General features: G+C 32.4%; 114 protein-coding genes and 3 tRNA genes (1 of these 117 only partly in view). 40 read left to right on the top strand and 77 right to left on the bottom strand.

The genetic code is table 11. The features are described 5' to 3' along the window. Positions 1-1,022, top strand: the end of a protein-coding gene (locus tag AC5ZCW_RS00265; protein ID WP_496117118.1) for a cytochrome c biogenesis protein. Its footprint begins 2,194 nt before the window's first position; the window shows 1,022 of its 3,216 coding nt (coding positions 2,195-3,216); its start codon lies off the left edge, out of view; its stop codon occupies positions 1,020-1,022. 70 nt (positions 1,023-1,092) lie between these two features. On the opposite strand, the gene AC5ZCW_RS00270 is transcribed toward AC5ZCW_RS00265, so the two are convergent. From AC5ZCW_RS00270 to AC5ZCW_RS00290, 5 genes are all read right to left on the bottom strand, one after another. Then, a complete protein-coding gene (locus tag AC5ZCW_RS00270; RefSeq protein WP_496117120.1) occupies positions 1,093-1,821 on the bottom strand; it encodes a DUF3667 domain-containing protein in 729 nt (242 codons plus the stop codon). A gap of 68 nt (positions 1,822-1,889) precedes the next feature. Next, positions 1,890-2,936: a hypothetical protein gene (locus AC5ZCW_RS00275; protein WP_496117122.1), complete on the bottom strand. Its 1,047-nt coding sequence runs from the start codon at positions 2,934-2,936 to the stop codon at positions 1,890-1,892. After that, positions 2,923-3,312, bottom strand: a complete 390-nt coding sequence (locus tag AC5ZCW_RS00280) for a DoxX family protein (RefSeq protein WP_496117124.1) — start codon at positions 3,310-3,312, stop codon at positions 2,923-2,925. Before AC5ZCW_RS00280 ends, AC5ZCW_RS00275 begins: the two co-directional genes overlap by 14 nt. An 84-nt stretch (positions 3,313-3,396) precedes the next feature. Further along, complete coding sequence (locus AC5ZCW_RS00285) at positions 3,397-4,185, bottom strand: anti-sigma factor (protein WP_343544043.1); 789 nt, start codon at positions 4,183-4,185, stop codon at positions 3,397-3,399. Next, positions 4,185-4,715, bottom strand: a complete 531-nt coding sequence (locus tag AC5ZCW_RS00290) for an RNA polymerase sigma factor (RefSeq protein ID WP_281632672.1) — start codon at positions 4,713-4,715, stop codon at positions 4,185-4,187. Before AC5ZCW_RS00290 ends, AC5ZCW_RS00285 begins: the two co-directional genes overlap by 1 nt. A gap of 782 nt (positions 4,716-5,497) precedes the next feature. On the opposite strand from AC5ZCW_RS00290, the gene AC5ZCW_RS00295 reads away from it, so the two are divergent. Continuing rightward, positions 5,498-6,085, top strand: coding sequence for a glutathione peroxidase (locus tag AC5ZCW_RS00295; RefSeq protein ID WP_281632671.1), 588 nt, complete (start codon positions 5,498-5,500; stop codon positions 6,083-6,085). 109 nt (positions 6,086-6,194) lie between these two features. Here the strand turns inward: AC5ZCW_RS00295 and AC5ZCW_RS00300 are convergent, their stop codons facing one another. Next, positions 6,195-6,692 (bottom strand): GNAT family N-acetyltransferase, encoded by a 498-nt coding sequence (locus AC5ZCW_RS00300; protein ID WP_496117127.1) that lies wholly within the window; start codon positions 6,690-6,692, stop codon positions 6,195-6,197. Between the two features lie 16 nt (positions 6,693-6,708). After that, complete coding sequence (locus AC5ZCW_RS00305; RefSeq protein ID WP_496117129.1) at positions 6,709-7,884, bottom strand: thioredoxin family protein; 1,176 nt, start codon at positions 7,882-7,884, stop codon at positions 6,709-6,711. A 177-nt stretch (positions 7,885-8,061) separates the two neighbouring features. Between AC5ZCW_RS00305 and menD the strand changes: the two genes are divergently transcribed. The 7 genes from menD to AC5ZCW_RS00340 all read left to right on the top strand — a co-directional run bounded on the left by menD (position 8,062) and on the right by AC5ZCW_RS00340 (position 16,659). Further along, the gene (gene menD / locus AC5ZCW_RS00310) at positions 8,062-9,723 is read left to right on the top strand and encodes a 2-succinyl-5-enolpyruvyl-6-hydroxy-3-cyclohexene-1-carboxylic-acid synthase (RefSeq protein WP_496117131.1); all 1,662 of its coding nucleotides are present in this window, start codon (positions 8,062-8,064) and stop codon (positions 9,721-9,723) included. A 153-nt stretch (positions 9,724-9,876) separates the two neighbouring features. Further along, positions 9,877-10,731 (top strand): CvfB family protein, encoded by an 855-nt coding sequence (locus AC5ZCW_RS00315; RefSeq protein ID WP_496117133.1) that lies wholly within the window; start codon positions 9,877-9,879, stop codon positions 10,729-10,731. Between the two features lie 804 nt (positions 10,732-11,535). Next, complete coding sequence (locus tag AC5ZCW_RS00320) at positions 11,536-12,369, top strand: 1,4-dihydroxy-2-naphthoyl-CoA synthase (protein WP_012024845.1); 834 nt, start codon at positions 11,536-11,538, stop codon at positions 12,367-12,369. Between the two features lie 85 nt (positions 12,370-12,454). Further along, positions 12,455-13,417 (top strand): 1,4-dihydroxy-2-naphthoate octaprenyltransferase, encoded by a 963-nt coding sequence (menA, locus tag AC5ZCW_RS00325; RefSeq protein ID WP_343544050.1) that lies wholly within the window; start codon positions 12,455-12,457, stop codon positions 13,415-13,417. A 28-nt stretch (positions 13,418-13,445) separates the two neighbouring features. Then, positions 13,446-14,123 carry a metal-dependent hydrolase gene (locus tag AC5ZCW_RS00330; RefSeq protein ID WP_343544051.1) on the top strand — a complete coding sequence of 226 codons (678 nt, stop codon included), beginning with the start codon at positions 13,446-13,448 and terminating at the stop codon, positions 14,121-14,123. A 185-nt stretch (positions 14,124-14,308) separates the two neighbouring features. Then, positions 14,309-15,547, top strand: a complete 1,239-nt coding sequence (locus tag AC5ZCW_RS00335) for a tetratricopeptide repeat protein (RefSeq protein ID WP_496117136.1) — start codon at positions 14,309-14,311, stop codon at positions 15,545-15,547. A gap of 74 nt (positions 15,548-15,621) precedes the next feature. Beyond that, the gene (locus tag AC5ZCW_RS00340) at positions 15,622-16,659 is read left to right on the top strand and encodes an o-succinylbenzoate synthase (protein WP_496117138.1); all 1,038 of its coding nucleotides are present in this window, start codon (positions 15,622-15,624) and stop codon (positions 16,657-16,659) included. A 130-nt stretch (positions 16,660-16,789) separates the two neighbouring features. Here the strand turns inward: AC5ZCW_RS00340 and AC5ZCW_RS00345 are convergent, their stop codons facing one another. After that, entirely contained in the window at positions 16,790-17,335 is a 546-nt protein-coding gene (locus AC5ZCW_RS00345; RefSeq protein WP_496117140.1) for a hypothetical protein, read from the bottom strand. Between the two features lie 16 nt (positions 17,336-17,351). Beyond that, the gene (locus tag AC5ZCW_RS00350) at positions 17,352-18,263 is read right to left on the bottom strand and encodes an OmpA family protein (protein ID WP_496117142.1); all 912 of its coding nucleotides are present in this window, start codon (positions 18,261-18,263) and stop codon (positions 17,352-17,354) included. Positions 18,264-18,447: 184 nt separating this feature from the next. Between AC5ZCW_RS00350 and AC5ZCW_RS00355 the strand changes: the two genes are divergently transcribed. Beyond that, positions 18,448-18,921 carry a CYTH domain-containing protein gene (locus AC5ZCW_RS00355; RefSeq protein ID WP_496117144.1) on the top strand — a complete coding sequence of 158 codons (474 nt, stop codon included), beginning with the start codon at positions 18,448-18,450 and terminating at the stop codon, positions 18,919-18,921. 2 nt (positions 18,922-18,923) lie between these two features. Then, positions 18,924-19,892, top strand: coding sequence for a YpdA family putative bacillithiol disulfide reductase (locus AC5ZCW_RS00360; protein ID WP_496117146.1), 969 nt, complete (start codon positions 18,924-18,926; stop codon positions 19,890-19,892). 73 nt (positions 19,893-19,965) lie between these two features. Here AC5ZCW_RS00360 and AC5ZCW_RS00365 read toward each other — a convergent pair whose 3' ends face one another. Both AC5ZCW_RS00365 and msrA read right to left on the bottom strand, forming a co-directional pair. Then, on the bottom strand, positions 19,966-21,534 hold the full coding sequence (locus tag AC5ZCW_RS00365) for a protein adenylyltransferase SelO (protein WP_496117148.1): 1,569 nt from the start codon (positions 21,532-21,534) through the stop codon (positions 19,966-19,968). Between the two features lie 98 nt (positions 21,535-21,632). Next, the gene (gene msrA, locus AC5ZCW_RS00370) at positions 21,633-22,166 is read right to left on the bottom strand and encodes a peptide-methionine (S)-S-oxide reductase MsrA (protein WP_496117150.1); all 534 of its coding nucleotides are present in this window, start codon (positions 22,164-22,166) and stop codon (positions 21,633-21,635) included. Positions 22,167-22,349: 183 nt separating this feature from the next. Here msrA and AC5ZCW_RS00375 point away from each other — a divergent pair, with 183 nt between their 5' ends. Further along, a complete protein-coding gene (locus AC5ZCW_RS00375) occupies positions 22,350-23,837 on the top strand; it encodes an aminotransferase class V-fold PLP-dependent enzyme (RefSeq protein ID WP_496117152.1) in 1,488 nt (495 codons plus the stop codon). A 353-nt stretch (positions 23,838-24,190) separates the two neighbouring features. Here AC5ZCW_RS00375 and AC5ZCW_RS00380 read toward each other — a convergent pair whose 3' ends face one another. The 6 genes from AC5ZCW_RS00380 to AC5ZCW_RS00405 form a co-directional block, all read right to left on the bottom strand. Further along, a complete protein-coding gene (locus tag AC5ZCW_RS00380; protein WP_496117154.1) occupies positions 24,191-25,933 on the bottom strand; it encodes an APC family permease in 1,743 nt (580 codons plus the stop codon). A gap of 111 nt (positions 25,934-26,044) precedes the next feature. Beyond that, positions 26,045-26,515, bottom strand: a complete 471-nt coding sequence (locus tag AC5ZCW_RS00385) for a nuclear transport factor 2 family protein (RefSeq protein WP_496117156.1) — start codon at positions 26,513-26,515, stop codon at positions 26,045-26,047. A 47-nt stretch (positions 26,516-26,562) separates the two neighbouring features. Further along, complete coding sequence (locus tag AC5ZCW_RS00390) at positions 26,563-27,087, bottom strand: hypothetical protein (RefSeq protein ID WP_343544063.1); 525 nt, start codon at positions 27,085-27,087, stop codon at positions 26,563-26,565. Between the two features lie 12 nt (positions 27,088-27,099). Next, the gene (locus tag AC5ZCW_RS00395; protein WP_281632652.1) at positions 27,100-27,576 is read right to left on the bottom strand and encodes a hypothetical protein; all 477 of its coding nucleotides are present in this window, start codon (positions 27,574-27,576) and stop codon (positions 27,100-27,102) included. Between the two features lie 6 nt (positions 27,577-27,582). Beyond that, on the bottom strand, positions 27,583-28,260 hold the full coding sequence (locus AC5ZCW_RS00400) for a peptidoglycan DD-metalloendopeptidase family protein (protein ID WP_496117159.1): 678 nt from the start codon (positions 28,258-28,260) through the stop codon (positions 27,583-27,585). Positions 28,261-28,265: 5 nt separating this feature from the next. Continuing rightward, entirely contained in the window at positions 28,266-28,931 is a 666-nt protein-coding gene (locus AC5ZCW_RS00405; RefSeq protein WP_343544065.1) for a spermidine synthase, read from the bottom strand. 64 nt (positions 28,932-28,995) lie between these two features. Here AC5ZCW_RS00405 and AC5ZCW_RS00410 point away from each other — a divergent pair, with 64 nt between their 5' ends. Continuing rightward, entirely contained in the window at positions 28,996-29,547 is a 552-nt protein-coding gene (locus tag AC5ZCW_RS00410) for a 1-acyl-sn-glycerol-3-phosphate acyltransferase (protein WP_343544066.1), read from the top strand. An 84-nt stretch (positions 29,548-29,631) separates the two neighbouring features. On the opposite strand, the gene AC5ZCW_RS00415 is transcribed toward AC5ZCW_RS00410, so the two are convergent. Beyond that, positions 29,632-30,087, bottom strand: coding sequence for a helix-turn-helix domain-containing protein (locus AC5ZCW_RS00415; RefSeq protein ID WP_343544067.1), 456 nt, complete (start codon positions 30,085-30,087; stop codon positions 29,632-29,634). Positions 30,088-30,399: 312 nt separating this feature from the next. Here AC5ZCW_RS00415 and AC5ZCW_RS00420 point away from each other — a divergent pair, with 312 nt between their 5' ends. The 4 genes from AC5ZCW_RS00420 (at position 30,400) to AC5ZCW_RS00435 (ending at position 35,314) form a co-directional block, all read left to right on the top strand. Beyond that, positions 30,400-31,554 (top strand): M14 family metallopeptidase, encoded by a 1,155-nt coding sequence (locus tag AC5ZCW_RS00420; protein ID WP_496117162.1) that lies wholly within the window; start codon positions 30,400-30,402, stop codon positions 31,552-31,554. Positions 31,555-31,631: 77 nt separating this feature from the next. Then, positions 31,632-32,111: an Lrp/AsnC family transcriptional regulator gene (locus AC5ZCW_RS00425; protein WP_008468989.1), complete on the top strand. Its 480-nt coding sequence runs from the start codon at positions 31,632-31,634 to the stop codon at positions 32,109-32,111. A 91-nt stretch (positions 32,112-32,202) separates the two neighbouring features. After that, positions 32,203-34,788 carry a phosphoenolpyruvate carboxylase gene (locus tag AC5ZCW_RS00430; protein ID WP_496117166.1) on the top strand — a complete coding sequence of 862 codons (2,586 nt, stop codon included), beginning with the start codon at positions 32,203-32,205 and terminating at the stop codon, positions 34,786-34,788. 10 nt (positions 34,789-34,798) lie between these two features. Further along, positions 34,799-35,314 carry a DinB family protein gene (locus AC5ZCW_RS00435; protein WP_496117168.1) on the top strand — a complete coding sequence of 172 codons (516 nt, stop codon included), beginning with the start codon at positions 34,799-34,801 and terminating at the stop codon, positions 35,312-35,314. A 194-nt stretch (positions 35,315-35,508) separates the two neighbouring features. Here AC5ZCW_RS00435 and recQ read toward each other — a convergent pair whose 3' ends face one another. From recQ to aroB, 5 genes are all read right to left on the bottom strand, one after another. Next, on the bottom strand, positions 35,509-37,617 hold the full coding sequence (recQ, locus tag AC5ZCW_RS00440) for a DNA helicase RecQ (RefSeq protein WP_496117170.1): 2,109 nt from the start codon (positions 37,615-37,617) through the stop codon (positions 35,509-35,511). A gap of 141 nt (positions 37,618-37,758) precedes the next feature. After that, positions 37,759-38,160: a DNA primase gene (locus tag AC5ZCW_RS00445; RefSeq protein ID WP_496117172.1), complete on the bottom strand. Its 402-nt coding sequence runs from the start codon at positions 38,158-38,160 to the stop codon at positions 37,759-37,761. 8 nt (positions 38,161-38,168) lie between these two features. Continuing rightward, the gene (locus AC5ZCW_RS00450) at positions 38,169-39,137 is read right to left on the bottom strand and encodes a deoxyhypusine synthase family protein (RefSeq protein WP_496117174.1); all 969 of its coding nucleotides are present in this window, start codon (positions 39,135-39,137) and stop codon (positions 38,169-38,171) included. A gap of 97 nt (positions 39,138-39,234) precedes the next feature. Beyond that, positions 39,235-40,638 (bottom strand): type III PLP-dependent enzyme domain-containing protein, encoded by a 1,404-nt coding sequence (locus AC5ZCW_RS00455; protein ID WP_111424946.1) that lies wholly within the window; start codon positions 40,636-40,638, stop codon positions 39,235-39,237. A 303-nt stretch (positions 40,639-40,941) separates the two neighbouring features. Continuing rightward, complete coding sequence (gene aroB / locus AC5ZCW_RS00460) at positions 40,942-42,009, bottom strand: 3-dehydroquinate synthase (protein ID WP_281632642.1); 1,068 nt, start codon at positions 42,007-42,009, stop codon at positions 40,942-40,944. Between the two features lie 247 nt (positions 42,010-42,256). Here aroB and AC5ZCW_RS00465 point away from each other — a divergent pair, with 247 nt between their 5' ends. Next, positions 42,257-43,426: a proline dehydrogenase family protein gene (locus tag AC5ZCW_RS00465; RefSeq protein WP_496117176.1), complete on the top strand. Its 1,170-nt coding sequence runs from the start codon at positions 42,257-42,259 to the stop codon at positions 43,424-43,426. A gap of 182 nt (positions 43,427-43,608) precedes the next feature. Here AC5ZCW_RS00465 and AC5ZCW_RS00470 read toward each other — a convergent pair whose 3' ends face one another. Next, a complete protein-coding gene (locus AC5ZCW_RS00470; protein ID WP_496117178.1) occupies positions 43,609-45,393 on the bottom strand; it encodes an ABC transporter ATP-binding protein in 1,785 nt (594 codons plus the stop codon). A gap of 267 nt (positions 45,394-45,660) precedes the next feature. On the opposite strand from AC5ZCW_RS00470, the gene AC5ZCW_RS00475 reads away from it, so the two are divergent. From AC5ZCW_RS00475 to lepB, 4 genes are all read left to right on the top strand, one after another. Then, a tRNA-Val gene (locus AC5ZCW_RS00475) sits at positions 45,661-45,735 on the top strand. A 91-nt stretch (positions 45,736-45,826) separates the two neighbouring features. Then, positions 45,827-45,901 (top strand) — tRNA-Val (locus tag AC5ZCW_RS00480). Between the two features lie 79 nt (positions 45,902-45,980). After that, positions 45,981-46,061 (top strand) — tRNA-Tyr (locus tag AC5ZCW_RS00485). A gap of 241 nt (positions 46,062-46,302) precedes the next feature. Continuing rightward, entirely contained in the window at positions 46,303-47,913 is a 1,611-nt protein-coding gene (gene lepB / locus AC5ZCW_RS00490) for a signal peptidase I (protein WP_496117180.1), read from the top strand. Between the two features lie 92 nt (positions 47,914-48,005). Here lepB and AC5ZCW_RS00495 read toward each other — a convergent pair whose 3' ends face one another. The 8 genes from AC5ZCW_RS00495 to AC5ZCW_RS00530 all read right to left on the bottom strand — a co-directional run bounded on the left by AC5ZCW_RS00495 (position 48,006) and on the right by AC5ZCW_RS00530 (position 53,875). Next, positions 48,006-49,049, bottom strand: a complete 1,044-nt coding sequence (locus AC5ZCW_RS00495) for a TraB/GumN family protein (RefSeq protein WP_496117182.1) — start codon at positions 49,047-49,049, stop codon at positions 48,006-48,008. Positions 49,050-49,309: 260 nt separating this feature from the next. Continuing rightward, positions 49,310-49,840 carry a hypothetical protein gene (locus tag AC5ZCW_RS00500; protein WP_496117184.1) on the bottom strand — a complete coding sequence of 177 codons (531 nt, stop codon included), beginning with the start codon at positions 49,838-49,840 and terminating at the stop codon, positions 49,310-49,312. A 143-nt stretch (positions 49,841-49,983) separates the two neighbouring features. Beyond that, positions 49,984-50,913 (bottom strand): DUF2268 domain-containing putative Zn-dependent protease, encoded by a 930-nt coding sequence (locus tag AC5ZCW_RS00505; RefSeq protein ID WP_496117186.1) that lies wholly within the window; start codon positions 50,911-50,913, stop codon positions 49,984-49,986. Between the two features lie 120 nt (positions 50,914-51,033). Beyond that, complete coding sequence (locus tag AC5ZCW_RS00510) at positions 51,034-51,834, bottom strand: MBL fold metallo-hydrolase (protein WP_496117187.1); 801 nt, start codon at positions 51,832-51,834, stop codon at positions 51,034-51,036. A 74-nt stretch (positions 51,835-51,908) separates the two neighbouring features. Next, positions 51,909-52,472: a Crp/Fnr family transcriptional regulator gene (locus AC5ZCW_RS00515; RefSeq protein WP_496117188.1), complete on the bottom strand. Its 564-nt coding sequence runs from the start codon at positions 52,470-52,472 to the stop codon at positions 51,909-51,911. 18 nt (positions 52,473-52,490) lie between these two features. Then, a complete protein-coding gene (locus tag AC5ZCW_RS00520) occupies positions 52,491-53,039 on the bottom strand; it encodes a hypothetical protein (protein ID WP_496117190.1) in 549 nt (182 codons plus the stop codon). 28 nt (positions 53,040-53,067) lie between these two features. After that, complete coding sequence (locus AC5ZCW_RS00525) at positions 53,068-53,694, bottom strand: hypothetical protein (RefSeq protein ID WP_496117192.1); 627 nt, start codon at positions 53,692-53,694, stop codon at positions 53,068-53,070. Continuing rightward, positions 53,675-53,875 carry a hypothetical protein gene (locus tag AC5ZCW_RS00530; protein ID WP_496117194.1) on the bottom strand — a complete coding sequence of 67 codons (201 nt, stop codon included), beginning with the start codon at positions 53,873-53,875 and terminating at the stop codon, positions 53,675-53,677. Before AC5ZCW_RS00530 ends, AC5ZCW_RS00525 begins: the two co-directional genes overlap by 20 nt. Before the next feature lie 129 nt (positions 53,876-54,004). Here AC5ZCW_RS00530 and AC5ZCW_RS00535 point away from each other — a divergent pair, with 129 nt between their 5' ends. Next, the gene (locus AC5ZCW_RS00535) at positions 54,005-54,586 is read left to right on the top strand and encodes a bifunctional (p)ppGpp synthetase/guanosine-3',5'-bis(diphosphate) 3'-pyrophosphohydrolase (RefSeq protein ID WP_496117196.1); all 582 of its coding nucleotides are present in this window, start codon (positions 54,005-54,007) and stop codon (positions 54,584-54,586) included. Between the two features lie 42 nt (positions 54,587-54,628). Here AC5ZCW_RS00535 and AC5ZCW_RS00540 read toward each other — a convergent pair whose 3' ends face one another. Both AC5ZCW_RS00540 and AC5ZCW_RS00545 read right to left on the bottom strand, forming a co-directional pair. Then, the gene (locus AC5ZCW_RS00540; protein WP_496117198.1) at positions 54,629-55,684 is read right to left on the bottom strand and encodes a serine hydrolase domain-containing protein; all 1,056 of its coding nucleotides are present in this window, start codon (positions 55,682-55,684) and stop codon (positions 54,629-54,631) included. Between the two features lie 183 nt (positions 55,685-55,867). Then, positions 55,868-56,386 carry an endonuclease V gene (locus AC5ZCW_RS00545; RefSeq protein WP_496117200.1) on the bottom strand — a complete coding sequence of 173 codons (519 nt, stop codon included), beginning with the start codon at positions 56,384-56,386 and terminating at the stop codon, positions 55,868-55,870. A gap of 205 nt (positions 56,387-56,591) precedes the next feature. On the opposite strand from AC5ZCW_RS00545, the gene AC5ZCW_RS00550 reads away from it, so the two are divergent. The 3 genes from AC5ZCW_RS00550 to AC5ZCW_RS00560 all read left to right on the top strand — a co-directional run bounded on the left by AC5ZCW_RS00550 (position 56,592) and on the right by AC5ZCW_RS00560 (position 58,509). Further along, positions 56,592-57,434: a chromate resistance protein ChrB domain-containing protein gene (locus AC5ZCW_RS00550; RefSeq protein WP_496117202.1), complete on the top strand. Its 843-nt coding sequence runs from the start codon at positions 56,592-56,594 to the stop codon at positions 57,432-57,434. Between the two features lie 82 nt (positions 57,435-57,516). Further along, on the top strand, positions 57,517-58,011 hold the full coding sequence (locus tag AC5ZCW_RS00555) for a hypothetical protein (protein ID WP_496117204.1): 495 nt from the start codon (positions 57,517-57,519) through the stop codon (positions 58,009-58,011). 102 nt (positions 58,012-58,113) lie between these two features. Further along, positions 58,114-58,509: a VOC family protein gene (locus AC5ZCW_RS00560; RefSeq protein ID WP_496117206.1), complete on the top strand. Its 396-nt coding sequence runs from the start codon at positions 58,114-58,116 to the stop codon at positions 58,507-58,509. Here the strand turns inward: AC5ZCW_RS00560 and AC5ZCW_RS00565 are convergent, their stop codons facing one another. Both AC5ZCW_RS00565 and AC5ZCW_RS00570 read right to left on the bottom strand, forming a co-directional pair. Then, positions 58,510-58,920: a serine O-acetyltransferase gene (locus tag AC5ZCW_RS00565; RefSeq protein WP_496117208.1), complete on the bottom strand. Its 411-nt coding sequence runs from the start codon at positions 58,918-58,920 to the stop codon at positions 58,510-58,512. A gap of 188 nt (positions 58,921-59,108) precedes the next feature. Next, complete coding sequence (locus AC5ZCW_RS00570) at positions 59,109-59,507, bottom strand: VOC family protein (protein ID WP_343544094.1); 399 nt, start codon at positions 59,505-59,507, stop codon at positions 59,109-59,111. A gap of 118 nt (positions 59,508-59,625) precedes the next feature. Here AC5ZCW_RS00570 and AC5ZCW_RS00575 point away from each other — a divergent pair, with 118 nt between their 5' ends. Next, on the top strand, positions 59,626-59,976 hold the full coding sequence (locus tag AC5ZCW_RS00575) for a DUF2200 domain-containing protein (protein ID WP_496117210.1): 351 nt from the start codon (positions 59,626-59,628) through the stop codon (positions 59,974-59,976). 33 nt (positions 59,977-60,009) lie between these two features. Here the strand turns inward: AC5ZCW_RS00575 and AC5ZCW_RS00580 are convergent, their stop codons facing one another. The 15 genes from AC5ZCW_RS00580 to AC5ZCW_RS00650 form a co-directional block, all read right to left on the bottom strand. Next, positions 60,010-60,567 (bottom strand): DUF4256 domain-containing protein, encoded by a 558-nt coding sequence (locus tag AC5ZCW_RS00580; protein WP_496117212.1) that lies wholly within the window; start codon positions 60,565-60,567, stop codon positions 60,010-60,012. 13 nt (positions 60,568-60,580) lie between these two features. Next, positions 60,581-60,958 (bottom strand): DoxX family protein, encoded by a 378-nt coding sequence (locus tag AC5ZCW_RS00585; RefSeq protein ID WP_343544097.1) that lies wholly within the window; start codon positions 60,956-60,958, stop codon positions 60,581-60,583. Between the two features lie 5 nt (positions 60,959-60,963). Next, entirely contained in the window at positions 60,964-61,431 is a 468-nt protein-coding gene (locus tag AC5ZCW_RS00590; protein ID WP_343544098.1) for an SRPBCC domain-containing protein, read from the bottom strand. 3 nt (positions 61,432-61,434) lie between these two features. Continuing rightward, positions 61,435-61,752 (bottom strand): ArsR/SmtB family transcription factor, encoded by a 318-nt coding sequence (locus tag AC5ZCW_RS00595; protein ID WP_008464153.1) that lies wholly within the window; start codon positions 61,750-61,752, stop codon positions 61,435-61,437. A 139-nt stretch (positions 61,753-61,891) separates the two neighbouring features. Next, a complete protein-coding gene (locus tag AC5ZCW_RS00600) occupies positions 61,892-62,944 on the bottom strand; it encodes a linear amide C-N hydrolase (protein ID WP_496117214.1) in 1,053 nt (350 codons plus the stop codon). A gap of 224 nt (positions 62,945-63,168) precedes the next feature. Further along, complete coding sequence (abc-f, locus tag AC5ZCW_RS00605) at positions 63,169-64,755, bottom strand: ribosomal protection-like ABC-F family protein (RefSeq protein WP_496117216.1); 1,587 nt, start codon at positions 64,753-64,755, stop codon at positions 63,169-63,171. A 206-nt stretch (positions 64,756-64,961) separates the two neighbouring features. Continuing rightward, positions 64,962-65,333 (bottom strand): hypothetical protein, encoded by a 372-nt coding sequence (locus tag AC5ZCW_RS00610; protein WP_343544102.1) that lies wholly within the window; start codon positions 65,331-65,333, stop codon positions 64,962-64,964. Positions 65,334-65,548: 215 nt separating this feature from the next. Further along, positions 65,549-66,481, bottom strand: coding sequence for a transglutaminase-like domain-containing protein (locus tag AC5ZCW_RS00615; RefSeq protein ID WP_496117218.1), 933 nt, complete (start codon positions 66,479-66,481; stop codon positions 65,549-65,551). Between the two features lie 19 nt (positions 66,482-66,500). After that, entirely contained in the window at positions 66,501-67,352 is an 852-nt protein-coding gene (locus AC5ZCW_RS00620; RefSeq protein WP_281632616.1) for a substrate-binding domain-containing protein, read from the bottom strand. A gap of 57 nt (positions 67,353-67,409) precedes the next feature. After that, positions 67,410-67,886 (bottom strand): DUF4265 domain-containing protein, encoded by a 477-nt coding sequence (locus AC5ZCW_RS00625; RefSeq protein ID WP_496117221.1) that lies wholly within the window; start codon positions 67,884-67,886, stop codon positions 67,410-67,412. Next, positions 67,886-68,278 (bottom strand): VOC family protein, encoded by a 393-nt coding sequence (locus AC5ZCW_RS00630; RefSeq protein WP_343544104.1) that lies wholly within the window; start codon positions 68,276-68,278, stop codon positions 67,886-67,888. Before AC5ZCW_RS00630 ends, AC5ZCW_RS00625 begins: the two co-directional genes overlap by 1 nt. A gap of 3 nt (positions 68,279-68,281) precedes the next feature. Beyond that, positions 68,282-68,722: a DinB family protein gene (locus AC5ZCW_RS00635; RefSeq protein ID WP_496117223.1), complete on the bottom strand. Its 441-nt coding sequence runs from the start codon at positions 68,720-68,722 to the stop codon at positions 68,282-68,284. 11 nt (positions 68,723-68,733) lie between these two features. After that, a complete protein-coding gene (locus AC5ZCW_RS00640) occupies positions 68,734-69,603 on the bottom strand; it encodes a nucleoside phosphorylase (RefSeq protein WP_496117225.1) in 870 nt (289 codons plus the stop codon). 116 nt (positions 69,604-69,719) lie between these two features. Beyond that, entirely contained in the window at positions 69,720-70,052 is a 333-nt protein-coding gene (locus tag AC5ZCW_RS00645; protein WP_223705817.1) for a translation initiation factor, read from the bottom strand. 111 nt (positions 70,053-70,163) lie between these two features. Continuing rightward, entirely contained in the window at positions 70,164-71,114 is a 951-nt protein-coding gene (locus tag AC5ZCW_RS00650) for an isopenicillin N synthase family dioxygenase (protein WP_496117227.1), read from the bottom strand. 188 nt (positions 71,115-71,302) lie between these two features. On the opposite strand from AC5ZCW_RS00650, the gene AC5ZCW_RS00655 reads away from it, so the two are divergent. Then, entirely contained in the window at positions 71,303-73,279 is a 1,977-nt protein-coding gene (locus AC5ZCW_RS00655) for an alpha-ketoacid dehydrogenase subunit alpha/beta (RefSeq protein WP_496117229.1), read from the top strand. Positions 73,280-73,438: 159 nt separating this feature from the next. Here the strand turns inward: AC5ZCW_RS00655 and AC5ZCW_RS00660 are convergent, their stop codons facing one another. The 4 genes from AC5ZCW_RS00660 to AC5ZCW_RS00675 form a co-directional block, all read right to left on the bottom strand. Beyond that, positions 73,439-74,410: a quinone oxidoreductase family protein gene (locus tag AC5ZCW_RS00660; protein ID WP_496117231.1), complete on the bottom strand. Its 972-nt coding sequence runs from the start codon at positions 74,408-74,410 to the stop codon at positions 73,439-73,441. A gap of 127 nt (positions 74,411-74,537) precedes the next feature. Beyond that, positions 74,538-75,116: a Crp/Fnr family transcriptional regulator gene (locus AC5ZCW_RS00665; RefSeq protein WP_496117233.1), complete on the bottom strand. Its 579-nt coding sequence runs from the start codon at positions 75,114-75,116 to the stop codon at positions 74,538-74,540. A 25-nt stretch (positions 75,117-75,141) separates the two neighbouring features. After that, positions 75,142-75,612 (bottom strand): hypothetical protein, encoded by a 471-nt coding sequence (locus AC5ZCW_RS00670; RefSeq protein ID WP_496117235.1) that lies wholly within the window; start codon positions 75,610-75,612, stop codon positions 75,142-75,144. A gap of 30 nt (positions 75,613-75,642) precedes the next feature. Beyond that, entirely contained in the window at positions 75,643-76,044 is a 402-nt protein-coding gene (locus AC5ZCW_RS00675; RefSeq protein ID WP_202002736.1) for a glyoxalase, read from the bottom strand. 82 nt (positions 76,045-76,126) lie between these two features. Here AC5ZCW_RS00675 and AC5ZCW_RS00680 point away from each other — a divergent pair, with 82 nt between their 5' ends. After that, on the top strand, positions 76,127-76,546 hold the full coding sequence (locus AC5ZCW_RS00680; RefSeq protein WP_496117237.1) for a hypothetical protein: 420 nt from the start codon (positions 76,127-76,129) through the stop codon (positions 76,544-76,546). Between the two features lie 161 nt (positions 76,547-76,707). Here the strand turns inward: AC5ZCW_RS00680 and AC5ZCW_RS00685 are convergent, their stop codons facing one another. Together AC5ZCW_RS00685 and AC5ZCW_RS00690 are read right to left on the bottom strand one after the other, a co-directional pair. After that, positions 76,708-77,955, bottom strand: a complete 1,248-nt coding sequence (locus tag AC5ZCW_RS00685; protein ID WP_343544113.1) for a mechanosensitive ion channel family protein — start codon at positions 77,953-77,955, stop codon at positions 76,708-76,710. Beyond that, a complete protein-coding gene (locus AC5ZCW_RS00690) occupies positions 77,948-78,241 on the bottom strand; it encodes a DUF3817 domain-containing protein (RefSeq protein WP_263523121.1) in 294 nt (97 codons plus the stop codon). Before AC5ZCW_RS00690 ends, AC5ZCW_RS00685 begins: the two co-directional genes overlap by 8 nt. A gap of 104 nt (positions 78,242-78,345) precedes the next feature. Between AC5ZCW_RS00690 and AC5ZCW_RS00695 the strand changes: the two genes are divergently transcribed. From AC5ZCW_RS00695 to AC5ZCW_RS00710, 4 genes are all read left to right on the top strand, one after another. After that, positions 78,346-78,879 carry a DUF6155 family protein gene (locus AC5ZCW_RS00695; RefSeq protein WP_496117240.1) on the top strand — a complete coding sequence of 178 codons (534 nt, stop codon included), beginning with the start codon at positions 78,346-78,348 and terminating at the stop codon, positions 78,877-78,879. A gap of 109 nt (positions 78,880-78,988) precedes the next feature. After that, a complete protein-coding gene (locus AC5ZCW_RS00700; protein WP_281632602.1) occupies positions 78,989-80,527 on the top strand; it encodes a DEAD/DEAH box helicase in 1,539 nt (512 codons plus the stop codon). 173 nt (positions 80,528-80,700) lie between these two features. Beyond that, positions 80,701-82,035: a DEAD/DEAH box helicase gene (locus AC5ZCW_RS00705; protein WP_496117242.1), complete on the top strand. Its 1,335-nt coding sequence runs from the start codon at positions 80,701-80,703 to the stop codon at positions 82,033-82,035. 80 nt (positions 82,036-82,115) lie between these two features. Then, positions 82,116-83,381 carry an NAD(P)/FAD-dependent oxidoreductase gene (locus AC5ZCW_RS00710; protein WP_496117244.1) on the top strand — a complete coding sequence of 422 codons (1,266 nt, stop codon included), beginning with the start codon at positions 82,116-82,118 and terminating at the stop codon, positions 83,379-83,381. Between the two features lie 94 nt (positions 83,382-83,475). Here AC5ZCW_RS00710 and AC5ZCW_RS00715 read toward each other — a convergent pair whose 3' ends face one another. Both AC5ZCW_RS00715 and AC5ZCW_RS00720 read right to left on the bottom strand, forming a co-directional pair. Further along, positions 83,476-83,817 carry a hypothetical protein gene (locus AC5ZCW_RS00715; RefSeq protein ID WP_496117246.1) on the bottom strand — a complete coding sequence of 114 codons (342 nt, stop codon included), beginning with the start codon at positions 83,815-83,817 and terminating at the stop codon, positions 83,476-83,478. Between the two features lie 35 nt (positions 83,818-83,852). After that, entirely contained in the window at positions 83,853-84,704 is an 852-nt protein-coding gene (locus tag AC5ZCW_RS00720) for a multidrug effflux MFS transporter (protein ID WP_496117248.1), read from the bottom strand. A gap of 145 nt (positions 84,705-84,849) precedes the next feature. Here AC5ZCW_RS00720 and AC5ZCW_RS00725 point away from each other — a divergent pair, with 145 nt between their 5' ends. The 5 genes from AC5ZCW_RS00725 (at position 84,850) to AC5ZCW_RS00745 (ending at position 89,608) form a co-directional block, all read left to right on the top strand. Further along, the gene (locus AC5ZCW_RS00725) at positions 84,850-85,266 is read left to right on the top strand and encodes a hypothetical protein (protein ID WP_281632598.1); all 417 of its coding nucleotides are present in this window, start codon (positions 84,850-84,852) and stop codon (positions 85,264-85,266) included. 87 nt (positions 85,267-85,353) lie between these two features. Further along, positions 85,354-85,737, top strand: a complete 384-nt coding sequence (locus AC5ZCW_RS00730) for a hypothetical protein (RefSeq protein WP_496117250.1) — start codon at positions 85,354-85,356, stop codon at positions 85,735-85,737. 794 nt (positions 85,738-86,531) lie between these two features. Beyond that, positions 86,532-88,448, top strand: coding sequence for a DUF294 nucleotidyltransferase-like domain-containing protein (locus AC5ZCW_RS00735; RefSeq protein WP_281632594.1), 1,917 nt, complete (start codon positions 86,532-86,534; stop codon positions 88,446-88,448). Between the two features lie 3 nt (positions 88,449-88,451). Beyond that, entirely contained in the window at positions 88,452-89,048 is a 597-nt protein-coding gene (locus tag AC5ZCW_RS00740; protein WP_281632593.1) for a 3'-5' exonuclease, read from the top strand. Between the two features lie 167 nt (positions 89,049-89,215). Further along, on the top strand, positions 89,216-89,608 hold the full coding sequence (locus AC5ZCW_RS00745; RefSeq protein ID WP_496117253.1) for a hypothetical protein: 393 nt from the start codon (positions 89,216-89,218) through the stop codon (positions 89,606-89,608). A gap of 101 nt (positions 89,609-89,709) precedes the next feature. Here the strand turns inward: AC5ZCW_RS00745 and acs are convergent, their stop codons facing one another. The 9 genes from acs to AC5ZCW_RS00790 all read right to left on the bottom strand — a co-directional run bounded on the left by acs (position 89,710) and on the right by AC5ZCW_RS00790 (position 103,144). After that, the gene (gene acs / locus AC5ZCW_RS00750; RefSeq protein ID WP_343544121.1) at positions 89,710-91,620 is read right to left on the bottom strand and encodes an acetate--CoA ligase; all 1,911 of its coding nucleotides are present in this window, start codon (positions 91,618-91,620) and stop codon (positions 89,710-89,712) included. Between the two features lie 493 nt (positions 91,621-92,113). Then, a complete protein-coding gene (ilvC, locus tag AC5ZCW_RS00755) occupies positions 92,114-93,583 on the bottom strand; it encodes a ketol-acid reductoisomerase (RefSeq protein ID WP_343544122.1) in 1,470 nt (489 codons plus the stop codon). A gap of 60 nt (positions 93,584-93,643) precedes the next feature. Next, a complete protein-coding gene (gene ilvN, locus AC5ZCW_RS00760) occupies positions 93,644-94,165 on the bottom strand; it encodes an acetolactate synthase small subunit (protein ID WP_008464099.1) in 522 nt (173 codons plus the stop codon). Positions 94,166-94,257: 92 nt separating this feature from the next. Next, positions 94,258-95,946: a biosynthetic-type acetolactate synthase large subunit gene (gene ilvB, locus AC5ZCW_RS00765; RefSeq protein ID WP_343544123.1), complete on the bottom strand. Its 1,689-nt coding sequence runs from the start codon at positions 95,944-95,946 to the stop codon at positions 94,258-94,260. A gap of 54 nt (positions 95,947-96,000) precedes the next feature. Then, positions 96,001-97,068: a hypothetical protein gene (locus AC5ZCW_RS00770; protein ID WP_343544124.1), complete on the bottom strand. Its 1,068-nt coding sequence runs from the start codon at positions 97,066-97,068 to the stop codon at positions 96,001-96,003. A 5-nt stretch (positions 97,069-97,073) separates the two neighbouring features. Next, positions 97,074-98,774 (bottom strand): hypothetical protein, encoded by a 1,701-nt coding sequence (locus tag AC5ZCW_RS00775; protein ID WP_496117257.1) that lies wholly within the window; start codon positions 98,772-98,774, stop codon positions 97,074-97,076. Positions 98,775-98,845: 71 nt separating this feature from the next. Continuing rightward, the gene (ilvD, locus tag AC5ZCW_RS00780) at positions 98,846-100,519 is read right to left on the bottom strand and encodes a dihydroxy-acid dehydratase (RefSeq protein WP_496117259.1); all 1,674 of its coding nucleotides are present in this window, start codon (positions 100,517-100,519) and stop codon (positions 98,846-98,848) included. Between the two features lie 268 nt (positions 100,520-100,787). After that, the gene (gene leuB / locus AC5ZCW_RS00785) at positions 100,788-101,906 is read right to left on the bottom strand and encodes a 3-isopropylmalate dehydrogenase (protein ID WP_286968267.1); all 1,119 of its coding nucleotides are present in this window, start codon (positions 101,904-101,906) and stop codon (positions 100,788-100,790) included. Positions 101,907-101,968: 62 nt separating this feature from the next. After that, positions 101,969-103,144, bottom strand: coding sequence for a 2-isopropylmalate synthase (locus AC5ZCW_RS00790; RefSeq protein ID WP_343544128.1), 1,176 nt, complete (start codon positions 103,142-103,144; stop codon positions 101,969-101,971). Between the two features lie 155 nt (positions 103,145-103,299). Here AC5ZCW_RS00790 and AC5ZCW_RS00795 point away from each other — a divergent pair, with 155 nt between their 5' ends. Beyond that, positions 103,300-104,844 (top strand): hypothetical protein, encoded by a 1,545-nt coding sequence (locus AC5ZCW_RS00795; RefSeq protein ID WP_496117262.1) that lies wholly within the window; start codon positions 103,300-103,302, stop codon positions 104,842-104,844. A 156-nt stretch (positions 104,845-105,000) separates the two neighbouring features. Here AC5ZCW_RS00795 and AC5ZCW_RS00800 read toward each other — a convergent pair whose 3' ends face one another. Both AC5ZCW_RS00800 and AC5ZCW_RS00805 read right to left on the bottom strand, forming a co-directional pair. Continuing rightward, positions 105,001-105,858 carry a penicillin-binding transpeptidase domain-containing protein gene (locus tag AC5ZCW_RS00800; protein WP_496117263.1) on the bottom strand — a complete coding sequence of 286 codons (858 nt, stop codon included), beginning with the start codon at positions 105,856-105,858 and terminating at the stop codon, positions 105,001-105,003. A gap of 22 nt (positions 105,859-105,880) precedes the next feature. Then, entirely contained in the window at positions 105,881-107,536 is a 1,656-nt protein-coding gene (locus tag AC5ZCW_RS00805; protein ID WP_496117265.1) for a M1 family metallopeptidase, read from the bottom strand. Positions 107,537-107,850: 314 nt separating this feature from the next. On the opposite strand from AC5ZCW_RS00805, the gene AC5ZCW_RS00810 reads away from it, so the two are divergent. Then, complete coding sequence (locus tag AC5ZCW_RS00810; protein ID WP_496117267.1) at positions 107,851-108,402, top strand: carbohydrate-binding family 9-like protein; 552 nt, start codon at positions 107,851-107,853, stop codon at positions 108,400-108,402. Positions 108,403-108,463: 61 nt separating this feature from the next. Here the strand turns inward: AC5ZCW_RS00810 and hisIE are convergent, their stop codons facing one another. The 7 genes from hisIE to hisD all read right to left on the bottom strand — a co-directional run bounded on the left by hisIE (position 108,464) and on the right by hisD (position 115,229). Beyond that, positions 108,464-109,060: a bifunctional phosphoribosyl-AMP cyclohydrolase/phosphoribosyl-ATP diphosphatase HisIE gene (hisIE, locus tag AC5ZCW_RS00815; RefSeq protein WP_496117269.1), complete on the bottom strand. Its 597-nt coding sequence runs from the start codon at positions 109,058-109,060 to the stop codon at positions 108,464-108,466. Positions 109,061-109,104: 44 nt separating this feature from the next. Beyond that, complete coding sequence (hisF, locus tag AC5ZCW_RS00820) at positions 109,105-109,860, bottom strand: imidazole glycerol phosphate synthase subunit HisF (RefSeq protein ID WP_496117271.1); 756 nt, start codon at positions 109,858-109,860, stop codon at positions 109,105-109,107. Positions 109,861-109,957: 97 nt separating this feature from the next. After that, positions 109,958-110,713 carry a 1-(5-phosphoribosyl)-5-[(5-phosphoribosylamino)methylideneamino]imidazole-4-carboxamide isomerase gene (hisA, locus tag AC5ZCW_RS00825; protein WP_496117273.1) on the bottom strand — a complete coding sequence of 252 codons (756 nt, stop codon included), beginning with the start codon at positions 110,711-110,713 and terminating at the stop codon, positions 109,958-109,960. A 99-nt stretch (positions 110,714-110,812) separates the two neighbouring features. Then, positions 110,813-111,394: an imidazole glycerol phosphate synthase subunit HisH gene (hisH, locus tag AC5ZCW_RS00830; RefSeq protein WP_496117275.1), complete on the bottom strand. Its 582-nt coding sequence runs from the start codon at positions 111,392-111,394 to the stop codon at positions 110,813-110,815. A gap of 86 nt (positions 111,395-111,480) precedes the next feature. Beyond that, entirely contained in the window at positions 111,481-112,617 is a 1,137-nt protein-coding gene (gene hisB, locus AC5ZCW_RS00835) for a bifunctional histidinol-phosphatase/imidazoleglycerol-phosphate dehydratase HisB (protein WP_496117277.1), read from the bottom strand. Between the two features lie 189 nt (positions 112,618-112,806). Then, entirely contained in the window at positions 112,807-113,853 is a 1,047-nt protein-coding gene (gene hisC, locus AC5ZCW_RS00840) for a histidinol-phosphate transaminase (RefSeq protein ID WP_496117279.1), read from the bottom strand. 92 nt (positions 113,854-113,945) lie between these two features. Then, positions 113,946-115,229 carry a histidinol dehydrogenase gene (gene hisD, locus AC5ZCW_RS00845; protein ID WP_496117281.1) on the bottom strand — a complete coding sequence of 428 codons (1,284 nt, stop codon included), beginning with the start codon at positions 115,227-115,229 and terminating at the stop codon, positions 113,946-113,948. Between the last annotated feature and the right edge of the window lie 114 nt (positions 115,230-115,343).

The following is a 115,343-nucleotide window of genomic DNA, read 5'->3' on the forward strand; positions in this document are numbered from 1 at the left end:
TCAATGGTTTTCAAAAGAAATTTGGAGCCAAAGTAAGACCAAGCGAGAAGAAAATTGATGCTGAAATTGCCTATAACAAATACGACGTCTTTCAGAAATTACCGTATTGGTATATTACAGCAGCAAGTTTTATGTTCATTTTTATTATTGTCAATATTTTCTTTGAGAAAAAATGGCTTCGCATTACAATAAATGCATTCCACATAATAATTGGATTATTATTTGCGCTTCATACATTAGGATTAATAGCACGTTGGTATATTTCTGGTCACGCTCCTTGGAGTAATGCTTACGAATCTATTGTATATGTGGCTTGGTCAACTATGTTCTTCGGATTGGCTTTCGACAGAAAATCAAAATTAACTGTTGCTTCATCGGCTTTTGTTACTGCTATGATTTTAATGGCAGCGTACTTGAACTGGATTGATCCTGAAATTGCAAACTTACAGCCAGTTCTTAATTCATATTGGTTAATGATTCACGTTGCAGTTATTGTAGGTAGTTATGGCCCAACTGCATTAGGAATGATCTTAGGTTTTGTATCATTATTATTGATTTTGTTTACAACTGAGAAAAACAAAGCCAAAATGGAACTTAACATTAAAGAGATTACCTATATCAACGAAATGTCTTTAACAATTGGTCTTATCATGCTAACGATTGGAAACTTCTTAGGAGGACAATGGGCAAATGAAAGTTGGGGACGCTACTGGGGATGGGATCCGAAAGAAACTTGGGCTTTAATCTCGATTATGATTTATGCTTTTGTAATTCACGCTCGTTTTGTTCCTGCTTTAAGAGGAAAATGGTTCTTTAATTTAATGAGTATGTATGCTTTTGTTTCGATCTTATTTACTTATTATGGAGTAAACTTCCACTTAGTTGGTTTACACTCTTACGCAAGTGGAGAAGCACATTCATTAAACTGGATTTATTACTGCTTGATTACAATTTCTATAATTGGAGCGGTAACCTATCCAAAGTACCGTAAATACTATAAAACTAAAAAAGTAAAGAAATAGATAATTTGCAATAATTATTAATTCATAAAAAAGGCTCAACACGATGTTGAGCCTTTTTTTATATCAAATTTTAAAGTTTACCAAAGAGGAGAAGTACAATAGCAGTTATTAGGAAAAAGCAAATTAGAAAAATAAGATGACTCAAAAGCGTTAAGAAAAATGCTTTGATTTTAGACATTTTATTAAAAAACTGAATGTTCGTCCAAAAGATTAAAATCACACCAATAATATACATTGTATAGGTATACTGTTGCATATGTGATGTGTGATTTAGAAAAATCATAGCAGGAATTGTCAGCAACTGTACAGAAATTCTTTGAGCAGCTTTAAAAGTATTAAGAACAAAAAGTTCTACAAAATTGTAGCCTTGATTTCTAAAAACGAGAAAAGTACCAATAGTATATATTGGAATAGAAGTTATTGTGACCCATGAAAAGTGCGTAGCAAACCATTCATTTAGAAAATCTGAATCTAAATTGGGAGCCTGTACATGATTAAAGGTATCAATATGAAAATAATGATATAAAAGCCCATAAAGTGTAGCAAGAACCACAACTAGAGATAAAGGCTTAAAATGACGAGCTCTTTTTCCTTCAATAAATTCACGGATTGAATGTCCTGGCCTTGTAAATAATTGTTTTAAAGAATACAAAATTCCTTTATCAAAATGCAATAAACCATGCTGAATATCATGCCATAAAAAATGAGCATTTATTTTGTGCGTTTCTGCGGGCTGACCGCAGTTGTTGCAATAATGACCTTTAAAAATCTGATGACAATTTTTGCAAATGATTTCCATTTTTTATGTTTTTTTGGTTCTAAAATTATTAGCAAATACCCTTTTCTCTAGAAATAAAATTGAATAGACTAATAATAGTCATAAGTATACTTATACACTTGTTTTGAATGATTAGAAGAGCTTATTGTTTCGGTTACTCTTTTATTAGAATCATAAACATAATTAGTAATAAATTTTCCTCCATTCTGAAAATCTTCATATATATATTGTTCTAATAGACCATCTTTATATGTACAAGAAGTTATGTTCGCAAGCATATCACCCTCAAACTCTTTTTTTTCAACACATAAACCTTTATCATATTTATACTTTATAGTTTTTTGTTTTTCAACTTCAGTTAATATATTATTAGAGGAGTCTAAAGTCTGTACTATTTTGCCTTTTCCAATCATATCAGTATTAGAGACAATAGTTACAGTATTGCCAGAATAATAAAACTTTCTGTCCGAAGTGATTTTATTTCTTGAATTAAAGTATTTTTCATTTAATGGCCTTAACTTGTTGTCATATTCAGCTGAAAATGAAATATATTTAGGTTCTTTTATTAAATTTTTGAAAGCAAAAGAATTAAACATGCTTATGGTGTCATGAATAGAGGCAACCTCTTTAGCGTATTTATAATATTCTTCATCAGACCCAACTACTGCATAAGCATCATCAATGCTAATAGTATCTTTTCCAACAATAGTATATTCAACTCCGTTCGCTTTATTTTTTAAATATTGATCATGCTCAAGTTGATACTTTTTTTCATCTTCAGTAAGATAAGAGTAAACTTTTGTTTTGTTTTTGAAATATTTTACCTCCTCACAACTAAAACCTCTGACTGGGTCAACTTGAATTTTTTTTATAATTCTGTTCTTATTGTCATATTTATAATACTTTATAAAATAGGAACGTTCTATTGAAAAATAAGGCATCCCATTTAGATCGAAGTAATACTCTTCTGAAATTGTATCATTTAATTTTACAGTCAGTTTCTTTATTCCCTTGTCGCTTTTATTCAGAGATTTGTACTCATCAACAGGAATATGCTGCGAGAAAATGAGTCCACTAAATAATAAAGTGATAAAAAGAACTGTTTTTCGAAAGTGATATTTTTTATTTTTTTTCATTACTTACTTGAAAACCGTTAGGATACATAATTGCCATTAGAACTATTATCAGTAGAAAATTATACTCAACACCATTTCTTCCGCCGCCAACAACAAACCAACCTTCTTTAAAGTGAACTAAAATAATTCCCATTATAAGAACGAAAATGGTAACAAAGCCAGCAAGTTTAATATATCTATTGGCTAATAAAAGTATTGCGGCAACAACATGAGATAATTTGATACTCCAAGCGAGGAATACACCATACGGGGCAAAACCAATTTGGTTGAGGAAAAGATTTCCAAAATCATTAATGCCGTTATTAAACATTCCGGAAATAGAATGGGTGAGGAGAATAATCGCCATAGCGATTCTCAAGAGTAAGTTTGCATTCATAAATTGGTTTTTGGTAAATTAAATATAATAAAAAAACGCATATTACAGAGAATATGCGTTTTAGCTTTTTATAAAAGATTAATTTTAAACTTTTCCTAAAGTATAAAGCTGTTCCATTGTTGGAGTTGGACTACCGCCGGCTGGCTCCAAAGTAATTCCGAAAGCTTCTGCAGAATCCGTTTGTTCTACAGCAAAGATTTTTTGTTTATTTCCTTCAAAATTATCCAATAAACCAATACTTGTTGGCGTAAGAACAGGACTTAACTTCAAAGACCAAACCTGATAAACCATTCCTTTTGGAGGAGTTGGTAAACCTGCCGCATCAATATAAGTGGTTTTAGTCTGTTTATTCCAATATACTTTTGCAAAAGAAGCAGGAGAAACAGCCTGTCCGCCAAGAGTTACACCTGTATTTTTAATATCTCTTACGATACTCAAGTTTTTCTCGGTTTGCTTGTTCTGCTGATCTAAGAAGGCATATTCGCGCTGAATTTTGTTCTTTTCATTTCCAACAGTAGAAATCGCTTCTTTTGTTTTTGTCAATTCTAAAGTCTGATATCCTAAACCTAAAAGCAACAGCACTGCTGCGGCCCAACCAACATATTGTGACCAGTTTGATGCTGGTTTCATGTCGACTACTTTTCCGTGTTTAAGTTCAAGACGAGCTTTAATTTTTTCGAAATTCTCTACAGAATGGAAAGGAGAGAAGCTAGAAGAAAGCGCAATGACAGCCTTTTCTATCGAGATAATTTCCTGATCCATTTCTGGGTTCTTTTTTGCCATTTCGGCAATTTCGAGATTTTCTTTTTCACTTAATAGACCGTAAACATACAGCTCTAAAATTCCTGATTCTATATATTCTTGTGCTTCCATTATATCTTCAAATAATTACGTAAATCGTTAATACAGTTTCTGTTTTGAGTTTTGATAGTCCCCAGTGGCATTGCCAATTCTTCTGAAGCTTCTTGCTGGGTATATCCTTTAAAGAATAATAAATTGATTATTTCGATACATTTCGGTTTTAGTTTTTTTACAAACTCTTGAATTCCAATTGCATCAAGTTTATGGCTCAATTTATTACTCTCGTCTAAGAGATTTACGAAATTATCTGATGAAAGGTTTTTTTGACCGTTGTTGTAGTCTTTAGAACGAAGTTTATCGATTGAAGTGTTTCGGGCGATATTAAGTATCCAAGTATAAAATCGTCCTTTACTTTCGTTGTAAGTGTCGATGTTTTTCCAGATTTTGACAAAAACATCCTGAAGGACATCTTCAGCTTCTTCTCGATTTTTGATTAAGACATGAATGACAGAAAATAAACTTTTTGAGTACATATCGTACAAATGCGTAAAAGCTTTTTCGTCTTTTTTGTAAATTAAAACTAACAGTTCTTCTTGACTCATAGATTTGGATTTTTAAGTTTAAACATTAAAAGTTAAGGCGTTATATGCTAACCTGTCATAAAGTTAATTTATTTTTTCTTCATTTTTTCATTTTTTTTTTAATAGTCCAAAACCTAAGAAAATATAGGGTTCCGAAAAAAAATGCATTTTTTTTTCATTTTTTTAAAACCAAAAACAATCCAATTACGTAAATTTTTTTAATAAGGTCAGAAAGATCTTAGACAAAGTGACCAAAAACATAAAAAGCTGTTGTTATAATATTATTAAAGACCTATGGATAGCAAAATAATAGTCAAAATATTAATAGTGGGATTAACAACAGTTTTGGCATTATCTGTTTTTACTAAAAAGGATTTTTTAGAAGATACTTTGTCACGATGCACAAAAGAATGCCGTGCTTATTAATAATTCGTTAGAAATAAGAAAAGAGAAAATATTATATAGTTGATGTACTCGGACTTCCAGGTCGAAGATTTTTTTAATATGTCTTTCGGATATTTTAGGATTTAAATTTACATCAATACAAGCCATTAAAAGATTTTTTGAAAGCCATTTGACATATTGGGGGGAAAGAAATTTTCGAACACAACCGAGTCATCAACTATAATTTATAAAAGATTGCATAATAATTAATTCATGGTTTGATTTGTTTGTATGGGGGGAAGCCTAACGTCTGATTAACGTTAGGCTTCATTTTTTATTTAACTTTTGATTGGCAAAAATTAAAGATCCAAAATAGTTTTGTGAAACGGATTTTAGCTAATTTTATAAAAAATTATAAGATGAAAAAAGTACTATTTATACTATTTGGAGCCGCTCTTTTATCTGTAACAGGATTAAATGCTCAAACTAGTTCAAACAAATTATCTAAAAAAGATAAAACCATGGCAAAAGAAACAATTTATCAATTTAAAGTAGAAGATCTATCTGGAGATACTTTTGACTTTGCTTCTTTAAAAGGCAAAAAAATCATGATTGTCAACACTGCTTCAAAATGCGGTTTAACACCTCAGTATAAAGACTTAGAAGCGGTTTATAAAGAGTATAAAGATAAAGGTTTCGTAATTGTTGGATTCCCTGCAAACAACTTTGCATCTCAAGAACCTGGAACAGCTAAGGAAATTGAAACTTTCTGCCAACAGAATTATGGTGTGACTTTTCCTATGATGAACAAGGTTTCTGTTAAAGGAAGTGATATGTGCGAAGTTTATAAATTCTTAACGGAGAAATCGAGAAACGGTTTACAGGATTCTGAAGTAGAATGGAATTTTCAAAAGTACCTAATCAACGAAAAAGGGGAATTAGTTAAAGTAATTAAACCAAAAACTTTAGTAACAGAACCTGAAGTGATCAATTGGATTAAAAGCTAAAAAGCATAAAAAAAGCTCAAATTTGAAATTTCAAATTTGAGCTTTTTTTAGTTTCAAAGGTACAAAGAGGCAAAGGAACAGAGTTTTAAATACTTTGCGAACTTTGCGGTTAAACTAAAATAAGCTGCATGAAAACCAAATCCAGCCAGTGGTCAAATTTATAGCCTACTTCGCGAATTGTTCCTGTAGCGACAAATCCGAATTTTTCATGAAAAGCGATACTTCCTGCGTTATCAGCATCAATCGCACCGATCATTACGTGATATCCTTGTTCTTTTGCTAAACGAATTAATTCTGTTAAAAGCTTTGAGCCAATTCCTTTTCCTATAATATTGTCAACAACATATACAGAATGCTCCACAGTATATTGATAGCCAATTTTTTCTCTAAACTGTCCATAACTTCCAAAACCAACCACTTCACCATCTAAATCAGCGACAATTACAGGAAGATTTTTGGTTTTTTTATCTTCAAACCATTTGGTTTGAACTTCTAAAGTTTGGGTTTCGTAACTGTAATTTGCAGTGGTATGTAAAATCGAATGATTTACAATTTCTAGAATCTTTTGTAAATCGTTTGCCGTTGCAGGTCGTAAAATAATGCTCATTGGTTATTATTACAGGTTATTTGGTGTTTAATTCAGCTAATAGAGTATCTGCTTCTTTAGAATTCCAGTCCATTTCTTTTGCAATGGCTTTGGCATTTTTGGCATATTCTAAAGCTTTCTTTTTATCTTTTATTTTATTATAAAGTTTGGCCTCAAGCAAATTTCCATCGTAAGAATCGCTTAATTCTAAAGAGCGATCAACCCAGAAAATGGCTTTTTTTAAACTCTCCTTATCTTTGATATGCTTAAAATAAGTGTTTCCAATATCTTTCAAAAAGCTTGCATCGTTCCAAACTAATTTCTGAGTATCTTCAAGCGTAACTTTTTTATAAAAATCCCATTTTTCAGTTCTTTCTGCCAAAGTTAAATCATATTTAAAAACTAGAGAATCTGTTTTTTGCAATCGAATAGATTTAGCAATTTCTCTTTGTTTGTAATAATTTATAGTGTCTAAATTATCAACCAAAGGGCGAAGCAATTCATTTACAATACTTTCGATTTTTCTGTCAACACGACTTTGAGAAGCTACAGCAGCAAATTCTTTCTGATGATTTATAACATACTGAAATTCTCTAGATTTAATATCGGTTACACCATTTGCAATAACACGCCAGTTTAATTCGCTTACCAATTGTTTGTCAGTTTGCGTATTTAGATAAATATGTGTTGGTATTGATAATTCTGTTCTGTCTTTTCCTTTTTTTAAAGTGTTCAGATAAGCAAAGAATTTATCAGAATTACTAGGGTCAGCAAGAAACTGTTTCTCTAAATGAGGCAACTGCATTTGAGGTTTTAAAGCATTATTTAATTCATTTAGAAATTCTGGCTTTTTCATTTCGCCTTTCAGCGCATAAATCAGCGTTTCATTGTTGTCAAGAAATAAGAATGTAGGAAGCGATTTTGTATTAAATTGATTCTTTAAAGCGATTCCTTCCTCTTTTTCTATATTTTTATAAGTGCAGATGAAATTTTTATTTAAAAATTCCATAATAGCTGGATCACTTAAAACTTCTGTTTTCATTAAATTACAATGCGGACACCAATCTGCATATAACATTACAAAAACTGGTTTTCCTTCTTTTTTTGCATTTTCTAAAGCTGTTTTATAAGGAACATCAAGAGGCACAAACTTATTTTGTGCTGCAATAGTTTGAAAAGTAACAGATAAAAAAAGTATAAATAAGAAACGCATATAAGGCAAGGCTTTTATTAATCATTCGATTTTACAAATATATTCGCTTTTTCTAGAAAGAACCTTAATATATTCCTAATTATAATATAAATCAAATGTGAAGTTTGTAACTTTGTAAACAAGATAAAGAAAAATCAGACTAAAAGATTTTCTTTAAAAAAGTAATACGCGACCGTAATGATTTACCCCAAAATAGCGCTTGCACAAAGCATTATCGAAATTTTATCTGCCAAAGGCATTGTTAATATCATAATTTCTCCAGGATCTAGAAATGCACCGTTAACTATCGGATTTGCTCAAAATCCAAACTTTACTTGTTACAGTATTGCAGACGAACGTTGTGCTGCTTTCTTTGCTTTAGGAATTGCACAGCAGACCAAACAGCCGACAGCTATTGTTTGTACTTCAGGATCTGCTTTATTAAACTATTATCCTGCTCTTGCTGAAGCATTTTACAGCCAGATTCCATTAATAGTAATTTCTGCCGATCGTCCGCAAAGTAAAATCGATATTGGTGACGGACAAACCATTCGTCAAGAAAATGTGTTTGCTAATCATTCTGTTTTTAATGCGAATTTAACTGAAGAAGCATCAGAAGAAAATGATTTAAAAATCAATCTAGCAATTGAAACAGCAATTCTTAAAAAAGGTCCAGTACATATTAATGCACCTTTCGAAGAACCATTATATGAAACCACAGAAGAACTTTCTGTAAAACCAAAAATCACAGTTCCAAATCCAGAAAATTTTCCTCGCACTATACAAAACAGCGATGAATTTGTTTCTGTTTGGAATAATGCCAAACGAAAATTGGTTTTGGTTGGAGTTAATGAAGCTAATAGTATTGATCAGGAAATTATTGAAAATTTAGCTTCAGATCTGTCAGTGGTAGTGCTTACAGAAACGACTTCAAATCTTCATCATGAGAGTTTTATTAATTCAATTGATACTTTAATTACGCCTTTTGATGATTTTGATTTTAAGAAATTTAACCCTGAAGTTTTAATAACTTTTGGAGGAATGGTTGTCTCAAAAAGAATTAAAGGCTTTTTGCGAAAATACAAACCAAAAGAGCATTGGCATATTGATACTTTACGAGCTTATGATACATTTGGAGCATTGACAAAACATTTTGAAATGAAACCAAATGATTTCTTTAAAGACCTGCTTTCAAAAACATCTTTTGTAAAAAGTAATTATTTTAATAATGTAGATACGGTTTACCAAACGAGATTAGAGAGAAGAAAAGAATATTTGAGTAAAATAGAGTTTTCGGATTTTAAAGTTTTTGAAAAAGTAATCGAATCATTGCCTACAAATAGCATGTTACAGATCAGTAACAGTTCTGCTATTCGTTACGCACAATTGATTGATATTGATAATTCTATTGAAGTTTTCTGTAATAGAGGAACAAGTGGAATCGACGGAAGTACTTCTACTGCAATTGGTGCAGCTGTTGGAAACCAAAAGCAAATTGTTTTTGTAACGGGAGACATTAGTTTTTTATATGACAGTAATGCTTTATGGAATTCCTATATTCCTAAAAACTTCAAAATTATTCTAATTAATAATGGTGGAGGAGGAATCTTTAGAATTTTACCAGGGCATCAGGAAAAGCCTGTTTTTAATACTTATTTTGAAACATCGCATAAACTGACAGCAGAACATTTGGCAAAGATGTATCAATTGAATTATTTCACGGCAAATGATAACGATTCATTAGAAAATGCTTTGCGAGAATTATATAATTCAGATGATACACCCGGAATTCTGGAAATTTTTACTCCGACTGCCCAGAACGATGTGATTTTAAAGCAGTATTTCAAGCATTTAATCTAAAAACTACAATCCTTTTTGATATTCTATTGAAAAGGATTTTTTTGTTTTCTCTATAAAGCAAGATTTGTTAAATTAAATTCTTAGTAGCACGCCAAACTTCGTACCTTTGCGCCTCAGAAACTTAGCAGTCCAACTGCTTAGAAATTTTTTAAAATGCTAGAAATAGGAAAATACAATACTCTAACTATATTACGTGATACCAAAGTAGGTTTGTTTTTAGGAGATCCTGAGAACGACCCAGAAGGAGTTCACGATGTTTTACTTCCCAACAAATATGTACCAAAAGTATTTGAAATTGGAGAAGAATTAATCGTTTTTGTTTATCTTGATCATGAACAGAGACCTGTGGCAACAACATTAGTGCCTTATATTTTATTGAATGAATTTGCTCTTTTAAGAGTAAATTATATCAATAATGTGGGTGCTTTTATGGATTGGGGAATGGAGAAAGATATTCTGGTTCCATTCAAAGAACAAGCGCGTCCAATGGAAAAAGGAAAACGCTACTTGGTTTACTTGTACATGGATAAACAAACCAATCGTCTTGTGGCTTCAAGTAAAACGAATCAATTTTTGAGCAACGACAATTTAACAGTTGAAAAAGGCGAAGAAGTTGACTTAATTGTTTCTCATATTACCGATATGGGAATCAATGTTATTATAAACGAGCAGCATAAAGGACTTTTGTATAAAGATGAAGTTTACGACGATTCAATAAGAACTGGCGATAGAATGCGCGGTTATATCAAAACCATTCGTCCTGATAACAAAATTGATGTTGCGCTTCAGCCGCAAGGCGTTGAAAGTATCGAACCAAATGCCGAGAAAATTCTTAATGAGCTAAGAGCCAGCAGAGGCTTTCTTAGATTAAATGACAACTCTCATCCAGAAGATATTAAGACAGTTTTAAAAATGAGTAAAAAATCATTTAAAAAAGCGATTGGATCTCTGTATAAAGAAAAATTGATCGAAATAAAAGACGATGGAATTTATCTGGTAAAAGAATAAAAACCTAAAAATCCTAATATTTTAAAATCCAAACTCCAAGACTGATTCAACGAAATGCATTGGAATTTTTATTTTTTGGAACTTATTTTGCGTCAGCAAAATTATTATAACACAAAAGGCTGCTCATTACAAGCAGCCTTTCGCTTTTTATTCAGTTTTAAAAAAAATTGTAATTAAAAAAAAACAGAAATAAAATAATTCGAGTCCATCTCAGAACAATAACTTTACGAATTTTAGAAATTATCCCATTGATGGTATGTCTTTTAAATGATTTGAAGTACCTATCTTAACAGCAAAAAAAGAATTTCACGGCTAATCCATTGGTTTTATAAAATAACTTTTAGAAAGTATGAATTAGTACTTTTTTCTTCTTTTATCGTTATCATTCCTATACTAACTATAGATACAATTCTAACATTTAACCTTAGGTGTTACTTTTTTCTTTTTGAAGTTTCGACAAACACATAAATCATTTGCTCTTTTAATTGAGGTTTGTTACTTAAAACCCTAAAAAAATGAGCGACAAATTTTTTAAATTTTCTCAAAAAAATCATTTTTTAGGTTAATAAATCAGTGAAAGAAAATCAATCTGAAATCTTTGAAATTTTTGTATCTCATTGATTTCTAGGTTGTAAAATTAATTATTATTTTTCTAAACTAATGTTAAAAAATGTTATTTTTTGTAAGTAAATACCAATTGTTAACATTGCGCGTCAATTTAGTAAAGACTTAAGACGGATTGAGTAGGTAAAATAGTAAAAATGCTTTATTTTTACCGTATAATTATTTAAACAAAAAATCAAAATGGATTGGATTACAGCCAGAGAATTTGAAGATATAACTTATAAAAAATGCAATGGAGTAGCAAGAATAGCATTTAACAGACCAAATGTTAGAAATGCTTTCCGACCTAAAACTACTTCAGAATTATACCAAGCTTTTTATGATGCTCAAGAAGACACTTCAATTGGTGTAGTTTTACTTTCAGCTGAAGGACCTTCTACAAAAGATGGAGTTTATTCTTTTTGCAGTGGCGGTGATCAAAATGCACGTGGACACCAAGGATATGTTGGAGATGATGGACAGCACCGTTTAAACATTTTAGAAGTGCAGCGTTTAATTCGTTTTATGCCAAAAGTTGTTATTGCAGTAGTTCCTGGATGGGCTGTAGGTGGTGGACATAGCTTACACGTAGTGTGTGATATGACACTTGCAAGTAAAGAACATGCTATTTTTAAACAAACAGATGCCGATGTAACTAGTTTTGATGGCGGTTACGGATCTGCTTATTTGGCCAAAATGGTCGGACAAAAAAAAGCACGTGAAATCTTCTTTTTAGGTAGAAATTACTCTGCACAAGAAGCTTTTGAAATGGGAATGGTAAATGCTGTAATTCCGCATGACGAACTAGAAGCAACTGCTTATGAATGGGCTCAAGAAATTCTTCAAAAATCACCAACTTCTATAAAAATGCTAAAATTTGCAATGAACTTAACAGATGACGGAATGGTCGGACAGCAAGTTTTTGCAGGAGAAGCAACTCGTTTGGCTTATATGACCGAAGAGGCAAAAGAAGGAAGAAACGCTTTCTTAGAAAAAAGAAAACCAAACTTTGGCGAAAATAAGTGGTTACCGTAAATAAGTTATAAAATAGTTTCAAGTTTCAGGTTTCAAGATAGGAACCTAAAACTTGAAAGCTGAAACTAAACAAACAAAACAAATAATGAAACATTGGATTGAAGCCGCGAGATTACGCACATTACCTTTATCAGTTTCCGGAATTATAGTTGGAAGCATTTATGCTTTGTCAAATCCAACAGAAACTATTAACACTCCAACAGAAGTATTCAGCTGGAAAGTTTTTGGTTTTGCCTTATTGACAACATTAGGATTACAGGTTTTATCCAATTTTGCAAACGATTATGGAGACGGAGTAAAAGGTACTGATAATGCAGATCGAGTTGGGCCGCAACGCGCTATTCAGAGTGGGGTTATTACGCCTCAGGCAATGAAAAAAGCCATTATTATTACTTCTTTTTTGACTTTGCTGTCTGCTATAATCTTGATTTATTTTGCCTTTGGAAAGGATAATTTCGGTTATTCTATCTTTTTTCTACTGTTAGGAATCGCAGCTATTATTTCTGCAATTCGTTACACAGTAGGTAATTCTGCTTACGGTTATAGAGGATTAGGAGATTTATTCGTTTTTATTTTCTTCGGACTAGTGAGCACTTTAGGAGTGAACTTTTTATACGCAAAAGAAGTAGATCCGCTTTTAATTCTTCCAGCTGTTGCCATCGGATTGTTGAGCGTTGGAGTTTTAAACCTAAACAATATGCGCGATCAAGAATCTGATAAAAAATCTGGAAAAAACACAATCGTGGTACAGATTGGAGCTCAAAATGCCAAAAAATATCACTTTTTCTTAATTATTACTGCAATGATTTTGGTTGTTGCATTTGCTGTCTTAAGCGATTATAACTTTGACCAATATTTGTTTTTATTGGCTTATATTCCATTAACAAAACATTTAATCACAGTTTACAAAAATCAAGATCCAAAATTATTAGATCCAGAATTAAAAAAACTAGCATTAAGCACATTCTTACTTTCTATATTACTTACAGTATGCATGATTTCTTTGATTTCAGACATTATTGTAAACCTCTTTTTAGGAGGAAGATAAAACAATGTTTAACTTAAAAAGTGACAAAATGAAAATTACATACTACGGACACGCTTCATTAGGAATTGAAGTAGGAGGAAAATACATTATTGTAGACCCATTTATTACCGGAAATCCACAAGCTGCTGCAATCAATCTAAGTACGATCAAAGCAGATTATATTTTATTGACACATGCGCATGCTGATCACGTTTTGGATGTTGAAGCTATTGCAAAAAACACCAATGCAGTTATTGTTTCTAATGCAGAAATTGCAAGCCATTATGCAAAAAAAGGATTCAATTCGCATCCAATGAATCACGGAGGAAGCTGGAAATTTGATTTCGGAAAAGTAAAATATGTAAATGCAATTCACTCAAGCAGTTTTCCTGACGGTTCTTACGGAGGAAATCCTGGAGGTTTTGTAATTGAAGGCGAACATAAAAATATCTATATCGCTGGAGACACAGCTTTGACTTACGATATGAAATTGATTCCGCTTCGCACAAAACTAGATTTAGTTATTCTTCCAATCGGAAACAATTTTACAATGGATGTTGAAGACGCTATTATTGCTTCAGATTTTGTAGAATGCGACAAAGTTTTAGGATATCACTATGACACTTTTGGCTATATCGAGATCAATCATGAAGAAGCAATTCGTAAATTCTTCGATAAAGGAAAAGATTTAATGCTTTTACCAATAGGAGATTCTATTGAATTATAAGAAGCTAATCCCGCTTTTGGCTAAATTCCCGATTAACAAAAACTACGGCTGAAAAAGCCTTGTTTTTCTAAATCGGGAGATACCGCCTCTATCGGGGCTAGGGCACTCAATTCCATAAGAAAGTTATTTGGCATAATCTATGTTAATTGAATTAAAGTTTTTTAAAATAAAAATCATTTTAATCTGTGAAATCTGTGGCAATTAAAGCATCATCACAAAATACAACTTTCAAACAAATCCTTTTATTACTATTTATCGCAACTTCCTATAACGCTTTTGCACAAAAATATGGTTATTGGGATAAAGAACGTGCAACAACCAAAGAAATCATGGTTCCCGCACGCGATAGAATTTCTATACCAACAGAAGATTTACCAGTTGGAACTACAGAAATTGTATATAGAATCACACTTTTAGATAAAAATCAGGAAATGGCCAATAGTTTGGTTTCCTTATTAAAAGCAATTCCAGATCCAACGGGAGTTAGTCAAGGTTCAGCAGGTGCTGTTTTCTTGATGTCCAAAATTTCCGGTGATGACGAATGTACTTATTCGATTTTTACATCCAATGAAAATGCAAAAAAATACGTTGCAGACGGTAAAATTGACAAAGCTTGCTATTCTCAAGCAGAACCTGTCAGCAAAGACGCCAAAAGATTATCTGTCAATAAATCGTCTTGTTTAAAAGAAAACATTGGTACAATCTGGTTCGGTTTTGAAAGCAAGAACTGGCTTCTAAGTCAGAAAGTAGTTCTAGAAGTAGTGCCTTGGGTTGACACAAAATTAAATCGCGGTTGGAATCAAGACAATAAAAATGAAATTATAAGCTTATGCAAAACTTCTACAATGGCACAAAAAATGGCCAATTCAGATGATTTTTGCGTTTGTATCTTAAATAAAATCATGAAACAATATCGTTATGATGAGTTTCAAAAATTATTGGCTGTCGAAAAAACAAAAGTCTACAAAGATTTTGGAAACAGCTGTTATAAAGATGCTGATATTTCTAAGAATGTATTTAATGATTTAAGAGCGCAAACAGCTTCTTTAATCAAAGCCCAAAAATATAACGAAGCAATTCCGAAATTAAATACAATTGTAAACGAAGGAAAAGCAACTGCATTAGATTACAGCTGGTTGGGCTATTGTTACATTTTGACCAAACAATATGCAAAAGCATTAAAAGTGCTTCAAGAAGGCGAAAAATTGGATGATACAGAATTATTAGTCAAATTGAATCTGGCACATACTTATTTAGTAAGCGATGACTATAGCGCTGCCAAAGCGATTTACAAAAAATATCAGACTCAAAATGTAACAGACAGTTTAAGCTGGATTGCAAAAACAAAACTTGATTTTCAAGCTTTTGAAAAAGCTGGTTTACCGTCAAAAGATTTTGAAAGAATCTTAAAATTATTTAATTAAGTTTTTAGATATGAAGCGCTTCTTAGAATCTTCTTTTAAGCTTAGCAACTCAGTATCTTAGCATCTTTAAAAAAATGAAAGCATCGTACAGTAAATATTTACTAGATTTTAAACGTCCATCAGGAACTTCGAGAGGAGTTATGACCGAAAAAGAAACTTGGTTTATAATCTTGGAAGAAAACGGAAAAAAAGGAATAGGAGAGTGCGGTATACTTCGCGGTTTAAGCGCTGACGATCGCAAAGATTATGAAGAAAAGCTAAAATGGGCTTGTGATAATATTCATTTAGGTGAAACAGTACTTTGGAATGCTTTACTAGAATTTCCTTCTATACAGTTTGGAGTAGAAATGGCTTTTTTGTCTCTTAAAAGTGAAAATCCATTTGTTCTATTCCCTTCTGATTTTACAAAAAATACAGCTTCAATTCCTATTAATGGATTAGTTTGGATGGGTGAAGCCGCTTTCATGAAACAGCAAATTGAAGAAAAATTAGCTGATGGTTTTGATTGCATAAAACTTAAAATTGGCGCTATTGATTTCAATAAAGAATTAGAATTATTGCAATTTATAAGACGCCATTTTTCGGCAGAAGAAATAGAAATCAGAGTCGATGCTAACGGAGCTTTTTCTTTAACAGAAGCTTTAGATAAGTTAAATCAATTAAGTCAATTTCAGCTTCATAGTATAGAACAGCCAATTAAAAAAGGGAATGTATTAGAAATGGCTAAACTGTGTGAGCAGACGCCTTTTCCAATTGCTTTAGACGAAGAGCTAATTGGTGTATTTTCATTAGAAGAAAAAGAAAAATTGCTTCAGGAAATTAAGCCTCAATACATCATTTTAAAACCAAGTTTTATTGGTGGTTTCCGTGGCACTCAAGAATGGATTACGCTTGCTGAAAAATATAATATTGGCTGGTGGATCACTTCTGCATTAGAAAGTAATATTGGACTAAATGCTATTGCGCAATGGACATATACTTTGCATTCAGATATGCCACAAGGTTTAGGAACTGGAGCATTATATACTAATAATATAGATTGTCCTCTCGAAGTTAAAAATGGAAAACTTTGGTACAATTCTAACCTAGAATGGCAATCTGATTTTTTCTAAGAAAACATACAAACTGATAAAATAAAAAAAGACGTAAAGTATGAAAACTTTACGTCTTTTTTGTTCGTTCATATAAACAGAGATTGAAAAACCTCTGTTCCTTTGCAACTATGCACCTTTGAACCTTTTTTTACTCTTTTCCGCCTAAAAGACTGTCTTGCCACTCTTTTAAATCCTGCCATTTGCCTTGGTAAGCCATAAGAGCCTGTCTTGCCCAAGTGCTAGGATTGTGTATAGCGTAATTTTCTCCCCCAGCGTCTAGAATAGATTGTAATTTTTCCGTAGCTGTTTGCGAAAGCTCATACCAAGTATTGATTCCAGCAGCATTAAATAAAGCTTCTATTTTAGGGCCAATTCCCTCCACAATTTTCAAGTCATTCTCTTTAATTTTCTTGCCTAAAACATTTGCAGCCAAAGCAGCATCAAAAGGAATCGTTACAGGAGCGGAAGCAACAAAAGATTGTACAGAAGCTTTAGCTTTCGCGGCCAAATCAGCTTCTAGAGTAGCGATTCTTGCATTCAAGTTTCGTGTATTGGCCTTGCAGGCATCTAAATCGGCTTGAAGTGAAGCAGAAAGTGAATCATCATTTTTCGAATTCATTTTTCCTAGTAAATAACCTAAGATTCCACAGATTAAACCTACTAGAATAGGTATTAAGACACAAGGTATATTCATGATCGTATATTTTTAATTATTTAATGGTAATTACAGTTCTTCTATTTGCAGCCTTTCCGTCCGCCGTATTGTTATCGCCAATAGGTTCGTCTGGACCTTTAGATTGCGTTTCAATTCTTGTATTATCAATTCCGTTTTTAGAAAGATAATCTTTTGAAAAATCGGCTCTTTTTTGTGCTAAAACAATGTTTGAGTCACGGTTTCCAACATTGTCAGAATGTCCAATTACCACAATCACAGCATCTTTTACATTCTCTGCATATTTAGCAATATCAGTAACTTTTTGTTTCTCCGCAGCACTTAATTTCTCACTAGATTTGTTTGTATTAAAATGGAGAATTAACGGATCTGCGTTTATTTTTGCTTTCAATGCACTCCATTCATCATTTGGAGTAGCCGTTGAATCTATAGCTTCAAATAAATATTCAGCAGGCCCTAGAAGGGTATCTCCACTCATTTTCCATTTATCTATAATGGTACCTTTCGTAGAAAACTGATTCTCTAATAATCCCTTTGAAACAAAGTAATTCTTGACATCATTTGCCCTTGCGAGACCTAGATTTTCAAAAGTTGTTGAATTTGTCTCGTCTGAAGTCGCATAACCGGTTATTGTAATTTTCTGTTTCGGATTTGCTTCTAAGAATTTCTTTAAGTTATCAAGACCAGTTGTGACCGAATCACTGACAGGCATAATAAGCTTTGCACTGTTTTTAAGGAACTTTAAATTATCATTTGTCTGATAATTTATTCCGGGACCATTTAATACAAACGGAACAAAATTAGGCTCTGCAACAGTAGAGGTCACTGTTTTTGGAGCAATGTCCGTTGTGGTTTTCTCACAGCAATTGCAACAAAATTTCAGATATAAAAAAGTACCCAAAATGATGGTTATTGCAATGCCTAACAAATAAAGTGCTTTTTTAGACATATATTTCGTATTAAGATTCTATCAAATTTAATTAAAATAAAAGTTATAACATGTTAATAATCAATTATTTTGATGTTATTACTTTGAAATAAAACAGAATAAATTAACTTATTTTTCATTTTTTATACTTCCAAAGGCTTGATTAAAATGAGTAACTTGCATAAAAAAATAATCTGCATTTAAGATGATCGAAATAGAAAGAAAGTTTCTTGTGAAATCTGAAGACTTCAAGAAGCAAGCTTTTACTCAGAATAAAATTGCTCAGGGCTATTTGAGTTCTGCGCCAGAGCGTACCGTTAGGGTTAGAATTAAAGGAGAAAAGGGCTTTATAACCATAAAAGGAATAAGCCACAGCAGTGGTATGTCGCGTTTTGAATGGGAAAATGAAATTCCGTTAGATGAAGCGCAAGAATTATTAAAATTGTGCGAAAAGGGTAAGATTGAAAAAACGCGCTATGAAATAAAATCTGGAGAGCATGTATTTGAAGTTGATGAATTTTATGGCGAAAACGAAGGTCTAGTAATGGCCGAAATTGAATTGAATTCTGAAGATGAAGCGTTTGAAAAACCGGATTGGCTTGGTGAAGAAGTAACTAACGACGAGAGATATTATAATGCTTATTTGAGTAAAAATCCTTTTAAAGACTGGCAGAAATAAAAATGACGGAATCAATATATGACCTTGTAATTGTAGGTGGTGGACCAATTGGTCTGGCTTGTGCAATAGAAGCTGAAAAGAAAAAATTAAAATACGTAATTATAGAAAAGGGAGCGATTGTTAATAGTATTTTTAATTATCCGCTCTATATGACCTTTTTCTCTACCGCAGAAAGATTAGAAATTGGCGAAATTCCATTTAACTGCCTGGCACCAAAACCAGGACGTCAGGAAGCTTTGGAGTATTATCGAAATATTCACCGTTACTTTAAATTCAATATCAATTTATTTGAAAAAGTACTTGATGTACAGAAAAACCAAGGCATTTTTAAGATTACAACTAATAAGCAAAACTACGAGTCTAAGAATGTCATAATCGCAACTGGTTTCTATGATATTCCTATTCAAATGAATGTTTTAGGCGAAAACCTTGCAAAAGTTCGCCATTATTACAAAGAAGCACATGAATATGCTTTTAGAAAAGTTTTGGTTGTAGGCGCTAATAATTCGTCTGTAGACGCTGCTTTGGAATGCTGGAGAAAAGGAGCAGAGGTGACTATGGTAATTCGTAAAAACGAAATTAATAGTCGTGTAAAATATTGGGTAAAACCAGATATTGAAAATCGTATTGCCGAAGGAAGTATTAAGGCTTATTTTGAGTCAAATATTACCGAAATTAAGGAAGATGAAGTAGAGATTCTAACACCAAATGGTAAAATTACAATTGAAAATGATTTTGTTCTAGCACTAACAGGCTACAAACCGGATTTGAATTTTCTGGAAAAAATTGGAATTCAGCTTTCTAATGACGAACTGAAAATCCCGGTTTACAATCCAGAAACGATGGAAACTAATGTAGAAGGTTTATTTCTTGCTGGAGTAGTTTGTGGCGGAATGCAGACCCATAAATGGTTTATAGAAAACTCTAGAATTCATGCTAATTTGATTGTAGATCACATTACTACGAAATAAAAAAATGTCACAGATTAAAAAGATTCCAATGATTAATCCTAAAAATCCTTTTAATCTGTGGCAAAAAAAACTTTTAAGAACTACAAGATAACATTGAACAGCCAACTTTTGTTCTTGCCCAATCAGGACGTTTTGCAAACCATTTTTCAGATTCTGACTGTTCGTCATATGGATTTTTCAGAAGCTGGAATAATTCGTCAACTAGTGCATAATCCTCTTTATCTGCTGCATCAATGGCTAATTGTGCCATATAGTTTCGAAGTACATATTTTGGATTAATCTGATTCATTTTTTCTGAACGTTCATTATCCGAAAGCTCTTCAGAGTTTAATCTTTTCAAATAAACAGTAAACCATTTTTGCCAAGCATCTAGAATATTTTCTTTTATTTCTTCTGGAATGTAAAATGCGTATTCTATTTTTTCGAATGCTTGTTCTACAGAATCCTCTCTTTTAATTTTACTAAGATTTCTAAAAAAGATAGTCATATCGGTTTCTGATAACTGCAGAATTTCTTCCAAACCTTTAATAATTTTATCATCAGTTTCACTTGAAGTAAATATTCCTAATTTGCTTAAAAACATTGTTTTGTAGTTACTTTCAAAATCAGTTATAAACGTATCTAATATTTTTTCTAAAGGCACTGCTTCATTGATTAATGGATAAAGAGCATTTGCCAATTGAAACAAATTCCACTGTGCCACTTGAGGCTGATTTCCGAAACGGTATCTTCTATTTTGACTGTCGGTTGTGTTTGGCGTCCAGTCCGGATCATAATTTTCGAGCCAGCCATATGGGCCGTAATCAATCGTGATTCCGTGAATAGACATATTATCGGTATTCATTACACCATGAACAAATCCGACGCGTTGCCAATGCAAAATCATTTCACGAGTTGTGTCAGCAACTTTCTGGAAAAACTGCAAATATTGCTCTTTTGGTTCTCCAGTAATTTCAGGGAAATAATGCTTAATTGTAAATTCGACAAATTGTTTAAGATTTTTCAGTTCGTTTCTGGCAGTAAGCATTTCATAACTTCCAAAGCGAATGAAAGATGGGGCTACACGACAGACAATGGCACCTTTTTCATAAGCAGGATTTCCGTTATATAAAATATCTCGTAAAACTTGATCTCCAGATAGAATAAGCGAAAGCGATCGGGTAGTAGGAACGCCTAAATTATACATGGCTTCAGCACATAAGTATTCTCTTATCGAAGAACGCAAAACAGCCAAACCATCTGCAGTTCTAGAATAGGGAGTTTTTCCTGCTCCTTTCAATTGTAATGTATAAAACTCACCATTATTTTCAACTTCTGTTAAGTTAATGGCACGCCCATCTCCTAATTGTCCAGCCCAATTGCCGAATTGGTGCCCCGCATAACACATGGCAAACGGTTTTGTTTCTGGAAGAATTTCTTTCCCAGAAAATGCATTTAGAAATTCTTCTGATTGAATTTCATCTTTAGAAATGCCAACTAATGCAGCGACTTCTTCAGAGGCATGAATCAATTTTGGATTTGAGGGTTTTGTCGGATTTACGTATGAAAACAACGTATTTTTAACCTGACGAATTTCATTGGTCAAATCTGGATCTGCTGGTAGTTCTGCAGTAAACCGATTATTTATTTTTAAATTTTTCATTTTGTGTCTTTCTTATTTTTGCCACAGATTAAAAGGATTGTTTTAGATTTCTCTTTATAAAAATCATTTTAATCTGTGTAATCTGTGGCAAAAAACTTTTATCTAATCAATCGGTCAGCATACATTTTTTTAAGTTTCTGAATTTTCGGATCAATTACAACTTGGCAATATCCAGCTTCTTGATTTTCGTTATAATAATTCTGATGATAATCTTCGGCTTCGTAAAAAACTTCAAAAGGTTTTAATTGCGTTACAATTGGATCTGCGTAAGCCGGCTGCACTTCTTCAAAAACCTTTTCTGCAATCTCTTTTTGAGTGTCATCGTGGTATAAGATTATAGAACGATATTGTGTTCCGCTATCGCCACCCTGACGATTTAAAGTTGTCGGATCATGACTTGTCATGAATATGAAAATTAAGTCATGATATGAAATTATGTCAGGATTAAAAGTCACTTGTATTACTTCGGCATGTCCTGTTCTTCCTGTACATACTTCGCGATAAGCTGGATTTTTGATAAATCCGTCCGAATATCCCGATTTTATTAATTCTACACCTTTTAAACGCTGAATTACAGCTTCTATACACCAAAAACATCCGCCACCAATGGTAGCTACTGATAAATTTCCCATAAATATTACTTTCTTTAAATTTAATGCCTATTAATTCGATAGGATATTATGATAATTTATTAAAAAAAAGTTGTTTTAACTAAAAATACCAAACGGTAATATAGTGTTTGAAGTTTACTATTGATAAATTCGCAATTTTATAAAAAACTATATATATTTGCAGTCAAACACAAGGCACAACTAATGAATAGCAAAAATAGTACCATGACACTGGAAAGTTATTTTCAGGAATTTAGAAAGAATATTGTCGGTATAAATCAAGAATTTACTTCGCCTTATGGCAGAAAATCAATAATTTACACAGATTGGACTGCCAGCGGAAGGTTATATCGTCCGATTGAGGAAAAACTATTAAATCAGTTTGGACCTTTTGTAGCCAATACTCACACTGAAACTACTGTATCAGGTACTGCTATGACAAAAGCATACCATCATGCAAGACATATTATTAAACGTCATGCAAATGCTAACAATGATGATGTTTTAATTACAGATGGAACTGGAATGACTGGAGTCATCAATAAATTCCAGCGTATTTTAGGATTAAAGATTCCTGAAAACTTAAAGAGTTTTACAAATGTTCCAGCTGAGAAAAAGCCAATTGTTTTTATTTCACACATGGAGCACCATTCTAATCAAACTTCTTGGTTAGAGACTATTGCCGATGTGGAAATTATTCCATCTTGTGAAAAAGGTCTTTTTAATTTAGAAAACCTTGAGACTTTATTGGAAAAATATAAAGATAGAACCATAAAAATTGCTTCTATCACAGCATGTTCGAATGTTACTGGCTTGAGAACTCCTTTTCACGAAGCAGCAAAATTAATGCACCAATATAATGGTGTTTGTTTTGTTGATTTTGCTTGTTCAGGCCCTTATGTAGAAATTGATATGCATCCATCAGATCCAGAAACTTATTTGGATGCTGTTTTTATGTCACCTCACAAATTCTTAGGTGGTCCTGGAACTTCTGGAGTTTTAATTTTCAATAAAAAATTATACAAAAATATGATTCCTGATTGTCCTGGCGGAGGAACTGTAAGCTGGACAAATCCGTGGGGAGAACATAAATACATTGATAACATTGAAGATCGTGAAGATGGTGGAACTCCTGGATTTCTACAAGTTATCAAAACTGCTTTGGCAATTGAGCTAAAAGAAGAAATGGGAATTGAAAACATAATGGAGCGTGAGCATGAAATCGTTGATTATGTTTTCTCTGAATTAGAACCAATTTCGAATATTAAAATTTTAGCAGGACAGCACAAAGAACGTCTTGGCGTAGTTTCGTTTTTTATTGATGATCTTCACTTTAATTTAGGAGTTAAAATCTTAAATGATCGTTTTGGAATCCAGACTAGAGGAGGATGCAGTTGTGCAGGAACTTATGGTCATTACTTATTGCATGTTGATCAAGAAACTTCTAATAAATTGGTTAATGAAATTACGATTGGTGATTTAATCAAAAAACCGGGATGGATTAGAATGTCAATTCACCCAACAACAACTGATGAAGAAATTGCTTTTGTTTGTAATAGTATCAAAGAATTGGCTGCAAACCATAAAACTTGGGCTTTAGATTATTCTTACGATAAAAATCGAAATGAGTTTATTCATAAAGATGCAACTTCGTTTGAAGATGAATTAGTCGAAAGCTGGTTTAAATCATAACTTTTGATTGTTTTTTAACGCAGAGTTCGCAAAGGATTTACGCAGAGTTTTGGAAGTTTTTTATCTGGTTGCTGTCAAGACCGCAAAGCTAGCTTTTAAAAGTTTTTTTTCAATGTTTAAAATTTTGACAGAGATAAATTGATCATATTAAACCCGACAGGTTTTCAAAACCTGTCGGGTTTGTTTTTATATTATTCGGTTTTATGTTCTTATGAAAAATATACTTCTAATTTAGCCCCGATAGAAGTGAAAATCCTTTTGTGGTCTCGTTTTTTTTTACGAGACCACAAAAGATTGCAACGGATAGCGGGACTGGGCGTCTTGAAAACACGAATTCTTCTGCTTCTAAAAAATCACATAATCAATCGAACACCACCTAAGTCGGCAACTCGATAAGAAAATTTATTTCCAGGAGAACCAATGAACATAAAGTTTTTTGGAATGTTCCATTTTTGAGAAAGCTCGTCAATTATTTCTGGACCAAATACGCCTTCAATTTCTATAAATTCGATATCGAGTCCGTCGTAAGCACGATCTAAAACTTCCAAATCTTTTTTAAGCGCTTCGTTATCTACAGTGTCTTTTTTGACATGAACAATTTTCAATTTCTTTGTAGTTTCGTTGTCTTCAACATATTGCAAAACTTTATTCAAAATGGTAATGTCGTCACCTTTTGTAAAAAACACAAATTCTTGAGAATTAATCTTGGAGCTTAATTTCTCTAAATAACGATTACTCAATACGACCATTTTGCGAAGAGGCTGATAAAAATATTCTAACGCTTCGATTAATAAACGTATTAAAATAACACGATTTAGCATAATCCAGACAAAGATTAATGCTGGAACCATATACTGCAAGAAAGTATAAAACGAATTGATATTCAGAAGCATATTTCCAAAAAAAGCAGCAATCACAAAAACTACAGCAGTTACAACCGCAATGCCACGCGCACGTTCTGGTCTCGGGAGTTTGTTGCGTTTATACTTTAAAAGCAAATTTCCAATTCCGAAAAGCGCCATTACTGCCAGAAAAGAAAACGTATAAACTCCTGCCAAAGATTCTAAGTGTCCATTTGTAGCAAAAAGAACTGACAAACAAAGAATTAAAAAACTTAAAACGATTCGGTAATGAGATCCTCTTTTGTTTTGCTTTAGAAAGTAGTTAGGTAAAATTCGATCTAACGTCATTCGGTTTAAAAGTCCCGAAACACCAACAAATGAAGTCAGGACAGCTCCACAAAGTACAAGAACAGCATCTATAGAAATTAGCCAAGCTAGCCAAGATCCGCCTGTTGTTTCTCCCAAATGAGCGAGGAGCGATTCTTTGTTTTCGCCTACTTCTGTAAGCGGGATCACACTTATCAATAATATTGCGATTACAGGATTGAAGAAACTTACTATTCCCCACATGTTTCGTAATGTTTTAGGAAAAACACCTTGCTCTTGTTCTTCCACAAAATTGGCAGAACTTTCAAATCCAGAGATTCCAAGCATTGCAGCAGAAAAACCCAGAAAAAGAGCTGTTTTTATACTTCCTGAAGCAATCGGAGTTTGCCAATTGATATGAAATGTGTCTAAGCCATGCATTAAAACAAACCAAACAGATGCCAAAACCAGCAAGGTCAAAGTCCCAATATGAGTCATAAAAATGATAACGGCCACAAATGCAGATTCTCCGATTCCTAAAATGGCTAATCCTGTAAATAAAACCAAAACCACTACTGTGGCCGTGGTAACATTAAGACCTTCAAAAATTCCGTGTAGATAGTGCATACCTTCAGATGCTGAAATTACGGCAGTTGCCATATAAGACAGAACAGTCAAAGTTGCTGCAATAGAAGCCAAACGTTTTGTTGAAGTATTTAATAAAACGTTGTAAGCACCTCCATTTAGAGGAATCGCACCAACTACTTCGGCATAAATTTTTCTAAACAAAAATAAAACTACAGCAACAATCAGAAGAGAAATCCAAGCATATTGTCCTGCATACAAAATGGTTAAGGCCGAAACATAAAGACAAGAAGAACTAATATCGTTTCCGCAGATTGCAGTTGCCTGTAGTTGATTTAATTTTTTGTGTACAATTTCTTTCATCAGCATTTAGAATTAATACTTTTAGTAAAATAATAAGCAACAAAATAATTATAATCGGAGTGAGGCAGATACTCAGGTTTAAATCTAATAAACTTTTTAAGGTATGTAGTTTTATTTATTTTTCTGAAATTGTTGTAATGACGATAAAGCTTGTGCCTGTACTTTTTTCTGGAAAAAACCAGTCCAGCCTAATAAATAACCTGTTAAGCCAAAAGCTTGTTTTGACCATTTCCAAACATCAAAATTATCAGTATGTTTGATGATTAATCCGTCTTGAAAAACAAATTCGGCTGTAATTTTATTGATGACTTTTCTATTGGTTTTACTGAAATTATAGGTTGCTGTCCAATTTGCAGAGCCTGTGAAATCATCAGCTTTTACATTTGAAAATTCAATTTTTAAATTCCCTTTACTCTTTAAAAGCAACATTTCCCACATTTTAGAAACCTGTTCTTCTTTCAACAAACCAAAAGCTGGATCGATAAAATGAACTTTTGGATGATAACATTCGCTCATTGTTTTGGCGTCTGCATTCGCGAAAGCAGTATAGAATTTTGTAATCAAAGCTTCATTTGAATTCATAAAAAAATATTTATGTTAAATATAAGATTTATTATATTAAAAAATCATTACAAAACATTAATTTCTTTAGCTGTATCAAATGTTTTTTTTGACTTATCAAATGCTGTTGAGAAATACTTTACTTTACTATATGCTGTAAAATGTCCAGTTAGATTCCCTGAAATATCTGGTCCACCAGCAATTATAAATCTAATTGCATAAATATCAGTCTTTTTAAGCTTCAACCATTCTGCAGGCGTAAAATAATAGTAGGCAGTTGTTTTACCCTCTGAAGATTCTTTTACATTTTTGTCTGTACATGCAATTACATCGGCATTTGTCAAATCGACGTAGACACCACCAGCAATCTTTGCTTTGTCATTTGCTGTAGAAACAGTTAGTTTTAAAACACCTCCTTTTTCTGTTTTAGCTATTTGAACATTTATTTCGCCAGAATAAGCATATTTTTCGCAGATGAAAGTATATTCTTGTGTTGCAGGATAAGGTGCAGATCCTTTTACACTTATAGTTTGCTGTGCTGAAGCAAGTATTGAAACAAATAATAAAAGAAAAAGTGGCAGTTTAAAATTCATAGGTATCTTAATTTATTGATCGGCTAATTTGGCATCAAATTTCTCATCCCAATCCATAGATTTTATGGCAGAAACAAGATTGTCTTCATTTACAAAAATGCGTAATTCTTTATTGGCAACTTTTTTTGTATACAAAGCATGATAACGGTAAATGACTTCATTTTTGGTTCTGTAAACTCCATCTAATTTTAAATCTATAAAACTTCCGTAGTATTGTCTAAATCTTTGGCAGGTTTTGGTTAAACGTTCTTCCGTTGTATTTTCCATAACCGATTTAGTAACTTCAGTTTCATTAAAAGGCTTAAATTTTGAAGTATTACAAGTTTCTAAAACTCTTTTTCCTAAATCATAAGCTTTACGCTGCTGATTTGCATTTACATCTGCTCCAGAAACTTTTTTTATTTTTAAATCTTCTGTATCTCTGCTTACGGTTTTAGATTTACATCCGATTAATAACAACAAACATATAATCAATCCTGCTTTCTTCATAACTATTTAAGTAATTTTTAATAATAAGTTAGGATCGGGACAATTTTCGATATAAAAGTTAAGGTCGCCTGTATTGCAGACACCAGGATAGTCTCCTTGATAATCACCAATATTGTGAATAATTTGAAAATGGACATGAGGGGCGTAATCTCCATTTACTGAGGCGTTTCCTAAGTTGGCAATCTTTTCACCTTTCTTAAAATAGTCTCCGATCTTTAGATTCTCTATACTTTCTAACGATAAATGTCCGTATAAAGTATAAAATTTTTCATTTTCAACTTTGTGTTCTAGTATAATAGTAGGACCATAATCGCCCAAGCCGACGTTGTTTTTGAAACTATGCACTTTTCCATCTAAAGCTGCAAGTACTGCGGTTCCAGCTTCTGCCCATAAATCTAGTCCGATATGAATATTACGTTCTGGTTTTGAAGCATCCAAAAAAATGGGGCTTCTTTGATATAAAAATCTACCTTCGATATAACCTCCAAAGGCAACTTTGGCATTGTTCTTTTTTAGATAATTTGAAATATACTTTTCAAAATCCTCTGAAGTGTCCAGTTTTTTATCGACCAACTCCTGATTTGAAACGGACAAATTTAGTGGTACATATTCAGAAAGATTAATTGAGGCATCAATAACTTTAGTAGGTGGCAGGGCGTTTAAGATTGAAGAAAGGGGTTTCATAAAATTTAAGCAACTTTGTTTATAATTATTAATTCGTTATGAACTTCAATGCGGGGCAGCATCTTTGTTTTAAACATTTTTGGATTTACTTCGGCAACATATTTTCTATTTCTAACATTGTGCGCTTCGTCTAAAATCATGGTATTGAACAAAACAAAACCTTCGTCTTTTAAAAGTGTGCAAACTCTATCAACGAAAAATTTTTCAAACAAAAAGTTTGGCATATGCGTGTCTTCAAAAATGTCTATTATAATAAGGTTATATTTGTCTTTTGTTTTCAGCACAAATTCAAAAGCATCGTCAATAACAACTTCTAATTGTTTAATTTGATTAAGATTAAAATACTGATTGGCTATTTGAATCATGTCTGGATCAATTTCAACTCCAGTTATTTTTTCCTTGTATGCTATTTCGTCTACTAACGTTTTAACGACACTTCCGCCCGCAACTCCTAATAATAGAATGTGATCCATTTCTACTATTTTATTGTAACCTATATTTCGAAGCCCATACCTTAATATACGCTGTAAGCTTCCATATGAATAATTTGTGTTTTCAGTGTCCAGTACTAATTCCCCGTTTGCCCAAGTAACTTCGATCATTTTACTTCTGGCCGATTTTTTTTTAAATATTTTTATTGGAATTATATAACTGAAAAATTTTCGAATCATTTCTTATGCTTTTACTCAAATTTACCATTAAATCTTTTATTTTGCACCAAATAATAAACCTTTAATGAAAAAACTATTGTACAAATTCATATTTTTCAAGCTAATGGGCTGGAAAATAGTAGGAATCGAAAATGCCGAAGTAAAAAAATGTGTATTGGTGGTGATGCCTCATACGAGTAATCATGACTTTTACATTGGTCTTTTTACTCGCGGTATATCTGGATTGCAGATGAATTTTGTAGCAAAGAAGGAATTATTTAGATTTCCTTTTGGATTTTATTTTCGAAATGTAGGGGGAGAACCGCTAGACCGATCAGGCGGATTGAACAAAGTTGATGCAATTGCCGCAATTTTTGAACGAAAAGAAGTCTTTCGTTTGGCTGTGGCTCCAGAAGGAACTAGAAAAAAAGTGAATGAGCTAAAAACAGGATTTTATTTTATTGCGCTTAAAGCGAAAGTGCCAATTGTTCCTGTTGCTTTTGATTGGGGGAAAAAAGAAGTAAATCTTGGTAAGCCACTTTTGCCAACCGGAAATTATGAAGCCGATTTCGAAATTTTGAAAGAACATTATAAAGGTGTTTTAGGGAAAATCCCTGAAAACGGAATTAAATTGTAATTTCTGAGAATTTTTCCAAATGCGTGAGAATCGCATATTTGAAATTTTTCTGGACAAAGAGTCAAATACGCGCTAATTTTTGAATTATGGAGAATAGGCCTTAAAAGTACCATTTTTATAGAATAAGACTATTTTTTCAATTTCTTTATCTTCCAAACTAAATTTTTCATTTTTTAGAACATGAGATTTTTTGGTTTCTATTTTTTCTTCTTCCGGATTTATTTCTATAGCCGAAAATAAATCATTTCCCATATTCTGATTCGATACGATAGGAGAGGAAGTTTTTTCAATTTCTGTCGTTTCCTCGTTATTGCTTTTAGGAAAAGTTCCTTTTCCTACCAGAATCCAATATAAATCTACATCTGGAAAAACTTCTAGAATTTTCATTACAAAATCTAAGCTTGGCTTATTTCTTCCTGATAAAAGGTGAGACATACTAGAACGTTGCACACCAATTTTATCAGCAAATGCAGATGCGTTTAAACCATAATATTCTAATACAGATTCAAGTCTTTTTACAAAATCATCTATGTTTACCATTGTAAATTCTTGCTTTAAATTTTATCATTTACAAATGTAAACAAAAAGAAGCGGTATTCGAATATTATTGTTTCAATTTTAAATAGAGTTCATTTTTATGTTAAATTTAAAATTGAAATAAATATTTATAATTAACTGAAATTAATGAATTTAGATGCAATATAAAAATTTAAAAAGCTCAATTAAAACAAGTTATCTATAGTAACATCAAATCTCCCTTAAAACTGTTTACAATTCTAAATTTTTAATTTTTCATACTGTTTACAATTGTAAAAATAAAGATGTTTACTTTTGTAAACTAATCGAAACACAATGAATTTAGAACAGCTTTTTACTCAATACAAGGAACAATCTATCTCTGGCAGATATCTCACTTTAGACCATATTAAACCGCTTTTAGATAAACTAAATACAAATGGTCAAGTGCAGATTATTGGCACATCTGTTCTCGGCGAACCTATATATAGTTATCAAGTCGGAACTGGAAAAACTCGTGCTTATCTTTGGTCACAAATGCATGGAAACGAAAGCACAACGACAAAAGCTCTATTTGATTTCATTAACTTATTGAATGATAATACCGATTTTGCAAAGCAAATGCTCGATACTTTTACGTTTTACTGTATACCAATGCTTAATCCAGATGGAGCAAGACTTTATACAAGAGCAAATGCTAATGAAATAGATCTAAATCGTGATTCACAAGATCTTACACAACCAGAAAGTAGAGTGTTACGTGAGGTATTTGAAAAATTTAAACCAGATTTCTGTTTTAATCTACACGATCAGCGTACAATATTTGGAGCAGGCTCAACTGGAAAACCTGCAACAGTATCTTTTTTGGCTCCTTCTTATAATGAAGAAAGAGAAGTAAATGACAATAGATTAAAAGCTATAAATGTAATTGCTGGAATCAATGAAGAACTTCAAAAATATATTCCAGGTCAAGTTGGACGTTTTGATGACTCCTTCAATATTAATTGTATAGGAGACACTTTTCAATTTTTAGGTGTGCCAACTATACTATTTGAGGCAGGACACTTTCCTGGGGATTATGAGCGCGAAATTACTAGAAAATTCATATTTTTCGCGTTAATTCAGAGCTTCAAACTGATATCCGAAAACGATTTAGTTGATAATAGATTTGGTGAATATTTGAATATTTCACAAAATAATGTCGTTTTTTATGATTTTATGTATAAAAATGTCAAAATAAATTATGATGGTATCGAAATTATTACGAATTTTGTCGCACAATACAAAGAAGAATTAATCGAAAATAAGATTCATTTTAACGCTTACATTGTTGAAGTAGGCGAGTTGGAAAATTATTTTGGTCACTACGAATACGACGCAAAAGGCGCAGAATATTCGGACGATTTCCAAAACTTTCCTAAAACGGGTCAAAAAGCAAATTTTTATTTAAATAAAAATGTTAAATTTGTTAACGGATTAATAAAAAGTTAATTTTTATGTGAATTTGTTGTTTTTTATATATAATTTTATACTTTGTAATAGCAATTAGTAATATTAATTAAACAATTATGAGTAAATTTCGTTTAGATGAAGTAGATCACCAGATTTTAGATATGTTAATAGACAATACGAGAGTTCCGTTTACTGACATTGCAAAAAAACTATTGATATCTGCTGGTACAGTACACGTTAGAGTTAAAAAGATGGAAGATGCCGGTATCATCATGGGATCTTCATTAGCCTTAGATTACGATAAATTAGGTTATTCATTTATTGCTTATGTTGGGGTTTTCCTTAATAATACATCTCAGACTAAATTTGTATTAGAGCGAATCAATCAAATTCCATTCGTAACTGTAGCTTCTGTAACTACAGGGAAATTCAACATCTTTTGCAAAATTAGAGCAAAAGACACTAAACACGCGAAAGAAGTTATCTTTATGATTGACGATATTGATGGTGTTTACAGAACAGAAACTATGATTTCATTAGAGGAAAGTATAAACGATAAGAAGCGTTTGATGCATACTATTTTCAAAAATATGTAATAACTTTTCTTGAATGCTATATTAAAATATACCTCAAGTTTATTCTTGGGGTTTTTTTATGACTAATTAACCAACCAACTATAACACGATTATGTATACGTTGCCGAAAATTGAACGTTTTAATCAAGACGTTCTCTCAAAATACCACATTTATAATAGTGTTTTTATAACATTACCTTTTGATTCTATAGATAATACGGGAGTTTTACTTCCTTTATTTACAGAAACTTGCGAAACGGGCTTTAAAAAACAGGAAACACCAAAAGAAATTGTAGATTTCTTCTCAAATAAATTCTTAAACAACGTTTCTGAAGATGAAAAAATCGATTTAATGTTTCGATTTATTCAATATATAGAGCGCCAAATTGTATTGTTTGACGCCATTGAAGACGCTGCTTTCCCAGAGGTTAACAACATGGAAGGACGCGGATCTCTTCGTGACATTAAAGAGAAATCTGATGCAAAAGAGAAAGATGATGAATTGATCGAATTTCTTGAAAGCTTTAATGTTCGTACAGTTTTAACAGCACACCCAACTCAATTTTATCCTGGACCAGTTTTAGGAATTATCAATGACTTGACAGAAGCGATTCGTAAAAATGATCTTTTAGAGATTAAACAATTACTAGCTCAGTTAGGAAAAACACCTTTTATTCAGAAAGAAAAGCCAAATCCTTACGACGAAGCTGTAAGTTTAATTTGGTATCTAGAGAATGTGTTTTATGCTACAGCTGGAGAAATTGTTCATTATTTACAGAAAAATATTTTACAAGGAAATCCAATTGAGAACCAATTAATCAAACTAGGATTTTGGCCAGGAGGTGATCGTGATGGAAATCCTTTTGTTACTACAGATATAACACTTAAAGTTGCAGATCGTTTGCGTACTTCAATTTTAAAGTGCTATTATGTAGAAATGAGAAATTTAAAACGTAAACTAACTTTCTCAGGTGTAGATGATTTGGTTGCAGAACTTGAACATAAACTTTATCGTTCAGTATTTTATTCTAAAGGAGATATTTTTATCACATTAGAGGAATTATTAACACAACTGAACAAAATTCGAAGTATAATTATTGAGAAACATCAATCTTTATATTTGGATGAATTGGACGCGCTTCTAGTAAAAATTAATTTATTCGGATTCCATTTTGCAACTTTAGATATTCGTCAGAATAGTAAAATCCACAATGCAGTTTTCAAAGATGTTGTAAACTATTATTTGAATTCTGGTTCTGATGTTTTTCCGAAAAATTATTTCGAATTGACAGAAGATCAAAAAATTGATGTTTTATCGAAAGTTAAAGGCAATCTGAATCCTGCAGATTTTGAAAGTGAAATTACAAGATACACTTTAGAGTCTGTACAAGCAATTAAAACCATTCAGCAAAATAATGGCGAAGAAGGAGCAAATCGTTATATCATTAGTAATAACGAAAGTGCCTTGAATGTAATGGAAACTTTCGCTATGATTCGTTTGAATAATTGGGAAAAACCAACTGTAGATATTATTCCGCTTTTTGAATCTGTAGATGATTTGCAAAATGCGCATTCTATAATGGAGCAGTTGTATACCAATCCAGAATATGCTAAACATTTGAAATCTAGAGGAAACAAACAAACAATTATGCTTGGATTCTCTGACGGAACTAAAGATGGTGGTTATTTAATGGCGAACTGGAGTATTTATCAAGCTAAAATTTCATTGACAAAAATCTCTAGAGAATACGGAATTAAAGCTATTTTCTTTGATGGACGTGGCGGGCCTCCTGCTCGTGGCGGTGGAAAAACACATAAATTCTATGCTTCTCTTGGGCCAAAAATTGAAAACAACGAAATTCAGATTACAGTGCAAGGACAAACAATCAGTTCTAATTTTGGAACTTTAGATTCTTGCCGTTATAATATCGAGAACTTATTAAGTGCAGGTGTTACCAATCAAGTTTTTAGCAAAGAGAAAAATGAACTGACTGCAGATGAAACTCAAATCTTGACAGATTTAGCTAATTTGGGGTATGATAAATATTTAAGTTTCAAAAATCACCCGAAATTTATTCCGTACTTAGAAAAAATGAGTACGCTGAAATATTATTCAAAAACTAACATTGGAAGCCGCCCTTCTAAAAGAAGTAAATCTGAATCATTAGATTTTGCTGATTTAAGAGCAATTCCGTTTGTAGGTTCATGGAGCCAGTTGAAACAAAATGTACCAGGATTCTTTGGAGTTGGTTCAGCTTTAAAACATTTTGAGGAATCTGGACAATGGGATAAAGTAAGTGATTTGTATCATAATTCATTATTTTTCAAAACATTGCTTGAAAACAGTATGATGTCATTAGCAAAATCTTTCTTGCCATTGACAGCTTATATGAAAAATGATCCTGAGTTTGGTGAATTCTGGCAGATTATCTATGATGAGTTCTCAGAAACAAAACGTCTTTTATTGAAAATTGCTGGGCACAAAACGTTGATGGAAAATTATCCTGATGGTATTGCATCGATTCAGATTAGGGAGCGTATTGTTTTACCGTTATTGACTATTCAGCAATATGCTTTATTGAGAATTAACGAATTAAACAAAGCTGAAGTTCCTAATGAAGAATTAGTTAAAGTTTACGAAAAAATCGTAACAAGATCATTATTTGGAAATACAAACGCAAGTAGAAATTCAGCTTAAAATATAAAAAATGAAAGCAACAGAATTATTAGATAATGAATATTCAGGTCATTTTGGAACCTATGTACAAGCAGCTGGAGATGGAATTTTGATTGAAGAATTAGAAATTTCGCTTCACGAGTTTATCCGATTTGTGCAAAATATTCCAATGGATAAATTTGATTATCGCTATGCGGAAGGGAAGTGGACGATCAAAGATATCATTCAGCATGTTATCGATACTGAAAGAATTTTTGCATATCGCGCTTTGCGTTTTTCAAGAAATGATAAAACGCCTTTGCCAAGTTTTGAAGAAAATGATTATGCAGATAACACAAACTCAAACAGCAGAAGTATTCAAGATTTATTAACTGAATTTTCAGCTGTAAGACATTCAACTTTATTGTTTTACAAAAGTTTATCTGAAGAACAACTAAAAAGAATTGGAACAGCATCTAATAATCCGATTTCTGTTCGTGCTTTAGGTTTTGTCATGATTGGACATCAGAAACATCATCAGAAAGTTTTTGAAGAAAGATATTTGTAAAAATTAATATTTGAAAATTTAAAATCCCAAATTCCAATTTCGTTGGAGTTTGGGATTTCTTATTGATTTTGGTTTGTTGTTGACTCAATCTTGTCATTCCGAGGAATGAGGAATCTCACTAGTGATTCCACAAAGATTGAAGACTAACTTTGTCAAATTTGTAGTGTGATCCTTCCTTCGTCAAGATGACAAACTTATTTAAGTTTTTTCTCCAAAAAAGCCAATCCAAATCTAATTTTATCATAAGACATTTTTTCCTCAAAATACTCAAAGTAAGGTCTTAATGCATTTGGATTTTCTAGTTCTATCTGAGCTTTTTCAATTTTTAAGATTTCGTCTTCAGAAACAAACTGGCTTAAATCTAAATCATGACCATCAACATACAATTTTGCTAAATGCGAAATAATCGTAGTTGAGCTCAAATCCCGCTGTTCTGCTATTTCTTCTACCGAAACTCCATTTTGAAATAATTCCAGAGTCTTTTTATAAGTATTGTCTTTTTTCTCTTTTTTTACAACAGATTTATTTCTTTCAAATTCAATAATTGCTTTAATGAAATCTGCTCCATATTTTTCCAGTTTTGCTTTCCCAACACCTTCAACAGCAAGGAACTCTTCATCGCTCATAGGTCTTAAGATTTCCATTTGACGAAGAGAAGCATCACTAAAAATAACATAAGCAGGAACTTCTTCTTCCTGCGCAATTTCATAACGCAATTTTCGAAGCGTTTCAAATAAAGAATTTTTAGCTGCTTTTGGTTTTGTCTCTTTGGTTTCGCTTTTATCAATTGTTTTCTTAACAACTGTTGTCAGTTTTACTTTTTCACCTTCAAATAAAACTTTCTTTGCAAAAGGGGTAAGCAAAATTTTATTATGCTGATGAAAGGCAATTTCACAATAGCCTAAATTAATTAACTGAATAAGATATTGATTCCAGTCGTACCAAGAAACATCAGCTCCAATTCCGTACGTTTTTAGCTCTTGATAATTTTTTTCATAAATATACGCGTTTCTCGAGCCTCTCAAAAAATCGACAATTACAGCCAAAGGCTCAGATTCTTTTAAACGCACAATAGCAGACAAAGCTTTTTGTGCGAGAATCGTTCCATCGAAAAAAGTTGGCGGATTTTTGCAAATATCGCAGTTTCCGCAGTTCTCAGTGACCAATTCCCCAAAATAAGACAAAAGAATTTTTCTGCGACAGCTTACAGCATCTGCGTATTGTTTCATGCGATCCAATTTTGCCAGCTGAATATCGGAGTTCAATCCTTCAGAAGCAAATTTCTGCAATTGAATTACATCAGCATAACTTTCAAATAGAACAGTTTCAGCAGGAAGTCCATCACGTCCGGCACGTCCTATTTCCTGATAATAACCTTCAATATTTTTTGGTAAATTGTAATGGATAACCCATCTAACATTTGATTTGTCAATTCCCATTCCGAAAGCAATGGTGGCACAAACTACCTGACAATCGTCGTTTATAAATTGATCTTGTGTTTTAGCACGCGTTTCATTATCAAGACCAGCATGATACGCTTTAGCTTCTACACCGTTTTTTTTCAATTTTTCTGCTAACTCTTCTGTCGTTTTACGGCTTAAACAATAAATTATTCCCGATTCGCTGGGTTTGTTTTCAATAAAATCAATTATTTGTTTAACCCGATCCAAAGCAGGACGAACTTCCAAACTTAGATTTGCCCGATCAAAAGAAGCAATAAATGTTTTCGGATTTTTCAGATTTAATTGCTTGGTTATATCGGTACGCGTTGCTTTATCAGCTGTAGCAGTTAGCGCCAATATTGGAGTAGAAGGGAAACGGCTCTTTAGATAACCTAAATTAGTGTAGGCAGGTCTAAAATCATGCCCCCAAGATGAAATACAATGCGCTTCGTCAATTGCTATTAAGCTAATATTTAACTCATTGAAAGCCATATCTAAATAAGAAAGACTTTCGGGAGCTATGTAAACTAATTTAAAATGATTTGATTTTAAGTTATCAATATAATATTGCTGTTCTTGTGATGATTGAGAACTATTTATATAACAAGCTGATATTCCGTTGGTTTTTAGACTATCTACTTGATCCTTCATTAAAGCAATCAGAGGTGAAATTACAACTGTAATTCCAGGCAAGATTAAAGCTGGAAGCTGAAAACATATTGATTTTCCTCCACCAGTAGGCATAATTGCCAGAGTATCTTGTCCAGATAGTATCGTATTAATTATAGTTTCTTGATTAGGTCTAAATTTCTCGAAACCAAAATTTTCTTTTAATGTAGTGTGTAAAATTTCTGAAGTCATAGGCGTATATTTTTTGTTTAAGATTTAAATGTAAAAATAATCCTATAAAAATAAAAATATAATTTGTTGAATTTGTATTGCATTATTATAAAAAAAGGAACTCAAAATAGAGTTCCTTTTATTTATTGAAAAGAAAATGTATTAATCTTCATCCTCTTCATCTTCTTCATCATAATCAGTGTCAGCTTTGTCATCATCATCTTCATCATCAGCATCAGGTTTGTCTTGATTATCATCATCTTCATCATCGTCATTGCTAATATCATCATCAAGGTCCATTCCTTTTACTGGTGCAATTGCATCTACATCAACATCTAAATCATCATCTTCATCGTAGTTTTCAATTCTGTCAGCAAGTTTAGTACTAATTTTTACCAAATAAATTGTGTCCTCAGTACGAACTTCAACAGCTTCAACCAATTCGTTTTTAGCATTTCTAAAACGGATTACATCCGAATCATCGTAACCATCAGGAAATTTTTCTACCAAAAGGTTTAAAATTTCGTTGGTAAGTTTGGCGTAGTCTACTATAACTCTTTTCATAAATTATTCTATAAATCTAATAAATATGCAAAAATTAACGGAGCAACAATTGTAGCATCCGACTCAATAATAAATTTTGGGGTTTTGATGTCTAATTTACCCCAAGTGATTTTTTCATTAGGAACTGCCCCAGAATAAGAACCATAACTAGTTGTTGAATCTGAAATTTGGCAGAAATAACTCCAAAATGGAACATCATGCATTTCCATATCTTGATACAACATTGGTACTACGCAGATAGGAAAATCACCAGCGATACCACCACCGATTTGGAAGAATCCAATTCCGTTTGAACTGTTTTTAGAATACCAATCCGCAAGGAAAGTCATGTATTCAATTCCAGATTTCATGGTAGATGCTTTTAAATCTCCTTTAATTACGTATGAAGCAAAGATGTTACCCATTGTACTATCTTCCCATCCTGGAACGATAATTGGTAAATTTTTCTCTGCCGCTGCATACATCCAGCTATCTTTTAGATCAATTTCATAATATTCTTCTAAAACGCCAGATAACAGCATTTTATACATAAATTCGTGTGGGAAGTAACGCTCTCCTTTGTCGTCTGCATCTTTCCAAATTTTGTAAATGTGTTTTTGTAAACGACGGAAAGCTTCATGCTCAGGAATACACGTATCTGTAACACGGTTTAATCCTCTTTCTAACAAGGCCCATTCGTCTTCTGGTGTCAAATCACGGTAATTAGGAACTCTCTCGTAGTGAGAATGGGCTACTAAATTCATGATGTCTTCTTCTAAGTTTGCTCCAGTACATGAAATAATATGCACTTTGTCTTGTCTGATTACTTCGGCAAAAATTTTTCCAATTTCTGCTGTACTCATTGCGCCAGCCATACTTACCAGCATCTTAGCACCATCAGCTAATTGCTGCTCGTATGCTTTTGCTGCATCTACTAATGAAGCAGAATTAAAATGCAAATAGTGTTTTTGAATAAACTGACTGATTGGTCCTTTCATTTTTTTGTTTTTTTTGAATTAAAAAGTTTAACCTTTTAGGATGTTAATGCAAATTAAGAATTTTTTAAGAAAAATTATTACTTAATCTGCCGTTTTTTTACACCTTTTTTTTGTATCCTAAAATCTTTAAAACATCGTCTGAAGTCTGTTGTTCAGAGAAAACCTCGGTTGCCAGAATTCCATTTTCATCACGATCAATTAAAATGTGTTTAGGTTGCGGAATCAGACAGTGGTGCAGACCTCCGTATCCTCCAATTGTTTCTTGATAAGCGCCAGTATTAAAGAATCCGATATATAAAGGTTTCTCTTTGTTGTATTTAGGCAAATAAATGGCGTTCATGTTTTGTTCAGAATTGTAATAATCGTCACTATCACAAGTAAGACCTCCTAACAGAACCCGTTCGTAAGTATCATTCCAGCGGTTTACTGCCAGCATAATAAAACGTTTGTTTATAGCCCAAGTATCTGGTAAAGTGGTAATGAAAGATGAATCGATCATATTCCATTTTTCTCTATCATTTTGTTGTTTTTGATACAAAATCTGATAGATTGCACCACCGCTTTCACCTACAGTAAACGATCCAAATTCCGTAAAAATATTTGGAACATCCACTTCGGCTTCATCACAAGCAATTTTAATCTGATTGATAATTTCATCAATCATGTATTGATAATCATACTCAAAGGCAAGTGAGTTTTTAATTGGAAAACCACCTCCAATGTTTAAACCGTCTAGAGTAGGGCACTCTTTCTTAAGAGCAATGTATACTTTTATACATTTTACTAGCTCATTCCAGTAATATGAAGTATCGTTTATACCAGTATTGATGAAAAAGTGAAGCATTTTCAGCTCTAATTTATCATTCTCCTGGATTTGTTTTTTATAGAAAGAAACTATGTTTTTGTATCCAATACCTAATCTAGAAGTATAAAACTCAAATTTAGGTTCTTCTTCGGCAGCAATACGGATTCCGATTTTGAATTTTCCTTTAATTTCTGCTTGAAGCAAATCTAACTCTTCGTAGTTATCAATAATCGGAATAGTGTTTTTATGTCCGTTGTTGATTAATCTACCAATATTAGTAATGTATTCGTCTCTTTTAAAACCATTACAAATTACATACGTACTTTTGTTGATTTTACCGTTTTCTAATAAATTCTCCACAATATTTACATCAAAAGCAGATGATGTTTCGATGTGAATGTTATTCTTGAAAGCTTCATTCATAATGTATTCAAAATGAGAGCTTTTGGTGCAATAACAATAATAGTATTTTGCTTCGTATTTATTTTTTTCCATTGATTTTCTGAACCATGCTTTTGCTTTGTTGATGTTTTCAGAAATCTGAGGTAAATAAGTAAACTTTAATGGCGTACCATATTGTTCAACCAATTTCATCAAATCTATGTTGTGAAATAATAGGTTGTCTTTGTTTAGTTTAAATTCCTCTTGTGGAAAGTAGTATGTTTGGTTTATTAGATCAGAATATTTTGTATTCATTTATTTATCAATGTTTAGAGATTGTAATTATAATTTAATTTAGGTTTTTGGGGACTTAATCTTAAATTCAAACTCTAATATTGGCAAATATAATAGGCAGTTTTTCATGCTCTGCTTTTGTACATTGGAATACATCAAAACAAAAAGGACTTTTGCTATTATAGAAACGATTCAACATTCTTAATAAAGAACTGTTGAGTCTGTTTCGGTAAGAGCTGAAGTGCCTTTGCTGATTCTTTGTTTTCATGGGGCAAATGTAAAAAATAATATATACCAAATGCAACGCTTTTGATTAAAAAAAGTTTAAGATTTATAATCCTGAAACGCTTCTAGAATCAATTTATTTTCAACGGATTGGTTAATTTTTATTTTTCCGATTCCTTCAATCAATGCAAATTGAATTAAACCGTATTCATTTTTTTTGTCGTGAATTAACAATTCTAAGATCGGATCGATGTCATTTTCTTCAAAAATTACATCATCATATATGTCTTTAATTACCGCTTTTATTTCTCTGTATTCTTGTTCAGAAATCAATCCTTTTTGAAGCGAAATATAACTTTCTAATATCATTCCGACCGCGATCGCTTCTCCATGCAATAAAGTAGTTTTTTCTTCGCTTTCTAAGAAGTAGCCTTCAATAGCGTGACCTAACGTATGTCCGAAGTTTAGAGCTTTACGAATATTTTTCTCTGTTGGGTCTTGAATAACGATTTCATTCTTAATTTCTACAGAACGATAAATCAATTGATCCAATTCATCAAAAACAATCGATTTTAAATCCGAAAATTGTCTCCAATAAGGCGCGTCATATATTAAACCATGTTTTAGCATTTCTGCTAAACCAGAACGCATTTCGCTTTGTGGCAAAGTTTCCAAATATTGCGTGTCAATCAAAACCATTTGCGGCACATTGATAACGCCGATTTGATTTTTAAGATTTCCTAAATCAACTCCTGTTTTTCCTCCAACAGAAGCATCAACCATAGATAATAAAGTAGTAGGGATATTAATGAAATCTACACCTCTTTTAAAAGTAGAGGCAACAAAACCGCCTAAGTCTGTAACAACACCGCCTCCTAAATTAATAATAAGCGATTTTCTGTCAGCTCCAAGTTCTGTCAAAATATTCCAGATCTCAATACAAGTTTCTATATTTTTATTTGCTTCTCCAGCTTCAAACTCGATGATTTCGATTGCCAAATCTGTTTCCAAAACTGGAATAAATTTAGATAAACAATACTCATTGGTTTGATCATCAACAATTATAAATATATTAGAATATTTACTTTCTTTTAAATGTTTATTTAAAGCTTCGTAAGCATTCTCATTAAAATGTACGAGATAATTATTGGCTTGAATAGATTGCATAATTCTTTTGTTGTTTTGAAAGCGCAAAATAAGGCATTTTAAACGTAATAATATTCAAACTTTCGGGCTAATTTGTTTAAAATGCGGGTTTGCATCTTTAAAATTAAGATAAAATTATTCAAGAAATAAACATTTACTTCACAAATTAACATTTGAGATGTTCTTGTTAAGAATATTGAAAAATATGATGCTGTTTAGTGAAAAATATTCAAAACACTCTCTATATTTGCATAAAAAATAAATTTTAATGGAAAAGATATTCGATAACACGCAAGTTGCATTTTCACTAAAGAGTGACACGGAACTTGATAGAGCTTATTTTCTTTTCAAAATGATTGACAGCGAGCCTTTAGTAAGAATTGGGACTGCTGTAACTAATTTTGCAATTAAAGCTCATTTACCAGTAGAAGGATTAATTAGAGCAACTGTTTTTGACCATTTTTGTGGTGGTGTAAACGAAAATGACTGCCTTACTGTGGTAGACAAAATGTTTACAAAAGGAGTTTCTTCAGTTTTAGACTATTCCGTTGAAGGAAAAGAAGAAGAAGAACAATTTGATGCTGCCTTAGAAATGACTTTAAGAACAGTAGATTTTGCTAAAGAACGTTTAGCTATTCCGTTTGCTGTTTTCAAACCAACGGGTTTAGGACGTTTTGAACTGTATGAAAAATTAGGTGAGAAAGAAACTTTAAACCCTGCTGAGCAAGCAGAATGGGATAGAGTAGTAGCTCGTTTTGATAAAATATGCAGTGAAGCTCACAAAAAGGATGTTGCATTATTAATTGATGGTGAAGAAAGCTGGATGCAGGATGCTGCTGATGATTTGGTTACTGATATGATGCGTAAATACAATAAAGAAAAAGCTATAGTATTTAACACATTGCAAATGTACCGTTGGGATCGTTTAGATTACCTTAAAAAACTTCATGATGTTGCAAAAACGGAAGGTTTTTATATCGGAATGAAGTTGGTTCGTGGCGCTTATATGGAAAAAGAAAACAAAAGAGCCGAAGAAAAAGGGTATGTTTCTCCAATCTGTGTTTCTAAAGAAGCTACCGATGTAAATTATGATAATGCCGTACAATATATGTTAGAGCATATTGATAAAATGGCCATTTTTGCTGGAACTCATAACGAATCAAGTTCATACAAGTTAATGGAAATGATGACTCAGAAAGGAATCGCTAAAAATGATTCTAGAATCTGGTTCGGTCAATTATACGGAATGAGTGATAATATTAGCTACAACTTAGCTGAAAATGGTTATAATGTTGCAAAATATTTACCATTCGGACCTGTAAAAGATGTTATGCCGTACTTGATTCGTCGTGCAGAAGAAAATACTTCTGTAGCAGGACAAACAAGCCGTGAATTATCTATGATTAAGGCAGAACGTAAACGCAGAAAAGGGAAATAATTTTTAGTTTTCAGTCTCAGTTTATAGTCTACAGTTTATATAAAAAAAGCTTCAATTTCCATTGAAGCTTTTTTATTTAAAACCTCTCGGGTTTGCTATTTGAGGTTAAAAAAAACTCCATTTGAAAATCAAATGGAGTTTTTTTTATTGGAATATGGATTTTATAAAATTGAAATTTCCTTTTAAGAGTTACTAAACTGCAAGTTGCTTAAATTCTTATAGATTCCGTTTTCTAAGTTTATTAATTCTTGATGTGTTCCTTCTTCAGAAATTTTTCCGTTATCTAAAACTAAGATTTTATCTGCGTTTCTGATTGTCGAAAGACGATGGGCAATGATAATACTCGTTCTTCCTTCCATTAATACTTCTAAAGCTTCTTGAACTAATTTTTCGCTTTCACTATCTAAAGATGATGTAGCTTCATCTAAAATCAAAATACTTGGGTTTTTAAGCAAGGCTCTTGCAATCGCAATACGTTGACGCTGACCTCCTGAAAGTTTAACACCGCGTTCTCCAACCAAAGTTTCGAATTTCTCAGGGAAACCATCAACAAAATTAAATGCGTTGGCTTGTTTTGCAGCTTGCATAATTTCTTCATCTGTTGCGTCTGGTTTTCCGTATGCGATGTTTTCTCTAATGGTTCCTCCAAATAAAATTACGTCTTGAGGAACAATACTCATATTTCCGCGAAGGTTTTCTAAATCGTAGTCATAAATATTTTTTCCGTCAACAGTAATTTCTCCAGAAGTAATATCGTAGAAACGAAGCAGAAGAGAAGAGATAGTTGATTTACCGGCGCCACTAGGACCAACAATTGCGATTTTCTGACCAAATTCTGCTGAGAAGTTTACATCCTTCAAAACTTGTACTTCTTGGCGTGTAGGATAGCTAAATGCTACATTTTTAAAAGTTACATTTCCTTTTATTTTTTCCTGATTTTGACTTGAATCTGAATTGATTTTTTCTGGATTTTCGTCTAGCAATTCAAAGACACGTTCTGTTGCACCAATTGCTTTTTGGATTTGGGCATATAATTCGGCAATTCCCCCAAATGAAGCGCCAACAAAAGTAGAATATAATACGAATGAAATTAATTGTCCAACGCTCATTTCACCTGCAATACTCAAACGTACTCCGTACCAAACTACTGCTACAATTGCGCCAAATAAACAGAAAATGATAAACGAAGCAAAATAGCCGCGGTATTTACCGCCTTTAATAGCCAATTTAACCACTTCGCTAATTTTTCCTTTATATCTTGCAATTTCATACCATTCGTTGGCAAAAGCTTTCACGATACTAATTCCTTGCATGGTTTCTTCTACAATTACCTGGCTTTCGGCAACCTGATCTTGTACTTTTTTAGAATATTTTCTAATAAATCGACCAAATACAACCGCTGCAATTGCTACTAAAGGGACTACTGAAAGCATTAATAGCGTCAATTTGAAGCTTTCAGTTGCTAAAAGAATAACTCCACCAATGATTAAGATGAACTGACGTAAAAACTCCGCAATTGTTGTTGTTAGAGTATCTTGAATCTGTGTAATATCGGCACTGATTCTGCTGTTTAATTCACCAACTCTTTTTTGAGAAAAGAAAGTCATGGGCAATTTTACCAGATTGGTATACAAAGCCAAACGCAAGTTTGCCAGTGTGTTTTCGGTAAAATTTACAAATAATGATAATCTGAAAAATGAGAAAAAAGACTGTAGAAACAGAATTACAACTAACCCCAAAGCAATTGTATTTGCTTCGTCGTTGTTCTTGTTTTTTACGCAATCTACCAGCATTCCCATTAGTTTTGGAAAGGCTAGGGCAGTGGCACCCGTTAAAAGGAGAAAAATCAAACCAATGAAAAATTTCCATTTGTGATGTCCTGAGTATGTAAAAATTGTTTTTGCTTTGTTAAGTGAAGTAGCCGTTATTTTTGATTTAGGTAAATCATTTTCTTTAAATCGTGCCATTAGAGTATACTATTTTTAGGTATGCAAATGTATAACTAAGTCGAATCACTACAAAGGAATATTAAGAATTACAGCTCTCAATTTGGCTTTTTAACGAAATTATAAGAAAAGAGTAAAAAAACTTTATTTTTTAAAGGTTTGAAAAATAGCCTTCTAAATAAAAACGTAAAAAAATATTTCATTTTTTTTCAAAAAAGGCTTGCAAATACAAAATCTAGCTGTACATTTGCACTCGCAATCACAAAATGATAGTAGCCTAGTAAAATAGGGCGATTAGCTCAGCTGGTTCAGAGCACCTCGTTTACACCGAGGGGGTCGGGGGTTCGAACCCCTCATCGCCCACAAATTTTTTTAATAAAAAAGGCTTGCAAATATAAATTCTAAATGTATATTTGCACTCGCAATCAGAAATGATAGCAATCCTAATGAAATAGGGCGATTAGCTCAGCTGGTTCAGAGCACCTCGTTTACACCGAGGGGGTCGGGGGTTCGAACCCCTCATCGCCCACAAAAACTCCTTAAGAAATTAAGGATTTTTTTTTTTTGACTTTCCTGAATGTAATGAATCATCATTTGCACTCAGATTTGGGGAGATACTCAAGCGGCCAACGAGGGCAGACTGTAAATCTGCTGTGTGAACTTCGCAGGTTCGAATCCTGCTCTCCCCACAAAAAAGCAAAAAGCCTGTAAATCTTTTGATTTATAGGCTTTTTGCTTTTACAAACTAATTTAACTGCACTTTATAATCAAGATCATCATCAATTCCATAGCGTAAATCTTATTTTAAATAGATTGTAATTTTAATGTATTGCTTTATTATTATGTAACAAATTAAGTAAAATGATACATATACTAAATCAATTATAGATTTAGATTTAAAAACAATTAGATAACAAAACGTTAGAAAGTATGAATTTATCACAATGGCTCATCTTTATTTTAATCTTGCAAATCATTCATGGATTATCAACTTGGAAACTTTATATAAAAGCAGGCAGAAAATCACTAGAGTCATTTATACCCCTTTACAATTTAGTAGTATTGATGGTAATTATAAAACGTCCTCGCTGGTGGGTTTTTCTTGTTTTTACACCAATTATCAATCTCTTGATGATTCCTGTTGTTTGGATAGAGATTATTAGAAGCTTTGGAAAAAATTCCACAAAAGATACTGTGCTTGTTTTGCTAACATTCGGTTTCTATATTACCTTTTTAAATTATAACTCAAAACTCACCTATATTGAGAATAGAGATTTACAACCTAAATCTAAAACAGAAGATACGATTGGCTCTCTTGTGTTTGCTATTATTGTCGCTACGCTTGTCCATACTTATATTATTCAGCCATTTACAATTCCATCTTCTTCATTAGAAAAGACTTTATATACAGGAGATTTTTTGTTTGTAAGCAAGATAAATTATGGAGCAAGAGTGCCAATGACTTCGGTCGCATTACCTATGGTACATGATTCAGTTCCTTTTCTAGGCTTAAAATCTTATTTGTTTAATGATGATTTTACAAAAAAGGAAACGTCATTATTAAATAAATTTCAATTACCATATTTTCGGCTTCCAGCGATAGAAAAAATTAAGCGCAATGAAATCGTCGTTTTTAATCAGCCTGCAGACACTTTGCGAAATATGGATGATTTCAAACCAGATCGAAATTATTACAAACCTATTGATAAAAAAACAAACTTAGTTAAGAGATGTGTTGGAATAGCAGGAGACTCTCTAGAAATTCGCGATGGAAATATTTATATTAACGGTAAATTATCTGTGCTGCCAAAAAGTGCAAAAGCTCAATATAACTTTTTAATTGATACTAAAGGACAGGCTATAAGCCAAGACGAACTTAGGTCTATATATGGGGCCAGAGAAGGGTTAAAATATGATGATGGCTATTTTGCACTAACTAATTCAGGAGAATATTTTTTAACATTAACAGATGAGGAAGCGAAATTATTAGCTAGCAATCCTGTTGTAAAAAGTGTTAAAAAACAATTGACACCAAAAGGCGAAGATGGAAATGTATTTCCACACATTTCATCATTAGGCTGGAATATTGATAATTTTGGACCTATCTACATTCCTAAAAAGGGGGCAACCATTAAACTAGATTTGAAATCACTTCCTTTTTATAAACGAATTATCGAAGAATACGAAAATAATACTTTAAAAATCAACGATAATAATATTCTAATAAATGGTAAAATAAGCAATACTTATACTTTTAAGCAAGATTATTATTGGATGATGGGAGACAACCGTCATAATTCGTTAGACGCAAGATTCTGGGGATATGTTCCTTTTGATCATGTAGTTGGCAAGCCCGTTTTTATATGGTTGAGCTTGGAGAAGGATGGTAAAGGTCTTAATAAAGTAAGATGGAATCGAGTTTTTTCTTTTGTTAATGGCGATGATAAACCTAAATCATATTTAATCCATTTTTTAGTCGTTCTAGGCCTTATTGTTATAGCAAACAAATTGATAAAAAATAGAAAAAAACAACAGGTTTAAACATATAAAAAAGAAACTCTTTAATTTCTTAAGGAGTTTTTTTTATGCTAAATCTTTCTTCCGCTATTAATAAATTTAAGAGTAATTAAAAATCAATCATTCGGCTGTGCCCAATCAGAATTCCTAATCAATAGTAAACCTTGAGCATAATCTGTAGTAGGGCAAGTTTCATCTACTATATTCATTCCCGAAATCATACTCAACAATCCAAAACTCCTAACCAATCTATTTGACTGTTTGTAAGGAGAGTTTTCTTCATTTAAATCAAAAAAAGTATTAGTATTAGGAATAGTTACTTCTTCTAACTCACTGATACCTAGATGATAAATAAGAAAGGTATTATTGCAAGTAACTTCTAATTTTGTATGCTCTTTTCCGCTCTTTAGAAAGAAAGGTAAAAATTTAGAAGGTGCAGACATATTACTGTCTAAATACCTTGAAATTATAGTAAATGTTTTATTTCCTAAATTCTCATCTTCTTTTATTAAAACACCAAAATCTTTATTTTTACCTAATTGTTTTTGCAAAACGTGAGCTTCTCCAAAATAGCCATAAACTTTCTCATTTTTAAGATTATATCTTTTGTATAAACTCTTAAAATTAGAATACATAATATTTTCTCTAGAAACGGAATTATAATCGGTTAAGTTTTGCTGAATAAATAAAATATCTCTAACAGTATTATCATCTGCTTCTTGGGAATCTAAAAGCAATTTTGGCAATTGTTCTTTCGCCCAATTAATAAACAACAAATCTTCCTTTGGAAAATCAACCGAAAGATTTACTTTTTTCAATAAAATTTTTAAATGTTCTTGAGTTAGTTTTAGGTTCTGGATTTTATCAATTCCATAAACATGAATTTTTAAATTTGGTAAATTAGATTGATTTAGCTTGTATATTTCTATCCATTTCCTTTTGTAGTCTTTATTATTGTTACCGTGATAAATTATCCATGTATCTAAAACATGATCTATTAATTTTTCATCTCCAGATTCTAAATATTGGTTTAGAAAATACGCTTGACTAAAATCAATTTCAGCGAAATGTGCTTTCATGCCAACTTTTCGATTTAAATATTTAATAAGATTTACATCGTTTTTTATTGTCTCTTTTATACCATGAAATTCTCCAAGCAAAAAAAGATCGTTTTGTAGCAAATAAGGATCTAAATTTTTAAATGATAAACTCTGATTTTGATTAACCGACTCAAATAGTTGTACGTTTTTCTTCCAATATTGTAAAGTTTCTTTTCCAGAATAGGTATCATAACTCTTTACAGAAAAACTATAGATAAGACATAAGATTAAAATACCTGCAAAAAAAACAATTCCTTTTTTAATGACTTTTTTCAATACTAATAAGTTAAAGATTATATAATTACTAAATATAAAAGACTTTATACTTTTATAAGTTCTGAAAAGAAATCATGCATCGATACTTTATATTTTGGCAAAGCATAATCAATTACTTTTTCTCTCATTTTATTATATTTTTCAATATGATTTCTCAATATTTCCTCGTCATCATACATTTTTGGATACTTCTCTTTTGCCATTTGGGTAATTTTAGAAATATCGTTTAGCTTTAAATAAATTATTTCAGAAAGTTTAAAGTTATTAGCCTCTAGAAATTTTTCAAATTCTTTAAACTGATTGAGATCTCCTATTCCTGCTGTAAAAACATTCATTTGCTCTCTATGAATCATAGATAACCAAAATGGTTGCCATAATGCTGTCGGAATCAATTCTCCATTGTCTATATAGCTATTAATTTTATTGGCTATAACATGATCACTCTTTAAAAAATCATTTCTAATTCGGTCTTCTGAAATAATGTTTAATTCATTTTCAGAATATAGGATTTCCTCAACTGAAGGATATACAACTTCAGATATATTAAAACGAAAAACTATTGTTATTTCAGTCATTTTATTTTTACTTTCATCTTAGCGAAAATAGGAATTTAAACGTTGATTTTCACAAATCGTCGATTATAGAATAGCTCTTGTTCAAGCACATAAAATGAGCCTTGTATTATTTTTTTTAAGTTTTAAATATTCTCTGAATTCCGTTATTCAAAAAACTTATCAAAACTTTCTTTTTTAGATTTTTGATATTTTTCAATACAAACATCTAGAAAACCGCTTTGTTGCAAGAATTGCAAAGGATCTTTTATATTCAGGATTTCGTCAATTGCTTTTTGCTTGTCTTTTTGTTTATTGAAATAAGATTCTATTATTTTATAGCCCATCCAATATCCTAAATCATTTGGTCTGTCATCTTTTTTAGAAGTTGCGTACAACCAATCTATATATTCAGTATTTTTTAACTTTGATACAAATTCCTCACATAATTTATCTTTATGTTGCGCTCCGTATTTGTATGAAAACGAATCAATTGATTCTCCTGAAATAAGTTCACCAATAAAATCGGCACCACCTTCCATCAGGCACCATTTCAAGAGCATATCCTTACCGGTTATATTTTGCTGATAATGTATGAGTTCGTGTGCAATTAAACCCGAAACTCCATCTAGATTTTGAAGCATTTCGGTCCCAACGATAATCCCTTCTGGAGCAGAAGTTCCGCCTGAATTAAATCTTCCGTACACAAAATAAATAGGAGGAAATTTTGCCTTTGGATACCAATATTTCAATGCGCTATAAATCGCTCTAACTCTTTTTTCTTTTGTAGAAATACTATTTAAAACATTTCTTGAAAGTTCATAATCTGCTTTTCTTTTCTTTACAACAGCAAAAAGGGAATCAGCATTTATTATTCTATTTTCAGTAAATGCTTTAACACCTTGCGAACCTTTCTCCATATATTCGATGAAAGGATTTCCTTTGGATTTTTCTATTTTATCATAAGCATTCCAGAAGTTTTTTGAATCTTTTGTTTCAAAAACTGCATCTAACGGATTCTCCGAGAAATTGCTTTGTGCAAAATTAGAATTAGAGACAATAATAAAAAGCGTTGCAAAAATGAGGTTTAACTTCATGCTTTTTTTATATAAGGTTTGAGTAAAAAATCGAGTTTTTGTCAAATGTAAGGATATCGACACAAAGTAGGCAAGTCTATATAAAATAAACTAATGTAATTTCTCAGGAGATATCATAATTTATATTGGCAGGAGTGTATCAACACCACTTTCCAACCACAAAAATGTCTCTTTTATTTCAGATTTTTCAATCTCGTTTTTTAATGATTTTACAGATTGCTTAAAGTGCCACCAGCCTTCGTAATGTATCGGAATTACGACACTCGGTTTTAAAAGTTGAGCTGTTGCAATGGCTTCTTCACCATTCATTGTAACTCTTAAATTCTTTTTTAAGTAAGGAAATGCTCCAGCCCCTAAATGCAAAATAGCAATCTCTACTTTTTTCTTTTGCTCCAGTTCATGCAAACCTTCAAAAAGAACTGTATCTCCCGAAATATACAAACAGCCGTTTTGCTGACCTTCCCATTCTAAAGTAAAACCAATCACCTTTCCCATAACTTTGTTCAATCTTTTGATATTAGTATGCTGAGCCGGTATCGCAGTAATTTTTAGTTTTTTTACCTTTTCAGTTTCAACTTCATATTCCTGCCAGTTGTCAAGTCCTATTGTATTGGTATTTTTTAAGCGTTTTACAGCGTCTTTTGTGGAGAGGACAGTTGGAACTGTTTGAATAAAAAGACGCCCTTTTTTGTCTAAATTATCACTGTGATGATCATGACTTAACAAAACCAAATCTATTTTTCCAATTTCTTCAATAGATAGGGAAGGACTGCAATATTTTTTTGAAAATGCCATCGGACTGCTGACATATTGAGGAAAAAATCCATCTTTTTTATCTAAAGTAGGATCAGTCAAAATTTTAAATCCATTTATGTTTATCAGCACGCATGCCGTGTCGATATGTGTAATTGTAACTTTCATTTGCACTTGATTTTAAATTGTTAAAATGTTCGTACAAATCTGAGTTTAATAAATGGTTTGCAAATTGACTTTGGTCAAGAAATGCGTTTTCTTATTCGGCTTAAAGTTTCTGGTACAACGCCAATATAAGAAGCAAGATATTTTAGCGGAATCTGCTGAATGTATTTTGGTTGTTCAAATAGCAATCTTTCATACCTTTCTTGCGGTGTTTTGGTTAAAAGGTCTAATTCTCTTTTTACTTTTTTATCAAGCAAATATTCAGTTGCGATGCGTCCAAGTTTCTTTGCTGTTTCGCATTTTTCGTAAAGACGCTGTAAACTTTCGTATGATATAGAATATAATTGGCAATCTGTTAATGCCTGAACGTAAATTTCGGTTTTAGCTCTATTGTAGAATGAGTCGTATGCGCAATAAAAGGAATCTTTAAACGCAAAATCAAAAGTAATTTCCTTGTCGTTTGCAACTACATAATATCTAATAACTCCAGAATCTACAAATGATAAATAATTTTCTGACTGTCCTTGAACTAAAATCAACTCATTTGCCGAAAATTGTCTTGTTTTTATACAACTTAAAAATTCAGCTAAAGTATGTTCTGGAAAGCCTAGCTTTTCAAAATATTCTATTAATGATGTCATAAAAGCTTTTGTTTATTTTTAATCAGACTTTCTTTTGTGTGTAAAAGACTTATACTTTAAATCTTGCTCTTTAAAAATTAATGCTTTTATAGAAGTATTGTCTGTAAAATAGGTAATTCCAAGAAAATCTCCAACTTCGATTTTATCATAGTCTTTTCTATAAATTGAAATATTTCTGTGTTTTTGTTCAATTTCAGAATAAAACGTTATTTCATAAGATTGCGTATCCGATTCATAACCTTCATTCGTTACAATTTCTTTTTCCAAAACTTTCAGATTACCTTCTATCTTTTTCTGCAATAATAAATTCTGTTTTTCTTCTCTAGTAGTTATCATTGCTTTGATAGCAGCATAAGTCCAAAAGCCAAAAATTACTATTATCATTAATAATGGAAATCCTTTGTCTTCAAGATCACTATTAGTAAGAGTCAGATAAATTAAGTAAATCGGCAATACAATACCTAAGAGAGATAGAAAAAATGAAAGCGCATATGTTTGCTTTAATTCTTTTTTAAGAAATTTTATATCCTCAGTATTTAGTTCTTTTATTTCTAAAATTTCGTGCATCGTAATTTAACTTAATGTTTAATCGTCTCTATGTCCACTGAAAAAATTGATAGGCTTCATCATTTTTTTTATCCCAAAAAAGATATATTTCTGCTGATCCATTTGTAAAATCTCCTTCATAAACACTTCCTATAAAAATTAAATTTAGTTTTTCCGGAATTTCTTCAGGCGACTGCAGCCATTCTGGCGTTCCTAGCAGATTATTAATGATTTCATCTTTAGATTTTCCCTCTTCATTAAATTCTGCTATAACTTCTTCTTTGGTCGTTGTTATTCCGATAAAAGTTTCAGAATAAGTAAACTGTGGATTTATTTTGTCAAAAAGTTTGTATTTTTCTTTGGTATATAAATATTGCGTTATCCTTTCATAATAATAACTAGATTCAAATTTATCGATGCCGTTTAAGGAATTAAAGACAAATTCTCGTCCTTGGCTGAAAATACTTTTTTCAGAGGAAAATTCATGATAGCTTTTAGGTTCTAAATAGTAATCTAAATTCTGCTGGAAATTTTGCTGAGTTAGATCATATGCGTGAGATAATAAATTAATAAAAGGAAAATTCAATTTTTCTGGATAAGAATATTTGTTGTTTTCTATTTTGAATTTGATACATCTAATGTTTTTTCTAAACTCATTAAAAAAAACTTTCCTCATAATCTCCTGTATCCCAAATCGAAACAAAATGAAAACTCTTATTCTCAAATTCTGAATGCTTCTTAAATTGAAGTGTAGCAAGAGGCAAAAAAACAAATTTTTCATTTGAATTTATACTATTAAAAGTATTCTCAAATTCTGAAAAAGGTATTATTTCTATTAGCTCTTGAGTATTATTCATTCGGATTAAAGATTTAGTTTTAGTTGAAGCTAATATACAATCATATCATAAAAGAAAAGCAGAACGTTGATTGAATGTTTTCAATATTCAAAAAAAAGCAATAAATTACATCCAATCAAAATTAAAATTATGAAACAGCAAAAAGACTGGTCAATAGACGAAATACAAAATATTTGGCAATTGGTTTCTAAACTTCATGACGGACAAAAATATGGAGGCAGTAATGAAGGTGAAAGGGTAGAATATATCAATCATATTGGAAGCGTCGTTTTTGAAGTTTTAAATGCTGTACGATTTACAGAAAATATGAATGCCGATTTGGCTGTAAAATGTGCAATGCTTCATGATACTATTGAAGACACTGCATTTAGTTATGAAAAAGTTATTGATTTATTTGGAACTCAGGTCGCATTGGGAGTTTTGGCATTAACTAAAAATGAGGAAATTGAGGATTCGTTTGAAAAAATGCGCGATAGCTTAAACAGAATTAAAGAACAGCCAATAGAAGTTTGGGCTGTAAAAATGGCGGATAGAATATGCAATTTATACCAACCTCCTTATTATTGGAATGATGAAAAAAAGTTAAAATATATTGAAGAAGCCGAAATTATACATAACGAACTTAAAGATGGAAACGTTTATTTAGCAGAAAGGTTAAAGAACAAGATTCTAGAGTATAATCGTTTTCTTAGCACTGCTGAGCAACTTTAATAACAAAACTCCTCAAATAAATTGAGGAGTTTTTATTTTAATTTATTCTAAAACAGAATCATAGATCGTATTTAGTAAATTTTGTCTCATTTTTGAATTTCGCTGATCTAATAATATGATGATTCCCCAATTTTTGTCTCTATTGTAGCATATAATGGAAGATTGCCCCATAGAATCTCCAGATTTAGAATAAATGGTATTTTTATCATCTGTCATGATTCCTAAACCTAATCCCATTTCTCTTTTTTGATCTTTATAGTAGATTTTTTCTGTAATCAATTCAGCTTTACCGATAGCGCTTTTTTCGTTTAAAACAGCTTTTAAATACAGAATCATATCTGAAGCGTTTGATTTTATTAATCCAGCTGGAGCTGTAATATTCCATTTGAAAAATTCTTGAATTCCGCCATCTGGATTATGGCTCGTAGTGATGTTTTTTACATTAAAATCTTTTGTAAATGTTCTTTTCATTTTTAATGGCTGAATCATCTTTTCTCTGATAATTTGATCATAGCTTTTATTATAGATCTTTTCTAATATTTGACCAAGCAAAGTATAACCTATTGTTGAATAACGATATTTGCCGTAATCTGCTAATTCTGTACAATTATTAATTAATGATGATAATGTTTCTTGCGTTACGCTACTTACAGGCTGTTGCGGATTAAGCTCAATCAGTTTCCCAAAATCAATATCAGGCAAACCAGATTGGTGAGAGGCCAAATCTGAAATTCTTATTTTCTTTTGAAGATTTGGGTGCAGTACATATGCTGTAGGAAGGTAAGCGTCTATAAAATCATCGGTTTTAATTTTATTCTCATTCACTGCTTGTGCAATTAAATTAGAAGTCAAAATTTTAGTGATCGAAGCGATTTCGAATATCGAGTTTTTATCAATTTTGGCATCACTTTTAGAATCTAGATTACCATACGAAGTGTAATATTCTTTGTTGTCTTTGATAAAACCAACACTGATACCAACATTGGGATTCTTTCGATAATTGTCTTTTATTATAGAATCAATTTTTCTGTTGATATCTTGTCCAAAAGAAAAGTTACTTACTAAAAGAACTGCTAAAAATTTTACTGAAGTTTTCATTGTATCGTTTTTTGATGTTAGAATTTTATTTCGATACAAAATTGAAAAAGAAACCAGACTCAGGCGACCGAATAAAAAAAGTCGAACGCATTTTCTTTAAAAAAAATGGTTCGACTTTTTTTGAATAGGAGTATGAGTAATTGCAACACATTTATAATAAGCGTATTGCAATTGAACAACTTCTTATTTTTCTATTTCTAAATTTTCCTTTGTCAATCTATCCAATTCTTTTAATAAAGTCGGCATTCTAAATTCTCCATGCATGCTTTCGACTTTTTTATAGGCTTCATCCAAATCAATTCCGACAGAAGTAATGTATAACGGTTTCTTACTATCTCCTCTAAACAAAGCTTTTTTATTCTTTTCTATAGAGGCAAAATTCGTTTTGGCAACACCAATAATTGGAATTTCTTTGTTTAATTTCTCGTATAGATAACCTCCTAAACCATATTTCTGTTCGTCATTTAAGTACACAAAACCATCAACAACAATAACTTCAATCTTAGACAAATCTATTTGGTTTAACAAACTCAAAATACATGGCAATTCTCTTTTATAAAATTCGCCAGGAATATATTCAGCAACATTGTCTATTGTTTCAGAATGAATTTTAAAGTCTTTATCTTCATTCCAATTCGCAAATTCAAGACAGATTGTTTTTGCTTTTTGGCCAAAGTAATAAGTATCAAAAGCTAGGATCATATATTGTTTAATAAAGTATTAAAGCCTAAAAATAGAAAAATCGTAGATAAGCATCTCATTACAGCAGACATTTAATTTTAGAACTTTCTTTGGCTTTAGTTTATTATCATTCAAAAAAATCACAAAACTTTAAAATTCAAGCTTTTGAATAAATCATAAATAGATGTAGTTTAGCTAAAGTTTTAAAAGATAAAAGTATTTCGAAATGAAATGGATAACCAGAGAAAGGCCCAAAATAGATCGAATTGCCTGTCCGTGGTTGATTCGAAAATTTGTTGATCCTGAATCTGAATTCATTTATGTTCCTTTTGATGATGTTATCACGAAAGCAAAAGAGCTGAATGCTATTCCGTTTGACATCCCAAACGTTGAATTTACGCATTATAATGAAGAATGTACTTTTGATTATATCGTAAAGAAATATGATATAAAAGATCCAGCAGTTAAAATTGTTGCGGGAATTGTGCGTGGCGCAGATACCGACAGGCACGAAATCGCAAAAGAATCGGCTGGTCTTTGGGCTATTTCTGCTGGAATGGCTTATAATATCAAAGATGATCAGGAATTGCTAGAAAAAGGAATGATTTTGTATGATGCCTTATACAGCTGGGCTACACATTTATATCAGCAGAATCATTTACAAAATAGTCCGTTCGAAAAATTGCTGCATGAAGTTTATAACAAGTTTCTAAAAGACAAAAAAATATCAGGCAAAACACCTTTGTGGGTAAAAGATTTGAAAAACATAATTCAAGATCAGATTGACGCTCAATTTACTTTTGATTTAAAGAAGATTTCGAGCGAATTAGATTTAAATCCTTCCTACTTGTCACGAGAATTTTCAAAACATTTTGAAGATTTAAATTTTGGAGAATATGTTAGAAAACTCCGTATCGAAAAGGCAATTAATCTTATTGAAAATTCAACTCATACCTTAACTGAAATTGCTTATATAACAGGCTTTTCAGACCAAAGTCATTTTACTAGAATTTTTAAACTTCATACCGGAAAAAATCCTTCGGCTTATAGAAAAAAGTCAAAAAAGTAAACCAGATACAAAAGGTAAACTGAGTTCTATTTTTTGATAACAGATGCTTCTAGCTTTGTTTTTATAACCAAAATTAAAAACAATGTCTTTCAAGCTAACTTTTATTATTGTATTATTTGCTGGTTTTACAGCTTTCTCGCAAACTACTTATCCAAAAATTACGGGATATTTTGGCATCATGCATCCCATTGTCACCATAAACGCAGATGAGACTACTGTAAACTTTAGAGATTATTATGCGGTTGGTTTTCCAACGGGAATAAATATCTGGAAAAATGAGAAAATCGGATTTTCTTTTGAGATGGTTCCTAATATAAAAGACGATAAAGGAACAAGCAAAGTAACCAATTTATTATTTCATCCTGGCGTTTTGGTTGCTTTAGGAAAAGGCTACACATTTGCAGGAAGAGCAGCTTTTGAATCCAGCGGACGATACGGTTTTACTCCTGTATTTAATAAAACCATTATGAAAAGTAGCAGTTGCAGTTATTATATTGCCGTACCGTTGCCTGTTCGTTTTGGAAATGATCATCCCGCCAGTTTTACTGTTGGATTTCAGTTTGGAATTGCTTTTTAAGGCACACAAAAAATAAGAATTCTGAAAATCTTTGCCATTATTTTAAAACTCTTTAAATAATAAAATCAGTAACTTAGTCTCAATCAATTAAAACTTAAGTTTATGAAAACGAAAATGATATGGGCTAACTTGGTTACTCACGATTTACAGCAGACAATTCAATTTTATACCAATTTAGGCTTCAAGCAAAACGGACAAAACACAGAGGAAATCGTGAGTTTTTCTATTGCGGAGAATAATTTCATCATCAACTTTTTTACAAACGATAGGTTCAAAACTGCCTTAAAGGGTGATTTAGTAAATGCTAAAAAAGAAAATGAAATTATATTTTCGCTTTCTGCAGAAAGTAGGGAAGAAGTAGACCTTTGGTACAAAAAAGTGAAAGAAATTGGCGGAACTATTTTTTCTGAGCCTGAGAATTTTGAGCAAGGTTATACTTTTGGTTTTGCAGATCCAGATGGACATAAATTCAATTTCTTGTATTGGCCAGGAATGTGATTAGTTCCTTTGATTAAAATCGGCTACTAGTTTTTTATTTGCTGCTATTATTTTCTGAGAATCAATCATATTGGAGTTGAAGATCAAATCGTAATTTTCATCCTTAGGCTTAAACTGATTTACACCATAAGCAACACTGTTTGCGGGAATATTTTTTGTTATAATAGCCCCAGCACCAATAACCGAATTTTCTCCAATCAAGATTGGGCCTAAAATTTTGGCACCGTCAGCAATAATTACATTTTTAGCAATAATAGGATTTCCGACGTTTTCCCATTCTTTACTTGTTTTATTGTATTTTAAATTGGCTCCAATTGATACGTTCTGAAAAATGACCACATTTTCACAGATTTTAGAAGCCACAATAGTGCATCCGCGCGCATGATGTGCAAACAAGACGCTTTTATCCATTTCTGCACAGTTTATCTCGCAACAATATAATTTCTCTAATAAATTGCCCGCGATCAGTTTTAAAAACTTATTTTTTGAATGACAATTGATCTTAATTAATGTATTAAACATAGTATTTTTTCAATAATTCCTAACTCATAATTCCTAACTCATAATTCCTAACTCATAATTCCTAACTCAAAACTAAATTAAGGTTCCCAAAGCTCAATTTTATTGCCTTCTGTGTCCATAATATGTACAAACTTACCATACTCGTAGGTTTCGATATCGTCAAGAATTGTAACGCCATTTGCTTTTAATTTTTCTAAAAGACCTTCAATATTTTGAACACGATAATTCACCATAAATTCCTTTTTTGATGGAGAGAAATATTCGTCACCTTTCTTAAATGGACACCATTGTGTAGATTCAATTTGGTTAGGATTTTCGAGGTTTCTAGATTCAAAACTTGAAGAACCCCATTCGTTAATTTCTAAGCCCAAATTTTTGGTGTACCATTCTTTGGTTTCTTTTGGATTATCCATAAAAAAGAAAATTCCGCCAAGTCCTGTCACTTTTGGTGTCTCGTCATTTGAATTATTTTTCATCACTTTAATTTTTTAAAATATTTTTGAAGAATCTAAGTTATAAATAATTCTTGTATCCGAGTTTTTTAAGTTTTGAATTATATTTACATAACCAAATAACAGTTAAAAAAAGAGCCTTATGAAAAACGAAAGAGTATATAAATTACTATTCTCCAGTGTTTATCCTTTATATATTCAAAAGGTTGAAAAGAAGGGGAGAACCAAAGAAGAATTGGATATCGTAATAAAATGGTTGACAGGATATAATGATGAGCAACTTCAAGAACAAATTGAAAGGAAAGTTGACTTTGAAACTTTCTTTGCAGAAGCTCCTGAATTGAACCCAAATGTATCTAAAATCACTGGTGTTATCTGCGGTTATCGCGTAGAAGAAATAGAAGATCCATTGATGCAGAAAATACGTTATCTTGATAAACTAGTAGACGAAATAGCCAAAGGCAAAAAAATGGAGAAGATTTTAAGAGAATAAAAAACCTCCATTTTTGGAGGTTTTCAATCTTCTTTAAACTCTTAACAAACCGCGAAATCCTCTCGCAGCATAATAAGATTCTGCCCCATTGTGATACACAAAAACCGTATTGTATCTGAAATCTGAGAAAATAGCACCTCCAAGTTTTCTTATTTCTGGCGGAGTTAAAATCCAGCTTGATGTTTTAGCATCAAATTTCCCCAATTTTTGCAATTCTTTATATTGCTCTTCATTTAAGATTTCAATTCCCATTTCTTGAGCCATATTAATAGCACTATCAGCAGGTTTATGTTCTTTTCTTTTTTCCAGCGCTTCATGATCGTAACAAATACTTCTACGCCCTTTAGGACTTTCAGTAGAGCAATCTACAAAAAGATATTCGTCAGTTTTAGCGTCATATCCAATTACGTCTGGCTCGCCTTCAGTTCTTTCCATTTCCTCAAGAGACCATAATTTTGATAGGTTAGCTTTTAGTTTGGCTTCAATTTTTGACCAATCTAAACCTTTATGGCGGTTTGTATTCTTCTCAAAACGTTTTTCTAGAATGCTTAATAATTCTTCTTGTTCGTTTATTGTCAGTTGCTTTTTCATCTTCTTATATTTTTTAATTAGAATTGCATCTTCTAGTTTCTGGTCTGAAATACCAAGAAACGACTGTTAGAACAATTAATAATACTGGTCCAAAAAGTGCCGATGCATCATCTCTGACAGCTAAATGCGAAACAACGGCTCCTGACATTGCAAAAAAGAAACCTGCATAAGCCCATTCTTTTAATAAACCGAATTTAGGGATTAAGATTGCTATAACTCCCAATAATTTCCAAACACCCAAAAGGGTTAAAAAGTAAAGCGGATATCCTAAATGTTGGATCATTTCTGCTTCTTCTTTTAAAGGTATCAGTTGTACAATTCCTGTTGATGTCATTCCTAAAGCCAGCCATAAAGTGGCAATCCAATAAATAATTTTATTCTTTTTGCTCATGATTTTTATTTTAGTTGAGTTACAATTTCTTCCAATCGGTTGTGTGCCATATTTAAACCTTGTGCAAATGGCAATTTTAACTGATTCATTCTATGTTCAATAGATTTGTAGATAATCTGCATAGTCAATTTACTAGTTTCATCTGTTAGCTTTTCAAATGCTAAAAACTCCAATTGAGGTGCAAAATTGATATTATCCATTTCAAAAGTGCGCACTATTTTTTCATTCGGAACAAAATCATGAAAAACACCATTGGCCTTAAAAACTACATTTCCATTAGGATCACTGGTTTCAAATTCCCAACCGCCATATTTCTTACTCTCCAATTTCAAAACTTTTGTGCCCATCCATTGTGCAACAATTTCGGGTTCGGTATGAGCCTTAAATAATAGTTCAACCGGAAGATTAAATTCTCTTGTAATTACGAGATCTTGTCTGTCATCTTCCGCGTGAATTTTTGTTTTCTTTTCCATGATTTATTTTTTATAGTTTTTCATAATTGATTCTAACTTATTAAAACGATCATCCCACATTTTTCTAAATGGCTCGATGAATTTGTCAATTTCTTTCATTTTTTCTGGATTTAAATGATAATAAATTTCTCTTCCGTTTTGTGTTTGATGTAACAGTTCACATTCGTTTAAAATCTGAATATGTTTTGAAATCGTCTGTCTAGACGAGTTAAAATTCTCTGCAATCGCCCCAGGAGTCATAGCCTGAATGGCAACTAAACTTAAAATAGCTCTTCGAGTAGGATCGGCTATTGCTTGAAAAACGTCTCTTCTAATTTCCATTATGCAGTTATTTGACTGCAAATATAACGAAGTCATTTGACTGCGCAATATTTTTCTTCATTTTTTTTCCAAAAACAAAACCTTCAAACATTTCAATTTGAAGGTTTTAAGTGTATTTATAGCAGTTAGAGGAGATTGATTAATCTAATCCAGCAAACTGAAAAGGCTTTGTTTCCTTGAAATTAATCAAAGATTCACCTGAATAATTTTCATTATTGGCCAAGCTTAGTTTTTTAATTTTTCCTTTTTCACTAAAATCAATTTTACTGAATTCAACCCAAATTACATTGGGATTCAAAACATTATCAAAATAATAAACCAGATTCTTTTGGTCAGCGACAGTTCTCCAGCGGGTAGAGGAGATGTTGGGTTCTGTTTCTGAGGAAATACCTAAAGGAACAGAACAGTTTCTAATAACCCCAAAAACACTTGCCAAAGCCGTTCTACTGTTATCTGTTTTCGGAATAGCATCAATATAATAGGAAGCTCTTACAAAGCGATCTGCTGCGCGATTGGTTCCAGGAAGCATAATTGTGCCCGGAATGCCTTTCCAGTACGCATTAATAGCCAATTGCTGGTCAAAAATAGGAGAATTGGTCATGGCAACATATTTTCTGTCATGGTGAATAACCAATTTTCCATTTATATATTCAAAAATTGCGTTATCACCAGTAGAATCTGATATTGACAAATGTACGGTCGCAAAAATATTGGTTCCCGGAATGTGTGACGAAGTAATAACAAAATCATTCTTTTCTAAGGCTGCGACTGCTTCAGAAACCGTTGAAAAATTATCCAAAACGTATTGAAGCCATAATGAAACTGCCAGACCTTTTACTTTTCCGTTTTTCTCAAATGCAGGATATTGTGATTCTACAAGCCATAAAAGATTACCTACAAGACCTTTTTCATTCATTCCGTCAGAAGAAGCGATGTCCCATGAACTCGTAATAACGCTTCCATATTTTGATTTCCATTTTATTGAACTTGTACCAACTTCTCCAGATCTTGCAATGCCACGCGGAAAAATCCACAGATTAGCCGGAATTTCTCCTCGCCAATCCATTGAACGGGCGGTAATAATTGTTCCGTTTAAACCTTCGTAAACTATTCTTGTACATGGCAATACAGTTTCGGTTATCAATAAAGTAAAAGCAAGTAGGGCAGGAAGAATTCTGTTTTTGGATTTCATAATTTAAGACATTTAATTAAACGTTAAGTTCTGATTTTCAAAAGTATACTTGCAGAATAAAAGCTTACAAATAAGCTTATCTGCAATTTACAGATTATTTCGTAAAAAATTAGCTATAAAATAATAGTTTTTTTACCCTTAAAAAGTATTCATTGCTTGATGTTTTAAGAGTTGGATTTGCAATTAAAAAAAGCGCCAGAATTATTCTGACGCCTTTTTTGCTTTTAAAGTGAGATTGTTTTTTCAATATTAATTTGTTCCAAAAACGTTTGATCGTGCGAGATTACAAGCAACGTTCCCTGGTATTCATTAATTGCTGCAATAAGAATTTCAATATTCTGAATATCTAAATTATTGGTCGGCTCATCTAGAATTATAATTTCAGGCGATTCGTTGCTAATCGTTAAACAGCATAACATTAAGCGCATTCTTTCGCCACCGCTCAGCGCATTGCAAGGTTTGTCCCAATCATTTCTAGAAAACAAGAAGCGATTCAATCTCATTTTGATTTCATGTTCTTCTAAACCGCAGTCGTTAAAAGTCAGAGCCTGATCATAAATTTTTAAATCTTGATTCAATAATGAATAATCCTGATCGATATAAATTGCTTTTTTGGCTAAAGAAGTACTATTTCCCTTTGTTGGCTTTAGTTCACCGAGAATAATCTTAATCAAAGTCGTTTTTCCAGAACCATTGGCACCTTTTATAACAAAACGATCACCAGAAAGAATTTCAAAATTGAGATTCTCATTCCAGAGATCTTTTTGTCCATAAGTATAATTAAGATCAGACGCCTTAAAAAGTGTTTTCCCTTTAATAAAAGATGCCGTATTAAAACCAAATTTCATTTGATCTATAGCAGGAAGTGATGAACGCAGCTGTCTCAAATCTTCGGAAATATTGCCAATTTTTTCGGCATGAACATCCTTAAGTTTTGAACTGCTGTTTTCGGCTTTATTTCGAAGCGTATTCATCATAATTCTGGCAACGCCCGATTTTTCTTGTTTCTTTTTTCCTTTAGAATCTAATTTGTTCTGACGTTCAATTGTTTCTCGTTCTTTTTCTTTTGCTTTTTTCAGTGCCTTTTCCTTGCCCTGAACATCTTGTTCTAAGGCATTGTTTTCAATTTTTTTCTGTTCGCTATAAAAATGATAATTCCCTCCATAGACAGAAATCTCATTTTTGGTCATTTCCAAAGTCTTATTCAAAAGATTGAGCAATGTTCTGTCGTGACTAACGATAAGCAATGTACTAGAGGTAGATTTTATAAAATCATATAATAACGTTCTGCTTACAAAATCCAAATGATTACTAGGCTCATCCAACAAAACTAGATCGGGCTCGTGAATCATGATTCCGGCCAAAAACACTTTTGTTTTCTGTCCGCCACTTAAAGTTTCCATTTTCTGATTTAAATCTAAATCATAAAGTTGCCAATAGGAGAGCGCTTCGTTACAACGTTCTTCAATCGTCCAATCGTCATTTAGAAGCTGAAGATTTTCTTCGGTTACAACACCTTCAAGTATTTCTTTAAGTGAAGTTATTTTTTCCTTTATCTGTAAAGCTTCAGCAATAGTCAAATCATTAAACTGGCCAAATAACTGCGGAACAAAATAGGGTTTTGATTGCTGTATGATTTGTCCTGAAAACGGCATTAATTCGCCAGCAATAATTTTTAGTAGTGTAGATTTTCCAACACCATTATTTCCGACTAAAGCGGTTTTATCGTGATTGTTGAGTGTAAAACTAATGTTTTGAAACAGCATATCTTTATTCTCATGCTGATAGGAGATATTTTGAAGAATAAGCATAATTCCTTTCTTTTATAGATAAATAATTTAACAGCCACAAAAAAGTGGTTGATTACTAAATTTTACTGAAAGAAATTATTTTTCACATAGAGCGTACTTATTTTAAGAGTTGCAAAGATATTTATTTTAGACTTAAAAATCAAAAAACCATTCTTTACAATTGTAGTGAATGGTTTTTTGTATCTAATTAAGAGATAATTCTCTGTTTAAATTTTATCAAATGTTAGTTTGGCTTCTTTGGTATCTAGAATTAATTTATCGTCTGTTATAGTGCTTTCGCAAACATAAGGCGTACCAACTTCATCTTTAATAACAAGTTTTTTTCCTTTTTGTGTTAGCGCATAAGTTCCGTCCGTGATTTCACGAAGCAAATATCCTGTTACATGCCCATCTTCAGTAAACGTAAGCATTCCATTGGTTAAAATCGCGTTTTTAGTAGAATCAGAAACAGCTTCTTTAGGTTCTACTGCAGTAACTTTCCATGAATTCACAAGCTTGTCTCTTTTACGATGGCATGAAACAATTAATACGACGACAGCAATGGCAATTACGAGGGTAAATAATTTAGAGTTTTTCATGATTTTGTGATTAAAAGTTAAACAGGAAAAGTTACAAAAAAAAATGACATTAAAATATTCGAAATCAAATATTTATAAAGATTTTTTTTACTTATAAAAATGAATTGCTTTTAATGCAGAAAGTCTTTGTTTCCCGAACCTTTACTGATAACCAATTGTTTACAAATTATCTCTAACCGAAGTCAAAACTAGTGTGATTGGCTTCTTGAGATGTATTAATTTAAAGTTAAAGCCCCTAAAATTTCCTCATACATAAACGGCCCTCCAGGGTAAGTTGCCGTATAATCTAAGTTCATCCAAACCTGACCTCGTTCGTCTATATGATAGTGCAGTTTTTTGCCATAACTTTCTTTTGCAAAAAGAACATTTTTAATTAGGTAATTGATTTTTTCCAAATCAATCATAGAACCAATTAAAATTTCGGGATAAATATGTCCTTTTGTATGAATAAGGCGCGGAGTTCCGCCAATGGAGCGCACAGCAGCAGCCATCAAAATAGAGTGATCATCGCAATCGCCAGAAAAATATTCTAAAGATTCGCTGGCGGTTGCAATATAATCACCGTCTTTTGGATCGTTTACATAATTCCATCTGCCGTTTATTTCTTTAAAAACAGCAAAACATTGAATTATGGTTCGATAATCTGAATATCCTCTAACGCTTTTAAAATGCTTTGAGGTTGCCATAATAGCAAAATTTCGCACTTTAGGATTTTGGTATTCTATAGCATTGATAATCTTTGTTTTATTTGGAAACGGAAGCAGCTTTGCAACAATAATATCCTGCGGATATGGATTATCAGACATGGTGTAAATCATAGAATTATAATCTTCTGAGATTTCGTTAAAGCCATAATTTCCAATTACAGATCCGTAAAACAGAATTAGTAAATAAACTGCCACACACAGAATAATAATCGTTCTGAGATACATCAGAAGAAAAAATATGGCTGCAAAAACAAAAATAAAGATGAAGATACGATCTAAATTGAATGCCCATTCCAAATCAATTAAGTTCTGATGCAGTATGATGAAAATCGGAATTGTAATTAAAAGACTTAAAATCGAGATAATAATCCTGTCCCACGGTGATTTCACCTGTAGTTTAGATTTTAATCGCGGTAAGTCAATTTTAGGGAATTTCATCATACGAATCAAAAAGCAAGTATTACAATGCTTTTACTGTTTCTACAAAAATACTTTTTTTATCAATAATTCCCAGATCAAATAACTGATTTTGAATTTTATTAAAAGATTTTTCTGTCAAGTTTTTTTGCGACCACTGGGTCAATTTCAGCCATTCTTTAATATCTTCAGATTTTTGATTGAACAGTTTAGATAATTTCTTATCTATCTCTGGAATCTCTTTAAAATCAACAGTTGTTTTGTTGATTATTTTAAGAATCGTTTCAACTGTCTTGCCGTTCTTTTTTAAGAACTCATCGCGAACCACAATGATAAATGAAGGCCAAGGAGTAGGGCAGTCGTCAATACGTCTAAAAACACCTTTATCAACAAGAGGCTTAGTCATAAAACGTTCCCACATAAAATAATCTGCTTTTTTGTTGGTCAAGGCGTCTACGGCACCATCAATTGTATTTACAATTTCAAATTCGAGATCATCCATTTCCCAGCCTTGCTCATTTGCATTTACATAAGCCATCAATTGTGATCCTGAACCCAATCTCGAAATCGCAGCTTTTTTATTTTTTAGATCTTTTAGCGTTTGAAAATCAGATTTTGCATCAACGTGAATTCCCCAAATTAATGGTGACTGCACGTAAATCTGAACAATTTTGCTCGGATTTCCCGCTGCTATATCCTTTAAAATTCCTTCGGTTAGAATAACAGCCAAATCTGTTTCTCCATCGCGAAGCATTTGACACATTTTCCCAGTTCCTTCGGGAACATTTGTCCATTGTAAGTCGATGTTCTCTTCTTCAAACTCGCCGTTTTCAATGCATAGATGCCACGGCAAATTGAAGTGTTCCGGAACACCCGCAATTTTGACAGTTTTCATTTATTTTAAGTTTAAGTTAAGTTGCTTGGTATGCGTAATCTTATGGTTGAGTTGAGTTTAGTTTTTTAATAAATCTGCCCTATGTTTCTCTGAAAGGCAAGGTTCTGCAAATTCTATGATTTCTTTAGATTCGTATTCATTCAAAAGACTTCTTACCAAAGAGTAATCTATATCTTTAGTAATTTCTGCTGCGAAAAAGGTTTCATTCAATCCTTCAGACAAACAATTAATTGCTTTCAGTTTTTCTCGGATGATTTCCTTGTCAAATCCTTTTTCTAAAACCGCCACCTGAATAATCGAATTTCCAGAATTCTGAATCGTTTTTCTATGCATAAAACGTTCTTCTGTTTCATCATATTCGGCATAGAAAATATCGTCTGTAGCAATTAAAGGACCGAAAAACGGAATATTATCCAGTTTGAAAAGACCTTTCTCCAGATCAATAATTTCTGCCCACATTGTTTCAGACACTACTTCGTCTAGATAATCACTATAATATTTAAATAATATTTTTTTATGAGTTTCTTGTTCCATTATTCAATTTCGCTAATTACAGCTTTTAAAGGAGATATTACGATTCTATAACCATCTGGATCCTGAATCATCTTTCCGTTTTCATTCCAAAAAGGGTTCAGCGATGGAATAACTGCAATATTGTGCTGCGTTAATTTATGTACTAATTTATCGTAATCTGCAATAGTTTTTGGATATAACACCATAACATCATCTTCATCAAAAGTATGTTTGGCTTTAATATCAGATTGAGTAAATTCAAAATGCCAGTCTAAACCAGGTTTTCCGATAAAAACACCATCATAATTATTATGATGTTCAAATCCGCCCAATCGTTCAAACCCGAGCACATCAACATAAAAATTTTCTATTTTTTCTAAATCATTTGTATGTCTGGCTACTCTCAAAAACATAATTTATGCTCTTATTTGATTAATATGATGTTCTAAATGTTCAACATAATCAGTCATTAAAAACCTCAAATCAATTACAGATTCATCGGCCAAAATGATTTCATAATCCAAAGCTTTCTCATTTACCGTCTTCATGATTCTCACAATCTGCTTGTTTATTGAAAACCACAACTGAGTTAGCTCCTTAATATCTGTTTTCTGATACTGATTTAAATTTACTAAATCCATCTGATTATACGGTCTATGACGATATGGTTTTTCCGAATAATTAATTTCTGTAAAGCGTACCAAATTATGAATTGCAGAATCCACCAAATGACCTAAAATCTCTTTTTTAGACCATTTACCAAGATTTTTTGCTTCTAAAATTTCATTCTGTATTGTCGGAATGTAATTGACATTCTCGCTCAATAACTGTTCGAATTTAAGAATAGAATTTTGCATAAAATCTCTAATTAATTACTGGCTAATTTATTTAATGTATAAGCAATCAATTCATCGACAGCCTTGTACGGATCTGCGCTAAAAGTTCCAGAAGCACGATTGGCAATAATAGCGTTTAACGATAAAGCATTATGGCCTAAAAGAGCCGAAAGCCCGTAAATTGCAGCCGTTTCCATTTCTAAATTAGTGATTTTAGTTCCATTAAAACTAAAATTATCCATTTTATTATTTAATTCTTCGTCTTGAATATTTAAACGTAAAACTCTTCCTTGTGGGCCATAGAATCCTCCTGCAGTTGCCGTAATACCTTTAAAAATTCGATCTGATTCTATTAGTTTTTCTAATTTTTCAGAACATTGCGTTACGTAAGGTTTTCCTTTTTTTGGATCCCAGTTTGTATGCTCTACAAATGCATCTTCCATTTCTATAATAGAAACATCGTCAATCAAATAGGAGCGAAGCATATTGTCTAATCCTAAGCCAAATTTCGACATTACGAAACTGTCAACCGGAATATCTTCTTGCAAAGAACCCGAAGTTCCAATTCTGATAATGTTTAAAGAAGTTAATTTTTCTTTTGGCTGACGCGTTTTAAGATCGATATTTACTAAAGCATCTAATTCGTTTAGTACAATATCAATATTATCAGGTCCAATTCCTGTAGAAACTACCGAAATTCTTTTGCCTTTATAAATACCTGTTTGGGTTTTAAATTCTCTTTTTTGAGCAGAATGTTCGATTGAATCGAAAAACTGAGTGATTTTTTCTACTCTGTTTTGGTCACCGACAAAAATAATGTCGTGTGCTATATGTTCCGGACGAAGGTTTAAGTGATAAACGCTTCCGTCAGGGTTTAGTATTAATTCTGATGATTGAATCATTTTTTTTAAAGTTGCTAAGTTTCTGAGATGCTAAGGTTCTGAGTTTTTTTGTTTCAGGTTTCAAGTTTCAGGTTAGTCAAATAACTTGAAACTTTTAACTTTAAACTTGAAACTTTTTATCCACCTACACGTTTGGTTTTAAATCCTTTTTCTTTTAAGATTGCCATAATTTTGTCACGGTAATCGCCTTGAATTATGATCGAATCGTCTTTAAAAGTGCCGCCAACGCTTAATTTTGTTTTGATTTCTTTGGCTAAGACTTTAAAATCTTCATCTGAGCCTTCGTAACCTTCTATTATCGTAGTTGGTTTTCCTTTTCTTTTTTCAAATTTACAGATCATAGGTTCTTTCTGTACATACAGAACGTGCTCTTGTTCTTCAACTTGCTCAGGTTCATTTGATTCAACGTGATCTGGAAATAAGTTTTTTAATTGATCTTTAAAGTCCATATTTTCTTATTCTAAAAATAAATTCCAAGCATAAAGATATTTAAAAATTAAATTCCAAACCCCAAGAAAAACTTGGAATTTGGAATTTTTATATTTGGAAGTTATTTAAGTTTATTTTTTAATTAAACCTAACTCTACTAAACGCTCGTGTAAAAACTCTCCAGCCGAAATATCTTCGTATTTCTTTGGATTTTCTTCATCAATACAGTTTTCAAGACAATCCAAACGCATATCGCTTACTGGATGCATGAAAAATGGAATAGAATAACGTGAAGTTCCCCATAGTTCTCTTGGCGGATTTACCACTTGGTGAATTGTAGATTTTAATTTATTGTTGGTATGTCTAGACAACATATCTCCAACATTGATTACCAATTCGTCATCTTCTGCAATAGCATCAATCCAGTCGCCATTATGGTTTTGAACTTGTAATCCTCTTCCTTGAGCGCCCATCAATAAAGTAATTAAATTGATGTCTCCGTGAGCTGCCGCACGAATTGCATTTTCTGGCTCAGAAGTGATTGGCGGGTAGTGGATTGGTCTCAAAATTGAGTTTCCTTCTTTTGCATAATTATCAAAATAAAACTCATCTAGTCCTAAATGTAAAGCCAAAGCTCTTAATACATAAACCCCAGTTTTTTCAAGTTTTTGATAAGCATCTTTACCAACTGCATTAAAACGAGGCAGTTCAGTAACTTCTACATTATCTGGGTATTCTGAAGCCCATCTTGAAGCTGCGTCAACGTACTGGCCAAAATGCCAAAACTCTTTTAAATCTCCCTCTTTGCGTCCTTTAGCATGTTCTTTTCCAAAAGAAACATAGCCTCTTTGTCCACCAATTCCAGGAATTTCATATTTATGCTTAGTTTCTATTGGCAAGGCGAAAAAGTTTCTTATTTCACCATAAAGTTCGTCTACCAATTGATCATCAAGAAAATGACCTTTTAAGGCTACGAAGCCAATGTTTTCAAATGCACTGCCGATTTCATTTACAAATTTTTGTTTACGTTTCGGGTCGTCCGAAAGGAAATCACGTAAGTCTACACTAGGAATGTTTTGCATACTTTACATTTTTATTTTAAAAGAAAAAAGGTGTCATAAGCACCTTTCGCTGACAAAGGTAGATAATATTTTAGAAAATAATCTTAAGCTCAGGCATTAAAAGCTTGTTTTTGGTCAAAATTTTATTCTAGAATCTAATAAAACAGCAACAATTTGTTATATTTGAAACACCAAAAACAAAAAAATTCATGATCTTTTACCGCCAAAACCTGACTGACGCGCAATTATTAGATTTATACAAAAAAATACTAAAACCACGATTGATTGAAGAAAAGATGCTCATCTTGATTCGACAAGGAAAAGTTTCCAAATGGTTTTCTGGAATAGGCCAAGAAGCCATTTCTGTTGGTGTAACCGCTGTTTTAGACGAATCCGAATATGTCTTGCCAATGCACCGAAATCTTGGTGTTTTTACTACTCGAGAAATTCCGCTTCACCGTCTGTTTTCTCAATGGCAGGGAAAAGCAAATGGTTTTACAAAAGGTCGTGATAGAAGTTTCCATTTTGGAACGCAACAATATCATATTATAGGAATGATTTCGCATCTAGGTCCGCAGTTAGGAATTGCTGACGGAATCGCTCTTGCAAATAAACTTCAAGACAATAAAAAAATTACGGCCGTTTTTACGGGAGAAGGCGCAACTAGTGAAGGCGATTTTCATGAAGCGCTGAATATTGCTGCGGTTTGGAAACTCCCTGTAATGTTTATCATTGAAAACAACGGTTACGGACTTTCTACGCCAACCAATGAACAATATGCCTGTGAGAATCTTGCTGACAAAGGAATTGGTTACGGAATTGAAAGCTGGATTATTGACGGAAATAATATTGTAGAAATTTACAATAAACTATCGCAATTAAAGAAAGAAATGCAGGAAGATCCACGTCCTGTTTTATTGGAATTTAAAACTTTCAGAATGCGCGGGCACGAAGAGGCGAGCGGTACAAAATATGTTCCTCAAGATTTAATGGATCAATGGGAATTGAGAGATCCTGTTACGAATTTCAGAAAATATTTGACTGAAAACGGAATTCTAACCGCTGAATTAGACGAACAATTTCATACCGAAATCAAACATGAAATTGATGAAAATTGGGCAATTGCGAATGCCGAACCAGAGATCGAACCAACTTATAGCGGAGAGTTAAATGATGTTTATAAAGAACATCAATATGAGGAATATAGCCCTAATTCAGATTCAGAAAATATTCGTTTTATAGACGCTATTAGAAATAGCCTAGAACAGTCCATGTGGCGTCATAAAAACCTTGTAATTATGGGACAGGATATCGCTGAATATGGCGGAGCTTTTAAAATTACAGAAGGCTTTGTTGATGCTTTTGGAAAAGACAGAATACGTAATACGCCAATATGCGAAAGCGCTGTAATTTCAGCGGCAATGGGACTTTCTATAAACGGTTATAAAGCGATTGTAGAAATGCAATTTGCTGATTTCGTTTCAACTGGATTTAATCCGATTGTGAACCTTTTGGCGAAATCTCATTATCGCTGGGGTGAAAAAGCCGATGTTGTCGTTCGCATGCCTTGTGGCGGAGGAACTCAGGCTGGACCTTTTCACTCGCAAACGAATGAGGCTTGGTTTACAAAAACTCCAGGTTTAAAAGTAGTTTATCCAGCATTTCCATACGATGCAAAAGGGCTTTTGAATACTGCAATTAACGACCCAAATCCTGTTTTATTCTTCGAACATAAATTATTATACCGCAGTATTTATCAAGATGTTCCGAAAGACTATTATACCATTCCTTTAGGTAAAGCCACTTTGGTTAAAGAAGGAAAATCAGTAACCATTATCGCATTTGGTGCTACTGTTCATTGGGCTTTAGAAACTTTATCTCAACATCCAGAAATCGATGCCGATTTAATCGATTTAAGAACTTTACAGCCTTTGGACACTGAAACTATTTTTGCTTCGGTTAAGAAAACAGGAAAAGCCATAATCTACCAAGAAGACACCCTATTTGGCGGAATTGCAAGTGATATTTCGGCTTTAATTATGGAAAACTGCTTCGAATATCTAGACGCTCCAGTAAAACGCGTAGCAAGTTTAGATTCACCAATTCCTTTTACTAAAGCGCTAGAAGATCAGTTTTTACCAAGAAATAGATTTGAGCAAGCTTTGAAAGAATTATTAGAATATTAAAACACTAAAATTTAAACACATAGAAACATAGAATTTAGGAATCCTAAAAGGCGTTTCACTTAGCAGAAATACACATAGCTATGTGTGATAAACTAGTTTCTTTCTAATTCTCTTTTAAAAAAATAAGAATCCTATGTTTCTATGTGTTTGAAATCTTTTTTAAGTCAAAACCACAAGCCTTTTGCCGTCAGGAACTTCCGCATTCCACATTCTCTCAATATCTGATAAATGAACGGTTTCAATATTTACTTTTAGTATATTTTTAGATGCCAAAAGAAACATTTCGGGAAGTATTTCAGAAAATAACAATTTCACTTCTTCTTTTGTCCAGCTTCCCAAACCTGAACCAGACAATTGAAGATCTACACTTCGTAAAATCTGTGCCGATAATTGAATTAAGTCTCCAGACATAGAACCAACAGAAACATATCGGGTTTTATGCGTAAAGTTTCCATTTCCTTTTAAAACTGAAAAAATAAGTTCTGCTGAATGTCCCCATAAATAATCAATTACAATATCTATTGGAGTATTTTTATGGATTTCTTTTAACTGAGAAACAAAAGATTCATCATCTTGTTTTAAAGAAACAATTTCATCGACTCCTAATTCTAAAAGGCTTTCAAGCGTTTTTTCATTTCTTCCTGTAACAATAATCTTTTTAGCTCCATAATGTTTTGCAATTTGAACTGCCATTTGTCCAGTAAAACCAGTTGCTCCATTTATCAAAACCGTTTCACCTGATTTGATGCCAGCTCTAAAACGAAGTGCCATCGCCGAACCTGCAACTGCATTTGGCATCGCTGCGGCTGTTGCATCATCAATTCCGTGTGGTAAAACAACCATTCGATTTTTCTCTACTAAAGCTTTTTCTGCGATTGTTCCTGAAATTCCACGGGCGTAAACTCTCGTTCCGTTTTCTAGAACTCCAATTCCGTCGCTTCCAACTACAAACCCGTTTTGGTTTTCTTTTTCCGAAGAATAATGATCTCCGCTTGCAATTCCTTTATCCAGATTTGTAATGGTTACGGCTTTTACCGAAACTAAAACTTCATTTTCATTTAAAGCAATTGGCTCTTCAAATTCTGCATATTTTGGCAATTCGCCTTTTTCATAAACTACTGCTGCTTTCATAATTATTAAATTTTATGAAGCAAAATTACAGAGCCGTTTATGGGCAGACGATAACATTTGTTATCAAATTTTTCTTTAAACTATATAGGTTATATAAGTTAGTTTAAGTTTGGCTTATATTAAAATGTCAATTATTTTTATTTACTAATTTGCTTTTTAATCTGCTTAAATGTACCGTAGTTATGCCTAAATAAGAAGCGATATAATGTTGCGGAACACGCAATATAATCTGAGGTCTTTGTTGAATTAAATTAACATAACGCTCTGCGGGGGAATCTTTTATAAACGAAACAAAATATTTCATATAATCAAAAGTACGCTCAAAAAGCTTATTAATGAGACTATCCCTCAATGCTGGTATTTCTTTGATTTCTTCGAGAATTTTATCCAGATCATTTTTATGAATCCACCACAAAACCGAAGGCTCAATCGTTTCTATATTTGTTGGACTCGGAAGTTTCTTCATAAAACTTTCGATAGAAGCAACGCTCTCATTTTCAAAAAAGAATTGCGTAGTAAGATCTTTTCCATTATTGTTAAACCAAACCCGAATACAGCCTTTTTCTATGATATAAAGCTTTTTTGAAACTTCACCTTCTTCTAAAAGGGTAGTTTTCGCAGGAACTTCAATTCTATTGAAATAACCGATGTATTCGTTCCACTTTTGATCGGTTAAAGGGAATTTATTTCGGAATTGGCTGAACATTTATCTTAAATATAAATTTATTGCATTAGAATTTATTTTCAAATCTCTTTAAAACATGTCTATCTGAAAAAACATCTTTCCACATTTCAATTCTATAACAATCCTTAGCGTCTTCAGAATATGCGGATTCTAAATTACTATAATAGACACGAACTCTATAATTCCCAGTTTCAATTTTTTCTTCTAAAATAAGGGTCGTTAACGGACAATCATTTATTTGTACGAAACCAGTTTTTATTTCTAAACTAGCTTCTACAACATGATCAAAAGCACTGAAATCGGAAATTAAACTTTTAGAATCTAAAAATTCAAGTTCACATTTTACAATTCCTTCACTATTTTCAATAGAAATCCCTAAAATTCCTTTCTCTACGGCAAGTTTATCATTAAAGGCTTCAATAGACCAAAAATCTTCGCTTTCAGTATCTCCTTGTTCATCTTTTTCATTTAAATAAAATTGACCATAATCTGTTGTAAAATCTAAACTAAATTTCATCTTAACTAAAATTGCATACTTTTTTTATTGTTAATTTGATTCCACTTCAAACAACTGCACCTGATTTTTCAATCGGTCAATAAGTAAATTCATCATTCGCTTATTCAAATCAGAAGAATTTTGAATGTAAGTATTGTATTCGTCTACTGTAAAAAGCGCCATTACGATTCCTTTTAAGGAATTTCTAAATTTAATGTCTTTTTGAATGGAATTTTCGATGGTCTGAAGCTTCTTTTCGACCGAGTAAGAATAGAAATCGGGTTTGTTTTTATTTACATAATTGATAAAAACAGCAATGAACAAGTCGTTTTGAAGTTTTAAAATAGGCCTGATGGTCTGGTTTTGAAAGATCTCATCTGCTGAAGATTGAGCACTTACAGTTCCTAAAGTTTCGCCTCTGAATTCTTTTAAAAAAGTGTCTCTATCTTCCATGGGGTTTTGTTTTAAGTTTTCCTTAAAGTTAAAGAAATAATCCCATTGTAAAAACCTATTTTTGTTTTTCTAAAAATAAATTATGCGATTATTTCTGTTTCTCTGCTTATTATTAGCTTCTTGCAATTCTAAAGAAGATAAAGAAAAATACAATCATCAATTATACCGCGCTGTAAACAACAAAGACACGGCTGTTTTTGATATTCATATAAATGACAAACGTTTTTATGGCCGTTATGAAATTTTGCATTATGGAACCGGAAAAGATTCTGGCGATGTAAGAGGAGATTTAAGAGGTGATACGCTTAGAGGCGATTATCACTATATTTCTTTTGGAGGCGCTTGGAAAAGAGTTCCTTTAGCTCTTTTAAAGAAAGACGATAAACTTTATTTAGGAAAAGGGGTAATCGGGACTTATTTTAATCTTCCGTGTTACGTTCCAGAAGTTCCTATTGAATATAATAATCCTGAGTTTCTTTTTGAAAGGATAGAGGAGAAGTAGTTTTTTTGTTTCAGGTTTCAAGTTGAATGGCTTGTGCGTTTTACCGCAAAGCACGCAAAGTTTAATATAAGCAAAACACCAATATAAACGCAAAGTTCGCAAAGCTTTGTGTAAAAACTTTGCGAACTTTGCGTATTCTTTGCGCTCTTTGCGGTTAAAATTTAGCCAATACTCGACGGCAATTCAAAAATTTCAAGATCAAAATATCTAACTGATGCCATTACGTGGTCGAAAATATCAGCCATAATGTATTCGTAATTTGCCCAGCGTTTGTCGCTTGAAAACACATAAATTTCCAACGGAACTCCATGCGCGGTAGATTGTAACTGTCGGCACATGATATGCATATTTTTATTCAATCCCGGATGGTCATTTAAATATTGCATAATATATTTTCTAAACAATCCTAAATTGGTCATGTTTCGGCCATTTAGCGAAAGCGTTTTATCAATTCCCCTAAGATCATTGTATTTATCGATTTCTGCTTGACGGCTGTCTATGTAAGAAGTTATCAACTGGACTTTTTTTAGCTGATGCAAATCTTCATCATTCAAAAAACGAATTGTACTGCTTTTTATTAAAACATGTCTTTTGATACGTCTTCCATCAGATTTCTGCATTCCGCGCCAGTTCTGAAACGAATCAGAACTTAAAGCGTATGTTGGAATAGTTGTGATTGTATTATCGAAGTTTCGAACTTTTACTGTTGTCAAATTGATTTCGATAACATCTCCATCGGCACCAAATTTATCCATCGTAATCCAATCGCCAATACGAACCATATCGTTTATGGCAACTTGAACACTAGAAACAAATCCAAGAATTGTATCTCTAAAAATTAAGATGATAATTGCCGAAAGTGTCCCTAGAATGGTTAATAGTTCGCCCTTCTTAATTCCGAATAAAGTCGAAATAATCATGGCAACTCCAAAAATCCAAAGTACAATCATGATAACCTGAACAAAACTGTCAATTGGCTTGTCGCTGTATTCAGGCTTTTGTTTTAAATAATCGCGTAAGGAATTAAAAACAGTTCGAACAATCCATAATCCAAGCAATACAATATAGATTCCGACAATTTTTCCAAAAATCGATTCCCAATACTCATATTTGTCCAGAATTACTGGAACGGCTTTATAAATAAAGAAAAACGGAATTAAATAAGCGGTATATCTTGTTGTTTTGTTTTGAATTAAATAATCATCAAATTTTGTTTTGGTACGCTGCGCAAAAACGGCTGTTAGCGTAACCAAAAGAAATTTAGCAGCATAATAAATAACATATGCCAGCGCTATTAGAATAAGAATATTAAAAATTAGACTGGTATAAGACGCAACGTTGCGGCTCATTCCCCAGTCTCTGAAAACAGGATATAAAAAGTTAAATATTTTCTCCAAAAGCTTATGCATTTGCTTTAGTTTCTAAATATTTTTTCTCGATATAAAAAGTTCCAAACGGAATAAGAGAGGCAACCAAAATGATTCCGAAAGTTTTTAAGTCCCAATTCATTGATTTTTTCAATAAAAAAGCTAAAAGAATATATCCGATAAATAAAACACCATGTGTCATTCCTAACGGACGTAATAATGTATGGTAAAGTTCAGGATTATTGTTTTTGATAATAAGCATATTAGCAAATAATACTAAATAAGAGATTCCCTCTAAAATGGCAGTAACTTTGAAAATCTTGAGCATGTATGTATTTTTTAAGTTTAATATCGGCAAAATTAAGTATTATCGTTGGTTTTTGAGGTATTTATAAAGAAAGTAATTTACTTTTGTAATCTTAAGTTTTGAGAATGAGTAAAAGAGATTTAAAAAAATATTTAGGGGAATTAAGCAAAGAGCAATTAGAAGAACAATTGATCGAATTGTACGAGAAATTTGCCCCTGTAAAGGTGTATTATGACTTTGTTTTTAATCCGAAAGAAGATAAATTGCTTCAGGAGGCAAAGATTAAAATCTCGCACGAATATTTCCCAATTAAAAAACCTGGAGCAAAATGGCGTCCGAAAGCTAAAATGCGAAGATCGGTTGCTCAAAAACTCATAAAACATTTTATCATGCTAGGAGTAGATCCATACATTATAGCCGATATTATGCTTTACAATATCGAAATTGCGCAAACGTTTTCTTCGCAAAATTTAATCAAGCAGGAATTATTTTACAAAAGCATCTTAAATTCTTTTGAGCAAGCAGTAAATTTTATTGTTACAAATGGAATTTTTAACGATTTTAAATTGCGAATTAATGCAATTCAGAACGAAACTTCGGAGCAAAAATGGAGAAATAAGTACGATTTTGAGGCGATTTTGGAAAAAATCGACTATTAAAACCCTTTCTCATAAAAAATCTTTATTTAAAAAAAACATTTATTTTAAGTTAAAAGAAGATGAATAACTGTTTTTTCGGTGTATTTTTGCAAAAATCCAAAAATAAACAATGTCTCAAAACACTTTAGAAATACAAAGAGAAGAGAAAAAAGAACTGTATGCATACCAAAAAGGCGATATTGACGCTATTTTTGACCGTTTAGACAATGCTCCTCCCAAGCATCATTTACTGTATCAGCTTCCGACAGGTGGAGGTAAAACAGTGATATTTTCTGAAATCGTTCGCCGCTATTTATCTCATAACGATAAAAAAGTGGTGGTTTTAACGCACCGTATCGAACTTTGCAAGCAAACCTCAAAAATGCTTACAGGTTTTGGTGTAACAAACAAAATAATCAATAGTAAAGTAAAAGAATTGCCAGATCAGAATGATTTTTCTTGTTTCGTGGCAATGGTTGAAACTTTAAAAAACCGTATTAATGATGAAAAACTTCATTTGGATAATATTGGTTTGGTGATTATTGATGAGGCACATTACAACTCGTTTAGAAAACTATTAAACTCATTTAAAAATGCTTTTATTCTTGGAGTAACAGCAACACCTTTGAGTTCTAACATAAAATTACCAATGCACCAAAGTTACCACGAACTTATCGTTGGTGATACAATTGGTTCATTGATTGAGAAAGGCTTCTTGGCAAAAGCAACAACTTATAGCTACGATGTTGGTTTAACTTCGCTTAAAGTAGGTATTAATGGTGATTATACCGTAAAATCATCAGACGATTTGTATACCAATACTTTGATGCAAGAAAAACTGCTTCACGCATATACAGAACGTTCTTTAGGAAAGAAAACCTTGATTTTCAATAACGGTATTCATACATCTTTATATGTATACGAAACGTTTAGAGAAGCAGGTTACGATATTCGCCACTTAGACAACACAAGCAGTTCTGAAGAGCGTAAAGACATTTTGCAATGGTTTAAAAAGACTCCAGATGCAATTTTGACTTCTGTTGGAATCTTAACAACTGGTTTTGATGAGCCAACAGTAGAAACGATTATCTTGAACAGAGCAACAAAATCTCTGACTTTGTATTTCCAGATGATTGGTCGTGGTTCTCGTAAATTGCCTGGAAAAGATGAATTTACAGTTATCGATTTAGGAAACAATGCCGCTCGTTTTGGTTTATGGAGTGATCCTGTAAACTGGCAGCATATTTTTAAGTCGCCAGAGTTTTATTTGGAGAATCTTCGTGATGACCACGAAATCGAGATGTTCTTTAAATACAGCATGCCACCAGAATTGCGTGCAAAATTCAGTAAAACGGCCGATGTTAGTTTTGATGTTGATGAAGAACATAAATTAATCATCAAACAAAACCTTCGTTCTAAAGTAGTTTTAGATAAATCTCTAGATCAGCATGCTGGAATGTGCGTAGATAACACAGAAACGCTTCAGGAAGCAAAAATGCTGGCTAAAGAATTAGAAGATGATATCGAAGATCGTATTAAACGTTATTCTAAATGTTTGAGCCAATGCAGTAAAAACTACCGCGAATGGCTGGTTGACGATTACAAACAAAGATTAACTTTATTAATTGGTAAAAAGTATCGTGAGAAAATCATGAACGAACCAGATTGATATTTTTTTTAGTTAAAAGTTTCAGGTTTCATGTTTCAAGTTATTGGAATCTAAAATAGTATTATAATTGATAAAAGGAGAAATAGCATTTCAAAGTAAATGTGATTTCTCCTTTCAACTTATTAAGTTTTTGGTGTAACTTGAAACCTGAAACTTTAAACAAATTAAAGAACATGTCTAAACCATTCTCAACATTAGGAATCTCGGCTCCAATTTTAAAAGCTTTAAGCGAATTAAACATTGTTGAACCAACAGAAATTCAACAAAAAATAATTCCGCTATTTTTGGGCGAAACTCACGATATTGTAGGTTTAGCAAAAACAGGAACGGGAAAAACTGCCGCATTCGGTTTGCCTTTATTGCAATTGGTAAATACAGAATCGATAACCGTTCAAGCTGTAATTTTAGTTCCAACTAGAGAATTGGGTCAGCAGATTTCTAGAAACTTAGAAGATTTTTCAAAATATATTCCTAATATATCTATTGCTTCAATTTGCGGAGGAACTCCAATAAAACCACAAATCGAAAGGTTAAAAGAAGGCGCTCAAATCGTTGTGGCAACTCCTGGACGTTTAATCGATTTGATTCAGCGAAAAGCAATTAATTTAAAACAAACAGAATACTTAGTTTTGGATGAAGCCGACGAAATGGTGGCTATTCTAAAAGAAAGCTTAGATGAAATTGTTGCAGAATTGCCTAAAAAACATCGTACTTTACTATTTTCAGCAACACTTCCTGGAACCATAAAACAGCTGATTCAGAATTATTTGAATAAAAATGTAGTTCAGATAAGCGCCAATATGGAAACTGTTGGAAATGAAGGAATAGACCATGAGTATATTGTGGTTGATCCTATTGAAAAATTGGAAGTTTTAATGCATTTCTTAAATTCTAAAGATGGCGAAAGAGGAATTATTTTCTGTAAAACGAAAGCTGCCGTTAATAAATTAGCCAAAAATCTAGCAATCAATAAATTCTCTTCGGGAGCGCTTCATGGAAGTTTGACGCAAGGAATTCGTGATAGAATTATGGAACAGTTTCGTGAGGGGCATATTAATATCTTGGTTGCAACCGATTTGGCTGCGAGAGGAATTGATGTAAAAGAAATCTCGTACGTAATTAATTATCATTTACCTGATACTTACGAAAATTATGTTCACCGAAGTGGAAGAACTGCAAGGGCAGGAGCAAAAGGACTTTCTTTGACTGTTTTACAGCAAGAAGAAGTTTTTGAAATTGCTGATTTCGAAAGAGAATTAGGAATTAAATTTTCTGAATTTAAAAAACCTTCTGCAGCAAGTCTTGAAGAAAATAATATGCTTTTATGGGCCAAACAAATCTTCAAAACAAAACCAAATCATGAGCTTTCACAGGATTTAAAAACAAAAGTAAAAACCGTTTTTCATCATCTTACAAAAGACGAACTAATCGAGAAATTAATGGCGAGTTATGTCCTACAGAACAAAATCGATATAGTTGAAAAACCTGTTAAAAAATTCAAAAAGTAATAAATGTGACAATTGTCATTGTATATTAAAGTTGTATATTTATAAGGAATTATTTTATAATCCTACTTAATTACAACAATATGAAAATAGTCATTATTGGAGGTGGATTTGCAGGAATCAATCTAGCGAAAGAACTTGTAAATCAGCCTCAAATACAAGTAACACTTGTAGACAAGAATAATTATAACTTTTTCCCACCACTTATATATCAGGTTGCAACTGCATTTTTAGAACCTTCGAGCATTAGTTATCCGTTTAGGAAATTTTTTGCAGGCAAAAAAAACCTGCAGTTTCGTTTAGGCGAATTGTTATCTGTTTCACCAGCTGAAAAGAAAATTACTTTAAGCAACGGAGAATTAGATTATGATTATCTCGTTTTTGCCACTGGAGCAGAAACCAGCTATTTCGGAATGGAAAATGTGATGAAAAACGCTATTCCGATGAAGACATTAAACGATGCCATCGAAATGCGAAATGCATTGCTTAAAAACCTTGAAAAAGCAGCAATCTGCAAAGATATTCGCAAACGCCGTAAATTATTAACGATTGTTGTTGCCGGCGGTGGACCAACTGGAGTTGAAGTTTCGGGAATGTTTGCCGAAATGAGAAAAAATATTCTATTAAAAGAATACCCAGAATTAGAAACATCTGCAAGTAATGTTTATTTGGTTGATGGAGGAGATGCTCTATTGGCTCCAATGAGCAAAGAATCCCAAAAAGATACTCTCGATGCACTTACCAAACTTGGTGTTGTAGTTAAGCTTCATACTCGTGTTGTCGATTATGTTGATGATACGGTACATTTTGAAAACGGAGAAACCATTAAAACCAAAAACTTAATTTGGGCCGCGGGAGTTTCTGCCAAAATTTTCGAGGGAATGCCAAAAGAAAGTTATGGTCGCGGACGTCGAATGGCTACAGATGTTTATAATAAAGTGAACGCTGTAGATAATATTTACGCCATTGGCGATACTGCAATTTTAGCCGGAGACGTCAATTTTCCTGACGGACATCCGCAAGTCGCGCAAGTTGCAATTCAGCAGGGATTAAATCTGGCTAAGAATTTTAAAGCTATGGTGGCCAACAAACCGTTAAAACCGTTTGCTTATAAAGACAAAGGCTCTATGGCAATTATCGGAAAAAACAAAGCTGTGGTAGATTTACCAAGTCCGAAATGGCATTTTAAAGGATTTTTCGCTTGGTTTATCTGGTTGTTTGTTCACTTGATTTCTTTAATCACTTATAGAAACAGATTAAACACATTCTGGAACTGGATGGTTGCTTATTTTGCAAAAGATCAATCGCTTAGAATGATTATTAGACCTGAAAAAAGGCAACAAAGTTAAGTAAAATTCTAAAACTAAAACTTCAATAGTTTAAATATAGAAAAGCCAAAATCAAAAGATTTTGGCTTTTTGTTTAGTTTGAAATTTAAATCTTTTAGTGTCCAACAATAATATCGTCACTTTCAGATAATTCTACCTTATTTTTAACAAAGCGTTTTCCGATATTTAAAATAATAAATGCTGTAATTGTTGTAGTAGTCATAATGGCAACCATTGGTGTTACCGAATCTTTTACAAAAACACCAATTGCAAAAGAAGCTAAAGCGCCAATTCCTAACTGAATAGCTCCCATTAACGCAGAAGCACTTCCGGTATTTTTAGCAAAAGGAGCAAGCGTTAATCCAGCTGTATTTGGATTTGAAATTCCTAAACAAGCTAAAAATAAGAACAACATTCCGATTGTCTGATACAGTCCGAGAAGATTATTTAAAGCCAAAATCAAGAATATAATGCTTATAACAGACTGCGAAATTAAAGCACCAAAATCATCTGTTCGCTTGAAAATCGCTTTAATAAAATAGAATTCAACTGACTAGATCCGATAAAACTAACAGACATTAGTGCAAAAATCCATCCATAAGTTTTAGCATCAACCTTATAAATATCCATAAAAACAAGTGGAGAAGCGGCTACGTAAGAAAACAATCCAGAAAATGCAACTGCCCCCGTAAACGCGTAAGTGTAAAATTGAGGCTCTTTTAAAACAGAAATAAAGTTAGTTATAATTGGTTTTGGTTTCAGCGAAATTGACGCATCTGGCTGATAGGTATTTGGAAGCCCGAATTGTGAAGCGGCTAAAATCACGATTCCCATACACATCAAAATGAAAAATACGGCATGCCAACCTAAATCTTCTGTAACATACCCACCAATAGTTGGCGCAAGCATTGGCGAAAGACCAACAACAAGCATTAAGAGTGAAAATACTTTTGGTATATCTTTTACAGGAAATAAATCACGAACCATTGCCACAGAAGCAACTGTCGCGGCACAGCTTCCAATAGCCTGAACAAAGCGAAGAAATATAAAAGAATCTATATCGGCTACATAAATACAGCCTAGAGAAGCTAGAATATACACTAGGAGCCCAACAAATAAAGGTTTTTTACGTCCAAAACGATCCAATAAAGGTCCGTAAAGCAATTGTCCGGCAGAAATTCCGATAAAGTAACTAGATAAACTCATAGAAACTTTAGCGACAGTGGTATTTAAATCTTTTGCAATTCCTGAGAAACCAGGCAGATACATATCGATCGAAAATGGTCCAAGAGCGGTTAAAGAACCTAAGATCAGGATAAGCTGGATATATTTTTTTGTTGTCATTATCTTAAAAAAGGGCTTATAATTTTTTGCAAAGGTAAAGATTTCATACCTTGTTATAGAACTTGAAGAAGTTTATAACAATAAATTAAAGTAATCGCGAAAATTATTTAGCGTAACTATCTATTAATCTTTAAATTAAGACAGTATGAAAAAGTACCTTTTGTTATTAGCAGTTTTATTTACATCAATTTCATTTGCTCAAACTATTACCTCAAAACTAGAAGATGCTAGTGTTGAGCAATATGAGCTTCTAAAAAAAGTTAATCAGTATTATCCAGACATTACATTAAGCAAATCGGTTACCAATTTTTATGCTGACGGAAAAATTATCGATTCGCAGCAAGATTTTGATTTAAGAGGAACAAAATTTTCAAGTTACAAATTAGGCATTGAGCCAGGAAACAAAAAAGTAAAATTTGATTATACTTCAACTGAAACTGGCCATGTGTACGGCGACGTTACCATTTTTAACGGAAATGCCTTGCGAACATCATTTAACGAAAAAACGAATCAAGTTGATGTATCGTTAAATGGTAAATCGGTTTATTTGAAAAAATTATAGATTTTTAAGCAATTTGGAAAAAGCATCACAAATTTGTGATGCTTTTTTGATTTATATTTGGCTCAGATTTTAATACAACAAACTACAATGAAAAAATTTCTTTTCCTGGCATTTTTAATTTCCTTGCAAGCATTCTCACAGCAAAACAAATTCTCAGGAACTTGGGGAAACGAGAAATGTAAAAACTGCAAGAAAGAATACATTTTTAGAATTACGATTGCACAATCAAATTATAAGATTTTTGGAACCGCCGAAGTTACGAGCGAACATAAAGATTTAAATTCAGGAATTTTGGAAGTTACCGGACATGTTTATCCGCATGGCGATAAGGCTCAAATAAAATTAAAAGATAAAGACGGAATTTCGTCCAGCGCAGTTTTATTTGTAAAAGATGATGTCATTCAGTTTACAAAAAATGGCGGAGGCGATGTTGTGCCAAAAGAGATGATTTTGAATAAATTATACGAATAAGCTCCCTCTTAGAGCTATTTCATTTTGACCTATAATTTATATTATGTAAAATAAAATATTTTAGAAAGCTACCTACAACGCGCTCTATAACTTTTAGTTTGCAATGTTTTCGTTTTATGGCAAATTTATCATCCTTGCTTCTAGTTCTTTTTAGAGGAAAAGTTTTGCATTTTCTTCAAACCTGAAATCTCTCAAAATTGCCCTATTTGATTTTCATTCTTAAAAAATCTCGAATATTGAAAATTTGATCTGCTAGATTATACAGTTTGCTATTCTAAATTCAAAACGCTATAAATGCGCTATATGATTTTTATTTTAAAAAATTCTCAAATATTAAAAATTGAGCATGCTGTATTATTAAGTCGATTTTTCAATTCAAACTTTTTCCTTAAATTCAAATCGCCATAAATACGCTGTATGATTTTTATTTTAAAAAATTCTCAAATATTAGAAATTTCATTTACTGGATTTATCTATAGTTGATTTTAAGTAAAACATTTTTCGTATATTGAAATCGTCTACAATTACAGTATATGATTTTAAAACTAAAATATTTTCAAATATTTAAAAATCATCAAACGTACTTTAGGCAGTTCATATTTCATTAAATAAAATATCTTTTTTTGAATTAGAAATATTTAAAATTTTAAAACATTAAAACTTTTTCAAGTCTTATTACCATTATCTTTTAACATTTCTTTAAAATAATTAGTTTCTGCTAAAGAACCTTTCATTGTAAGACTTTATTTTACTATTTTTACATTCGATACTTTAAAAAATAAATTATCACATATATGAATACAGTTGCTGAACATATTGCAGATTTTTTAAAAGAATACAAACCATTTGATAATTTAACCTTTCAGGAATTATCAGATATTGCTACGAATATTCGTGTCATCAATTTAGAAAAGCATGCCGTATTATTTCAAAATAACGATCCTCTTCATGATAGCTTTTATGTTGTAGCTTCTGGTGTCATTAATCTTACGACAATTGCAGACGCTGAAGAAACCATTATAAACAAATGTCACGAAGGAGATATTTTTGGTTTACGCCCTTTTTTTGCAAAAAACAACTACATGATGACAGCTAAAGCACGTGAAGAAAGTATTATTTATGCTATTCCGATCGCTGTTTTTAGACCTTTTGTTGCCAATAATTCAGACGTTTTAAACTTTCTCCTGGAAAGTTTTGCTGTAAATTCACGTCACACAAAGGACAGTATGAGCTCTAATGGTAAATTAGTTTCTGATAGTGACTACATTGACCAGCAGACAGAAATGCAATATATTCAGTCTCTTAACTATAATAATTCGCCGTTAACAACAAAAGCAGATTCTATAATTAAAGATGTCGCAAATTTGATGACAGATTCAATGTTAGATAATATTATTATTTGTGGCGAGAAAAATCATCCAATTGGTATTGTAACCAATGCCGATTTATCATCTAAAATTGCAACTGGACGTTACCCTATTACTGCAACTATCGATAAAATTATGTCTTCGCCAGTTGTTACCGTTTTAGAAAATGTGTCTTTAGCAGAAGCGCAATTATTGATGCTGAAACACAATGTGACACATTTATGTGTAACCAAAGATGGAACAAGCAAATCTGTAGTAAAGGGAATTATTTCGGAACACGATCTTATTGTAGCACAAGCTAGTAACCCTGGTGTATTAATTAAAGAAATTAAACGTTCACAGCTTCCAAAAGATTTAAAACAAATACGTGATCGTCTATCTGATTTGATTCAGAATTCAATTCAAAAAAATATTCCAATTTCGCATGTGAGTAATATTGCAAGTGAGATTAATTTAGCGATTATAAAGCGAGCTGTCGAACTAGCAATTTTAGATTTGGGCTCCCCTCCTGCACGTTTTGCTTGGTTAAGCATTGGAAGTCAAGGGCGTAAGGAGCAATTATTACTTACAGATCAGGACAGCATCTTAATTTTTGAAGATGTAACTCCTGAGAAATACAGAGAAGTAAAAGATTACTTCTTAAGGTTAGCCAAACGAGCTACTTCTATATTAGAAAAAGTAGGATATGATTATTGTCCAAACGGACATATGGCAAGCAACATGCTTTGGTGTAAATCATTGAGTGACTGGACAAAACAATACAATAGCTGGATGAATACTCCAGGTGAAAACAGTAATGATTTGAGCAGTATTTTCTTTGATTATGAAATTGTTTTTGGCGAACCAAAAATTGAAGAAGCAATTGAAAACGTAATTTTCAAAAATGCCGTTAACAACACTTTATTCTTCGACTTCTTAGGAAATGATGCTTTAAAGAGAAATTCTCCATTGAGTTTCTTCAAGAAATTTATTACGGAAGAAGATGGTCCAAATAAAGATAAATTTGATATCAAAACAAGAGCTTTGATGCCATTAATTGACGGAGCTCGTCTATTGATACTAAATGCTAATATAAAAGGAATTCAAAATACTTATCTTAGATTCAAACAATTAGCCATTACAGATTCTAAAAATGCTGAGATTTATTTAAGCTGCGCAGAAGCTTTCTTAACGCTTTCTAAATTTAGAACTGTTGAAGGATTAAAAAATGACGACTCTGGCCAATATATTAATTTAAGAGAAATGTCAAAATCTGACAAAGAGAAATTAAAAAATGCATTAGCCCCAATGAAAGATCTGGAGGAACTGATTAAGAGTAAATTTCAATTGACACAATTCTCATAAAATATGCTAGACTGGCTGAAAAATATCAATAAAGACTATCCAGATTTCTGGAAAGACTATTTAACTAAATTCGAAACTAAACCTAATAAGTTTGTTGTGATATCAACTGAAACTTCTGGCTTAAATCCGGATAAGGATGTTATATTATCTCTTGGAGCCTTTTCAGTTATTGACGACAGCATTGTTATTAAAGAAAATTTCGAAACAGTTTTATTACAGTATAAATATCTTCAGGACAACGGACTTTCGAATGAATTTATCATTGAAAGCAAAATGATGAAAATGCCTGAACCTGATGCTCTCGAAGCTTTGGTTAATTTTATAGGAAACTCAATTTTGGTAGGGCATCATATCAATTTTGATATTGAGATGCTGAATGCTGCATTAGAACGTTTAAATTGTGGACGTCTTAAAAATGAAGCTCTAGATGTTGATGTCATGTACAGAAAATTGACCGATATAAACGACAAACAATTTTCGCTAGATGATTTATGTGGCATTTATAAAATTCCAAAAAGCGACAGAAATTCTTCTGCCGAAGATGCATACAGAATTGGACTCTTGTTCTTGAAATTAAAATCTAGACTAGGAATTAAATAAATCCTTAAAATTTAATCAATACTATACAAAAACGCCTCTTAATTTTAAGAGGCGTTTTTTATTAACAGAAATTTACAAACTCACTTATTTTTCAAATTAAGTAAAATTGTATTTTTATAGTACATTATATCTCTAAAATATAAAACTTTTTTTATCATTGAAAATCTATGAAAAAACTACTATTTATAGTGCCATTGCTGTTTTTTGCTTCAGCAATTCTTGCACAAAATCAAGATCCTTCGTCTAAACGTATTCTAGGAAATTGGTACTCTAATACCAACCGGAATATAAAATGGATTTTTACCCCTGACGGAAAAGTGTATAATTACAACAACGACAGAATGAGTGTGATGTACAAATACACGATCTCGAACAGTTGTCAGAACTTTTCTGATGATACTACCGAATTTATAACTTTAAGAGATAAAGATGGCAATGAGTTTTGTTTTAGAATAAATGCAGCAAACGAAAATAAAAAAGGTGTTCTATCGCTTACTAACTTGAGCAACATGCAGCCTCTCGTTTTTGTAAACGATTTAAATTTAAAAATTGCACCATAGGCGAAATAAAAATATCAAATTTAAAGCACTAAATTCCAATTAATAATAAACAAAAAAAGCCTCTTAATTTTAAGAGACTTCTTTAGATTTATATATTTTAATTAAGAAATTCTTTCTTTCATAATTTCTTCTATTATTTCTGGATTTAGTAAAGTCGACGTATCCCCAAAATTAGAAGAATCTCCCTCGGCTATTTTACGTAAAATTCTACGCATAATTTTTCCAGAACGAGTTTTTGGCAAACCAGAAACGAATTGAATTTTATCTAATTTCGCAATTGGTCCAATGTGATCAGAAATATATTGGTTAATCTCTTTTGTTAAATTATTTCTATCTCTCACTTCTCCAGTTTCTTTTAGAATAACAAAACCATACAAAGCATTTCCTTTAATATCATGAGGGAATCCAACGATTGCAGATTCAGCAACAGCTGGGTGTTCGTTGATCGCATCTTCAATTGGTGCAGTTCCTAAATTATGTCCAGAAACAATAACCACATCATCTACCCTACCGGTAATTCTATAATATCCAACTTCGTCTCTTAAAGCACCGTCTCCTGTAAAATACTTTCCAGGGAAAGCAGAGAAATATGTTTCTTTGTAACGATCGTGATTACCCCAAATAGTTCTAGCAATTCCTGGCCATGGGAATTTAATACATAAACTTCCAACCACTTGGTTTCCTTCAATTTCATTACGTTTTTCATCCATTAAAACAGGCTGAATTCCAGGTAATGGCAAAGTTGCGTAAGTAGGTTTTGTTGGTGTTACAAAAGCAATTGGCGAAATCATGATCCCTCCTGTTTCTGTCTGCCACCAAGTATCTACAACCGGACACCTCTTATCTCCTACGTGGTCATTAAACCAGTGCCAAGCCTCTTCGTTAATTGGTTCTCCAACAGATCCGATAACTTTAAGTGATTTAAGAGGGTATTTTTGAATGTAATCTAAACTTTCTTTTGCCAATGAACGGATTGCAGTTGGTGCAGTATAGAATTGTGTAATTTTATGTTTTTCGATAATATCCCAAAAACGGCTAAAATCTGGATAAGAAGGAACTCCTTCAAAAATTACAGTTGTAGCACCATTCAGTAATGGTCCGTATAATATATAAGAGTGACCTGTGATCCATCCGATATCTGCTGTACACCAGAAAATATCATTATCCTCGTAGTTGAATACATTTTTGAAAGTATACGCTGTGTATACCATATAACCAGCAGTAGTATGAACCATTCCTTTTGGTTTTCCTGTTGATCCTGAAGTATATAAAATAAACAAAGGATCTTCGGCATCCATAATTTCAGCAACACTATTATCTAAAGCTGCATCTAATAATGGCTGTAACCAAACATCACGACCATCTTTCATCTTAACATTAGTATTAGTTCTTTTAGCAACTAAAACTTTTGTAACAGAAGGGCAAGTTTCTAGAGCTTCGTCTACAATTCCTTTTAAATCTATTGTTTTGTTTCCTCTGTAACCTCCATCAGATGTGATTACCATTTTACATTCGCAATCGTTGATTCTTGCAGAAACCGCCGAAGCAGAAAATCCAGCGAAAATAACAGAGTGAATAGCTCCAATTCTAGCACAAGCTAAAACAGAAACAGCCAATTCTGGAATCATTGGCAAGTAAATACAAACTCTATCTCCTTTACGAACACCTTGCTCGCGAAGGACGTTTGCCATTTTTGAAACTCTTTCGTATAATTCATTATACGTTATATGTAAAGCTTCTTCAGAAGGATCGTTCGGTTCAAAAATAATTGCTGTCTTCTCTCCTCTTTTGCTTAAATGTCTATCAATACAATTTTTGGTAATGTTAACTTTAGCATCTGTAAACCATTTTACTTCTGCTTCCGCCATATTAAAATCAACAACCTTTTCCCATTGCTGGTACCATGTGAAATTTTCCTCAGCTATTTTTCCCCAAAATTTTCTTGGCTCTCTTATTGACTTATTGTAATGTTTAAAATATTGTTCTAAATTTTCAATTTTGTAATAGCTCATCGTTTGTTGAATTTTTTTATAAATGTATTAAATCTGAACGTATCCGTGAAATAATTTAATTCATAAATTTTATCAAATAAAAACATTTATTTAATAAAATATGATAATTATTTGTGTTTGATTTAAAATTTTACTTTTTAAATCAAAAATAGAAGGCAAAAAAGGCATAATAAATAGATATTATGCCTTTTTTAATTTAACAAATTTCAATAACAATTAATTTTGTAATGCGCACTGCGTGATTTTTCTCTACTTTGAAAATAGAAGCATCTTTATTAATTAAAACAGAAATTCAAACAAGTATATTTTTGTAAAATATACCCCATTTTAGGGATCCGCTTCACTTAACTTACTCACTCTCTGAAGTTAAGTGAATGCAATATGCATCTATATCTTTTTTCTTAATAAGTGCTTACTAATTCAAAATATTACAAATCATTGATACAGTGCAAATTCCGCAGAATCGGATCCTGCGGAAGTTCCCAAATTTTTATTATCCAATTTTTTTCATAGCTGTCATAGACTCTCTCAACCAAGCTCCTACTTCTTCAATAGGATGTTGACGAATTTCTTTGTTAACAGCGATCAATACTGCATTATCTACTCCATTTGAAGTTGAAAATGGTTTACCAATAATATTAGTTTCCACTTTTTTCATGAATTCAGTCAATAATGGCTTACATGCATGATCAAATAAGTAGCATCCGTACTCTGCAGTATCAGAAATTACACGGTTCATTTCGAATAATTTCTTTCTTGCAATTGTATTTGCAATTAATGGCAATTCGTGTAATGACTCATAGTAAGCAGATTCTTCAATGATTCCAGCTTCAGTCATTGTTTCGAAAGCTAATTCAACACCAGCTTTTACCATTGCAATCATCAATACTCCATTGTCAAAATATTCTTGTTCTGAGATTGGAGCGTCTTGCGGAGCTGTTTTTTCGAAGTTAGTTTCTCCTGTTGCAGCTCTCCATTTTAATAAATTAACATCGTCATTAGCCCAGTCAATCATCATAGTTCTAGAAAATTCTCCAGAAATGATATCGTCTTGGTGTTTTTGGAACAACGGACGCATGATATCTTTCAATTCTTCAGCTAATTCGTAAGCTTCAATTTTTGAAGGATTGTTTAAACGATCCATCATATTTGTAATACCACCGTGTTTCAAAGCCTCAGTGATAGTTTCCCATCCGTATTGGATTAATTTAGAAGCGTAAGCAGCATCGATTCCTTTTTCAACCATTTTATCGAAACATAAAATAGATCCTGTTTGAAGTAAACCACAAAGAATAGTTTGCTCACCCATTAAATCTGATTTTACTTCAGCTACGAAAGATGATCTTAAAACTCCTGCTCTGTGTCCTCCAGTTGCTACAGCGTAAGCTTTTGCTTGATCTAAACCAAATCCATTTGGATCATTTTCTGGGTGAACTGCGATAAGAGTTGGAACACCAAATCCTCTTTTGTATTCTTCACGAACCTCAGAACCAGGACATTTAGGAGCGCACATAATAACAGTGATGTCTTTACGAATCTGCATTCCTTCTTCTACGATGTTGAATCCGTGAGAGTAAGATAAAGTAGAACCCTGTTTCATTAATGGCATAATAGCAGTTACCACAGCTGTATGTTGTTTGTCTGGTGTAAGGTTACAAACTAAATCTGCAGTTGGAATCAATTCTTCATAAGTTCCTACAGTGAAACCATTTTCAGTTGCATTTTTATAAGAAGCTCTTTTTTCTGCAATTGCATCGGCACGCAATGCATAAGAAATGTCTAAACCAGAATCTCTCATGTTTAAACCTTGATTCAAACCTTGTGCTCCACAACCAACAATTACAACTTTTTTTCCAGCTAATGCTGCAATTCCGTCTGCAAATTCTGATTGCTCCATAAATTCGCAAACTCCTAATTGTTCTAATTGTAATCTAAGTGGTAATGTATTGAAATAATTTGCCATTTTTGTTTTAATATTTAATGAAATGAAATTTAATATTGATTATATATAACTAAGATTTTATTATTTAAAGGTTTCTAATAAAGAAGAAATCTCCATTTTTTGTTTAGAAACTGATATTCTTCCCGAACGTACAAACTGCATAATTCCGTATGGTTTGAACTTTTGGTATAATTCTTCAATTTCAGAACGTCTTCCTGATTTTGAAATCACGAAGAAATCACGAGAAACTGTCACAATTGTAGACTGGCTTTCTTTGATGATATTCTGAATTTGTTTCTCGTCAAACAACAAACTTGAAGCGATTTTGAATAAAGCATTTTCTAAGAAAATCGTTTCTTCATCTGTGTGATAAAATGCTTTTATAACTTCAATCTGTTTTTCAATCTGTCCCACAATATTCTGAACCCATTTCTCTGTCGTATTCACTACGATGATAAATCTTGAAACATTCTCTATTTCTGATTCTGAAACATTTAGACTTAATATATTAATGTGGCGCTTTAAGAATATTCCAGATATTCTATTTAATAAACCCACATTGTTTTCTGAGTATACCGATATGGTAAATGTTTTATCTTCCATTTGTTTTTTAGTTTTATTTGTTTCAAGTTTCATGTCTCAACCCCGATAGCCATCGGGAGTAAAACTTGAAACTTGAAACCTGAAACTTTTTCTTAACTTAATCTAATTTCTGATACACAAGCTCCTGTTGGAATCATTGGGAAAACATTGTTTTCTTTTTCGACTACAACTTCTAAGAAATACGAATCTTTTGAAGCCAGCATCTCAGCGACCGCTGCATCTAAATCTTCACGCTGTGTAACTTTTTTAGATTTGATATGATAACCTTCAGCAATTGCAATGAAGTTTGGATTAATCATTTTTGTTGAAGCATATCTATTATCAAAGAATAATTCCTGCCATTGGCGAACCATTCCTAAGAATTCATTGTTTAGAATAACAATCTTCACTGGAACCTGAGTCTGGAAAATTGTTCCAAGTTCCTGAATTGTCATCTGGAAGCCTCCATCACCAATAATCGCCACTACTTCACGCTCTGGTTTTCCCATTTTTGCTCCAATCGCAGCAGGCAATGCAAATCCCATAGTTCCTAAACCTCCTGAAGTAATGTTACTTTTAGTCGAATTGAATTTAGCATAACGGCAAGCAAACATTTGGTGCTGACCAACATCTGAAACAATGATTGCGTCTCCTTTTGAGTGTTTGTTGATCATTTCGATAGTTTCTCCCATCGAAATTCCTTTACCATTTGTTGGATTTAATTCTTCTTTTATTACAGAGTCGTATTCAACTTTGCTTAATTCTTTGAATTCATTATGCCAAGCATCATGAGATTTTGCATCTAACAATGGTAATAAAGCAGCTAAAGATTCTTTTACATCTCCTAAAACAGCAATTTCTGTTTTTACGTTTTTATCAACCTCTGCTGGATCAATTTCAAAGTGAACTACTTTTGCCTGTTTTGCATAAGTGCTTAATTTACCTGTAACACGGTCGTCAAAACGCATTCCGAAAGCAATTAAAACATCACATTCGTTTGTTAGTAAATTTGGCGCATAATTTCCGTGCATTCCAAGCATACCAACATTTAAAGGATGATCTGTTGGTAAAGCTGATAATCCTAAAATTGTCCAAGCCGCAGGAATTCCAGATTTTTCAACTACTGCTTTAAATTCTGCTTCTGCCTCGCCAAGAATAATTCCTTGTCCAAAAACAATAAACGGTTTTTTAGCGCTATTGATCAAAGCTGCTGCTTCGGCAACTTTATCTAAGTTTAATTTTGGTACTGGAATATAACTTCTAATTCCAGTACATTTCTCATAGCTAAAATCAAACTCATCAAACTGAGCATTTTTAGTAATATCAACCAATACAGGTCCTGGACGTCCAGAACGCGCAATATAAAAAGCTTTTGCCATAATTTCAGGAATCTGAGAAGCTTCAGTTACCTGAAAATTCCATTTTGTAACCGGAGTTGAAATTCCGATAATATCTGTTTCCTGAAACGCATCAGATCCTAATAAATGTCTTCCAACTTGCCCTGTAATACATACTAACGGAGTTGAGTCGATTTGAGCATCTGCAATACCTGTAACTAAATTTGTAGCTCCTGGACCAGAAGTAGCAATTGCCACTCCTACTTTTCCTGTTGCTCTCGCATAACCTTGCGCTGCATGTGTCGCACCTTGTTCGTGACGTACTAAAACATGGTGCAATTGATCTTGAAATTTATATAATTCGTCGTAAACTGGCATTATAGCACCGCCTGGGTAACCATAAATTAAATCTACTCCTTCTGCTAATAAACATCTTATAACGGCTTCTGCCCCTGATATTCTCATTTTTTTTTATTTTTTGGCACTTAATATAGTATGAGATACTATTTTAAATACTTATTAATATAATACGGGATTATGTTTTGACTTGTAGGTTGATTTTTTAAAATTTTCCAAGTCATAGTTTGCATCCTCTATAATTTTTTTTCCATCTTTTTTATCATAATCATTAGCAATTAATCCTTCTCCTTCTTTAATTGCTTTTTCAGGCTGATCTAAATGAATATAAATTCGTCCTAGATTATAATAAGCTGAGTATCTGATTTTTTTACTTGATTTGTCACTTCCTGTATACTTTGTTTTTAAAGAGTCAAAATATTCAATTAATGGATTCATATCTGATACAATTTCATCAATTGGAGCAGTTGCAGACATTTTTGCAAAAATTACTTTTACTGCCTCTAAAGCTTCTTTCTGAATTCCTCCTTCTTCATCTTTAGAATCTATAATCCATAAATTCTCTCTATAAGTTGTAGGCTCCAATCCGTAGACTTTATTGAGTTTATAATTTGTATCGCTAAAAACTCCATCAACATAATTTTTAATGCTTTCATTATAAAAATCTGTTTTTTCTTTCTTAAAAGCCTCTTTTACAACTTCAGAATTAGCGTTGTCATTAAGCGATTTATAGACAAAATCTTTGTTAAAATCATAAACAATCTCTTCATCGCTTCCAGATTCAGTTAATGCTCCTTTGATCTTGACGACTGCAACTCCTTTTGCTTCAATTACTGCAGTTACAAAATAGTTTGTGGTCTTGACGACTACTCCATTTTTATCTTTCGATTCATCAACTTTGGACTCCAGTTTAGGCTCTCCCATTTTAAAGCTTTTCAGCTTTACCTCGATATCAACGTTTGAATATCTGACGCTTCTTTTCCATCCGTATAGATTTAATTTGTTATTCAGCGTTTCTTTATTTGAATAAAAAGGCGTAAAATCTGGGCCAATGACGGTTTCTGTACTAAAAGTTCTTTTTTCTAATGCAACAAACTTTGCAGGCAGAATTTGATAATTTACTGTGAATGAGAATTTATCTAAATCGACTTTTTCAGGTTTTAATTGCGAAAAAGCATTGATTGAAATAAAAATTAATGGCAAATACTTTATGGTATTTTTTATTTTCATAAAAATTATTTTTTTAAGAATCTATTGTTTTTCTGAGACTCGACTTGTTCTTTTGTGTATTCGGTTTTTATTACTTCTTTTTTAGCTGGATCACTTAAATACATGTAACGCTCTCCGATAATATTTCCACTTACATCAAAAGCAGTTTTGCCATAGACAGAAGTTTTTTCTATAACTTCATTAAGAACCAACGTATTCTCTTTTGTAAGCAGAGCATATTCTTTTTGATTATCCTCTATTCTAAAATTTTCTAGTTTTAACTTTCCGTCATTGTCGTAAAGGTTAAAATTCAAAGTAAAATCTGCAGGTCTTTTATGCGTTAAAAAAAGAAATTTATCTTGTGTTTTATCTAGCTTCACAACTATATAACTAACATCTTGTAAAAAATCTGTTCTTAACTTTCCATTAAAATCGCAAAGAGCTCCTTTACTTGAATTACTTGTCTGACAACCTGGACCTTTGCATGGAATACTTACATTAAAAAAAGTATCTCTTGCATCATACATATACTCTTTTTTAAAAACCATTGATCTTGGCATTTCATAATCGTATACAGTTATTAAATTCTCGGGAAATGTTGCAATAAAACTTGATTTTTGTAAATCATAAATCATTGACCCTCCATTATATAACTGAAGCACAAACAAACGATCCTTATAAATCTTAATGTCTTCTATTTCTAGTTTAGCATCAAAAAGTACTTTTCCATCATAATAGACATTCTTGCAATACTTTGATTCGTCGTTACTTACGGTTTGACTTACTTGTCTAATTATTTTTTTTGTTTTATAGAAAATAGTCACATATTTATTGCCTAATTCAGTTATAGAAGAAATACCATTGGCTCCTACCGAAATAGGAAGAATATTTTTGAAATTTGAATAATCAATAACCTCAATTATATCATTCTTTTTTGCTAAATAAGCAAAGGCATCCTTCTCTTCTTTAACTCTATAATACATTTTATCTATAGGTGAAATCTCATCATAGCTGTTTGGTATTAACTGTTTGTTTTCTTTAAAATCAAATATTCCAAACTGTTTACCATCTAAACTTGATCTCACACGATTGTCTTTTACATAAACGTTATAATCATGTTTAAAGACTCTTTCCAATCCATGCTTAAATGGCTGTTTCAGCAAAGATTTACCTAATGTATCCAAAACTGTAAAATCTGTATCAGTATATGCTAATGCTTGTCCAGCCTTGTTGAAATTTCCAATACGTTTATATGTAGCCGGTACTATTATTTCTCCACATGAATTAATTATACCAACCTTATCCATACTGTCAAAAAAGCTATAAAACTCAAAAGGCTGATTCCATACTCCATTTGTGAAATTAAAATTGGTTTTGGTTCCAACATCTGGATTTTTAGCATCATGTATTTCAACATTCATACCTTCAAAAATCATATAACCACCACCATCATTACCGCTTCCTTTCACTGTTGATGTGAAAAATTTCCCGCAGTTTAATCCGCTTACAAATCCAGTTTTATTATTCTTCTTGTAAGAATAAACAATATCTCCGTTAGCATTTGCAATTTTAATATTTTCGGAATTATTCTTATCTTCCAAAAGAATGAAACCACTTTTTTTGACTTGCAGATTATACTCTTTTTTTAGATTCTCAATTTTTGCATTTTGAGAAAATGAAACTAAAGGCAATAGAAACAAAAATGATTTGTAAATTGTTTTTATCATTTTATTGAATAAGTTGGTTTTGGATTAGATTTTGGCTATTTGGTATTTTACTGTTTAATTTTAATTCTAAATTAATTATCGGTAACGCAACCTGTAGAAGCGCTTGATACTGATCTTGCATATTTAAGCAAAACCCCTCTGTCAACTTTCAGCGCTGGTTGAACCCAAGCCGCTTTACGAGCTGCAAATTCTTCGTTAGAAATTTTTAAGTCGATTGTGTTTTTTACAGCATCAATAGCGATTAAATCTCCATCTTTTACTAACGCAATACCACCACCGTCATATGCTTCTGGTGTAACGTGACCTACCACGAAACCGTGCGAACCGCCCGAGAATCTACCGTCTGTGATTAGTGCACAACTGCTTCCTAATCCAGCTCCAATAATCGCAGATGTAGGCTTCAGCATTTCAGGCATTCCCGGACCACCTTTTGGCCCACAACCCCTGATGACGACTACATTACCTGGTTTAATTTTTCCGGCTTGAAGACCTGGAATTACTTCAAATTCACCTTCAAATACAACAGCTGGTCCTTCGAAATATTCTCCTTCTTTTCCGCTGATTTTTGCTACAGCACCTTCAGAAGCTAGATTTCCGTACAATACCTGAATATTTCCTGTTGGTTTTAATGCTTTTTGAATTTCATGAATAACTTCTTGTCCATCTTGTAAATCTGGAGTTGAAGCTAAATTTTCAGCCACTGTTTTTCCTGTTACTGTTAAACAGTCTCCGTGAATAAGTCCTACTTTCAATAAGTATTTCATAACTGCTGGAATACCTCCAACTTCGTGAATGTCTTCCATCATGTACTTACCACTTGGCTTCATGTCTGCCAATACTGGTGTTCTGTCATTAATCGCTTGAAAATCATCTAAAGTGATTGTAATTCCAACTGAGTGAGCCATTGCAATTAAGTGCATAACCGCATTTGTAGAACCTCCTAAAACAGCTACAATTGTAATAGCATTTTCAAAAGCCTTACGAGTCATAATGTCTCTTGGCTTGATATCTTTTTCTAATAATATTTTGATTGCTTTTCCAGCTTCAAGACATTCGTCTCTTTTTTCTTGGCTCAAAGCAGGGTTTGAAGAACTATAAGGCAGACTCATACCTAATGCTTCAATTGCAGAAGACATTGTATTTGCAGTATACATACCACCGCAAGCACCAGCTCCAGGACAAGCATTCTGAATAACACCTTTAAAATCTTCTGGAGTAATTTCGCCTTTTACTTTTTTTCCTAAAGCTTCAAAAGCAGAAACAATGTTTAAAGATTCTCCTTTCCATTTTCCAGAGTGAATAGAACCACCGTAGATCATCATTGATGGACGGTTTAATCTTCCCATTGCAATTAATGCTCCAGGCATATTTTTATCACAACCAGGAATTGCAATAATACTGTCATACCATTGTGCTCCGGCAACAGTTTCAATAGAATCTGCAATTACATCTCTAGAAACCAGCGAGTAACGCATACCTTCAGTACCGTTAGAAATACCGTCACTGACACCAATGGTATTAAAAATAAGTCCGACAAGATCTGCATCCCAAACACCTTTTTTAACATCTTTTGCTAAATCGTTCAAGTGCATATTGCAAGTGTTACCATCGTAACCCATGCTCACAATACCAACTTGTGCTTTCTTTAAATCTTCTTCAGTTAAACCAATTCCGTACAACATCGCTTGCGCCGCAGGCTGTGTTTGATCTTGTGTGATGGTCTTGCTGTACTTATTTAATTCCATTATTATTTTTATTAATTTTTAGTTTTATTCAAAAAAAAACCTTCCAGTATTTGGAAGGTTTGTAATATAGTCTTTCAATTATATTTATAACATTCCCGATGCAGATGTGTGAATCACATTGACAACAACGACAGAAGTAATAATAATTGAGATTTGCATCTTTTCTTTTTTAGTGTCACAAAAGTAAACAAACTTCTGGAAGTAAAAAAATAAAATCTCAACATTTACAATACTTCTTGTGATTATCTTCACATTTTAACAAAAAATATTAAACAATTGTAGATTGCCCAATACTTACATTGTCATTATTGAAATACAGCAAATCATCTTTGCTGAAAATAAAATTAGAAACGAACTCTCCTACTTCGTTTGTTCCAAATTTTGAATCTGGTTTCAAATCAACTGTAACTACTTTGTATTCAATTGCTTTTTCTACCGCTTTATAAATTACATGAGCTTCTTTAGTTAATCCAAAATGTTCTAACAAAAGCGCTGCCGCTAAAATTGAAGCAATCGGATTTGCAATATTTTTTCCTTTTGCCTGCGGATATGATCCGTGAATTGGCTCAAACAAAGCATTTTTCTCTCCTAAAGATACTGATGGCAATAAACCTATTGAACCTGTAATTACACTAGCTTCATCAGATAAAATATCTCCAAATAAGTTCTCAGTCAAAATCACATCAAACTGTTTCGGATTTAAGATTAACTGCATTGCAGCATTATCCACAAATAAGAAATCAAGCTTGACATCTGAATACTCTTCGCTCACTTTCTGAACTACTTTTCTCCATAATCTTGAAGTCTCCAAAACATTTGCTTTATCCACCATTGTTAGCTTTTTGCGTCGCTTTTGTGCCGATTGAAAAGCTAAATGTGCTATTCGTGTAATTTCTTCTTCTGAATATTCACATAAATCTGAAGCATGTGTTCCTTCTTCATTAAGTGTTTTTGTACCAAAGTAAGCTCCACCTGTCAATTCTCTAAAAATGGTAAAATCAGCTCCTTCAATAATTTCTCTTTTTAAAGGAGAAGATTCAATTAAGGCTTTATAAGGTTTTATAGGACGAATATTAGCAAACAATCCTAATTCTTTTCGCAGTTTCAATAATCCTTGTTCCGGACGAACCTTTGCATTTGGGTTGTTATCGTATTTAGGATCTCCTATCGCACCAAGTAAAACTGCATCTGTATTTAAACACAGATTTAAAGTTTGTTCCGGCAAAGGATTTCCTGTTTTATCGATAGCAACCGCTCCCATCAGCGCTTCTTCAAAAACAAATTCATGATTATACACTTCGCCAATGGCGTACAAAGCTTTCTTAGCTTGTAATATTACTTCAGGTCCAATTCCATCTCCTGGTAAAACTGCAATTTTTAAATTCATAATCTCTCGCTATTTATGTCTTTAAATCCTTATTGTTCCTTAAAATTCTTATTTTGAAATATTTAGTTTCTGATTAAATCTCCTTCTATTTTAGAAGCTTCAATAATTTGGTGAATATCTGCGTCTACAACTTCTTTTTTAATATCAGCGAATTTCAAGAATTCGATGTAAACGATATCCAACTGTACTTTTGTTAATTCGTAACCTACTTTTTTAGCACGGTAAGCCAAAGCAGCTCTTCCGCTTCTTGCTGTCAAAATGATTGAAGATTCATTTACTCCGACGTCTAACGGATCCATGATTTCGTAAGTTGCTCTGTTTTTGATTACACCATCTTGATGAATTCCAGAACTGTGGGCAAAAGCATTTGCTCCAACAATCGCCTTATTTGGCTGTACAATCATTCCCATACTTTCAGAAACCAAACGGCTCATTTCGTTTAATTCTCTCGTATTGATGTTTGTATCTAAATTTAAGTAAGGATGTTGTTTAAAAATCATAACCACTTCTTCAAGTGCAGTGTTTCCAGCTCTTTCACCAATACCATTAATAGTACACTCTATTTGTCTTGCTCCATTTATAGCCCCTGCGATTGAGTTTGCAGTTGCCATTCCTAAATCATTATGACAGTGGCATGAAAGAATTACGTTTTCGATTCCTTTAACGTTTTCTTTTAAATATTTAATTTTTGCTCCGTATTCTTCTGGAAGACAATATCCAGTAGTATCAGGAATATTTAATACAGTTGCTCCAGATTTAATAACTTCTTCACAAACTTTAGCTAAGAACGCATTATCTGTTCTACCCGCATCTTCTGCGTAGAATTCAACATCTTCTACATAAGATTTAGCATGTGATACAGCAAATTTTGCTCTTGCAATAATATCTTCAGGCGTAGTTTGTAATTTGTGGAGTATATGAGATTCTGAAGTTCCGATTCCAGTATGGATTCTAGGTTTCTTAGCATGCTTTAAGGCAGCTGCCGCAACATCAATGTCATTTTTTACGGCTCTTGTTAGTCCGCAGACGGTTGCATTTTCTACAATTTTACAAATCTCAGAGACCGATAAAAAATCGCCTGGACTTGACACAGGAAAGCCTGCTTCGATAATGTCAACTCCCATTTTGTCTAGTCGTTCTGCGATAACTAATTTCTGTTTAGTATCTAACTTGCATCCTGGAACTTGTTCACCATCTCGCAATGTGGTGTCAAAAATTTGAACTTTCTCTCTATTCATATTCATTTATTTAATGTAATTTCACATCTTGATAACAAATATATATTGTACTATTACAGTATGAAATTCATTTTAATGAAATTATACTGTTTATAAAACGTTTTATACCTTATTAACTAACTTATAATCAATAAGTTATATTATTATTTTTTACAATGGCTAACCATCAAAAAGATTTCTTATTTGTTCTAATCAAATCACTTTCGAAATCAGAAAAAAGGCAGTTTAAAATTTTTGCAAGCCGATTAGAAACGAGTTCAAACACAAAATTTATCGAACTATTCAATATTTTAGATAAATCTGAAGTTTACGATGAAAAACTCATTCTTAAAAGTGGCACTATCCAAAAAGTGCAGTTATCTAACTTAAAATCATACTTATACAAACAAATTCTTGTCAGTATAAGATTAAATATTCCTAGCCAGAATATTCGTTATCAGCTTCGCGAACAAATGGATTTTGCTGTTATTCTTTATAATAAGGGATTATACAAGCAGAGTTTGAAAATTCTAGACAAAACAAAACAGCAAGCTTTAGAGAATGACGAAAAATATATGGCGTATGAGATTGTTGAATTCGAAAAACTTATTGAATCGCAATACATCACACGAAGTATTCAAGGACGCGCTGACGAATTGGTTGTTCAGGCCAAAGAATTAAACTATAGAAATACGATTTCAAGCAAACTGTCTAATTTATCACTTCAGCTATACGGAATCATGTTAAAAACTGGTTACGTTAAAAGTGATGATGAGTACAAATATATAGACGACTATTTTAACAGGCATATTTCAAAACTTGACGAAAGCAAATTTGGTTTCCGCGAGAAATACTGGTTTTATAACGCTAATCTTTGGCGAAGCTTCTTAGTGCAAGATTTCTTGGCTAGTTATAAATTTGCTTACAAATGGGTTCAGCTTTTTTATGATAATCCAAATATGATTTATCTGAATCCTGTGTTTTTCTTAAAAGGGAATCATTATTTCTTAGAATCGCTTTATATGCTTAAATATAAATCGAACTTCAAAAAGTACTTGAATCTTTTAGAAGAAACCATTGCAGATCCTAAATTTCCTGTGAATGATAATCTAGCATCACTTTCTTTCTTATATGTATATAACAACAAATTAAATCTGCATATCTTAGAAGGAACTTTTGCAGAAAGCGAATATTTGATTCCTGAAATTTTAAGCAAACTTAAATTGCACAGCGAACATCTTGATGAGCATCACGAAATGTTGTTCTTCTATAAAATTGCTTCTATTTATTTTGGTAACGAAAAATACAACGAATGCATCAATTATTTAGATAAGATCATCAACAATAAAAACTTGACAATGCGTGAAGATTTAATGTGCTTTGCAAGATTATTATCTCTGATTGCACATTATGAAATTGGAAAAGATTATTATTTAGAAAATCATCTGAAGAGTACCTATAAGTTTTTATTGAAAATGAACGACTTGCACGAGGTTCAAAAGGAGATTATTAAGTTTTTAAGAAATCTAAACAACTTCTACCCTGCCGATATTAAAAAGGAATTTAAGAAAATGCATGCTCGTTTTGTAGAACTTGAAAAAAACACTTACGAAAAAAGGGCTTTCTTGTATCTTGACATTATTTCGTGGCTCGAAAGCAAAATTGAAAACAGAAAAATTGCTGATATTATAAAGGAAAAGGCAAAGTTGAATAATCGATAGGCTTTAAAGTTTTAATAAAAAAGGTCTGAAAGCAATAGTTTTCCGACCTTTTTATCATTTCGACTGAAAAGAGAAATGACAAATTATGTGTAAAAATAAAAAACCCGATAGTCTTGAGATTTCAGGTCTATCGGGTTTGTTTTTTTTTAATGAATTCTAGAAATTACAAATTTGCAATTCTTTAAATACTTTTTTAGTAATATCTTTTCGGCAACTTCCAAAATCACTTCTGTTATTATTTCTATCCTGCAAAAGTCTGGTAGCAAAAAAGTAACTTCTACCTTCTTTTTCAACATAACCTACCCACCAGCCAATATTAACACCTTTTTCTCTGGTCCATCCGGTTTTTGAATAAACTTTATAATCAGGGCCTTCATCGCTTAACATTACTTTTTTTACTATCTGAATATTTCTTTTTGAAAACGGCAACTTCTCATCGTATAGTTTCTTTAGAAATTCAACTTGATTAATCGTGGAAATTCCAAAATCTCCAAAGTTCCAAAAATCGGCATCTTCTTGAGAGAAATTAACATTTCCGTAATCGCATAACCGCAAATACTTTTCGTAATTCTGCTTACCAATTTTCTTTGCTAGCTCTACAAATACCCATCCAGCAGAAACTTTAAAAGCTTCCTTTACCGTCATATCATGATAAATTTCTGGTCTATAGCCGTACTTTACAGTATCCGTTTTACCAATCCACTTTACTATATCATTCTCACTACTTATTGTTTTTGTTTCAAGCGCAATAAGCAGATTGGCGATCTTAAAAGTAGATGCTGGCAATGTTTGTATATTACCCGCATCTTTATCAGACAGAATCCATTTGTGCTTTACGTTATCATAAATAGCAATTGAACCTGTAACACCACACGAATCAAAATATTTTTTAAAATCCTGACGAACTACAACAGTATCTTTTGTATCTATCAAAGTACTATTTTTATTTGTGCCCTTAGACAGACAAGAAATTAATACTGCGCTCGTTAAACTTAAAAATACTTTGTATGTCATTTTTAAAATGGATTATTAAAACCTATTCTACAATATTTGAAGTCGCAACATAGAAATCTTTATCAACCTCTAGTTTTCTGTCTTCATTATCTGTTTTTACTGATTGCCATTCTGTAGTTGGTTTCAGCCAAGTTTCAACACCATTCAATTTTACTCTCACTGGCATATCAAATTTAGAAACACAGTTAGTCCAATGATATCCGAAAGTTCCATTTTTAAACATATATTCAAATACCGGAATTTGAGTTGTTGTTAAATATTGAGCAAAAACTCTGTTAAAATTAATTCCAGATTGTTCATTAATATAATCCTGAATCTGCTTTCCTGTAACGGTTTGATGATAAAAAGTTTTATTCATACCTCTCAAAATCGATTTCCATTTTGCATCATCATTGATAATCTGACGAATCATATGAAGCATATTTGCACCTTTTGAATACATATCTCCAGATCCTTCATTGTTTACATCATAATGTCCGATAATTGGTTTATCATTTTGAATATTTTTTCTGCATCCAATTACGTACTCTGCCCCAGCATTTCTTCCATAATAATACTCCACAAAAAGACTTTCAGAATAGTTCGTAAAACTCTCATGAACCCACATATCAGCGATATCCTTGTACGTAATATTATTAGCATACCACTCGTGCCCAGATTCGTGAATGATGATAAAATCAAACTTTAATCCCCAGCCTGTTCCACTTAAGTCACGTCCTAAATAACCATTTTTATACTGATTTCCATAAGTTACAGAGCTTTGGTGCTCCATTCCTAAATATGGAACTTCAACCAATTTATAACTGTCCTCATAGAATGGATAAGGTCCAAACCAGTTTTCAAAAGCTTTTAACATTCTAGGAGCATCTTTAAACTGCTCTTTTGCCAAAGCAAGATTGTCTTTTAGTACATAATAATTACAGTCTAAATTTCCTTTTTCGCCTTTAAAAACTTCTGAGAAATTAACGTAATCACCAATATTAATATTTACTCCGTAATTATTGATAGGATTTGAAACGTACCAGTTGAAAGTTTTAGTTCCGTCTTTTTCTTTTTTAACACTTTGCAATCTTCCGTTAGAAACTTCCGTTAAGTCTCCAGGAACATTCACGCTGATTAACATATTTTCTACTTCATCATACATATGATCCTTGCAAGGCCACCAAACGCTCGCGCCTAAACCTTGACAAGATGTAGCAATAAAATCTTTTCCGTTTTTATCTTTTTTCCAAGAAAAACCACCATCCCATGGTGCTTTAACAGCTTCTTTAGGTTTTCCGCTAAAAGAAACTACTATCTCTTTTGTATCGCCAACTTTTTGTTTTTCGTTTAAAGTGATGAAAAATGCGTTTCCGTCTCTTTCAAACTTTAACTCTTTTCCGTTCTGCGTTACTTTGGTAATATTCATTGGTTGCTGCAAATCGATCTGCATACGGTTGTTTTCTGTTAAAACAGTGTAACGAACTGTATTAGAACCTGAAATTGACTTTTCTTTCGGATTCACTTTTACATCAAGGTGATAATATTTTAAATCCCACCAAGCTCTTTCTTTTGTGATGCTTCCACGCAAAGTATCCTGATGTGTAAATACAGTTTCTGACTTATTTAAAAGTCCTTGAGCATTGGCACTAAAACCAACCAAAAAGGCGAAAACTACGCCACCAAAGTATTTTTTCATTATTTATAAATTTGAAATAATTAGGCAATTAAACCAGCTTAATCTTCAACAAATGTAAACATTCGAATTATTTTTTTTGAAAAATTATCATTTCAATATCAATAAACAGCGTCAAAATTGATTATTCTTCTCTATTTTAGTGCTTTCAAAATTTTAGATTTCATGTGTATGAATTTGAATAAGCTTGTTTTCTTTTTAATTATGATGTTTTCGATAGCTGCAAATTCACAAAACATCCCTGTCTATAAAGCCAACAATAAAATAAGAATTGACGGTAATTTATCTGATTGGGATAAACCTTTTTAGGCCCATTTGTGATTCATAATACAGAAGAAAAAGCCACTCAGAAAACCTTTGTCTCTCTTTTATGGAATAATGAAAATCTTTACATTGCTTTTAATTCTACTGATTCTAAAATCATTGGAATACAACAAACAAAAGACTTTCAAATATTTAACACCGATGATTTAGTTGAAATTTTCCTAGATCCCGATGGAGACGGCCAAAATTATGTAGAAATTGGCGTAAATGCATTTTCCACAAACTACGATTTGCTTTTAAAATGCATTTCGCCAGAATGTGGAGGCTGGAATACGGCAATGGATTTTGATATAAAAGGTTTGGAATCTGTAAGCAAAATAACTCCTGAAGGCTATACAGTTGAAATTAAAATTCCGTTTTCTAGTCTGAAAAATATTGAAAACGGAGGTTTTTCGAAACCTAAAGTCGGAACAAAATGGAAAGGAAATACTTTTAGAATTGATTACGGTAACACAACCGAATATCTTGCTTTACAACCTTATAAGAGTTTAGTATTTGGATTTCATCAGCCAGAAGAGTTTGCTGTTTTTGAGTTTATGGAGTGAGTCTAGTTTGTTTCAAGTTTCAAGTTATCCCATGGAACTTGAAACTTGAAACAAAATATTTTTATTTCTGACGTTTCTTCAAAACTTCCACAACATCATTCAATTGATATCCTTTTGCTTGAAGCAGAATTAAATAATGAAACAATAAATCGGCGCTTTCGCTAAGGAACAACTCGTCGTTATTATCTTTTGCTTCAATTACCACTTCTACCGCTTCTTCACCTACTTTCTGAGCAATTTTATTGATTCCCTTTTCAAATAAAGAAGCCACATAACTTTTCTCAGAATCAGCGTTTTCTCTTCTGGTTTTAATCGTGTTTTCTAATTGCGAAATAAACCCATAATTTGCCTCATTTGGTTCTTGCCAGCAAGTATCTGCACCAGTGTGACAAGTTGGCCCGACTGGTTTTGCTTGGATCAAAAGCGTATCGCCATCACAATCATTTTTAATGCTGACTAAATTTAAAAAGTTACCACTCTCCTCGCCCTTTGTCCAAAGTCTTTGCTTGGAACGGCTAAAGAAAGTTACTTTTTGTGTTTCTATTGTCTTTTGAAGCGATTCTTCATTCATATAACCCAGCATCAGAACATTTTTTGTTTCTGAATCTTGAATTATTGCCGGAATTAATCCGTGAGCGCTTTTGATATCTATTTCCATAATTTTATTCTAAAGTTATAAAGTCCAAAGTCTTAAAGTAAAAACTATAATCGAACTTCAATATTATTATTTCTTAATTCTTGTTTCAACGCTTTGATTTCGATTTCTTTGAAGTGAAAAACACTTGCTGCTAAAGCCGCGTCTGCTTTTCCTTCTTTAAACGAATCAACAAAATGCTGGATATTTCCGGCTCCTCCAGAAGCAATAATCGGGATATTTACCAATTCTGAAAGTTTAGCCAGAGCTTCGTTTGCAAAACCATTTTTAGTGCCGTCATTGTCCATTGAAGTAAAAAGAATTTCTCCTGCTCCGCGTTCTGCCACTTCAATAGCCCAGTCGAATAAATTCAATTCAGTTGGTACTTTTCCGCCAACTAAATGTACAATCCATTGTCCGTCGATTTGTTTAGCATCGATTGCAACCACAACACATTGACTTCCAAACTTCTGAGCCAAATCATTGATTAACTGCGGATTTTTTACTGCCGATGAATTAATTGAAACTTTATCAGCCCCATTATTTAGCAGAATATCAACATCTTCTACAGATGAAATTCCACCGCCAACTGTAAAAGGAATATTGATTTTCTCTGCAACGCTTCGCACCATATTCACAAGGGTTTTGCGTCTTTCTTCTGTTGCCGAAATATCCAAGAAAACCAATTCGTCTGCGCCTTCAGCGGAGTAAATCTCAGCCAATTCCACAGGATCTCCCGCATCGCGCAAATCAACGAAATTAACGCCTTTTACTGTTCTTCCGTTCTTTATATCCAAGCAAGGTATTATTCTTTTTGCTAACATTTTTATTTGTTGTTTCACAGAGATTCGCAAAGATTCTCAGAGCTACGCAAAATTTTATGAATCTTTGCGTTTTGCTTTGTGCAACTTTGCGGAATATCTATTTATTTAAAATATAGTTTTCAAGTTGCTTTAATGTAATTCTTCCTTCATAAATCGCTTTTCCGATGATTGTTCCTTCACAGCCTAATTCAGCAAGTTTTGGCAATTCATCAAACGTTGAAATTCCTCCTGAAGCGATTAGCTTTATGTTTCTAAGAATTGTTTTATTGTCTGTTATTACCGTTCCTTGTTCTAACATTTTTTTATACAAATCAAAACTTGGTCCTTGAAGCATTCCATCTTTGGCAATATCAGTGCAAATTACATATTCAATTCCCTTTTTCATATAATCTTTAACAAAAGGAATCAAATCTTCATTTGATTCTTCTAACCAACCAGAAACCGCAATTTTTTCGTTTTTCGCATCAGCGCCTAAAATGATTTTTTCTGAACCATATTCTGAAATCCATTTTTCGAAAATTGCTCTGTTTTTTACAGCAATACTTCCGCCAGTAATTTGATTTGCACCACTTTCAAAAGCAATTCTCAAATCGTCATCCGATTTTAAACCGCCACCAAAATCAATTTTTAAGCTTGTTTGCGTAGCGATTTGTTCTAATATTTTATAATTGACAATTTTGCTTGATTTTGCACCGTCAAGATCTACTAAATGCAGATATTCAATTCCGTGTGCTTCAAATGATTTTGCCACTTCAAGCGGATTCTCATTGTAAATTATTTTGGTATCATAATCACCTTTGGACAAACGAACGCATTTTCCTTCAATGATATCTATGGCTGGTATTATTCTCATTTTATTTTAGTCTTAAAGTTTGAAAGTCGAAAGTCATAAAGTCTTTTTGATTCTTAAAAATTGATATTTAGATTGATATTGATTTTTGGTATTGAAATTTTACATTTTTAAAAAATTACCTAGAATCTTTTCTCCAACATCACCGCTTTTTTCTGGGTGAAATTGAGTTCCATAAAAATTATCTTTTTGTAATGCCGATGCGTATTCTACGTCATAATTTGTTTTAGCAACAGCATATTCGCAATTTGGCGCATAAAAACTATGAACCAAATACATGAATTCATTTTCAGAAATACCTTTAAACAAATCGGTTTTTAAATTATAAATCTGATTCCACCCCATTTGAGGAACTTTTACATTGCTAGAAAATTTCAAAACATCCACATCAAAAATCCCAAGACCTTTTGTATTTCCTTCTTCTGTTTTATTACACATTAATTGCATTCCCAGGCAAATTCCCAAAACTGGCTGTTTCAATTGCGGAATCAAACTATCCAAACCGCTTTCACGAAGTTTAGTCATCGCCGAACTCGCTTCGCCTACGCCAGGAAAAATCACTTTATCAGCCGATTTAATCTCTTCCGGATTATTACTCAAAACAGCTTTAAAACCTAATCTTTCAATAGCAAACATAATGCTCTGAATATTTCCTGCTCCGTAATTTATAATTACTATTTTCATTAACTTTTTGTTTCAGGTTTCAAGTTTCATGTTTCAAGTTACTCCAATGAACTTGAAACATGAAACCTGAAACAATTTTAAACTTCTTAAAGCATTCCTTTCGTCGAAGGCAAAATCATTTTTTCGGTATCTCTTTTTACGGCAACTTTTATCGCTTTTGCGAAAGCTTTAAAAATTGCTTCGATTTTATGATGTTCGTTGATTCCTTCTGCTTTGATATTTAAATTTGCTTTTGCGCCGTCTGTAAACGATTTGAAGAAGTGATAAAACATTTCTGTTGGCATTTTCCCAACCATTTCACGTTTAAATTCGGTTTCCCAAATCAGCCAATTTCTTCCTCCAAAATCAATTGCTGCTTGCGCTAAACAATCATCCATTGGAAGGCAGAATCCGTAACGCTCGATTCCTAATTTGTTTCCTAGGGCTTTGGCAAAAACTTCTCCAAGAGCAATTGCGGTATCTTCGATTGTATGATGTTCATCAACTTCTAAATCCCCTTTTACAGTGATTTCTAAATCCATTTGACCGTGACGTGAGATTTGGTCTAACATGTGGTCAAAAAAAGCAATTCCGGTGTCTATTTTGCTTTTTCCTGTTCCATCAAGATTTAGATTGATATAAATATCCGTTTCGTTAGTTTTTCTTGTAATTGATGCTGAACGCGCTTCTAGTTTCAAAAACTCATAGATTTTTTTCCAATCCATCGTTTGTAGAGCAATTGTTACGTTCAATTCTTCACGTTTAGCTGAAATTTCATTGCTTCCAGCGCCATCCGTATCATTCATAAAAATGGCTTTTGCGCCAAGATTTTTAGCCAATTCCACATCAGTTAAACGATCTCCCAAAACAAAAGAATTTTCTAAATCATATTCCGGATTATTCAAATATTTTGTCAACATTCCAGTTCTTGGTTTGCGTGTAGGCGCGTTTTCTTCTGGAAAAGTTCTATCAACGAAAATCTCGTCAAAAACAACTCCTTCGTTTTCAAAAGCTTTTAGAATAAAATTCTGAGTTGGCCAAAACGTATCTTCAGGAAAACTATCGGTTCCTAATCCGTCCTGATTGGTTACCATTGCAAGTTCGTAATCTAATTCGCTTGCGATTTTAGCCAAATATTGAAAAGCTTTTGGATAAAATTCCAGTTTATCCAAGCTGTCTAATTGGTAATTTTCAGGTTCTAAAACGATCGTTCCATCGCGATCGATAAAAAGTACTTTTTTCATATTTTTTTGTTTTGCCACAAATTAAAAGGATTAAAATGGTTTCATTTTGCCACGAATTACACAAATTTCACTAATTCAGTTCGTGTAAATTCGTGTAAATTCGTGTAATTCGTGTAATTCGTGGCAAAAAAATTAAACACAAACAGAATAAAAAATCCTTTTAATCTATATAATCTGTGGCTATATTTTTTAATTCAACAACTTCAATTCTCTAATTACAACAGCGTTTTCTTCTTTTGTTCCAATTGTAAAACGAAGACAATTTTCGCATAAAGGTTGTGTAGTTCGGTTTCTAATTACAATTCCTTTTTCAATTAACTGATCATATCTTTTATTCGCATTATCAACTTTTGCTAATATAAAATTGGCTTCTGTTGGATATACTTTTTCAACAAAACTCACTTCAAGTAAAACTTTAAGCAATTCTTCTCTTTGTTCAATAATTGAAGTAATTTCTTGCTTAATTTTTTCTGAATCTTTTAATCGCTCTTTCGCTCTTTGTTGTGTTAATTCGTTTACGTTATAAGGCGGTTTAATTTTATTTAAAATCGAAATCACAGCTTCAGAAGCATAACAGATCCCTAAACGAATTCCAGCTAAACCATAAGCTTTAGAAAGCGTTTGTGTAATCACCAAATTAGGGTATTCGTCAATTTCTGTCAGCCAACTTTCTTTATCCGAAAAATCAATGTAAGCTTCATCAATCACAACTAAACCTTTAAAATTTTGAAGTAATTTTACTATGCTTTCGTCTGAAAATGAATTCCCAGTTGGATTGTTGGGCGAGCATAAAAAGATAATTTTGGTATTCTCATCAACCGCTTCTAAAATCTTTTCAACTTGAGGCTGAAAATCTGTTGTCAACAGAACTTCTCTGTTTTCTACAGCATTGATATTTGCTAAAACACCATACATTCCGTATGTTGGAGGCAGAGAAATAATATTGTCTTTTTTCGGTTCACAGAAAGCTCTAAAAAGCAAATCTAAAACTTCGTCACTTCCATTTCCCAGCAAAATCTGACTTTGTTTCGTATTATTGTTTTTAGCCAAAATCGCTTTAACTGAGTTTTGCTGCGGGTCTGGATAACGGTTTACTCCATTTTGAAACGGATTTTCATTGGCATCCAGAAAAATCATTTCAGCTGTATCAAAATCTTCAAACTCATCTCGTGCAGACGAATACGGCTTTAGTGATTTTACGTTTTCTCTTGTTATTGTATTTATATCGAATTTCATTCTTCTTTATTTTTAAGAAGAAAGAATCAAGATAAAAGAACAAAGATTTTTCTTCTTGCGCATTTTCTTGCTTCTTGCTTCTTTTATCTTTTTTACTCTAAACTCTTCAATCTTAATGTCACAGCATTTTTATGCGCTTGTAACCCTTCGGCTTCAGCCATCAATTCTATTGCTTTTCCAATGTTTTGAATTCCTTTTTCTGAAATCTTTTGAAAAGTCATCGATTTCATAAAACTGTCCAGATTTACACCGCTATAATTCTTAGCATAACCATTTGTCGGCAAAGTATGATTGGTTCCTGACGCGTAATCTCCTGCACTTTCTGGCGTATAATTTCCGATGAAAACAGAACCAGCATTTACGATTCCGTTACAATAGAAATCATCATATTCTGAACAGATAATAAAATGCTCAGGCCCGTATTCATTAATTAAATCTAAAGCAATCTGATCATTTTCAACATAAATTAATTTTGAATTCTCAATCGCTTTTTCTGCAATGGCTTTTCTTGGAAGCACTTCTAATTGAGACTGAACCTCTTTTTCCACTTCATCAATTAGCTTTCTTGAAGTCGAAACTAAAATTACCTGACTGTCAGTTCCATGCTCAGCCTGAGATAATAAGTCTGAAGCCACAAAAGCAGGAACAGCGGAGTCATCTGCCACAATTAACAATTCTGAAGGACCGGCAGGCATATCGATTGCAACACCAAACTGAGTAGCCAGCTGTTTTGCCACGGTAACAAATTGATTTCCTGGACCGAAAATCTTATATACTTTTGGAATAGATTGTGTACCGAAAGTCATTCCTGCAATTGCTTGAATTCCGCCAACTTTCAAAATTTTAGTTACACCACATAAATTGGCGGCATATAAAATTGCGGGATTAATTTTTCCTTTTTTATCTGGAGGAGAGCACAATACAATCTCTTTACAACCCGCAATTTCTGCTGGAACCGCAAGCATTAAAACAGTTGAAAACAAAGGTGCTGTTCCTCCTGGAATATATAAACCAATTTTCTGAATTGGTCTTTTTTCCTGCCAGCAATTTACTCCATCAATAGTTTCAACAGAAACGCGATCTGTTTTTTGAGCGTTATGGAAGTTATAAATATTGTTTTTTGCTAGTTCGATTGCTTCTTTCAATTCGGTCGAAATCAGACTAATTGCTTCTTCAATTTCTGCTTGAGAAACTTCATAATTGTCTAACGAAATTCCATCAAAAATTGAAGTATATTTTGCAACCGCTTCATCTCCTTTTCTTTGGACTTCTTTAAAGATTTCCTTTACTGTAACTTCAATATCATCAACAGTTTGTGTTGGTCTTTTTAATATTTCTGACCAACTTTCTGGTTTTGGATTATCTATTATATTCATTTTTTTTTAAGCTTTAAGCTTTAAGCTGTAGGCTTTAGGCTTTATTAACGTTGTGTTTATTTTTTGCAGAAGGAGCAAGCTTTTCAAAAGCCTACTGCCTAAAGCGGGCGAAGC

This window comes from Flavobacterium sp. PLA-DH12, assembly GCF_059511845.1.

Bases quoted from the DNA above. Each gene is read 5' to 3' on its own strand.
- AC5ZCW_RS00270 (WP_496117120.1), bottom strand. From the start codon at position 1,821: ATGGAAATCATTTGCAAAAATTGTCATCAGATTTTTAAAGGTCATTAT.
- AC5ZCW_RS00275 (WP_496117122.1), bottom strand. From the start codon at position 2,936: ATGAAAAAAAATAAAAAATATCACTTTCGAAAAACAGTTCTTTTTATC.
- AC5ZCW_RS00280 (WP_496117124.1), bottom strand. From the start codon at position 3,312: ATGAATGCAAACTTACTCTTGAGAATCGCTATGGCGATTATTCTCCTC.
- AC5ZCW_RS00285 (WP_343544043.1), bottom strand. From the start codon at position 4,185: ATGGAAGCACAAGAATATATAGAATCAGGAATTTTAGAGCTGTATGTT.
- AC5ZCW_RS00290 (WP_281632672.1), bottom strand. From the start codon at position 4,715: ATGAGTCAAGAAGAACTGTTAGTTTTAATTTACAAAAAAGACGAAAAA.
- AC5ZCW_RS00295 (WP_281632671.1), top strand. From the start codon at position 5,498: ATGAAAAAAGTACTATTTATACTATTTGGAGCCGCTCTTTTATCTGTA.
- AC5ZCW_RS00300 (WP_496117127.1), bottom strand. From the start codon at position 6,692: ATGAGCATTATTTTACGACCTGCAACGGCAAACGATTTACAAAAGATT.
- AC5ZCW_RS00305 (WP_496117129.1), bottom strand. From the start codon at position 7,884: ATGCGTTTCTTATTTATACTTTTTTTATCTGTTACTTTTCAAACTATT.
- menD (WP_496117131.1), top strand. From the start codon at position 8,062: ATGATTTACCCCAAAATAGCGCTTGCACAAAGCATTATCGAAATTTTA.
- AC5ZCW_RS00315 (WP_496117133.1), top strand. From the start codon at position 9,877: ATGCTAGAAATAGGAAAATACAATACTCTAACTATATTACGTGATACC.
- AC5ZCW_RS00320 (WP_012024845.1), top strand. From the start codon at position 11,536: ATGGATTGGATTACAGCCAGAGAATTTGAAGATATAACTTATAAAAAA.
- menA (WP_343544050.1), top strand. From the start codon at position 12,455: ATGAAACATTGGATTGAAGCCGCGAGATTACGCACATTACCTTTATCA.
- AC5ZCW_RS00330 (WP_343544051.1), top strand. From the start codon at position 13,446: ATGAAAATTACATACTACGGACACGCTTCATTAGGAATTGAAGTAGGA.
- AC5ZCW_RS00340 (WP_496117138.1), top strand. From the start codon at position 15,622: ATGAAAGCATCGTACAGTAAATATTTACTAGATTTTAAACGTCCATCA.
- AC5ZCW_RS00345 (WP_496117140.1), bottom strand. From the start codon at position 17,335: ATGAATATACCTTGTGTCTTAATACCTATTCTAGTAGGTTTAATCTGT.
- AC5ZCW_RS00350 (WP_496117142.1), bottom strand. From the start codon at position 18,263: ATGTCTAAAAAAGCACTTTATTTGTTAGGCATTGCAATAACCATCATT.
- AC5ZCW_RS00355 (WP_496117144.1), top strand. From the start codon at position 18,448: ATGATCGAAATAGAAAGAAAGTTTCTTGTGAAATCTGAAGACTTCAAG.
- AC5ZCW_RS00360 (WP_496117146.1), top strand. From the start codon at position 18,924: ATGACGGAATCAATATATGACCTTGTAATTGTAGGTGGTGGACCAATT.
- AC5ZCW_RS00365 (WP_496117148.1), bottom strand. From the start codon at position 21,534: ATGAAAAATTTAAAAATAAATAATCGGTTTACTGCAGAACTACCAGCA.
- msrA (WP_496117150.1), bottom strand. From the start codon at position 22,166: ATGGGAAATTTATCAGTAGCTACCATTGGTGGCGGATGTTTTTGGTGT.
- AC5ZCW_RS00375 (WP_496117152.1), top strand. From the start codon at position 22,350: ATGAATAGCAAAAATAGTACCATGACACTGGAAAGTTATTTTCAGGAA.
- AC5ZCW_RS00380 (WP_496117154.1), bottom strand. From the start codon at position 25,933: ATGAAAGAAATTGTACACAAAAAATTAAATCAACTACAGGCAACTGCA.
- AC5ZCW_RS00385 (WP_496117156.1), bottom strand. From the start codon at position 26,515: ATGAATTCAAATGAAGCTTTGATTACAAAATTCTATACTGCTTTCGCG.
- AC5ZCW_RS00390 (WP_343544063.1), bottom strand. From the start codon at position 27,087: ATGAATTTTAAACTGCCACTTTTTCTTTTATTATTTGTTTCAATACTT.
- AC5ZCW_RS00395 (WP_281632652.1), bottom strand. From the start codon at position 27,576: ATGAAGAAAGCAGGATTGATTATATGTTTGTTGTTATTAATCGGATGT.
- AC5ZCW_RS00400 (WP_496117159.1), bottom strand. From the start codon at position 28,260: ATGAAACCCCTTTCTTCAATCTTAAACGCCCTGCCACCTACTAAAGTT.
- AC5ZCW_RS00405 (WP_343544065.1), bottom strand. From the start codon at position 28,931: ATGATTCGAAAATTTTTCAGTTATATAATTCCAATAAAAATATTTAAA.
- AC5ZCW_RS00410 (WP_343544066.1), top strand. From the start codon at position 28,996: ATGAAAAAACTATTGTACAAATTCATATTTTTCAAGCTAATGGGCTGG.
- AC5ZCW_RS00415 (WP_343544067.1), bottom strand. From the start codon at position 30,087: ATGGTAAACATAGATGATTTTGTAAAAAGACTTGAATCTGTATTAGAA.
- AC5ZCW_RS00420 (WP_496117162.1), top strand. From the start codon at position 30,400: ATGAATTTAGAACAGCTTTTTACTCAATACAAGGAACAATCTATCTCT.
- AC5ZCW_RS00425 (WP_008468989.1), top strand. From the start codon at position 31,632: ATGAGTAAATTTCGTTTAGATGAAGTAGATCACCAGATTTTAGATATG.
- AC5ZCW_RS00430 (WP_496117166.1), top strand. From the start codon at position 32,203: ATGTATACGTTGCCGAAAATTGAACGTTTTAATCAAGACGTTCTCTCA.
- AC5ZCW_RS00435 (WP_496117168.1), top strand. From the start codon at position 34,799: ATGAAAGCAACAGAATTATTAGATAATGAATATTCAGGTCATTTTGGA.
- recQ (WP_496117170.1), bottom strand. From the start codon at position 37,617: ATGACTTCAGAAATTTTACACACTACATTAAAAGAAAATTTTGGTTTC.
- AC5ZCW_RS00445 (WP_496117172.1), bottom strand. From the start codon at position 38,160: ATGAAAAGAGTTATAGTAGACTACGCCAAACTTACCAACGAAATTTTA.
- AC5ZCW_RS00450 (WP_496117174.1), bottom strand. From the start codon at position 39,137: ATGAAAGGACCAATCAGTCAGTTTATTCAAAAACACTATTTGCATTTT.
- AC5ZCW_RS00455 (WP_111424946.1), bottom strand. From the start codon at position 40,638: ATGAATACAAAATATTCTGATCTAATAAACCAAACATACTACTTTCCA.
- aroB (WP_281632642.1), bottom strand. From the start codon at position 42,009: ATGCAATCTATTCAAGCCAATAATTATCTCGTACATTTTAATGAGAAT.
- AC5ZCW_RS00465 (WP_496117176.1), top strand. From the start codon at position 42,257: ATGGAAAAGATATTCGATAACACGCAAGTTGCATTTTCACTAAAGAGT.
- AC5ZCW_RS00470 (WP_496117178.1), bottom strand. From the start codon at position 45,393: ATGGCACGATTTAAAGAAAATGATTTACCTAAATCAAAAATAACGGCT.
- lepB (WP_496117180.1), top strand. From the start codon at position 46,303: ATGAATTTATCACAATGGCTCATCTTTATTTTAATCTTGCAAATCATT.
- AC5ZCW_RS00500 (WP_496117184.1), bottom strand. From the start codon at position 49,840: ATGACTGAAATAACAATAGTTTTTCGTTTTAATATATCTGAAGTTGTA.
- AC5ZCW_RS00505 (WP_496117186.1), bottom strand. From the start codon at position 50,913: ATGAAGTTAAACCTCATTTTTGCAACGCTTTTTATTATTGTCTCTAAT.
- AC5ZCW_RS00510 (WP_496117187.1), bottom strand. From the start codon at position 51,834: ATGAAAGTTACAATTACACATATCGACACGGCATGCGTGCTGATAAAC.
- AC5ZCW_RS00515 (WP_496117188.1), bottom strand. From the start codon at position 52,472: ATGACATCATTAATAGAATATTTTGAAAAGCTAGGCTTTCCAGAACAT.
- AC5ZCW_RS00520 (WP_496117190.1), bottom strand. From the start codon at position 53,039: ATGCACGAAATTTTAGAAATAAAAGAACTAAATACTGAGGATATAAAA.
- AC5ZCW_RS00525 (WP_496117192.1), bottom strand. From the start codon at position 53,694: ATGAGGAAAGTTTTTTTTAATGAGTTTAGAAAAAACATTAGATGTATC.
- AC5ZCW_RS00530 (WP_496117194.1), bottom strand. From the start codon at position 53,875: ATGAATAATACTCAAGAGCTAATAGAAATAATACCTTTTTCAGAATTT.
- AC5ZCW_RS00535 (WP_496117196.1), top strand. From the start codon at position 54,005: ATGAAACAGCAAAAAGACTGGTCAATAGACGAAATACAAAATATTTGG.
- AC5ZCW_RS00540 (WP_496117198.1), bottom strand. From the start codon at position 55,684: ATGAAAACTTCAGTAAAATTTTTAGCAGTTCTTTTAGTAAGTAACTTT.
- AC5ZCW_RS00545 (WP_496117200.1), bottom strand. From the start codon at position 56,386: ATGATCCTAGCTTTTGATACTTATTACTTTGGCCAAAAAGCAAAAACA.
- AC5ZCW_RS00550 (WP_496117202.1), top strand. From the start codon at position 56,592: ATGAAATGGATAACCAGAGAAAGGCCCAAAATAGATCGAATTGCCTGT.
- AC5ZCW_RS00555 (WP_496117204.1), top strand. From the start codon at position 57,517: ATGTCTTTCAAGCTAACTTTTATTATTGTATTATTTGCTGGTTTTACA.
- AC5ZCW_RS00560 (WP_496117206.1), top strand. From the start codon at position 58,114: ATGAAAACGAAAATGATATGGGCTAACTTGGTTACTCACGATTTACAG.
- AC5ZCW_RS00565 (WP_496117208.1), bottom strand. From the start codon at position 58,920: ATGGATAAAAGCGTCTTGTTTGCACATCATGCGCGCGGATGCACTATT.
- AC5ZCW_RS00570 (WP_343544094.1), bottom strand. From the start codon at position 59,507: ATGAAAAATAATTCAAATGACGAGACACCAAAAGTGACAGGACTTGGC.
- AC5ZCW_RS00575 (WP_496117210.1), top strand. From the start codon at position 59,626: ATGAAAAACGAAAGAGTATATAAATTACTATTCTCCAGTGTTTATCCT.
- AC5ZCW_RS00580 (WP_496117212.1), bottom strand. From the start codon at position 60,567: ATGAAAAAGCAACTGACAATAAACGAACAAGAAGAATTATTAAGCATT.
- AC5ZCW_RS00585 (WP_343544097.1), bottom strand. From the start codon at position 60,958: ATGAGCAAAAAGAATAAAATTATTTATTGGATTGCCACTTTATGGCTG.
- AC5ZCW_RS00590 (WP_343544098.1), bottom strand. From the start codon at position 61,431: ATGGAAAAGAAAACAAAAATTCACGCGGAAGATGACAGACAAGATCTC.
- AC5ZCW_RS00595 (WP_008464153.1), bottom strand. From the start codon at position 61,752: ATGGAAATTAGAAGAGACGTTTTTCAAGCAATAGCCGATCCTACTCGA.
- AC5ZCW_RS00600 (WP_496117214.1), bottom strand. From the start codon at position 62,944: ATGAAATCCAAAAACAGAATTCTTCCTGCCCTACTTGCTTTTACTTTA.
- abc-f (WP_496117216.1), bottom strand. From the start codon at position 64,755: ATGCTTATTCTTCAAAATATCTCCTATCAGCATGAGAATAAAGATATG.
- AC5ZCW_RS00610 (WP_343544102.1), bottom strand. From the start codon at position 65,333: ATGAAAAACTCTAAATTATTTACCCTCGTAATTGCCATTGCTGTCGTC.
- AC5ZCW_RS00615 (WP_496117218.1), bottom strand. From the start codon at position 66,481: ATGATGAAATTCCCTAAAATTGACTTACCGCGATTAAAATCTAAACTA.
- AC5ZCW_RS00620 (WP_281632616.1), bottom strand. From the start codon at position 67,352: ATGAAAACTGTCAAAATTGCGGGTGTTCCGGAACACTTCAATTTGCCG.
- AC5ZCW_RS00625 (WP_496117221.1), bottom strand. From the start codon at position 67,886: ATGGAACAAGAAACTCATAAAAAAATATTATTTAAATATTATAGTGAT.
- AC5ZCW_RS00630 (WP_343544104.1), bottom strand. From the start codon at position 68,278: ATGTTTTTGAGAGTAGCCAGACATACAAATGATTTAGAAAAAATAGAA.
- AC5ZCW_RS00635 (WP_496117223.1), bottom strand. From the start codon at position 68,722: ATGCAAAATTCTATTCTTAAATTCGAACAGTTATTGAGCGAGAATGTC.
- AC5ZCW_RS00640 (WP_496117225.1), bottom strand. From the start codon at position 69,603: ATGATTCAATCATCAGAATTAATACTAAACCCTGACGGAAGCGTTTAT.
- AC5ZCW_RS00645 (WP_223705817.1), bottom strand. From the start codon at position 70,052: ATGGACTTTAAAGATCAATTAAAAAACTTATTTCCAGATCACGTTGAA.
- AC5ZCW_RS00650 (WP_496117227.1), bottom strand. From the start codon at position 71,114: ATGCAAAACATTCCTAGTGTAGACTTACGTGATTTCCTTTCGGACGAC.
- AC5ZCW_RS00655 (WP_496117229.1), top strand. From the start codon at position 71,303: ATGATCTTTTACCGCCAAAACCTGACTGACGCGCAATTATTAGATTTA.
- AC5ZCW_RS00660 (WP_496117231.1), bottom strand. From the start codon at position 74,410: ATGAAAGCAGCAGTAGTTTATGAAAAAGGCGAATTGCCAAAATATGCA.
- AC5ZCW_RS00665 (WP_496117233.1), bottom strand. From the start codon at position 75,116: ATGTTCAGCCAATTCCGAAATAAATTCCCTTTAACCGATCAAAAGTGG.
- AC5ZCW_RS00670 (WP_496117235.1), bottom strand. From the start codon at position 75,612: ATGAAATTTAGTTTAGATTTTACAACAGATTATGGTCAATTTTATTTA.
- AC5ZCW_RS00675 (WP_202002736.1), bottom strand. From the start codon at position 76,044: ATGGAAGATAGAGACACTTTTTTAAAAGAATTCAGAGGCGAAACTTTA.
- AC5ZCW_RS00680 (WP_496117237.1), top strand. From the start codon at position 76,127: ATGCGATTATTTCTGTTTCTCTGCTTATTATTAGCTTCTTGCAATTCT.
- AC5ZCW_RS00685 (WP_343544113.1), bottom strand. From the start codon at position 77,955: ATGCATAAGCTTTTGGAGAAAATATTTAACTTTTTATATCCTGTTTTC.
- AC5ZCW_RS00690 (WP_263523121.1), bottom strand. From the start codon at position 78,241: ATGCTCAAGATTTTCAAAGTTACTGCCATTTTAGAGGGAATCTCTTAT.
- AC5ZCW_RS00695 (WP_496117240.1), top strand. From the start codon at position 78,346: ATGAGTAAAAGAGATTTAAAAAAATATTTAGGGGAATTAAGCAAAGAG.
- AC5ZCW_RS00700 (WP_281632602.1), top strand. From the start codon at position 78,989: ATGTCTCAAAACACTTTAGAAATACAAAGAGAAGAGAAAAAAGAACTG.
- AC5ZCW_RS00705 (WP_496117242.1), top strand. From the start codon at position 80,701: ATGTCTAAACCATTCTCAACATTAGGAATCTCGGCTCCAATTTTAAAA.
- AC5ZCW_RS00710 (WP_496117244.1), top strand. From the start codon at position 82,116: ATGAAAATAGTCATTATTGGAGGTGGATTTGCAGGAATCAATCTAGCG.
- AC5ZCW_RS00720 (WP_496117248.1), bottom strand. From the start codon at position 84,704: ATGACAACAAAAAAATATATCCAGCTTATCCTGATCTTAGGTTCTTTA.
- AC5ZCW_RS00725 (WP_281632598.1), top strand. From the start codon at position 84,850: ATGAAAAAGTACCTTTTGTTATTAGCAGTTTTATTTACATCAATTTCA.
- AC5ZCW_RS00730 (WP_496117250.1), top strand. From the start codon at position 85,354: ATGAAAAAATTTCTTTTCCTGGCATTTTTAATTTCCTTGCAAGCATTC.
- AC5ZCW_RS00735 (WP_281632594.1), top strand. From the start codon at position 86,532: ATGAATACAGTTGCTGAACATATTGCAGATTTTTTAAAAGAATACAAA.
- AC5ZCW_RS00740 (WP_281632593.1), top strand. From the start codon at position 88,452: ATGCTAGACTGGCTGAAAAATATCAATAAAGACTATCCAGATTTCTGG.
- AC5ZCW_RS00745 (WP_496117253.1), top strand. From the start codon at position 89,216: ATGAAAAAACTACTATTTATAGTGCCATTGCTGTTTTTTGCTTCAGCA.
- acs (WP_343544121.1), bottom strand. From the start codon at position 91,620: ATGAGCTATTACAAAATTGAAAATTTAGAACAATATTTTAAACATTAC.
- ilvC (WP_343544122.1), bottom strand. From the start codon at position 93,583: ATGGCAAATTATTTCAATACATTACCACTTAGATTACAATTAGAACAA.
- ilvN (WP_008464099.1), bottom strand. From the start codon at position 94,165: ATGGAAGATAAAACATTTACCATATCGGTATACTCAGAAAACAATGTG.
- ilvB (WP_343544123.1), bottom strand. From the start codon at position 95,946: ATGAGAATATCAGGGGCAGAAGCCGTTATAAGATGTTTATTAGCAGAA.
- AC5ZCW_RS00770 (WP_343544124.1), bottom strand. From the start codon at position 97,068: ATGAAAATAAAAAATACCATAAAGTATTTGCCATTAATTTTTATTTCA.
- AC5ZCW_RS00775 (WP_496117257.1), bottom strand. From the start codon at position 98,774: ATGATAAAAACAATTTACAAATCATTTTTGTTTCTATTGCCTTTAGTT.
- ilvD (WP_496117259.1), bottom strand. From the start codon at position 100,519: ATGGAATTAAATAAGTACAGCAAGACCATCACACAAGATCAAACACAG.
- leuB (WP_286968267.1), bottom strand. From the start codon at position 101,906: ATGAATTTAAAAATTGCAGTTTTACCAGGAGATGGAATTGGACCTGAA.
- AC5ZCW_RS00790 (WP_343544128.1), bottom strand. From the start codon at position 103,144: ATGAATAGAGAGAAAGTTCAAATTTTTGACACCACATTGCGAGATGGT.
- AC5ZCW_RS00795 (WP_496117262.1), top strand. From the start codon at position 103,300: ATGGCTAACCATCAAAAAGATTTCTTATTTGTTCTAATCAAATCACTT.
- AC5ZCW_RS00800 (WP_496117263.1), bottom strand. From the start codon at position 105,858: ATGACATACAAAGTATTTTTAAGTTTAACGAGCGCAGTATTAATTTCT.
- AC5ZCW_RS00805 (WP_496117265.1), bottom strand. From the start codon at position 107,536: ATGAAAAAATACTTTGGTGGCGTAGTTTTCGCCTTTTTGGTTGGTTTT.
- hisIE (WP_496117269.1), bottom strand. From the start codon at position 109,060: ATGGAAATAGATATCAAAAGCGCTCACGGATTAATTCCGGCAATAATT.
- hisF (WP_496117271.1), bottom strand. From the start codon at position 109,860: ATGTTAGCAAAAAGAATAATACCTTGCTTGGATATAAAGAACGGAAGA.
- hisA (WP_496117273.1), bottom strand. From the start codon at position 110,713: ATGAGAATAATACCAGCCATAGATATCATTGAAGGAAAATGCGTTCGT.
- hisH (WP_496117275.1), bottom strand. From the start codon at position 111,394: ATGAAAATAGTAATTATAAATTACGGAGCAGGAAATATTCAGAGCATT.
- hisB (WP_496117277.1), bottom strand. From the start codon at position 112,617: ATGAAAAAAGTACTTTTTATCGATCGCGATGGAACGATCGTTTTAGAA.
- hisC (WP_496117279.1), bottom strand. From the start codon at position 113,853: ATGAAATTCGATATAAATACAATAACAAGAGAAAACGTAAAATCACTA.
- hisD (WP_496117281.1), bottom strand. From the start codon at position 115,229: ATGAATATAATAGATAATCCAAAACCAGAAAGTTGGTCAGAAATATTA.